The organism is Xanthomonas sp. NCPPB 1067, from assembly GCF_020783795.1.
Taxonomy (GTDB): Bacteria; Pseudomonadota; Gammaproteobacteria; order Xanthomonadales; family Xanthomonadaceae; genus Xanthomonas; species Xanthomonas melonis.
Genome location: NZ_JAJGQG010000001.1, coordinates 1 through 115,343 on the forward strand (window position 1 = coordinate 1; position 115,343 = coordinate 115,343).

The following is a 115,343-nucleotide window of genomic DNA, read 5'->3' on the forward strand; positions in this document are numbered from 1 at the left end:
CGGCCAGCCACGCGCGGCGTCGCGGTCGCGCGCAGGCAGGCCGGCGCCGACGATGCGCAGCGCGGTGGTGCCGGGATGACGCCGCAGGGCGGTGGCCAGATCGGGCATGCGCTCGGCCGTGCGCAGGGCCGCGGGCGCTTCCGGCAGGGCGATCACGGTGTCGCCAGCCGCGGCCTGCAACGCCGCAGCGCTGGCGCCGGCGGTGGCCACCACCAGGGTTCCCGTGCCGCCGGGCTGCGAGGGCGGCAGCAGGGCGCAATACAGCAGCGCCGCGCAGACGGGTTGCAGCACCAGCACCGCGGCCTTGCGCCCGGCCGGCAGGCGCGCACGGCGCAGCCGCCACCAGGCCAGCAGAGTGATCGCGATCACGGTCGCCAGGGCAGTCCATGCCGGCATCAGGGGCGCTCCGGTGCGTGCAAGGCATCCAGATAGCGTTGGCCGCCGGCATCCGGCGCCACGCGCGCTTGCACGGCGGCCGGTGGGCGAACCAGCAGCGGCCACAGCAATGCGCGCAGGCGCTGCCGGCATGTGGCGCAAGCCGGCGTGGTGCGCAGGGTCTCCACCGCGGCGGCCAGGTCGAGCGGTCCGTCGATGGCCGTGGCGTGCGCGGGCAGCCAGCGCGCGAAGGCGTCCAGTGCGGCGCGATCGCCGCTGCCGACGGGTTCGCCCAGCGCCTGCCACAGCGCCACCGGCTGCGGATCGGCGGTGGTACGTGCCACCAGCGCATCGGCGCCGCGGACCAGCCCGTCGCGCTTGCCGCTCATGCGCCGGCTGGGGTCGATCGGCGGCAGTTGCGTGCCCACGCGCGCCAGGTAGATGCGCTCGGCCTGCTGCACCTGCTTGATGAAGCCCAGCGCCTTGTTCGCGTAGGGCAGCGCGCGCTCGGGATGGCCCTGGCGCAACTCGCCTTCCGATTGCCACATCTGGTCCAGCGCAGCGCGCAGCAGGGCACGGGTCTGCGGGTCGAGCAGGGTGGCGGCTTCGGCGTGGTCGTGGGTGTGGCCGAATTCGGCAAGCACGTTCTCCGCCTGGCCGAAGCCGCTGCGCTCGGGCCGGCCGTTGCCGCCGCCGTGGTCGTGATCGTGATCGTGATCGTCCAGTGCGGCGGCGCCGGATTCGGCGGAGTGGGCGTCATGGTCGTGATCGTCGTGGTCATGCCCGGCGTGCGCATGGATGTCCGAACGGGCGGCGGGTGTGATTGGCGCATCGGCGGTGGGCATGTCTGCGGTGGGCAGATCGTCGGCCGGCGCGGCGTTGCCGGGCGCGGCGTCGGCGGTGGGCGGGGCCTGGGGCGCGCCTTCGCTCTCTTCGCCCAGGAACTGGCCGTAGCGCAGCCGCAGCAGGCGCTGGTCCACGCCGATGGCGTCGGAGCGCTTGAGGAAGGTACTCGCGTCCAGGCGCGGCTTCTCCTTCAGCAGCGCCTCCGCGTCGATGATGATCTGGCGCTGGCTGCGGAAATAGGCGGGCAGGGTGCGTTTGACGCTGGCCTCCAGGCCGGCGGCCATGGTCGCTTCCGGCGGCGGCCAGCGCAGGATCACGCTGGCGCTGCGCGCTTCCTGCGGGCCGGGTTGGCGGGTGTCGTGGACGATGAGCTGGGCGATCAGGTCGTCGCCCGCAGCCATGCCCAGCGCCTGTGGCTGCACGGTGGCGGCGAAGCGGCGGCGGTTGGCCGGGCCGCTGCCGGTGAGCGTGCGGCGCTGGGTGGTGAAGGTGATGTTCTCGCCGCTGCCCTGGGCCAGGGTCAGCCGCAGCTCGGCATTGGCGGCCACCGCATAGTCGTCGCTGGCCTCGAACTGCAGCACCCAGCCGCGGTCGCCGGTGGGTGCCGGTGTCCACAGCACCAGGCTCTGCTCGGGCGCCAGCACCCGCACCTGCGGCGGGCGGTCCGGCAGCACGTCCAGCCGGTGCAGCGTGCCGTCGGCCGGTGCGCCGTCGATCAGGATGCGATACAGCGCCGGCCGCAGGGCCAGCCACTGGCCGTGCCAGTGGTCGGAGCGGCCCTGCCGGGTCAGCGCGACCAGGCGGCCGTCGCCGAGCCGCAGCGCCACCGTGCGCGCGGCAGGGCCGACCTGCAGCTGCCAGTCCAGCCGGGTGCCGGCGGGCACCCGGGCGTCCAGGCCGGGCAGCCGTGCGGCCGGCAGGCCGGTGTAGGCCGGCGGCGTGCTCTGCAGCCGTGCCTGCCGCAGCGTGGGCCCTGCGCCGATGGCACGGGCGGCGGCGCGGTCCACCTTTTCCGCTGGCGGCAACACACGCGATGGCCATAGCAGCAGCGTGGCGCAGACCAGCACGCCCAGTGCGCTCCAGGGCCCGGCGCGCCGCCACGGCCAGGCTGGGCGCAGGTCGCGCGGGGTGCTGCGCAGGCGCTGCTCCAGTCGCTGCCGCTGCAGCGCCTGCAGCGGGCCGAGCCGATCGGTGGGCACGAACAGCAGATCGCTGCTGTCTTCCAGCTCCGGCGCACGGTCCAGCCGGCGGATCAGCCAGGCCTGGTCCAGCCGGCGTGCCGCCTGCAGCGCCACCGCGGCCAGCGCCAGCAGGCCTGCAAGCAACAGCGGAACGAGGGCGGCCTGCATCTGCAGACGCCAGGCCAGCACCGCCGGCAGCACCGCCAGCGGCAGCCCGAACAACAGCACGCCGGATGCCGTGCGCCGGCGTGCGGCCTGCCACGCGCGCTGCAGCTGTGGCGTGCTCATGGCGCCACGTTCCGGCGGGGTGCGGTGGCCAGCCAGCGCTCCAGGGCGAACAGCAGCAGCACCAGGCCGATCAGCCACGGCGCCAGCGACTGCGGCGGTACACGCAGCCGGATGGCGGCGCCACGCTGCGGGGACTGGGTCTGCGCCGGCGCGGTCTGCGGAGTGGGGGGCGGCTGCAGCGCGGTACGCAGGCGGGCAGGGAAGTCGGCCTCCAGCACGGCGGGCAGGTGCTGCGGTTCCAGCGGCGCACTCCAGCGCAGGAGGCGGCCGCGGCCCAGCGGCGCGGCGTCCAGCAGAGCGTCGCCATCGGGCTCACCCACCGCTTGCAGCGGGGCGGCCGATGCGTGCGGAACCGGCGCCTGCGCCCCCAGCACCAGCTGCCCACCGGCCGCGACCCAGGCGATGACCGATGCGGACGGAGGGGTGGACGACAGCCAGATCACCACCGTGCCGGGCGCCCAGCGCGCGGGCTGCGCTGCCGCAGGCGTGGTCACCGGCAAGCTGCCCGGCAGCGCCCAGGCCGCATGCACGGCGCGCAGATAGCGCAACGCCGGCATGGCAGGGGTGTCGGCCACCGCCAGCAGGGATGGCGGGGCGAGGGCCGGCGCCGGCGCGAGCGGCGAGCGGCCCGGCAGCACCTGCCAGTGCACCGCACGCGCGAGTTGCACGCGTTGCGCATCCAGTGCGCCCCATTGCGCGGGCACGATCACGCTGAGCGTGGCCTCGGCCGGCAGGCCGGCATCGAGTTCGCGCAACAGGCTGCCGATCGGCTGCGGAGTGCCGGGCGCAGTGCGATCGTGGTCCGTGTTGGTGACATCGATCGGTGCAAAGCCCGGCGCCAGCCACAGCCACTGCGCATCGTCGGCATGCGGCAAGGCACGCGCCGCAGCCAGATCCACGCCCGGGCTGACCGCGATCCGCGGACGGCTGTCCGGCCGGTCGCGCAGTGCCGGTTCGGCCAGCAGCAGCGCCAGCGCGGCCAGCAACAGCAGGCGCAGCAGCAACAAGGGCCACTCGTCCAAGCGCACCCGGTGGCGCGGGCGCGGCATCGCACGCAGCCAGCGCAGGGCGGCGAAGTCGGTGGGCCGATGCTCGCTGCGCCGTGCCAGATGGATCAGCAGCGGCATCAACAGCGCCGCCAGCGCCGCCAGGCCGGCCGGGAAGAGCAACAGCAGGTTCACTGCGGCACCAACCCGACGGCGTGGGCGCGGACCAACAGCCCGCTCATCGCGGCGCGCCTTGCGCGAACAACTGGCGCAATGCGGCATCGGCCGGCGCATCCAGATAGTGCACGGCGTGGCGGATGCCGGCGGCCTGCCAGCGGGCCTGCCGTGCGCGTTGCGCTTCGGCAAAGCGCTGCAGATAGTCCGCGCGCATGGCCGCACCGTCGCCGAGCAGCTCCTGCCCGGTTTCCGGGTCGCGGAAGCGATGGCCACCGTCGAACGGGAAGTCCCGTTCGTCGCAGGTCAGCACCTGCAGCTGTAGCACGTCGCGACGCGCGGTAGCGAATTTCTCCAGTGCGCCGGCCAGCTCCTCATCGAAACCGTCGCCGATGGACAGCAGCAGATCGTGCACGGCGATGCGTTCCCACAGCGGCCGCAGCGCGTCCAGCCCGGGCCAGCGGCCGCCCGCGCGCAAGCCATGCAGGGCCAGCCACAGCCGGTCGCGCTGGCGACTGCCGACACCGGCCGGCACCGCGACCAGGCCGCCGCCATGCAAGGCGTACAGGCCGACCCGGTCGCCCTGCTGCAGCGCCACCTCTGCAGCACAGGCGGCCAGCGTCGCCATCGTCTGCAGGCGGGTGTGATCCGGCCGCGCGCTGTCGGCCTGCCCCGCCGAAGCGGTGGCATCGAGCAGCAGCCATAGCGTGAGCGGGCTTTCGCGTTCGGCTTCGCGCACGAAGAAGCGGTCCGAGCGTGCGTAGAGTTTCCAGTCGATCTGGCGCAGCGCATCGCCCGGCTCGTAGGCGCGGTACTGCGCGAACTCCAGCCCGGCGCCACGGCTGCGGCTGGCATGCTGGCCAACGCCATGCGTGCCCTGTGCGTGCCGCGCACGCAGCTGCAGGCCGCGCAGGCGGCTGCGCACATCGGCGGGAATCAGCGGCGGCAACGGTATCTGCGCCACGGCCCGATCAGGACGGGAACGGCACGGCGTGCAGCAACATGGCGATCACATCGTCGGCGGTGCGTTGTTCGGCCTCGGCGGCGAAGGACAGCAGCAGGCGATGGCGCATCACCGGTGCGGCCAGCGCCACGACGTCTTCGCGCGTGGCCGCGAGCCGGCCATGCAACAGCGCACGTGCTTTCGATGCCAGCACCAGCGCCTGGCCGGCGCGCGGGCCGGCGCCCCATTTGATCCACTGACGCACCGCGTCGCTGGCCTGCGGACCGGGCCGGCTTGCACGCACCAGACGGTTGATCCAGGTCAGCAACTCCGCGCCGACATGCACCTCGCGCACCTGGCGCTGCAGCGCCTGCACGCTGGCGGCGTCCATCACCTTGGGCACCTGTGCGCTGGCCGTGCCGGTGGTCTGGGCGAGGATGTCGCGCTCTTCCTGTTCGCTGGGGTAATCCACGCGCACGTGCAGTAAAAAACGGTCCAGCTGCGCTTCCGGCAGCGGATAGGTGCCGGCCTGCTCGATGGGGTTCTGCGTGGCCAATACGAAGAACGGCGCCGGCAAGGCGTAGGTGGTGCCGGCATAGCTGACGGTGCGTTCGCTCATCGCTTCCAGCAGCGCGGCCTGGGTCTTGGGCGGCGTGCGATTGAGTTCGTCGGCCAGCAGCAGATGGGTGAAGATCGGCCCCTGCTGGAAGCGGAAATGCCGGTGCCCGGTGCCGTGGTCCTCTTCCAGCAATTCGGTGCCCAGGATGTCGCTAGGCATCAGGTCGGGGGTGAACTGCACGCGGCGGAACTGCAGCTCCAGGGCCTGGCCGAGCGAACGCACCAGCAGCGTCTTGCCCAGGCCGGGCGCGCCTTCCAGCAGACAGTGGCCACCGGCCAGCAGGCCGATCAGCAGCTGCTCCACCACCGCCTCCTGCCCGACCACGGCCTGCGCCAGGGCAGCGCGCAGCGCGCCAAGTTCCAAGAGCTGGGCGGCGAGCGTTTGTTCGTTCGGGGACGTCATGCGGAGATCTCGTTATGTGGCGACGTGCGTGGCTGGCGTGATTGAACGGTTGTGCTGACTCTGTGCGGGTTGCCTGCGCGGCCGGTCAGTTGGTCAGCGCGTACATCACGATGTTCACGCCGAACTTGGTGTTGTCTTCGGCCAGGAAGCGTTTGTTGCGCCAGTCGTAATCCCATTCGCAGCCATAGTCCTTGTTGCTGTAGAGCACTCCCAGCCGCCCGTCGATATGGATGCCCTTGAGGTAATCGTGCACCAGATCGTCGCCCCAGCCATTGAGCTCGAAGCTGGTGGCCGGCGGGCCATCGGGAAACTTGAAGAACGCGCTGTACAGGCGATGGGTATTGGGCAACTTTTGCAGGGCGTGGGTGCCGAAGATGGCGCGCATCTGCGCTTCGAACGAGGTGGCGAACAAGCCGTCGATGTCGTGGTTGCAATCGTCCACGAACACGAAACCGCCACTGCGCACATAGCGTTCGAAGTTGCGCCGCTCGGCCGGATTGAACTCCACCAGCTTGTGTCCGGACAGATAGCAGAACGGTGCCTGCAGCATGCGTGGATCGGCCAGGTCGACCACATGTTCCTGCGGGTCCACCCGCAACTGCGTGTAGTCGATCAACGAGGTGATCAGGTTGGACGGCATGCGCGCGTCCACATCCCAATCACCGGAGTCGTAGCGCAACCGCGTGAACCAGAAATCGTAGTTGCCGGCCGCACGCACCGGCCATGGCAGCGCCAGAGTGGCGACGCTACCGAGCAGCAGACCCAGGGCGTGGCGGCGGGAGGTCAGAGCCGGGACTCGGGACCCGGGACCCGGGACCCGGAGTGAGAATCTCGGTAAGACTTCGGATGGCAGTGAAGCGTTCTCGCTTTCGGCGATCAGAGAACCCGGACGTTCGCATGGCATGCAAGGCGGCAATGGCTCGGACTGCAAAGCCCCGCCGTTGCCTTCCGGGTCCCGGGTCCCGGGTCCCGAGTCCCGGCCCCTACTCACACCGCATCCGACAACGAGGTGAACGTGAAATCGCGCAGGCGCATCGGCGGAATCATCATCACGTAGCTGGATTCATCGCCGGCCACGCGCACCGGCTTGCCCAGCTCGTCGATGTTGTTGAGCATGATCACCGGTGATTCGTTGAAACGGAAATTCTTCACCGGGTACTTGATCTGCCCGTTCTCGATATAGAACGTGCCATCGCGGGTGAGCCCGGTGAGCAGCACCGTCTGCGGATCGACCATGCGGATGTACCAGGTGCGCGTGACCAGGATGCCCCTCTCGGTGCCGCGCACCAGCTCGGCGATGTTCTTGTCGCCACCGGCCATCAGCAGGTTGCCCGGTTCGCCGACCGCACGCTTGCCGTTCTTCTGCGCCCAATAGCGCGAATACTGCAGGTTGGCGATCTTGCCGTTCTCCACGATGGACATCTTCTCGCGCGGCAGGCCTTCCTCGTCCCACGGCATAACCGCGGCGCGCGCGTCCCACGGATCGGCGGTGATGTTCACGCGCGGGTCGTAGACCTGCTCGCCGAGCTTGTTGCCGCCGCCCTTCTTGGACAGGAAGCTGCGACCTTCGTCGGCCATGCGCGCATCGAAGTAGCGCATCATGAAAGAGATCAGCCCGGCCGCTGCCGCCGGCTCCAGGATCACGGTGTACTTGCCCGGCTCCAGCGCCTTGGCCTCGGCCGAGTCGCTGGCCTTGCGCATGGCGATGCGGATGTCCTGCTCGGCCTTGAAGTCGGCGGCATCCTTCAGGTTGCGCCCGACCCAGCCCGAGCCGCGGCCGTCTTCGGTACGCACGGTGCAGGTGTAATCGAAGCGCGCGCCGCGCTGATAGCCGAAGTTGCCCTTGCTGTTGGCGAAGGCGGTGAAGTTCTGGCCATCTTCCAGAAAACCGGCCGCGATCAGGCCCTTGCCCTTGCACGGTGCGATCGAATCGGCGGCGACCTGCGCGCGGAACGCCGGGTCCACTGCGGCGGTGGAGTCGCTGAAGGTGGGGCTGGGTTTGTAGGTCTGCTTGTCGACTGCCGGCATAAACTCCGGGTTCTCCGGCGCCAGCCGCGCCAGGTCTTCGGCACGGCGTACCACGCGTTCCAGCGATGCGTCGTCGAACGCGTTGATGGTGGCCACGCCCACGCGCTTGCCGAACGCCACCTGCACCTGCAGGTCGGTGTTGTCGACGATGCCGCTGGTGGACACGTTGTTGAGCGCGAATCGGATGTTGCCGTCGATCGAGCCGGTAAGCGTGGCGGTGCACTCGTCGGCCTTGGACAGTTTGATGACCTTGTCCAGGATGGTCTTGGCCTGCGCTTCGGTAAGGATGCTCATGTGGGTTTCTCCTGTCAGCCGAGCGAGCGGGCGGTGCTGATGACATTGATGCCATCGAAGCGAGCGGTGGACGAACCGTGCGAAACCGCCGAGACCTGGCTCGGCTGGCCCTTGCCGTCGAAGAACGAACCGCCCAGGCGGTAATCGCGTTGATCGGCCACGGCGCTGCAGGCGTTCCAGAATTCCGGGGTGCGGATCTGGTAGGCCACGTCCTCGAGCATGCGGGTGATGGCGCCATTCTTGATTTCGTAGAACAGCTGGCCACCGAATTGCGCGTTATAGCGTTGCTGGTCGATGGAGAACGAGCCGTCGCCGATGATGTAGATGCCGTTTTCCACGTCCTTGATCAGATCGTTCACGCTCAGCGGCGTCTTGCCGGCGGCCAGCGACACGTTGGCCATGCGCTGGAACTGCACGCTGGACCACGAGTCCGCGTAGCAACATCCGTCTGAAGCGGTCTTGCCGAGGATATGCGCCTGGTCGCGGATGGCCTGGAAATCCACCAGCTTGCCGTCGCGGATCAGGTCCCATTGCTTGGTCTTCACGCCCTCGTCGTCGTACCCCACCGCGCCCAGGCTGCCGGGCTGGGTCTTGTCGGCCAGGATGTGCACCTTGTCGCTGCCGTACTGGAAGCCGGCCTGACGCTTGTCCAGCGTGGCGAAGCTGGTGCCGGCGTAATTGGCCTCGTAGCCAAGCACGCGGTCCAACTCCAGCGGGTGGCCGACCGATTCGTGGATGGTGAGCCAGGTATGCGAAGGATCCAGCACCAGGTCGTACTTGCCAGGCTTGACCGAGGGCGCCTTGAGTTTTTCCTGCGCCTGCCTGGCCGCGGCGATGGCGTCTTCCTTCATGTCGTAGGACATGCCGTAGTTCACCACGCCATTGGGCGAGACGAACTTGCCGGAGGCAGCGCCGTCCAGATATTCGTAGCCCATGCCCATCGGCGCGGACAGCCCCTCGCGGGTGCGGAACTTGCCGCTGGCCTTGTCGATGGCGGTCACGCTCATCGGCGCCCAGATGCGGTGCACGTCCTGGTCGATGTAGGAGCCATCGGTACTGGCGAAATACTTCTGTTCGTTGACCACGAACAGCATCGAGTTGACGAAGTTGGCGCCGGCCGCGGTGGCCGCGGCATTGACGCCCAGCAGCAGGTCCACCTTGTCCTTGATCGGCACTTCCATCGCGTTCTTGCTGATCGGCGTCTTCCAGCTGACCTCGCCCACGCCGGGGGTGGGCGCCAGCTGCACCGGCGTACCCTGCACCTTGGCGTTGGCCTTGGCGATGGCCACCGCCTGCGCCGCGGCCTTGGCCACGCCCTGTTCGGTGAGCTCGTTGGTGGCAGCGAATCCCCACGCGCCGCCCACGATCACGCGGATGCCCGTGCCGATGGACTCGGTGTTGACCACGTTCTGCACCTTGTCCTCGCGGGTGATCACGAACTGGCGCAGATAGCGCCCGATGCGCACATCGCAGTAGCTGGCACCGGCCTGCCGCGCGGCGGCCAGACCGGCATCGGCCAGGCGTTTCTTGCGGCCCACATCGAAGGGCGTCAGCAATTGCTCGGCGGCAATCGCATTGCCGAAATAGGCAGGCACGATCAGCCCGCCCATGGTCAGCCCGGTCAGGGCCAGGAAATCACGTCGCTGCACGGGCAACTCCCCAATAGGTCCGCGCGGTGCGCGGGTAGCGTGGTGAGGCGCAGATCGCATCTGCACGGTGTCGCCGATTCTTGCCGGGGGAAGAATGCTCCGTCAAATGACTTTCGGCAGGGGTACGCGTTCAACCGTTGGCCCGTATGAAGCCGGTAGCCCTACCGGCTTGCGTTGATGGGCGGCGAGCGCGGCTGGCGGTGTTCGATGATCATGCTTGTACCTTGGAATGGTCACGCGACGGTGAGCGGGCAAGGACCGGTCACGATGGTCGGTGTGCATGGTTGCAAGCAAGGCATGAAGTGCGTTGCTTGAATACGGTGCGTCGGACGAGTGTACTGATGCAAGCCGAGCAACGGACAAGCTTTGGGGAGGCAACCGACCAACATTCTGGTGCGGTGTCCTTGCCGATTGCGGGACCGTGTGGCGGCATGGATGCCGCCACCGAGCCTACACGGACGTACTTGCGGCGTGTCCCGCGAGCGGTGAGGGCACCGCACCCTCGACTGACCAGGCTGTTGACCGCATCTAAACAAGCAGGACGTCGGTAGTAGCGCTCCGACTATCTCCAGGTAAGACCGCTCTGCCAAAGACACTGCCAACCGTTTGCTCGCAGCCCTCACCCCAACGAACGCGCGGTACTGATCACATTGATGCCATCGAAGCGCGCGGTGGACGCGCCATGCGACACCGCCGAGACCTGGCTCGGCTGACCCTTGCCGTCGAAGAACGAGCCGCCCAGGCGGAAGTCGCGCTCGTCGCACACCGCGCTGCAGGCGTTCCAGAACTCGGGCGTGCGGATCTGATAGGCAGCGTCTTCCACCAGCCGGGTGATCCGGCCGTTCTCGATCTCGTAGAACAGCTGCCCGCCGAACTGCGCGTTGTAGCGCTGCTGATCGATCGAATACGAACCACGGCCATGGATGTACAGACCGCGCTCCACGTTCTTGATCATGTCCGCAACCGCCAACGGCGTCTTGCCGGGCGCCAGCGACACATTGGGCATGCGCTGGAACTGCACGTTCGACCACGAATCGGCGTAGCTGCAACCGTCGGAGGCGGTCTTGCCCAACAGGTGTGCCTGGTCGCGCGTGCATTGGTAGTCGACCAGGATGCCGTCCTTGACCAGGTCCCACTGTTTGGTCTTGACGCCTTCATCGTCGTAGCCCACCGCGCCCAGGCTGCCGGGCTGGGTCTTGTCGGCGACGAAGGTCACCGTCTCGCTGCCCCAGCGGAACTTCGCATCGCGCTTGTCCAGCGTGGCGAAGCTGGTGCCGGCGTAGTTTGCCTCGTAACCGAGCACGCGATCGAGCTCGAGCGGATGGCCCACCGACTCGTGGATGGTCAGGAACAGGTTGCTCGGGTCGATCACCAGATCGTACTTGCCCGCCTTCACCGATGGTGCGGTGAGCTTGGCGCGTGCCTGCCTGGCCGCGGCAATGGCGTCTTCGCGCGCGTCGTAGCTTTTCCCGTAACCGACAAGCCCGCCCGGCAACGCATGCTTTTCGCGCGCATCGCCATCCAGGTATTCGTAGCCCATCCCCATCGGCGAAGACAATCCATCGCGGGTGCGGAACTTGCCGCTGGCCTTGTCTACCGCGGTGACGGTGAAGGGCAGCCACAGCCGATGCACGTCCTGATCGATGTAGGAGCCATCGCTGCTGGCAAAGTACTTCTGCTCGTTGATCGCAAACATGCGCGATGCGACGAACGTGGCGCCGGCATTGAGCGCAGCTGAGTTGACGTCCATCAGTAGCGCCACCTTGTCCTGCAGGGGCACTTCCATTGCGTTCTTCCTGATCGGTGTCTTCCAGCTGACCTGCCCGGCTGGCGTCACCGGCGCCAATTGCACCGGTGTGCCGCCCAGGCGCGCATTTGCCTTCGCAATGGCAACCGCCTGCCGGGTGGCGGCTGCCACGCCATCGCTGGTCAGCGTATTGGTCGCGGCAAAGCCCCAGGCGCCATCGGCCAGCACGCGCACGCCCACGCCGCTGGATTCGGCATTGACCACGTTCTCCACCTGCGCCTCGCGGGTGATCACGAACTGGCGCAGATAGCGCCCCACGCGCACATCGCAATAGCTGGCGCCAGCGGCCTTGGCCGTGGTCAGCGCGCTATCGGCCAGGCGCCGGTTGCGCGCCGCGTCCACGGGCGCGAGCAATTGTTCGGCAGCGATCAGGCGGGTGTGCGGCAGCAGCAAGCCGGCAGCGCCGATGCCGGACAGGGTGAGGAAGGTGCGACGGTCCACGTGCGGATTCTCCGATCGATGCGCGCAGCGCAAGAGGTGCACGCCAGCACCCGAGCCTCGCCGCGTGTGCCGATTTGGTCAAGTGCCGTCGCGTGTCTGGCCCGGCGCGCAGGCCACCAGCCAGAATGCTATCGCTGTCGCAGTAAGCGAACGCGAGCGCTTGTGGCGTGGCGCGCGCGCCGTTATCTTCCCCGTCTTCGCGACCTCGCTCCGGTCGCCTCGTGCGCGGCCTTGGCAGGGCGTGCGACGTCTACATCGTTCTGGGGACAACGTGATGAAAACAACGATAGCTCGCCGCGGTGTGGCAGCGCTTATCATCGTGTCCGGCATGCTGCCGATGGTGAGTGCCGCCGCCGACTGGTATGTATCGCCGACCGGCTCGGACAGCAATCCCGGCACGCGTGCGCAGCCATTCGCCACCGTGATGGCCGCGCAGGCCGCGGCCAGCGCGGGCGACACCGTCATCCTGCGTGGCGGTACCTATCGGCCCACCACCGCCAATGTGAGTGTCGTCGGGCGCACCAATGCCATCGTCAACGACATCACCAAGGACGGCATCAGCTACGTCAACGCTCCCAACGAGCGGCCCGTGTTCGACTTCTCCGCCGTGACGCCTGCGGACCGCCGCGTGGTGGCCTTTCGCATCGGTGCCGATCACTGTGTGTTCCGCGGCTTTGAGGTGATTGGCGTCCGGATCACCATTGCCGACCGCCTGACGCAGTCGGAGGCCTTCCGGGTAGAGGGCGGCAACGACAACTTGTTCGAACGTCTGGCGATCCACGATGGCCAGGCGATTGGTTGGTATCTGGTGGCCGGCAGCAACAACCGCGTGCGCAATGTCGATGCATACAACAACAAGGGCTTGAACAGCTTTTCCCACGGCAACATCGACGGCTTCGGCGTCCATCCGGCCGCAGCCGGCAGCACCGGCAACCTCATCGAGGGCAGCCGTGCCTGGAACAACAGCGATGACGGTTTCGATCTGATCAATGCCTGGGAGGCGGTCACGCTGCAGCACAACTGGGCGTTCCGCAACGGCCTGGACGTGGACGGCACGCCGCTGGGCGACGGCAACGGCTTCAAGGCGGGCGGTTACGGCCGCAACGGAAGCGCCTATCCGCAACCGGTGCCGCAGCATCGCATTGCCTTCAACCTGTCGGTGGACAACCGTAGCAACGGCTTCTATGCCAACCATCAGATCGGCGGGCAGACCTGGATCAGCAACACCGCCATCCGCAACGGCCGCGCCAACTTCGACATGCTTTCCACCCAAGCCGACAACCGCACCGACGTGCCCGGTTACGGTCACACCCTGGCCAACAATCTCGGCTATGGCGCAAAGATCGAGATCGCCAATCTGGGCGCGGCCAGTGCCAACACCATCGGACGCAACTCCTTCATCTCTCCGCTCACTGCCATCGCGCGCGATTTCGTCAGCCTGGACGCACGCCAGCTCACCCGCCGGCGCCAGGCCAACGGCGATCTGCCGGTGATCACCTTCGCCACTCTGGCACCAGGCAGCGCGCTGATCGACGCGGGCGGCGATACCGGCGAAGCCTTCAACGGGCGTGCACCGGATCTGGGCGCATTCGAATCGCCTTAGTGCAGCTCAGGCAGGGCGTGGTGGAGCGCGCCTCAGCCGGCGGTCGAGCAGATACCCCAACACGCCGCCGAGGGCAATTGGCAGCAGCGCATAGATCGGGATGAACACCAACGCGATCGCCGACTGCGCATCGGCGCGCAGGTCCAGGGTGCTGTGCGCCCAGGCCAGTGCGCCGTAGCCGAGGCCGCAGGGAATCAGCAAGGCGACCGGCCGCCGATACGCCAAGCTGATGGCCACCAATGCGCCCCACGCGATGGCGTTGAATGCCGCGAAGAACAACCAGCCGCCGAGCGATACATCGGTGTACTGCGCGAGCCAGTCCAGCCCACGCGGCAGGCGCACTGCATAAGGCAGCACCACGCCCACCAGAACCAGCAGCAGTCGGGCGGTGCGCATGTTCATCGCTTCAGCTCGGTTGACGTCACCGCGATAGTGCGGACCGCCGCAATGCTTGTCGATGTCGTTGCGGCCGTCAACGCCCCTGGCTGCGCGGCGGTATTGCTCGAAACGGAGATTGATGGTGGCCGTGCCGAGCGTTACTTCCTGAAGGTGGTAGGACGTTCCAGCTGGTAGATCGCCTCACCCAGATCATCCAGTTTGCTGGCAACGGCGGCCTGCGCATCGTAGATGCCCCGATTGTAGAAGTAGGCTCCTACCTCTTCGGTGAAGAAATCCAGTAAAAACTCGGCGTCGAAGCGGCCGATCTGCTGCTTCAGTTCCTCGGTGAAATACAGCTGGATCCTGCGCGTGATCGCCGCTCGCCTTCGCTGAATTCAATGTCTGCCATAAATGCTCTAGTAAACAGTCGATAATTTTGGCTGGAGCCCGGGATTGGATACCACATCGGTTACCTCGATGTGGGTGCAGTCAAAGCTCCCGCCCAAGCCATAGCAGGGTTCCAGTTCCACCCGCATGGGTAACTGCCCGGATATCGTCAGGTCATCCAGAACGTTCTCCGTAAAGACTCCATTCGAATGTGACGCTGACAACGGTTGATTTCACCAGCACGACCGCAGCACCCACGCGAAGGCGGGTGCCCCTGATCTGCTCAACATGGGCGATGAAAGGACCTTGGTATGTCAGCCCTGCGCCTTTTCAAACTCCAGGTGATACCGCGTGGCCTGGTTCACTTCGTTCTTCGAGCCCAGGAACACCGGCACGCGCTGATGCAGTTGCGTGGGCTGGATGTCCAGGATGCGTTCGCGCCCCGTGGTGGCGGCGCCACCGGCCTGTTCCACCAGCATGCCCATCGGGTTGGCTTCGTACATCAGACGCAGCTTGCCCGGCTTGGCAGCGTCCTTCTTGTCCCAGGGATAGATGAAGATGCCGCCGCGGGTGAGGATGCGGTGCACGTCGGCCACCATGCTGGCGATCCAGCGCATATTGAAGTTCTTGCCGCGCGGTCCTTCGTTGCCGGCCAATAAGTCGCCCACGTAGGCCTGCATCGCCGGCTCCCAGTGGCGCTGGTTGGACATGTTGATGGCGAATTCGGCGGTGTCCTCGGGCACGCGCATGTCGCGCTGGGTCAGCAGGAAACTGCCTTCCTCGCGCTCCAGGGTGAAGGCATGGGTGCCGTGGCCGAGCGTGAGCACCAGCATGGTGCTGGGGCCGTAGATGCAGTAGCCGGCGGCGACCTGCTGGGTGCCTGGTTGCAGGAAGTGCTCGTCGCCGGGCTTTTCGGTGCCCTTGGGGGCGCGCAGCACCGAGAAGATGGTGCCGACCGAGACGTTGACGTCGATATTGGAGCTGCCGTCCAGCGGGTCGAACAGCAGCAGGAAGTCGCCGCTGGGATATTGGTCGGGTACCGGCTGGCTGTGGTCCATCTCTTCGGAGGCGCACGCGGCCAGGTGGCCGCCCCAGGCGTTGGCTTCGAGCAGGATGTCGTTGCTCAGCACGTCGAGCTTCTTCTGCGCCTCGCCCTGCACGTTGCCGGTGCCGGCATCGCCGAGCACGCCGCCCAGGGCGCCCTTGCTCACCGCGATGGAGATGCGCTTGCAGGCGCGCGAGACGATGGTGATCAGCTGGCGTAGTTCCGCATCGATACGGCCGGCATGTTGTTCTTCGATCAGGAAGCGGGTCAGCGAGGGACGCGACATGGAGCGGGCAGCCTGTTGTAGGAAGTGGTCCGCCATTGTCGCCATTGCGCCGTTAGATTTCGATCACTTGATGCGCGTTTTGTATCGTGGCTGATCGAATCTGTGCGAATGGGGGTGGGGTGTTGTGTCCTCCCCTCCAGCCCGAGGGCCCCCATCCGCCCTGCGGGCACCTTCCCCCGCAGGCGGGGGAAGGGAAGCGGCGGGGGAAGGCTGGCGGGTGGAGGTAAGGGAGCGGGTCGCGACCGATCCGCCAGTCGCTCGGCGGCGCAGGCAAAAAGAAACCGGGAGGCTTGCGCGCTCCCGGTCTGCAGTACGTCGATGCGGCTGCGCGCAACAACGGGCTCGCTTACATCCGGCTGACGGTCGCCACGGCCTGGGCCACATAGTCCAGGTTGCGCTGGCTCAGCGCGGCCACGCAGATGCGGCCGGTGCCGACGGCATAGATCGCGAACTCGTCGCGCAGGCGGTCCACCTGGGTCCGGGTCAGGCCCGAGTACGAGAACATGCCGGCCTGGCGCTGGATGAAGTCGAACTCCGGCGCACCCAGCGTGGCGAGTTTTTCCACCAGCCCTGCGCGCAGGGAATGGATGCGCTCGCGCATTTCGGTCAGTTCCTGTTCCCACACATCGCGTAGCTCCGGGCTGGTCAGCACGCCGGCCACCAGCGCAGCGCCATGCGTGGACGGGCTGGAATAGATGGTGCGGATGATGCGCTTGACCTGCGACTGCACCGCCTTGGCTTCGGCCGCGGTGGCCGAGACCACCGACAGCGCGCCCACGCGCTCGCCATACAGCGAGAACGACTTGGAGTAGGAACTGGCGACCACGTAGCTATCGATGCCTTCGGCAGCCAGCAGGCGTACCGCATAGGCATCGGCTTCGATGCCCTGGTCGAAGCCCTGGTAGGCGATGTCGACGAACGGGAACAGGTTGCGCTCTTTCAACAGGCCGGCGACCTGCTTCCACTGCTCCTTGCTGAGGTCCGCGCCGGTGGGGTTGTGGCAGCAGGCGTGCAGCAGCACCACCGTGCCCGGCTCCAGCCTGGCCAGGTCGGCGAGCATGCCGTCGAAATTCAGGCCGTGGGTTGCCGCATCGAAGTAGGTGTAATCCACCACCTCGAAGCCGGCCGCGCCGAACACCGCGCGATGGTTTTCCCAACTGGGGTTGCTGATGGCGATGGTGGCGGTGGGCAGCAGCTTCTTGAGCAGATCCGCACCCACGCGCAACGCGCCACTGCCGCCGACGGTCTGCGAGGTGGCCACGCGACCGGCCGCCAGCAGCGCCGACTCGGCGCCGAACAGCAGCTCCTGGGTGGCCTTGTCGTAGGCGGCCAGGCCGTCGATGGGCAGGTAGCCGCGCGGCTTGGCGTCCTGCGCGAGCTGCTGCTCGATCCTGTGCACGGCGCGCAGCAGCGGGATGCGGCCGTTCTCGTCGTAATAGATGCCCACGCCCAGGTTGACCTTGTTGGGGCGGCTGTCGGCGTTGTAAGCCTCGGTCAAGCCCAGGATGGGATCGCCTGGAACCTGTTCCACGTTTGCAAAGAAGGACACGGCATGACTCGCTGAAGGACGAAAGAGTGGGGTGCTTCCGGATCGTTGCCCGCTGCGGGGCCAAACCAGCGCATCGTAGCAGGGCGCGGCGGGCGTGGCATGCTTCGTTCCGTACGCAACGATGCGGCAAAGGGACGGATAAGGGACACTACCTGCATGTCCAGACCCTCCCTGTTGGCCGCTGCCTGCGGCCTGTGCGTGGCAAGTGTCGCCGCGCCTGCCCTGGCTGCCGATCCGGCCCCGCCCCCGCAGCGGCTGGCCGCCGTCCAGGTGGATGCCGCCCGCGTGCGCGGGGTGGACGATTTCGACCTGCCGGCGTCCTTTACCGTGGTGGCGGCCGACGACGACAACCGCCGCGGCGCGCAGGTGTCCGAGCTGCTGGACGGCATCCCCGGGCTGGTGGCGCGCGATCGCCAGAACTATGCGCAGGACACCCAGCTGTCGATCCGCGGCTTCGGCGCGCGCTCCACCTTCGGCGTGCGTGGAGTGCGGTTGTTGGTGGACGGCATCCCCGCCAGCATGCCGGACGGCCAGGGCCAGTTGTCGCATTTCAATGTGCTGGGTGCGCAGCGGGTGGAAGTGCTGCGTGGGCCGTTCTCGGCGCTGTACGGCAATTCCTCCGGCGGTGTGCTGCAGCTCTGGAGCGCCGATGGCGCTGCAGGAGACCCGTGGCGGCTGCGCGCCACCTACGGCAGCAATGCCACCGTCAACGTGGGCGCGCAGTTGCTCGGCCAGCAGGGCGCGGTGCATTACAACCTGGCCGCCAATCATTTCGAGACCGACGGCTTCCGCGACCACAGCCGCGCACAGCGCGATTCGGTCAACGTCAAGCTGGGCTTCGACCTGGCGCCCGGCAGCCGGCTGGACCTGGTGCTCAACCATCTCGACGCGCCCGACGCGCAGGACCCGCTCGGCCTGACCCGCGCGCAGTTCAATGCCGATCCACGCCAGGCCACGGCGGTGGCCAGCCAGTTCAATACGCGCAAGTCGGTGCGCCAGTCGCAGGCCGGCGCCATCTTCACCCAGCAGTTCGACAGTCAGACGCTGCGGCTGATGGCCTACGGTGGCACCCGCAGCGTGGAGCAGTTCCTGGCGGTGCCGGTGGCCGTGCAGCGCAATCCGCTGCATGCCGGCGGGGTGATCGATCTGGACAGCAACTACGAGGGCGCCGACGCGCGCTGGGCCTGGCAGGGCGAGGCCCTGGGCCGGCCGCTGCAGTTCACCGTGGGTGCGAACGTCGATCGCCAGCGCCAGCACCGCACCGGCTACGAGAACTTCGTGGGCAACACGCTGGGCGTGAGAGGCGCGCTACGCCGCAACCAGCGCGACCGGGTGCAGAACGTGGACCAGTTCGCCCAGGCCTGGTGGCAGTGGAGCGCGCGCTGGTCGGCCCTGCTGGGTGTGCGCCATAGCGAAGTGCGCTTCGCGTCGGACGACCATTACATCGTGGGCCGCAATCCCGACGACAGCGGCCGGCGCGCGTATTCGGCCACTACGCCAGTGGCCGGCATCGTGTTCCGCGCCACCGACGATCTACGCTTTTACGCCTCGGCCGGGCGTGGTTTCGAAACCCCCACCTTCAACGAGTTGGGGTATCGCAACGACGGTGCGGCCGGGCTGGCGCTGGACCTGGGCGCGGCCACCAGCCGTAACTACGAGATCGGCAGCAAGTGGCGCGCGCAAAGCGGCGCGGCGCTGCAGCTGGCACTGTTCCGCGCCGACACCGACGACGAACTGGCGGTGGCCAGCAATACCAACGGGCGCAGCACCTTCCGCAACATCGGCGCCACCCGCCGCCAGGGCGCAGAGCTGAGCTGGCAGCAGCCCATCGGGCAGGGCCAGCAGCTGCAGCTGGCCTATACCTTCGTCGATGCCACGGTGCGCGATGGCTATCTGACCTGCGCCAGCAGCGGCTGCGCCGTGCCTGCCGCGCCGGTGGCCAGTGGCGCGCGTCTGCCCGGCGTGCCGCGGCAGCAGCTGTTCGCACGCTGGCAGTGGCAGCCGGCGCAGTGGCAGTTCGCCGCCGAATCGGTGGCCTCGGCCGCCACCGTGGTCAACGATCTGGCCACCGAACGCGCACCCGGCTATGCGCTGGTGAATCTGGAAGCCTCCAGGCGCTGGACCACCGCGCACGGGGCGCTACGCACGTTTGCGCGCATCGACAACGCGTTGGACCGGCAATACGTGGGCTCGGTGATCGTCAACGACGGCAACGGGCGCTATGACGAGCCGGGCCCGGAGCGCACCTATACGGTCGGCCTGCAATGGGAGTTTGGCGGCTGAGCAGGCCGCAGGCGGTGCGCGACCAACAACGCGCCCGCCAGCCCGAGGGAGCACACCCGGGCGCGACAGCCGTCCCGACAACATGCCCCGCCACGCCGCCGCCACGCCGCCGCCACGGCAGCGTGCAGGTGCATCTCCAATAAAGAACTCCAGATCACGCGATGCTCGTCATCGATCGCGCCTCCGCAGACTGGCTTCTCCTGCGCGAGGGCAACCGCGACTGGCTGGACATCCACTGCGCGATGTCGGTCACCGGCTTCTCGCTCCTGTTGCCTTTGAACGCGACCAAGCTCATCGATGTGTTGGCAGAGGCGCATGACGCGCCGCAGGATCTAAGACGGCGGCTTGAAATCGCGTCGCGCCATGCGAAGAAGGCTGTCGTCTCTCCGCACGTGCGTGATAGCGTTGCTCACTCATTCACTGCATGGAGCGTGACGATGGCAGCCTGGAAGCAAACGTCGACTGTGTCGGCAATGGTGGCCGGCCTGCTGGTCTGCAACGCAGCATGGGCCGATCACGTGGATCTGCGCAGCGTGCGCGACTACCCCGCGGGCGCGCCGGCCATTGCGCAGATCCATGGCTGGCTGCTGCAGCAATCCAGGGCCAGCGATCAGCCCAGGCAGGTGCCGCCACCGGCCACGCCTGCCGGCCTGGGCGCCGTGCGCGTCAGCAGGGTGTCCTTCGACAATCCGCTGGGTACGCGCACGGACGCGGCGTCCGACGCCGTCCCGTTGCCGGCGCGCGGCCGCCCGCGCGATGAGATCGCCATCGATGCCTGCAACGCCGGCCAGCGCTACCGCTGGGTGTACACCTGGCAGCACGCCAAACGTCCCGCCTGGCACCTACGCGCCTACCGCCAGCAGACCGTGGCCGACTGCAAGACCTTCCCGGAGCTGCCGATTGCGTTCGGGACAGACACAGACTCCTGACGATTGCAGGTGATTGGCAAGGTCTCGCGGATGGCCGTGCAGGTGCATGCGCGTCGTGGGACGACGGATGGCCTGCCCTGATCCGCGCGTCGATCATGCACGTTCGCTGGTATCGGCAAGAGACTTGAGCGCCGCTGTCGTGTGCATCTATGCCGACGGCCGCCGTTGATGCATCGCTATCGCTATTGCTGCCGCAGCGCAGAGGCTGCGTGCGCAGCATGGGTGCACCCGACGCGATTTCCGATCCCCATAGCGATGACGCGCTGCAACGCATCTTCCAGCGGACGCGCATCGTGCCGCCTACCTCGCGATGACGCGGCGCAACAGCCTGCGCACTGACATTGCGCTAGCACATTCGGGCGTATACACGTGGCACCGCCATCCCCGCCGGAGACCACGATGAACGCGCAGCCCTCAACCAAGCCGCTCAACACCGATCCGAAGTCAGTCTTCAAGTCGCGCTATGACAACTTCATCGGTGGCAAGTGGGTGGCGCCGAACAGTGGCCAGTACTTTGACAACACCACGCCGATCAGCGGCAAGGTGTTCACTTCGATTGCGCGTTCCAACGCACAGGACATCGAAGCCGCACTGGATGCCGCGCATGCAGCCAAGGACGCGTGGGGCAAGACCTCCACCACCGAGCGTTCCAATGTATTGCTCAGGATCGCCGACCGCATCGAACAGAACACCGAATTGCTCGCGTATGCCGAGACCTGGGACAACGGCAAGCCGGTGCGCGAAACGCTCAATGCCGACGTTCCGCTATGCGTGGATCACTTCCGCTATTTCGCCGGCGCCATCCGCGCGCAGGAAGGCGGCATCTCCGAGATCGACAGCGACACCATCGCCTATCACTTCCATGAGCCGCTGGGTGTGGTGGGGCAGATCATTCCATGGAATTTCCCGCTGTTGATGGCCTGCTGGAAACTGGCGCCGGCGCTGGCCGCCGGCAACTGCGTGGTGATGAAGCCAGCCGAGCAGACGCCGGCATCCATCCTGGTGCTGATGGAGCTGATCGGCGATCTACTGCCGGCCGGCGTGTTGAACGTGGTCAACGGGTTCGGCCTGGAGGCCGGCAAGCCGCTGGCCAGCAATCCGCGTATCGCCAAGATCGCCTTCACCGGCGAAACCACCACCGGCCGGCTGATCATGCAGTACGCCAGCCAGAACCTGATTCCGGTGACGCTGGAACTGGGCGGCAAATCGCCCAACATCTTCTTTGCCGATGTGATGGCCGAAGACGACGACTTTCTCGACAAGGCGGTGGAAGGCTTCGTGCTGTTCGCCTTCAATCAGGGCGAGGTGTGCACCTGTCCCTCGCGCGCGCTGATCCAGGAATCGATCTACGACAGGTTCATGGAAAAGGCGCTCGAGCGCGTGGCCGCGATCAAGCAGGGCAACCCGCTGGATCCCAACACCATGGTTGGCGCGCAGGCATCGAGCGAGCAGCTGGAAAAGATCCTCTCCTACATCGACATCGGCAAGCAGGAAGGTGCGCAAGTGTTGATCGGTGGCGAACGCAACACGCTCGATGGCGAGCTGGCCGAGGGCTTCTACGTCAAGCCCACCGTGTTCAAGGGCCACAACAAGATGCGCGTGTTCCAGGAAGAGATCTTCGGCCCGGTCGTCTCGGTCACCACCTTCAAGGACGAAGCCGAGGCGTTGGCGATTGCCAACGACACCTTGTACGGCCTGGGCGCCGGCGTCTGGAGCCGCGATGCCGCGCGGCTGTACCGCATGGGCCGCGCGATCCAGGCCGGCCGTGTGTGGACCAACTGCTATCACGCCTATCCCGCGCATGCTGCGTTCGGCGGCTACAAGCAATCGGGCATCGGCCGCGAGAACCACAAGATGATGCTCGACCACTACCAGCAGACCAAGAACCTGTTGGTGAGTTATTCGCCGAAGGCCTTGGGCTTCTTCTGACGGCCGGGGCGTGACGCGTGGACGCGCTATCCCGGCGTCCACGCCCGCGCAAGCGAGCGTGGCACACCGGCTCGACACGCGGCGGCATGCGGGGCGGCAGCGGTCCCTGCCGCCCCGCACGGCACGCCCGGTCCGTGGGCCGCTTACATCGCCATGGCGCGATTGGTTTCGCGCGCAGCGGGCTGCTCGACGCCTGCCGGCAGATCCTGCTGTAGCTTTTGCGTGGAGTGCGCCAGGGTCTGTTGCGTTGCCTGCTCGCGATCGACATAGGCACGCCGGTGCGCCGGGTCGTCCAACCCCCCTTCCACCGCGAACAGGCCGTTGCCGGCCTTGTTGGCCACCACGTGGTCGATGCGCGATAGCCCGCTGATGCTGGCATCGTGCACCAGGGTACCCGCCGCCTGCTCCAGTTCCCGGCGATCCTTGAATCCGCCCGCAGCGCCGAGCCGTTCCAGCGCACCGACGGCCTGCTGATACATCGGGTAACGCGGGTGCGCCTGATCCGATAGCAGCGGGCCTGCGGTGTCGCTGCGTTGCTCCGGCACCGCGGCCGACTGCGCGGGCCGGCGCGGCTGGGCGTCTGCCAGCGCCTTGAAGGTCTCGCGGCCGGCGATGCCGTCGTCGCTCAGCTGATGATCGCGCTGGAAGGCCTTGACCGCCTGCTCGGTCCGGTCGCCGAACTTGCCATCGGTGCCCAACGGCTGGCCGCTGGCATCGGTGTAGCCCAGGGCATTCAGCCGCTCCTGCAATGCCTTCACTTCCGGGCCATGCTCCTTGTTGCGCAGCAGGCCGTCGGCCATCGGCGCCGCGCCCGCCGCAGTGGCCCCGACCGGTGCGGCAACCGTGCGGCCGTTGCCGGAGAGATGAGTGACCTGGGCCGGGCCGGTGAGATTGGGTTGCGCCGGCTGCGGGCGCTGCTCGCTGGTGATCGCACCGCTGCCGATATCGCGCACGTAACGCTCGGCCTGCGGCAGGTAGCCGGTATTGATGTCCACATGCACATGCTTGCCGAATGCGCTGGGGTTGCCCTTGTTGAAGCCGCCCTGGATTCCGATCGGCTGCCCGTACTCGATGCGATCGCCGGCCTCGAGTTGGGTATTGCGCAGGTCCAGATGCCGGTACTGGGCGATCATTTCCCGGCTGGGATCGGAGGCCGGCTTGTCGTAGATCTGCACGATGCCGTTGCCCGGATCGATCCCCCCGACGTAGCCGCTGGCGATCGCCGGAACCGGCACCGCACTGGAATCGCCGATCTTCAACACGAAGTCCTTGGAGACGAAATAGTCGCCGTCGGCCGAGACGGTAGCCGTCCCGCGATAGTTGCCGAGCAGTTCCTCGCGATCCCCGTTGACGGTGGCATAGACACGTCCGGATTCGTTGCCGCGGGTCGGATGGTGGCGTTCGAGATCTTCATAGTCGTGGACGTGCTGGACGCCTCCCCCCACGGACTCCAGGATGCTGTACTTGGGCATGCGCAATCTCCTTGTCGATGTCGATGCAGCGAACGATCGCCGCGCCCCGGCGGGCCGGCGATCGGCCAATCACCGCAGATGCTGGGTCAACAGCCAGCACCGTTGCGTGTACTCGAACACATAGGCCTCCGGGGCGCCGAAGGTCCGGATGACCTCGTCGTCGGCAGAGAACTCGGCCCTGACGAAATCCGCGCGCATGCGCTCGCCATCGGGCTTGAGGTCGAGCTTTACCCGCGCAATTTCGCCAGGTTCCTTGCCGGGTTCGTCATACGACCAGCGGTAGTCGATCAGGGTCAGGCGGAACGGTTCGGCTGGCCGGTCCACCCGCCTGGACGGGTCGCGCAGATCGCGCTCTTCGATGGTGGGAGCGCTGTAGGCGGCCCGCACTGCCGGATCGCTCACGATGGTTTCGAAGAAGGCGGCAAACCCGTCTGCATTGCGGGCGCAGGCTTCCAGCGGAAGCGGCGGGCGGTTGGCGGTTGGCGTGGCCGCCACCTGCGCCGGTGCGGCGGCCGCGACAGTGGGCGCGGCAGGCGAGGTGGCCTGTGCGGTGGCAGCAGGCTGCGATGCGTTGCAGCCCTGCATCAGCAGCGCGAGCACGATGGCGGTCAACAGGCGTGGGGTCATGGGATGGCGTCCGTTTCCAGGAGGTCTGCAAGCGTAAAGCACTGGCTTGTCGCCGCCGTGTAAACCGAACGCGACCATGGATCGGTAGCCGCATCGGCTGTGCGGCGTGCAGCGCACCTGGAGCGATGCGTGCGCGAGCCGGCGCGCTGTCGCGGCAGTGTCCTCGCCCTGGCGCGCCGCCACTGCCGACCCCAGGCGTGCGTGCAGGCTGACCCATACCGCGCACGCCTAGACACGCTGCTGCGGCGCACAGGCGTATCGTGCGTGCCGGGCCGCCCCGGGCCCGCCGCAGGAGAACGCGATGCACGACACCGTAGCGCGGAGCGATCCACCAGCGCAGGTGATGGCGACACTGGCGGCCTTGCAGCTGATCGACACCCTGCGCGCGCGACACGGCGATCTGCTGTTCCATCAATCCGGCGGATGCTGCGACGGCTCCTCGCCGATGTGCTTTGCGGTGGGCGATTTCATCGTCGGCGACCGCGATGTCCTGCTGGGCGAAATCGGCGGCGCGCCGTTCTATATCAGCCCATCGCAGTTCGCATACTGGAAGCATACCCAGCTGATCATCGATGTGGTGCCGGGGCGCGGCGGCATGTTCTCGCTGGAAAATGGCGAAGGCGTGCGCTTCCTGGTGCGCTCGCGCTTGTTCAGCGATGCGCAGATGCAGCAACTGGAGGCAGCCGGCCGGGTGTGAACGCAGGGCCGGCGCCGGATCTCAGGCGATGGCGCGCCCGGCGCGGCATTCCGAGACGGCAGGTGGCTACGGCGTGTATGGCACCGGCGTTGCTGTCCGCTCGAAGTGCGCCGCGATGCAAGTGCCGTGATTGGCGCACACACCGCAGCGCGCGGATGCCGCTAGGGCGCGCTGCCTGGCATCTTGCTGCCCGGTGTCTTGGCAGGGGTGGTGTCGTCGGCGGGAATCAGGGTGTCGGGCGCGTCGCCCGCGCCCCGGTCTTCGTAGTGCTCGGCATCGCGCTTGCCGCGTTGTTCGCCCGGCTGTGCGGGCTGGTCGCGAAGAGGGTCGCGGGACATGGCAGAACTCCTGATTGGACAGGCGCCCAGTTCACCGTCGCGCCGGTGAAGGGCACGCAAATCGCGCAATGCATGCGGATTTCTCACGCATGGCTCACGGTTCCGGCGTTACTCCTGTGGCCCCCGATGCATTGCCGTGGAGCAGACCCATGCGCCCCCAGGATCGCCGCCCCGATCGACGCCTGTTCCGTGCCCATGCCGATCCCACGTCATCGCCACCGTTGCCGCGCCGGCGGGCCGCGCACGAGACCGCGGGCATCGCGCAGGATTTCCGCTGTTACAGCCGTGCCGATTATCAGCGCCGCCGTCGCCGCGGCGGGCCGACCTGGCGCGATCTCTGCCCGGCCTACGCGTTCGCGCGCATCACCCACGCCGCCGATTGGCCACGTGGCGCCGATGCGTACTGCGAAAAGGCGTTGGCGGCGCAATGGGAAAGCATGCGCGGCGCCTCCCGGCTCGACTGGGCACATGTGCGCAACATTGTCGAGGACGCCTGGCTGGCGCTGGACCATATTCCCGATGCGGCCATTCATGGGGCGGCGCACTGATGGCGCGGCCGATCTGGACCGGCACGCTGTCCTTTGGCCTGCTGAACGTGCCGGTGTCGCTGATGTCCGGCGAGCGCAAGGTCGACCTGCATTTCCGCATGCTCGACTCACGCGACAAGAAGCCCATCCGCTTCGAACGCGTCAATGCCGAGACCGGCGACGAGGTGCCCTGGAAGGAGATCGTCAAGGCATTCGAATACGACAAGGGCAGCTATGTCATCGTCGAGGAGCAGGACATCCGTTCGGCGGCACCGGAAAGCCATGAGACGGTGGAGGTGGAAACCTTCGTCGATGCCGCCGACATCGACCCACGCTATTTCGAAAAGCCTTACATCCTGGTGCCGGGCAAGAAGGCGGAGAAAGGCTACGTGCTGCTGCGCGAAACCTTGCGCGACACCGCCAAGGTCGGCATCGCCAAGGTGGTCATTCGCACCCGCGAATACCTGGCCGCGGTGATGCCGCAGGGCGATGCCTTGATCCTGCTGCTGCTGCGCTACCAGCAGGAAGTGGTGGACCCGCAGGACTACAAACTGCCGGCCGGCGCGGTGGGCGACTACCGCATCACGCCCAAGGAGCAGGAAATGGCCAGGCAGTTGATCGAGTCGATGTCCGGCACCTGGCAGCCGGAGGACTATCACGACGAATTCCGCGGCAAGCTGGAAAAGATCCTGCGCAAGCGTATCCAGGAAAAAGGCGGCACCACCAGGGTGGACAGCGAGCCGCCGCAACGGGAAGACGCCACCACCAACGTGGTGGATTTCATGTCGCTGCTGCAGAAGAGCCTGCAGGCCAACACGCGCACGCCAGCCAAGAAGGCCGGTGCAGCGCCTTCCGCCCCGGCGGCGAAAAAGGCCGGTACCAAGAAGGCGACGAAGAAGGCCACCCGCAAGACCGCAGGCAAGGCGGCCAAGAAGACGGCGGCAAAATCCGCACCGCGCCGCAAGGCCGGGTAGCCGATGGCCGCGCGCAAGCCAGTCGCCCGGCGCCGCGGGCTCCACCCTGCGGACACGGCAGAACCGCTGCGGCCTGCAGGGCACAAGACCGACGAACAACGCTGGCACGCCCGCGTGCTGGCGCTGGACAACGCCCGCGACCGCGTCTGCCCTGGCGGCTTGCGTGCGCAGCTGACGCTGTTGCGCGACCAGGCGCCGGATGGCGATGCATGGCTGCACGAGATCAAGTGGGACGGATACCGTGTGCTGGCCGATCTGATCGACGGCAAGGTGCAGTTGCGCTCGCGTAACGATCAGGCCTGGACCGACCGGTTCTCCGAGGTGGCCGACGCGGTCCGGGCGTTGCCCGTGCGCGATGTGCGGCTGGATGGCGAGCTAGTGGTGCTGGATGAGCAGGGGCGCAGCGATTTTTCGGCATTGCAGGCGGCGCTCGACGGCAGTGCCCAGCGCACGCTGCGCTACATCGTGTTCGATCTGCTCGGCGTGGCGGGCGTGGATCTGCGCGAGACACCGCTGCTGCAACGCAAGCAGTTGCTGCGCGCGCTACTGGGCGAGGCGCCGGGCATCCTGGCCTATAGCGACCATGTGATCGGGCGCGGCCCGGACGTGTTCGCCGCCAGCGCCGGCAAAGGGTGGGAGGGCATCGTCAGCAAGCGGATCGATGCGCGCCATCAGGGCGGGCGCAGCGCGGACTGGGTCAAGACCAAGCACGCCGACAGCGACGAGTTCGTGGTGGTGGGTTATACCGAACCGAAGGGCGCGCGCAGCGGCTTCGGCGCATTGCTGCTGGCCGACAAGGATGGGCAGTCGCTGCGCTACGTCGGCCGTGTCGGCACCGGCTTCGATGCGGCGTTGCTGGCGCACATCACCGCACAACTGCAGGCCCTGCACAGCGACACCCCCACCGTTTCCCTGCCTGCGCACGTTCACGGGCAACCACGCGATGTACGTTGGGTGCGGCCGGTGTTGATCGCCGAGGTCGCCTTTCGTGGCTGGGCCAGTCAGGGCCTGCTGCGGCAGGCCGCATTCAAGCGCCTGCGCGAGGACAAGCCGATCGACGAGCTGGGAGGCGACCGGGTCGCGCCGGGCAAGCCGCGTGCTGCACGTCGGAGCAGTGTCGTGACCAAGGCCACCGCGCTCGCACGCAAGGCGGCGACGAAGCAGACCTCCAGAACGACAGTGGAAGCATCCACCAGGACCACCAGCCAACGCGTACGGTCGACGGCATCGAAGACGATCGCGACAGCCAAAGCGAAGGCATCCAGGTCCGCCGGGTCCATATCCACATCCACGTCGACCGATGGCGTCACCATCACCCATCCCGAACGTGTGGTGTTTCCCGCCTTGGGCATCAGCAAGGGCGATGTGGCCGGGTACTACCGCGCAGTGGCGCCGCTGGTGCTGGCAGAGATCGCACGGCGGCCGCTGTCGCTGCTGCGCTGCCCCGATGGCGTCGGCGGCGACTGCTTCTTTCAGAAGCATCAGGGCCGCCAGCTGGGTGCGCATATCGAGGCGATTGCGCTCCGGCAGAAAAGCGGCAGGGAGGACTACCTGTACATCGAAGATGTAGCCGGCCTGCTCGAGCTGGTGCAGATGAACACGCTGGAGCTGCATCCATGGGGATCGCGCATCGACGACCCGGAGTACCCGGACCGGCTGGTGTTCGATCTGGATCCCGGCGACGGCGTTGCCTGGAAGGAGGTCGTGGCTGCCGCGCGCGAGATCCGCAGCAAGCTGCGCGCAGCCGGGCTGGAAAGCGCGGTGCGCCTGTCTGGCGGCAAGGGCCTGCACGTGGTGGTGCCGATCGTGCCCACAGCGAGCTGGGAGCAGGCGCGCGATTTTTGCGAAGCCTTTGCGCAGGCGCTTGCCACGCAGGCGCCGGAGCGCTATGTGGCGACCATGAGCAAGGCCAAGCGCGAAGGCGTGATCTTTATCGACTGGCTGCGCAACGGGCGCGGCAATACCAGTGTGTGTTCGTGGTCGCTGCGCGCGCGCGAGAAGGCCACCGTGGCGGTGCCGCTGCGCTGGGAAGAGCTGGGCAAGCTCGCCGGGCCGGATGCATTTTCGATGGACAAGGCCCGGCAGCGTGCCAGGCGCCAGCGCAGTCACCCCTGGGCCAGCGTACTGACGCGCAAGCAGTCTCTGCCCGGCGAGCTGCCAGGCACAGAGCGCGCTGCCGGGAACACGGCATCCTGATGGCACCGCATACCCCGTAGGAGCGTGCCTGCACGCGACGGCCTTCCGGTAAGGTCCGGTCGCACTTCGGCGCGCTGCTACACAGACTGCGGCATCGATCGTGCTATGGGTTGCGTCTGTTTAACGGCTTCCCCAGACAGCAAACTTCGCAGCCGGAATGCGCGATGCTCTGCCGAATCCCGAATCAAAGCGACACCGCCGCCTCGCGCGTCACCCGGCTCAAGGTATCGCCGCTGATCTCGGCGATGGAGCGTGCGCCGGTCAGCGTCATTGCCACGCGCATCTCGCGTTCGATCAGGGTCAGCAGGTTCTCCACACCGGCCTGCCCGCCCGCCGCCAGCGCGTAGACGAAAGCGCGGCCCAGCAACACCGCGTCGGCGCCGAGCGCGAGCATGCGCACCACGTCCAGACCGCTGCGGATGCCCGAGTCGGCCAGGATCTTCAGCTGCCCCTTCACCGCATCGGCAATCGCCGGCAGCGCGCGCGCGCTGGACAGCACGCCGTCCAGCTGGCGCCCACCATGGTTGGAGACCACGATGCCGTCGGCACCGAAGCGCACCGCATCGCGGGCATCGTCCGGGTCCAGGATCCCCTTGATCAGCATCGGTCCGGTCCAGAACTCGCGAATCCACTCCAGATCCTTCCACGAGATCGACGGATCGAAATTGGCCGCCAGCCAGCCGATGTAGTCCTGCAGTCCGGTGGGGCTGCCACGATAGGCCGAGATATTGCCCAGGTCGTGCGGCTTGCCGAGCAGGCCCACATCCCAGGCCCAGCGTGGGTGCGTCACCGCCTGCAGCATGCGCCGCAGCGAGGCGTTCGGCCCGCTCATGCCCGAATGCGCATCGCGGTAGCGCGCGCCCGGCGTGGGCATGTCCACGGTGAACACCAGCGTGGTCACACCCGCCGCCTTGGCGCGCTCCAGCGCATTGCGCATGAAGCCGCGGTCCTTCAACACGTACAGCTGGAACCACATCGGCCGTTCGATCGCCGGCGCCACTTCCTCGATCGGGCAGACCGACACCGTGGACAGGGTGAACGCAATGCCGCGCGCCGCCGCCGCGCGGGCGGCCTGCACTTCGCCGCGGCGTGCGTACATGCCGGTCAGCCCCACCGGTGCCAACGCCACCGGCATCGCCAGGGTTTCGCCGAACAGCTCGGTGCTCAGGCTCAGGTCGGACATGTTGCGCAGCACCCGCTGGCGCAGCGCGATATCGGCCAGGTCCGACACATTGCGCCGCAAGGTGTGCTCGGCGTACGCGCCGCCATCGATGTAATGGAACAGGAAGGGCGGCAAGCGTGCTTGCGCAGCGGCGCGGTAGTCGGAAGCGGCGGAAATGATCATCGAAGACGAGGCGGGAGCGGGGGAGCCGCCGAGTGTAAGGCGATCGGTAGGGCGGGTGGGTCATCCGGCGCTCGGTACCGCGCCGTGCGGTACCGCGACGATCGCTGCGGCGACCTTCTCGCAGTGGCGGCGGGACAGGGCCGCAGCGCAATGCCGGCACGCCCCGCAAGGCGCGCCGGCCCACGTGCGATCGATCACTCCGGCGGCAGCTTGGAGATCGCGATCCCGATGATCAGCGGCTGGTCGGAGGTCGTGGTCCCGGTGAAGCTCTGCCCGGACTCGCTCAGGCTCCAGCCGGCCTTCTCGCTGCCGCCCTCGGCCTCGAAGGTGAACGGCCCGATGCGCAGCCCGGTCGAGGCCTTGAACTTCTCGGAGAACTTGCTGAAGGACGCTTTGCTGGTGGTGATGGTGAAGGTCGGCTTGTAGCCCACGTACATGCCGGTCTTGAGCAGGCCGAAGAAGCCCTTCTCGCCGAACACTGCCTGGGTTCCGTCCTCGCCGAACGCGCTGTAGCCCTTCACGAACGGGCCGTTGCGCTGGCCGAGGTAATTCGCAAGATCAAGCTGGGCCAGTCAGGGCATGCGATCGCGCTGAAGAACGCGACCAGCACCTTGAACGACTGCAAGAAGATCGTGCGCTGAACGGCAGTCCCTGGCGGATGGCGTCCGCCAGGGACGTCTTGTGTTTTCCTGGACAAAAAACAACTGATTGTTTTACAAGGATTTTTGGCACCCTGCAGTAATCTGCCCACAACCGTAAGGTTGCCGTCAGGTCACATCCCGGCCCCTGGACGATGGTCCTTGCGCGGCCGATGGAGCCGCTCGGGGACGCGCGGCGCTCCGGTCCGCTGCGGAGTTCGTCATGCGCCTGATCCGGGTCCTCGTTGTGCTGATCGTCGTGCTGTCCACCAGCGCCTGGGTGGCGCCCACCCAGGCGGAATTGCCGGCCAGCTGGACCCAGGCCGCGCTGCTGACCTAGGGTGAGACGGTCGAGCGCGACCCGGGATCTATGGATGGTCGTGGCGAGCGGCGGTGCAGGGGGGCCTGGCCGGCGCGCGTTTCAGCTGGATCACGCGGTCCGCCCGATGCCGATGCGCCTGTGCCCCCCGGGCGTGACAGACACGGGTCGCGGTGATGACGATGGTCTCGATCCCTGCAGTGGCACGCGGTCAGATGACCTCACTTTCAGTCACCACGCCGACCGGCTCCGGCCAGGTGTTGCTTCCAGCCGAAACCCCGAGCTGGTCGCGGAGTGATGTCCTGCTGAAGTTGCCTGGCAACGACCGACAGAAGCGTTGCCCTGTTGTCGCACTGCCTGTCGCGGAGGCTGCCTGGCGGAGAACCGTCAGGCAGATACCGCGTCGACTTGGAGCGGCTGACAGAACGTCGCGAGCGGTCGTCAGGTGGGTGTGGACGGCGCGCAGGAACCGGAGTGTACGTGTGGTACACGCCGATCCCGAGCACCGGCCGCGCCCGACTGGCGGGGAGCGCAGTCGTTTTGTCAGCCGTTCTTATTTGGGCGAGATTTGCGGATCGTTGCCGACCTGTGGGTCGCAACTGAAGAGCAGCTTGCGCTTTTCGTCCTCGATGATCACGGTAAAGAAGATCAAGGTCGCCTTGTTGTTGCGGTTGACGACCGAGACGCTGCGCCCGTCCTCGGCAATGTGCGGCTTCTTGATCTGGTCATGCGCATCCGAACTGAGCAGGCTGCGGATGCGGAACTGATAGGGAACCTCGTCGTCGAAGCGGTATAGCAGGGTCACGTCCTGCTGTCCCTTGCCCACCAGCAGAAGATCCGGCGAAAAGCTGTAGAAGTACTCGCCTTTCCCGGTATTGCCGCCGAATTCCACGCGCGCCACGGTCAAGGTGACGACCACGGTCGACTTGGCCTTGCCTTTTTCCTTCGTGATCAATTCAGTCATGACTTGTCCTTTTCCTTGAAAAGCGGGGCATAGAGGGAGACGAACTCCGGGTGGCGGTAGCCCGCTTGATACAGCCATCCGAGCTGTTGCGTAACGGCGGTGCGTCGACCCAGGTGCACCTGGGCATGGATCCAGGGGTCGAGCAGGGTCTTGTCGCGGCTGTTGACTGCATCGCTGCCGAGCACTGCCGCCGCGCGCAGCCAGGCGCCACGTGCGCCAGCGTCATCGCCGGTCGCAGCGCGCTGTTCCCCATCCCAGACCAGCGCCTGGGCCAATGCTGCACGCCCGAGCACTTCATCGGGTTTGGCGCGGTGCAAGCCATCCAGCCGCGCAATGATCGAAGCGAAATCCTGCGCGCCCGGCGCGGCGTGTGTTGCGCGCAATCGCTGCTGGCGCAACACGATGATGGCGTCCAGCCATTGCCATTCCGGCAGCGGCTCGGCCTGCTGGAGCAACTCGGCCATCGTCTGGTGGGCCTGCGCCAGATGCTGCGTGGCCTGCTCGGGGTGCCCGTCCAGCGCAGCGACCCAGCCGGCCTGTGCATAAGCGTGCGCCAGATCGCGCTGCCAGGGGAGATTGTCCGGCTGCAGCGCTGCCAATGGCTGCAGCAGGCGCAGGCTGTCCTGCGCATCGGCTTGCGCCTGCTGCAGGCGGCCACGTGCCAGCGCCAGGTTGGAGGCGCGAAGCAACGCGCCGGCCAGGCGGCGCTGCCAGGCATGCGCCTGCGGATCCTTGCCCACCAGCACGCGCAGCAGCGCAATCTGCTCGCGGTAGCCCTGCTCGGCAGGTGCCAGCAATCCCTGGTTCTCCTGTGCCAGGCTCAGTCCCGACAGACTGTCGACCAATTCGTAGCGCAGCGATACGTTATCCGGACTGCGCGCGGTAAGCGCCCGTTTGAGCGCGATGTCACGCGCAAAGAAGCCGATCGCCGTGGAGGTATCGCCCTGGGTCGTGGCAAGCATGCCCATGTTGTTCAGCGCGTAGGACAGTTCCAGCTGCCAATGCGGATCGTCCGGCTTGCTGCGGGCCAGCCACTCGCTGGCAGCCAGGTACCGCTGCCATTGCGCTCGCGCCACTGCGAACCGCTTGGTGCGGTAGGCCATGTTGCCCAGCCAATACGCCGTCTGGCCTGTCTCTGCGTATGCATCCACTGTATCGGGCGCACGCGCACGCGCCTGTTCGGCGACAGCGGCAGCCCGCGTAAATGCCGCATGCGCCTCATCCAGCTTGCCCTGATTCATCAACACTTCGCCGGTGGTCCGCAGGGCGCGTGCGTGGTTGATCAAATCGCCGGTGTGCATGCGCGTGCTGGGCAGATCTTCCAGATACCTCAGCGCACGGCTGCCCACGCTGTCGAGCAGCTTGAGATTGCCCACGGTGCGCAACTGCTCGGCCAGATCGCCCAGCATGTAGCTCACCAGCTGCTGGGCCTGGTCGCGGCGTTCTTCTGCCACCTGCTGTGCCTGCCGTGCGCGCCATCCCAGCAGCAGCGAGGCGCTGGCCAGCATCACCAGCAACGCGGCAGCGGCGGTATACAGACCGCTGCGGCGCTGCCGGGAACGCTCGCAGGCCCGCAGGAACGCCAGCTCGGTGGCCTGCAGATCCTGCGGCATGCGCCGTGCCGCCTCGCGCGCCTCGCTCAGCGGGCGTCCGCTGTTGAGCAGGTGATCGTTGCGCCTGCCCTCGGCTGCCCAGCGTTGCGCGGCCAGTTGCAGCCGCTTGCGTGCCTGCAGCAGGCGGCGGTTCTCATGGATCCACTCGGTGGCGCGCGGCCACTGCCGCAGCAGCGCTTCGTGCGCCACCGCGAACCCGGGCTCGCCGGCCACCAGCTCGCTGACGAACAGGCGCGCCTGTACGAAGGCATCCACCAGCGCGCGCGCGCCGCTTGCATCGGGCAGCGCCGACCACAGCGCACGCCGCGCGGTCACTGCGTCGCTGTCGGGGTGGATCACGCTCAGCAGGGTCAGCACCTGGCCCAACGCCGCCTGTGCATCGGCCGGCAATGCGCCGAAGGTGCGCTCGGCGTGATGCGCCAGTGCGCCTTCCAGCCCGCCCAGCGCGCGGTAGGCCGCAAAGGTGAGCAGGCCGTCGTCGCTGCGTTGCGCATGCAGCGCATGCAACAGGTGCTGCAGCAGCGGCAGGGCGTCGGGCTGGCGCGCGGTGGCATCGCGCAGTACATCGTCCAGGTGGCTGGCGCTGTCGCGGTCCTGCTCGAAGCGTAGCCCGGCCATTGCGGCGGGCACGCGGATGATCTGGGCGATCTCGCCATCGCGCGGCGGCAGCAGGTCCACATGCCCATCGCCGTGCTTGAGCTCGACGATGTCGGGCACCGCATCGATCAGGCGCGGATAGAAGTCGCTGCGTGCCAGCACCAGCACCGCCACGTGCGCGCTGCCGCACAGGGCCCGCAAGGCCGCAGCCAGCGCGGCGCGGTCGGCATCGGTGATGCCGGGCGTGGCCACCATCGCCTCGGCATGGTCGATCACCAGGAGCAGGTGCCGCTGTGCCGGTGCGCCTTCGCGTGCCGGCGCGGCGTGACGCATCGCCTCGGCAATGGCGGCATGCAAGGGAGCGGGATGCTGCAGCCAGTCCGGCAGCCGTGCCATCTGCGCCGGCGAAAACACCGCGCGCTGGCCCGGTTCCCAGTCACCGAGCGCACGCGCCACGGTGGCCAGCACATCGCCGCCGCGGCACTGCGCCAGGTTGCAGGACGCCACCGCCAGCGCTTCCAACCCATCCAGCCCGCCCGGCTGGGTCAGCAGCGGCACCACGCCGGCGCGCAGCAACGAGGTCTTGCCGCAGCCGCTGGCGCCACTGAGCAGCACCAGCCCGCGCCGGCTGTGCAACTGCGCACGCAGCGCCGCCGCGACCTGGGCGATCGCATGGCTGCGTCCGAAGAACACCTGCGCATGCGCCGGGTCGAACGCCTGCAGCCCCACATACGGGCTGCCGTGGCTCCAACTCTGCGTGCCCGGCAGCGCGCCGCGATAGTCCTCGGGAAACACCACCTTCGGCAACAGCCGGTACCCGCGCTTGCGGATGGTTTCGATGAAGCGCGGCTGCCGGCTGTCGTCGCCGAGCTTGCGGCGTAGCTGGGCGATGGTCTTGTGCACCGGATTGTCGCCGTAGAAGCTGCCGTGCCAGACCTCGATCAGCAATTGCTCGGCACTGACCACTTCGCCGGCGCGCTCGGCCAGCGCGATCAGCACCTCCATCATGCGCGGTTCCAGCGCGGTGGTCTGGCCGCCGTCGATCACCACCAGCCGTTCCGGTTCCACCAGCAACGCGCCCAGGCGGAACCGTGGCACCGAGCCAAGTTGCGTGACGCGCTCGCTACGAAGGGACATGCAGTCAAACACCGGTCGTACAGCTGGAAGGGGCCTCGACGATCGCCAACAGGCGCGGCCAGGCACGGCACGGCAGGGCGAAAACGTAGCATAGCCGGCGCTGGCGGACTTCGATTGGGGTCGCTGTTTCCGGCGGCGTGGCTGGGCCATGGTGGTGCGAACGCTGCCGCGGCCGGCGGCCTGTCCCTGCATCCATACAGCAGCGTGTGTTGCGCATCAGGCTGTTTCGCGCGCGCCACACGCACTAAGATGCCGCCAGCATCTTGCCGACCAGGAGTCCACGTTGATCATCCATCCCAAAGTGCGCGGTTTCATCTGCACGACCACGCATCCGCTTGGTTGCGAGCGCAATGTGCTCGAACAGATCGCCGCCACGCGCGCGCGCGGCGTGCGCAACGACGGGCCGAAGAAGGTGCTGGTGATCGGCGCGTCCAGCGGCTACGGCCTGGCCTCGCGCATCACCGCCGCCTTCGGCTTCGGTGCCGACACGCTGGGCGTGTTCTTCGAAAAGCCCGGCACCGCCACCAAGGCCGGTACCGCCGGCTGGTACAACTCCGCCGCGTTCGATAGCCATGCCAAGGCCGCCGGCCTGTACAGCAGGTCGATCAACGGCGATGCGTTCTCCGACGCCGCGCGCGCCAAGGTCATCGAGCTGATCAAGACCGAGATGGGCGGCCAGGTGGATCTGGTGGTGTATTCGCTGGCCTCGCCGGTACGCAAGCTGCCGGGCAGCGGCGAAGTGAAGCGCTCGGCGCTCAAGCCGATCGGCCAGACCTATACCGCCACCGCGATCGACACCAACAAGGACACCATCATCCAGGCCTCGATCGAGCCGGCTACCGAACAGGAGATCGAAGACACGGTCACCGTGATGGGCGGGCAGGACTGGGAACTGTGGATCGATGCGCTCGACGGCGCGGGTGTGCTCGCCGATGGCGCGCGCAGCGTGGCCTTCAGCTACATCGGCACCGAGATCACCTGGCCGATCTACTGGCACGGCGCACTCGGCAAGGCCAAGGTGGATCTGGACCACACCGCGCAGCGCCTGAACGCGCGCCTGGCCAAGCGCGGTGGCAGTGCCAATGTCGCCGTGCTCAAATCGGTGGTGACCCAGGCCAGTGCGGCCATCCCGGTGATGCCGCTGTACATCTCCATGGTCTACAAGATCATGAAGGAAAAGGGCCTGCACGAAGGCACCATCGAGCAGCTGGACCGCCTGTTCCGCGAACGCCTCTACCGCGAAGACGGCCAGCCGGCCGAGGTGGATGACGAAAATCGCCTGCGCCTGGACGACTGGGAACTGCGCGACGACGTGCAGAACGCCTGCAAGGCGTTGTGGCCGCAGGTCACCACCGAAAACCTGTTCCAGCTCACCGACTACGCCGGCTACAAGCACGAGTTCCTCAAGCTGTTCGGCTTCGAACGCGCCGATGTGGATTACGACGCCGATGTGGCAACGGACGTCAGCTTCGATTGCATCGAGTTGGATTGACTGCCGGGATTGGGGATTGGGGATTCGCAGGAGCGAGCGCCTGGCGCTGCGAGTTTCCGCGCTGATGCACTCGAGAACGGCCGGTAGAGATACCGGCCGTTTCCATAAGTGTCGGTGCTCGGTCCTACGGCGAGCTGTGTGACCATACGCTGACATGGCGCAGGCTGGGAGGGGGAGTGGTGGTTCCCGCCGAGGCGCAACGTCTGCGTTATCCAGGAGGATTCCCCGCACCAGCCGCGCGCGCTAGGCGGCTGCAGAGCTGCGGCCTCCGTACCCTCATCCGCCCTTCGGGCACCTTCTCCCGAGGGGAGAAGGGAGAGACACGCGCAGCACGCGCCGCTTTCCCAATCCCGATTCCCCAATCCCAGCGCGTCAGCGCTTCACATCGAATCGCGCATCGCCCACGCAGGCCTGCACATCGGCCACCGACAGTGGATTGAAATCGCCGGGAATCGAATGCTTCAGGCAACCGGCGGCCAGGCCGAAGCGCACCGTGTCTTCCAGCGGCCAGCCTTCGATCAGGCCGTGCAGCACGCCGGCCGCAAACGCATCGCCACCGCCGATACGGTCGATGATCGGGGTCAGTTCCTCGCTGGGCGCACGCGCCACGGCGCCTTCGCGCGGCACCAGCATCGCGCCCAGGCTGTGGTGGTCCACGTTATGCGCCACGCGTTGCGTGCATGCCATCAGCTGCAGCTGCGGGAAGGCAGCGAAGGCCTGTTGCGCAGCCGCTTCAACGCGCGCTTCCAGCGTGTCCTGCGCGAACTCGCCACCCAGCACCACGCCGATGTCGCGGTAATCGGCGAACACCACATCCGCACAGGCGAACAGCTGATGCAGGATGCCGCGCGCATCGCCCTGCCAGCGTTGCCACAGCTTGGGCCGGTAATTGCCGTCGAAGGAAACCTTGACCCCGGCCGCACGCGCCGCGCGCGCGGCTGCCAGCGTGGCCTGCGCCACCTCCGCACCCAGCGCCGGGCTCACGCCCGACAGGTGCAGCCACTGCGCGCCCTCGAGCAGGCGCGGCCAGTCGTAGGCATCGGCGGGCGCCAGCGCAAACGCCGAATCGGCGCGGTCGTAGACCACTTCGCTGGGGCGGTGGATCGCCCCGGTGGTCAAAAAGTACAAGCCCATGCGGCCATCCACGCGCCGCACGTCGCGGGTGTCCACCGCATGGCGGCGTAGTTCGCCCAGCACCGCCGCACCCAGCGGGTTGTCCGCGACCGTGCTCACCATGGCCACCTCGTGGCCGAAGTGCGCGAGCGACACGCCGACGTTGGCCTCTGCACCACCGCAGTGCACGTCCAGTCGCGGTTGCTGCAGCAGCAGTTCGTGGCCGGGCGCTCCCAGGCGCAGCAGCAACTCTCCAAAACACAGGAAGCGGGCTCGACTCATGCGGCAATACCTCGGCTGGGTGAAGCGTCACGGCCAGGCGACCGTGATGCATAACGATGACCATCGGTGTCATTCTAGCCCCCGCAGATCGGAGCCGGCGAGACCCATGATGCGGGATGCCGCGACCGACTTCGCACCATTTCGGCGAAATCCGGACGCATTTCTGCTGCGCTGCAAGATGTTGAACGGCGATTCAGCTGGTAACGTCTTTTTGACTAGCGGTGTCATTAGCCGCGCACACCCCACATTTCACATTGTTCATGGACCCTTGGGAGGGGAGGACATGCAATTTCGGACCACCAGCCGGAAGACACCGGTTACCTTGCTGGCATTGTCGATCGGCCTGGCGCTGAGCGGCCACGCGCTCGCGCAAGACACCGCCGCCCAATCACCTGCCGAGCCCGCCGTGGACCTGGACACCGTTACGGTGACCGGCTACCGCGCCAGCGTGGAAAAGGCCCTGGACATCAAGCGCGGCGAAGCCGGCGTGGTCGATGCCATCGTCGCTGAAGACATCGGCAAGTTCCCCGATCTCAACCTGGCCGAGTCGCTGCAGCGCATTCCCGGCGTGGTGATCACCCGCGAAGCCGGTGAAGGCCGCGCCATCTCGGTGCGCGGCCTGGGCCCGGAGTTCACCCGCGTGCGCATCAATGGCATGGAAGCGCTCACCACCGTGGGCGCCGGCGACCAGAGCGGCGGCACCAACCGCGGCCGCGGCTTCGACTTCAATGTGTTCGCTTCGGACCTGTTCTCGCAGCTGATCGCGCGCAAGACGGCCTCGGCCGATGTGGAGGAAGGCTCGCTGGGCGCCACCGTCGATCTGCGCACCGCGCGCCCGTTCGACTACGACGGCTTCACTTTCGCCGCCAGCGGCCAGGCCGCCTACAACGCCATGGCCGAGAAGGCCAACCCGCGTGTGGCCGCGTTGATCGCCAATACCTGGGCCGACAACACCTTCGGCGCGCTGCTCTCGGTGGCGTTCACCGAACGCGAAGTGCTGGAAGAAGGCGCCAACACCGGCCGTTGGGCCAACGGCACCAGCAACGGCGGCTTCAACGCGGCCTCGCCGTTCGCCGCCGCCCGCTCGGCCGATGTCTATCACCCGCGCTTCCCGCGCTACACCCAGCAGATCCACGACCAGCAGCGCCTGGGCGTGACCGGCGCACTGCAATGGAAGCCCTCCGACCGCACCACGCTGTCGCTGGACATGCTGTATTCCAAGATCGATGCCAAGCGCGACGAGCACTATATCGAAGCGATCTCCTTCAGCCGTAACCGCGACGGGCTCACCCCGCGTCGCCCGGTGCGCGACGGCAAGCCGGGCACCATCGTGCGCAATGGCGAGATCCGCAACAACGCGCTGGTCTACGGCGAGTTCGACAACGTCGACATCCGCTCGGAAAACCGCCACGACGAGTGGAACACCGAGTTCAGGCAGATCAGCTTCGACGTGGAGCATCGCTTCAACGATGCCTTCAGCATGAATGCCCGGGTGGGTACCTCGCGCTCGGCGCACGAGAACCCGATCCAGACCACCATCATCATGGACAAGTACGATGTCGATGGGTACAGCTACGACTACCGCGGCAACAGCCGCGCGCCGGTGCTGAACTACGGCATCAACCCGACCGATCCCAATGGCTGGGAACTGGCCGAAATCCGCCTGCGTCCGCAGTCGGTGGACAACGATTTCGATACCGGCCAGATCGACTTCAACTGGAACATCAGCCCGGGCTTCCGCCTCAAGGGCGGTGTGCTGGCCAAGAACTACAGCTTCAACACGGTCGAGTTGCGCCGCGCCAACGAACTGGCCGTGCCCAATTTCGCCGGCGGTACCCCGATCGTGCCGGTGAGCTTCACCGAACAGGCCGGCCTGAAGGGCATCAACGGCAGCCCGGCGGACTGGGTGGTACCGAACCTGGATGCGGTGGCCAACCAGTTCGGCATCTACAGCAACAGCGGTACCTTCGCCGTGGCGCCGCGCGTCAACAACAGCCGCAGCGTCGAAGAGAAGGATCGCGGCGTGTGGTTGATGGGCGAGTTCTCCACCGACCTGGGCTCCATTCCGCTGTCGGGTAACTTCGGCGTGCGCTATGTGGAAACCGAGCAGGAATCCACCGGCTATGCGCTGATCAACAACGCACCGGCGCTGACCACGGTGGGCCGCAAGTACAGCAATACGCTGCCCTCGTTCAACCTGGTCGCCGAGCTGGCACCGGACCTGCTGCTGCGCCTGGGCGCGGCCAAGGTCATGAGCCGTCCCGGCCTGGGCAGCCTCACCCCGGGCGTCACCGTGGCGGTGGCCGGCGGCGCGCGCACCGTGGCCGGCGGCAACCCGGATCTGGACCCGATCGAAGCCACCAACGTCGACCTCGGCCTGGAGTGGTACTTCAACGAAGGCGCGATGCTGGGTGTTGGCGTGTTCTACAAGGACATCGAAAGCTTCATCCAGACAGCGCGCGAAGTGCGCCCGTACTCCAGCAGTGGCCTGCCGGCCTCGTTGCTGGACGGCACCGGCGCCAGCGTCAACGACGACTTCGCCTTCAGCATCCCGCTCAACACCCCGGGCGGCGAACTGAAGGGCGTGGAAGCCAACTACACCCAGCCTTTCACCTTCCTGCCGGGCAAGTGGGCCAACCTGGGCGTGCAGCTCAACTACACCTGGGTCGATTCGCAGATCCAGTATCTGGCCAGCACCGGCGCGCCGGTGATGAAGAACGACCTGCTGGGTCTGTCGCGCTCGTCGTGGAATGCCACGCTGTTCTACGAAGGCGATACCTTCGCAGGCCGCATCTCGGCCACCAACCGCGACGATTACCTCACCCAGGCACCGGGTGCGGAAGCCGGCTTCAACGTCGATGGCGTGCACGGCATGACCGGCACCACCATGATCGATGCCTCGCTGCGCTACAAGATCAGCAAGCAGCTGGAGCTGAGCCTGGAAGGCATCAACCTCACCAACGAAGCCCAGGACGAGTGGGTGTCCTCGCCGCGCACTGGCCAGCTGCCGCTGCAGTACGCCGAAACCGGTCGCCAGTACCTGCTGGGCCTGCGTTACAAGTACTGACCGTTGTCCGCCCGCTGCGCGCATGCGCAGCGGGCCCCATTCCGATCCCCCATCGCGTCTGCGTCCTGCGCCCGATTCCACGTGCGCAGGCAGCGCGGTGGGCACAGGTTTCGAGCGCCCCACATCACGTCGCGCGCATTCGCCAGACGCGCAGCAGGTTCGCTGCCCGCGTCATGCAGTTACCGGTGGCCTCGGGGGAGGCCATGCGCGCGTCATTGCAGCAGTGCCATGGAGAGAGCCGCATCATGCATGTCCGTTCGCGCCATTCCGCCCGTGTGGCGGCCCCCCGTTTGTCCACCGCCCGCCTGTCGGTCGCCATCGTGCTGGCCCTGCAGGCGGCCAGCGCCGTTGCGCAGACCGCGCCGGCAGCGGCCACCGATGCGGTGGATCTGGACCGCGTGCAGGTCAAGGCCACCTATCGCGAAAGCCTGCAGCAGTCGCTGGACACCAAGCGCTACAGCGTGGAGCAGGTTGATGCCATCCACGCCGAAGACATCGGCAAGTTCCCCGATCTGAACCTGGCCGAATCGATGCAGCGCATCGCCGGCGTGTCGATCGATCGCGAAGGCGGCGAGGGCAAGCAGATCTCCGTGCGTGGCCTGGGCTCGGACTTCACCCGCGTGCGCGTCAACGGGCTGGAAGCGCTGGCCACTGCCGGCAGCGGCAGCGATGGCGTCAACCGCAGCCGCGGTTTCGATTTCAACACCTTCGCCTCCGAACTGTTCAGCCGCGTCACCATCAGCAAGACCCAGTCGGCGCAGACCGACGAAGGCTCGCTGGGCGCCACCGTCGACCTGCGCGGCTCGCGCCCGTTCGACTTCGATGGTTTCGAGGCCGCCGCTTCCGCGCAGTACGGCTACAACGATCTCTCGCGCGAGAACGACCCGCGTTTCTCCGGCCTGATCAGCAACATCTGGGCCGACGGCCGTGTGGGCGCCCTGCTGTCGGTGTCCTACAGCGAACGCCACCTGCGCGAGGAAGGCTACAACCCGGTGCGCTGGGAGCACGGCAACTACCGCAACTCCAACCAGAGCACCGCCACCAACAACGGCACCTACGGCTTCTGCTCGCCGGTGGGCTACAACCCGCAGACCCCGCGCAACCCGTTGTCGAACGAAACCCGCGCCGGCGTCGGCTCGCAGGCCAACCAGGACCGCAACAACGGCTGGGGCAGCTACGGCATCAGCGCCACCACCTGCGGTACCGGCATCCCGCGCCCGGCCAATACGCCGGAGAACATCCAGGCCTACGAAACCGCCACCGATGCCTGGATTCCGCGTTACCCGCGCTATATCCGCACCGATCACCAGCTGGAGCGGCTGGGTGTCACCGGCGCGCTGCAGTTCAAGTTCAGCGACGACACCCTGCTGAACGTCGACATGCTGTATTCCAAGCTGGACAAGGACCAGCGCGAGGACTCGGTCGGCGCCAACCTGCACCGCACCGCCAACTTCGGCGGCAAGACCCAGATCGCGGTGCGGCAGGCGCAGGTGGACGCGCAGAACCGCCTCACCTACGGCGTATTCGACAACGTCGACTTCCGTACCGAATCCAGCAACATCGAAGAGTCCACCGAGTTCAAGCAGTTCAGCCTGGACCTGCAGCACCGCTTCAACGATCAGGTGCGCGTCAACGCGCTGCTCGGCCATTCGACCTCGGATTACGAACGCCCCGAGTTCTCGATGGTGAGCTTCGACAACACCAACCTGGACGGCTTCGTGCTCGACCGCCGCGGTGGCGGCGACTACCCCAGCATGAGCTTCCCGTTCGACGCCGGCGACACCAACAGCTGGCGCTGGCTGGGCTACGGCGCGGTGCCGGTCAACAGCAACGGCACCGCTCGCGGCAGCAACATCAGCGAAGTGCGGCTCAACCCGCAGTCGGTGCGCAATACCTTCGACACCGCCAAGGTGGATCTGGAATTCAACATCGATCCCACCTTCACCTTCCGCACCGGCCTGGCCTACAAGGACTACGACATGGACACGTCGGAGTCGCGCAACATCTCCTATGGCCGACTGTCGCAGGCCTTGCCGGCCGGGGTGGGCGTCGGCGATCTGAGCAAGACACTGGACGGTTTCGGCCGCAGCTTGAACGGCAACTTCCCCACCACCTGGGTGATTCCGGATTTCCAGAAGGTCGCCGACCTGCTCAACATCAACTGCAACTGCGACACCGGTGTGCCCGGCGGTGACTACCGCATGGCCGACGTCGGTCACTTCGGCTCGTCCAACAACAACTTCGCCGTCAACGAAAAGAGCCTGGGCACCTACCTGCAGCTGGATTTCAACACCGACCTGCTGGGCCGCGCGCTGCGCGGCAACCTGGGTGTGCGCTATGTGCAGACGCAAATCGCCGCCAGCGGCTATGCGCCGTGTACGGCCACGGTGGCCGGTGCGATCTCGCCCAACTGCCAGTCGTTCTTCGGCGTGGCCAGCGCTACCGCCGCTGCCGGCGAGCGCCTGCTGGTGCCCACCACCGTCACCCACAACTACCGCGACATCCTGCCCTCGTTGAACCTGTCCTGGGATGTCAGCGACGAGGTGGTGCTGCGCTTCGGTGCGGCCAAGACCATGGCGCGCCCAACGCTGGCGTATCTGTCGCCCAGCGTCAGCGGCGGCCCCACCCAGTACTTCGACGACGGGCGCTTCTTCTCGATCAACCTGGGCAACCCCAAGCTCGATCCGTTCCGCTCGACGAACTACGACCTCAGCGCCGAATGGTATTTCCGCGAAGGCTCGCTGCTGTCGGCGGCGGTGTTCTACAAGGACATCGACAGCTACGTGCAGCGCACCCGCGTGCTCACCACCTGGGAGGCGATGGGCTATTCGCTGGACCTGCTGCCCGCAGGTTTCACCCCGGACACCATCTTCAACGTCCAGAGCTACTTCAATACCCCCGGCGGCCCGCTCAGGGGCTTCGAGCTGACCTATCAGCAGGCCTTCGATTTCCTGCCCGGGTTCTGGCGCAACTTCGGCGTGCAGCTCAACTACACCCAGGTCGATTCCAAGATCGATTACCTGTTCAGCACCGCCGGCAACAGCAATACCAGCATCACCACCACCACCACCGAACGCGACCTGCTCAATCTCTCGCCGCAGTCCTACAACGCCACCGTCTATTACGACGACGGCCGCTTCAGTGCGCGCGTGTCCACCAGCTATCGCGACGGCTACATCAACAACATCCTGGCCCAGGAAGACGTCTACGACCTCGACGGTCGGCGCCTGGCCACGGCCGATGTCACCGGTAAATACAGTGTTGAAAACGTCGATTTCAACATGTCCTACAAGGTCAGCGACCAGCTGTCGCTGACCTTCGAGGCCATCAACCTGCTCGACACCCCCGACCGCCGCTACGTCGATTCCACGCTGGAACTGCCCGACAAGTACACCGTGACCGGGCGTCAGTACTACATCGGCGCGCGCTACAAGTTCTGACAGGAGCAACGCATGCAACTGCATCGCAGGATCGTGTTACGTACGCTTGCCGCCACCGCCATGGCGGCGGGGCTCTCCCTCGGTGGCATCGCCCTCGCTGCCGACCCGGTCTATACCGTGGCCAAGCAGGGCAATGCCGGCTACCGCACCGTGCAGGCCGCCATCGATGCCGCCGTGCAAGGCGGCAAACGCGCGCAGATCAAGGTGGGCGCCGGTGTGTATCAGGAGCTGATCGTGGTTCCGGCCAATGCACCCGCATTGAAGCTGACCGGCGCCGGTGCCACGCAAACCGTCATCACCTACGACAACTATGCCTCGCGCATCAATCCGGCCACCGGCAAGGAGTACGGCACCTCGGGCTCGTCCAGCGTCATCATCGCCGGCAACGACTTCACTGCCGAGCAGCTGAGCCTGGGCAACCACGCCGGCCCGGTTGGCCAGGCGGTGGCCGTGCGCGTGGATGGCGATCGCGCCGCGTTCCGCAACGTGCGCTTCCTCGGTTACCAGGACACGCTGTACCTGCGCGGCGCCAAGCTGTCGTACTTCCTCGACTGCTATGTCGAAGGCACGGTGGACTTCGTGTTCGGCGCCGGCACCGCGCTGTTCGAAAACGTGCAGCTGCATTCGCTGGGCGATGGCTATCTCACTGCCGCCTCCACCCCGCAGGAAGCCGCCCGTGGCTTCGTGTTCCGTAATGCGCGCGTCACCGCCGCCAGCGGCGTCTCGCGCGTCCACCTGGGCCGCCCGTGGCGCCCGTATGCCAGCGTCAGCTTCATCAGCAGCCAGCTGGGCAAGCACATCGTGCCCGAAGGTTGGAACAACTGGGGCAACGCCGCCAACGAAGCCACTGCCCGCTACAGCGAATACCAGAGCAGCGGCGCCGGCGCCAACCCGTCGCGCCGCGTGAAGTGGTCGCGCCAGCTCACCGCCGCGCAGGCCGCCGCACTGGACCGCGCCACCATCCTCGGCAACTGGAAGCCCTTCTGATGATCAAGTTCTCCACTCTCGCCTTCACCGGCGCGCTGCTGCTGGCTCCGCTCTCGGCCATGGCCGACAAGATCGCCGACAACATGCTGCTGCTGCAGACCGCGTCGGGCGGCTGGTCCAAGCACTACAAGGGTGTGGCCGTCGACTACACCCGCACCTTCAGTGCGGCGGAAATCGCCGAGCTGCAGAAGCCCGGCCGCAAGGACGACGCCACCATCGACAACAAGGCGACCACGTACGAAATCACATACCTGGCCACTGCCTTCAAGAACGAGAAGAACGCCAAGTACATCGCCGCCGCGCGCCGGGGTGTGGACTATCTGCTCAAGGCGCAATACGCCAACGGCGGCTGGCCACAGTTCTACCCGGACCTGTCGTCCTACCACCATCAGATCACCTACAACGACGATGCGATGGTGCGCGTGCTCAACCTGCTGCAGGACATCGCCGAGGGCAAGGGCGACACCGGCGCGCAACTGCGCGGCAGCCACGGCGCTAAGTCCACCCAGGCGGTGGCCAAGGGCGTGGAATGCGTCCTCGCCACCCAGGTCAAGATCGGCGGCAAGCTCACCATCTGGGGCGCGCAGTACGACGAGGTCACGCTCAAGCCGGCCAAGGCGCGTGCGTACGAGCTGGCATCGCTGGCTTCGAGCGAGTCGGTCAGCATCGTGCGCTTCTTGATGCGCCAGCCCAACCCCTCGGCCAAGATCAAGACCGCAGTGCAGGCGGCCGGTGCCTGGTTCGACACCCACCGCATGCGCGATGTGGCCACCAGGAAGATCGACGACCCCACCCAGGAAACCGGCAAGGACGTGATCCTGGTCGCGCAACCCGGTGCCTCCTTGTGGGCGCGCTTCTACGACCTGCAGAATCAACGTCCGCTGTATGCCAATCGTGAGGGCAAGGCCTTGACCGAGTACATGCAGGTGCCCAACGAGCGCCGTGTGGGCTATGCCTGGCACGGCACCTGGCCGGACAAGTTGTTGAAGGACGAGATTCCCAAGTGGAAGGCCGCAAACGGGCTGTAGTGGACGCAGCCATCGCACCACCGCACGCGGCGCAGGCTGGCGCGCGCAGCACGCAGGCACGGCATGTACTCTCGTACATGCCGGCCCGCGTGCTCGCCGCCAAGCTTGCGCCGCGTGCCGCGTTGCGGTGGCACGTTGCAGTGTCTGTCGCCCCTGCAGTGCGGCAGTGGTTTTGAAATAGACGAGGTGCGTGTGCTGAAGGTTTGGATGGGTGTGTTGTGTCTGATCGCGCTGCCGGCAAGTGCGGCCACTTCCACGGCTCCGGAGTTGCTGTTCCGGGTCTCGGCCGATCGCAGCCTGGAGGCCGACGTGGCCCGCGGCGATGCGGTCCCCAACTTCCGCGACAAGATCGCCCTGGTACCCACCGGCAAACGCGGCAACGCCATCGAATGGGCCGACGACGGCGTGCTGTCGTGGAATGCGCCCGGCAACCTCTACACCCAGCGCGGCACGCTCGGTTTCTTCTGGCGTTCGCGTTACCCGGTCGGCGAAGCGCCGTTCGTGATCTTCCGCGTCGGCTACGCCGACCACACCAGCTGGGACATGGCCTGGCTGCGCATCGACTGGAATGGCCACGGCTTCGATGCCTTCGTCACCGATGCCAACCTCGCGCGCACCCGCGTCTCCTTCAAGCTCGACAAGAATCCCGCCGCCAGCGCCTGGACCCACCTCGCCTTCGCCTGGGACGAAACCCGCGGCGTGCGCCTGTACGTGGACGGCAAGGAAGCCGCGCGCGCAGACTGCGGCGCGCCTTGCGCCAACGGCGGCTCGCTCGATTACGACGCCGCGCTCGACCAGTTCGGCCTGGCCGGCCGCGTGATGTCGCCGCACCAGGTGCAGAGCCGCTACAACTTCCTGCGTGGCAGCGACTTCGACGAGATCCGCATCTACGACCGCATGCTCGACGCCAGCGGCGCCGCCGCGCTGGCACGCCTGCAGGAGCCCGCCAGCGCTGAAGCACCCACTAACAACGCGCAGCACGCCGCCTTCCTGCACCGCTTCGGTTGGGACAACGGCCACGCACCGCCGCTGCTGGATGCGCCGGTCACCCGCATCCGCAAGGTGGAGTTCGCCGACACGCGCGACCTCAAGCAGTGGATGTGGAAGGCCACCGACGGCATCGCCGAAACCACCTGGCCCGGCGTCTACAACCGCTCGCGCTTGGCCGGTCGCGACGACTACTTCCAGCTGCCGGACTGGAACACCTATGTCGAAGGCGGCAATACGCTGGACCTCAGCCTGGCGGACGAACCCTTCAACCGCATCGAACTGCGCGGCGCCGCCTACGGCCAGGCCACCTACGCCGCGCCCAATGCCCCAGCGCAGCCGCTGTTCGAACGCAAGCAAGGCGTGGTGCGCAGCGTGGACCAGTTCGAAGAGCGCCGCGGCGGCACGCTCAGATTCGCCAACACCGCGCAGGAAACCCCCATCCAGGAAATCTGGGCCTATGACGTGCAGCCGGGCGATGTGCCCAAAGGCAGCGCGCAACTCAGCTACACCGTGCGCAGCGACATCCAGCCCGATTACGACAACCTCGCACCGCTGCGCGATGTCATCGCCGGCCGTTACCCGCCTGGCGAGCGCCAGACCGTCATTGCGCTGCCCACCAAGGCACCGGCGCGCAAGCGCCCCAGCGACAAGGCCGCCACAAGCGCGCAGCAACCCATCGTGCACATCCTGGTGCCCTCCAGCCTGGGCGACCCGCCGCCGGACCAGGCGCTGATGCGCAGCTGGTCTTACGGCTGGGAGAACATGCACGACGGCCTGGACGGCATCGCCATCACCCTGCCGGCGCTCAATCTGCCGGCCACCCACAACGGCAGCATCCCGCTCAACATCCGCATCAAGGACCCCATCTGGCCCGCGCGCGACATGATCGATGTCTCGGTCGCGGTCACTCCCGGCCAGGCGCGCACGCTGTGGCTGGACCTGCGCGACCGCATCCTCAGCAACGACAGCCTGATGCTCAGCATCGCCGCCGCCGCGCCCGGCTTCGATGCCAATGCGCTCGATGGCACCCAGCTGCAGCTGGTGTTCAAGCCGCGCGCCGAGGCCATCACCGAACACGTCGCCGACCGCTTCAACCAGGTCAAGGACAACTGGGGCTTTTTGGTCGAAGAACACACCACCTCCAAGCGCCAGCTGCTCTACAAGCGCCTGGACGCGGACATCACCGACCTGCTGCGCGTCGACCCGGACCACGCCCTCGGCCGCCAGTACTGGAACGACATCAGCTACGCCAACCAGGGCGAGCTGCCTGTCGAGATGCCCACCGTGCCCAAGGGCGTGCCCGCCTGGGCGTTCTGGCAGCTGCAAGACCTCAGCGCCACCCGCCGCTATATCCGCTGGTGGATCGAGCAGCGCCAGGTGGCCTACGGCGATTTCGGCGGCGGCATCTCGGATGACTCGGACCTGGTGCAGCAATGGCCCGGCGTCGCCCTGATGGGTGTGGACCCGGACATGCTCAATGCCTCCATGCTGGCGCTGTCCGATGCCAACTACCGCAACGGCATGTTCACCAACGGCCTGTCCACCATTGAGACCGACGAGCTGCATGCGTATGAAGAGGGCATCAACCTCAACAGCGCCCTGCTGTACCTCAACTGGGGTGACCCGCGCACCGTCGAGCGCCTGATGCAGACGGTCAAGGCCTTCGATAACGTCATCCAGGTCAACCCGCAAGGCCACCTGCTGTTCGCCAGCAACTGGTTCGGCGGCCGCAAGGTCTACCGCGAGCCCAATTGGCAATGGCAAAAGCCGTACTCCTTTCCCATCGTGCACCCGGCCATCCTGCTGGGCGGCTATAACGCCGACCCCAACAGCCGCCGCATCGTCACCGGGTTGGCCGACGGCTATCTCGCCCACGCCTACACCAACGCCAAGGGCAATTGGGCGCTGCCCAACGAGATCAACTGGCAAACCGGCAAAACCCGCGGCGGCGAACTGTTCGAAGGCAGCGGCGGCGCCGACACCTTGCATACCTTCTGGGCCGCCTACCGCTTCACCGGCGAAGATCGCTATCTCAAGCCAATCGACTACCGCGTGGCCAACAGCGGCCCCAACGGCCTGTCGCTGCTCAACGAAAACTTTCTCGACGTCATGGGCAAGCGCAACGACTGGAGCGGCAAGCTCATCGACGCCGCAAATAAAGACGATGACAGCGCCCCGGACTTCCCGCACCACGTGGCCTGGGAGCAAACCGGCAACCTGGAGTATCTCGCCGCCATTTACCGTAGCGAGGCACGCGAGAAACTGCAGAACTTCTACATGAACACCGAAGGCCACTGGTGGAGCGACCGCGTGGAATCTCCCACGGTCAACCTGCAACGCGCACGCCTGGGCGGCGTGGCCCTCAAGCGCAACCAGACCTACCCCGGCCACACCGTGAGCTGGCGCTTCAATGACCCGGAGGCCGCCACCCAGGTCGCCATCGCCATCCCCGCACCCCGGCAAGACCGCTTCACCGTCATCGCCTACAACACATCGAATAAAAACCAGCGCGCCAGCATGACCGGCTGGAACGTCGCCTCGGGCCAATGGCGCATCACCCAGGGCGTGGACCGCGACGGCGACGGCAAGATCGACGGCACCGGCACCACGCGCGAGGTGGCCTTCGAGAAAAGCGCCGCCATCGACATCGACTTCCCCGCAGGCCGCACCACCATCCTGCAGCTCGAACGCATCGCAGCCACCACCCCGGTCGAACTACGCCCGGACCTGGGCATCGGCCACGGCGATATGCGCGTGACCGCCGATGCCATCGAGGTCACCGTGCACAGCCTCGGCCACGCCGACGCACCGGCCGGGTTTGTGGTGCTGGAAGATGCGCGTGGCAAGGAGCTGGCAAGAGCCGCATTCCCGGCACTCGCCGCACCACGCGATCTGCAGCCAATCACCACGCAGGTACGCCTGCCGCTAACCAACCCCGCAAACCTGAAAGCCGCGCAGCTACGCATCATCACCGATGGCAACGTCGCAGAGATCACCGGCCTCAACAATATGCTGCCGCTGCCAACCCCAACCACCGCGCCAACGACAAAAACCAGCCCATAACCAAACTCACCCATCCCTTCTCCCGCACGCGGGAGAAGGTGCCCGAAGGGCGGATGAGGGCAAACCCGACAAAGCCAACGATCAGTCGCGCAACCGCATTGACGCAATCCAAAAACTCGGCGAGGATCAAGGCACGCAGGACTTAATGCAGCCGCAAAGCCATACATTTCTTCAGGGGGAAGAAACAATGTTGAGCAAGGCATGGAGCATCGTGGCACTGACTGTGGCCGCACTGGGGTGCGGCATAACACCTGGCGTCAGAGGGATGTAGCTGAGAATCGTTGATTTTCAGGACGCTCGTGGTGATTTGCAACGGTCGGAAGTCGGCGATGATCAGGTTGCGCCGGGCTTAAATTGCGGCTACATACACGCAATTTATTAACGGCTTCTTCCAAACCAAAGCACTATCTGAGCAAGAGGAGGCTGACGTCAATGTAAAGAACTTCGCTGTAATAAACCCTAAGTGGGGACCCAGAAGCCTAACAATTCATTCAAGCCGATGCCGTTTTGTGGCCGACTTAATTCAGGCTTTAGTCCCCCCAAGAGCCGAGTCTTGCGCCATCTAGTAACTGGAGACTACATGTCTGACCTCGTTCCTAAGTCGTCGATGGACCTCGTCGATCCCCAAGCTCAGATCATTGTTGATTTTTTGAAGGGCATCGGCCTTCCTCACGACAACATCATTGCCACGCAAGATCAGCGCGCGATCATTAGTCAAAACCTTCCTGCCTATATTCAGTCGCTTCCGGCAGAGGTGAAGCATGGAGCAAGGTATCTGTCTAAATTTGTGGTTGGTGCAGGCATCGGCCTTTTCGACTACTCGTTAAATGCAATATGGAATGAGGTGGTACTTGATCTCCATAAGAAGGCCATTTCCTACGGGTTGGACATCTTCTACGACGCTGCGATCGGTGGGAAGGCTCGAGAATTCTATCAGTCAGAGGAAGATTTACGCTCGGTCAAGGATGCTGTTCTGCTAGATACATGCCGCAAACTTGAACTCATAAGCGACACTACCCACAAGAAGCTGAAGCACATCCTCGACATGAGGAACGACATTGGCATCTCGCACCCGACAAACTATACAATTAATGCGTTTGAGCTACTGGGCTGGCTGCAGAATTGCATTCAAGACGTCCTAAACGACCGCCCGACCGAAGCTGCACTGAAAGTCCAAGCATTCATCCAAAATCTGAAGAATCACACACAGCCTTTAGACCAAGCAAACATTGCGTCGATCACAAGTAAAATCGGAGCGCTGGCCTCACATCATTGTGGAAATGTTCTCCGCACGATGTTCGGAATATATGTGTCCTCCGATACTGACCCTCAAGTTAGAAAAAATATTTCACTTTTGGCAGTCTCTGTGTGGAATGCCAGTAGTGATGAAACCAAATACAGGCTGGGTCTCACGCTAGAGGGTTACAATACCAACTTGTATCGAGAGAAGTATCAGCTTGGTGAACAGTTTCTCCAATCAGTCGGTGGTAATTCATTTCGTTCAAATTCTGAACGAGCTATCATTGTTGACGGTTTGCTTGATCAATTGTTAGAGAAGCATCAGGGGTGGGACAATTTTCACCATGAGGCGCCGGTTGCAGACAGTATCTCTTCATACATTAGTGGACAACAGGACATACTTCCAAATTTCGCACCAAAGTTTGTCAAAACAATCCTAATGTGCAGGATCGGGCGTGGGATAAACTATTGCAGGGGCGTTTCACCGCGCGGTTTGCCCTACTACGATCGTATGATCGCGCTATTAGGTGACCAACTTACACCGCATGCTTTGGCTGCTCTGACTCATTACGAACTTCAATCAAAACTTGAGAAAAACATTGCTCGCGAGCAGGCTTGCTTAGCTTTGGCGGTTTTGAAAGCAGGGGTAGTGAATCAGCGACTTGTAGAATGCATCGACTTCCTCATCACTAACCTCCCAAATAGCGGAAAGACTGTTTTTGATTCGCGTTTTAAAACGCTGTCTTCAGGTTATATCGCGTGGTGAGGGCTAAGAATTAATTCAAGCCGAAACCGCTTCGCGACTCGGCAAAGGAAGGTCTGAACAACTGCCTGTGATCCCCAATAAGGAGTTAGATTCTTAGTCATCCCTGTTTTTTACGGCACCAGCGTCATCTGCTCGCGCACTACGTCGGGCAGTGCGCGTAAGCGTTCTAGCCAGCGTTACAGGTTCCATCGGCCAGCGCCTCGCGACCGATGCGCAGCGTCGAATAGAGTTTGCGTGTACTGTCGCGTCGCGATAGCCACTGGGCGATACCGGTGGCTTCGCGTCCCAGTGCTGCCAGCCAGCTGGACAAAAAACGGTGCCAAAATACCGTTGCCAGGTCCACTTGATAAGTTAATCTTATCCCGTTCCCTTGCCGTTCCCTTGGTGAGTCAGTAGACGTTGGTGAAAAAATTACTTTAAATTATCGCTTCTAGAGAAAATAAATGCACACGAAGAAATTGGAAGAGCTTTCATTGCATGAATTGGCGCAAATCCACTTATCTAGAAATATATTTTCCCAACCCCTGGCGGATGGATATATAAGGTCGGTCATTGGGCAGATGATCTTAGAAATTGGTCAGACTAGTGGTATCACCAATACAAGCGTATTCAGTCCAATCTACGGTGCTTTTGCAATTTTAGATCAAGTAGGCTCTGTCTACGTAAACGAGAATATGGCTCCTTATCCGAACAGCGCCGCCTCTGGCGTAAAAAAAGCTCTATACTATTTTTGTGGAATCTCTGATTTAGATGAGATAAAGGCTATATATGGTCTTAGAAACTCATTGATTCACGACGGAAGTGTGCTATATCGAGGGCGGCACAAGGATGGTAAATGGCAGGGTCCTTTTCATCATTTTATTTTTGATAAAGAAATAAAAGGGCTGGTCGAGTTGCCAGCATCAAGTTGGGATGGAGAATTTTCAAACCTCTCAAATGATAAAAGGACGAAAATAAATAAAAATAAGTTGATTGAATTGGCTTCTAATGCCGTAAGCAATGCTAAGGAATTGCTCGATGAAGGCAGACTTGGAATTGTCCTTAAAGAGAGAGAGATCGAATTGTATTACAAGTATCTTTTTCACAGTAAAACCCCCTAGGGAACCTCTAATAACGTGCCACACATGCGCGACACTATCGGTTCGGAGTGAGGAGGCATCCATGCAACTGACGTTCGGTGACGCCGTGGAGAAACGGGGGCAGGTGCTTAGTTATCCCCACTTTTTACGGCACCAGCGTCATCTGCTCATGCACTGCGTCGGGCAGTGTGCGCAAGCGTTCTAGCCAGCGTGAGACAGGCTCCATCGGCCAGCGCCTGACCAGCGCTTCGCGACCGATGCGCAGCGTCAAATAGAGGAGAACGGGGTCAGGTGCTTAGGTATCCCCACGTTTTACAGCACCAATGTCATCTGCTCGCGCACTGCGTCGGGCAGTGTGCGCAAGCGCTCTAGCCAGCGTGAGACAGGTTCCATGGGCCAGCGTCTGACCAGCGCCTCGCGGCCGATGCGCAGTGTCGAGTAAAGCTTGCGCTGACTGTTGCGGGGCGACAGCCAGTGCGCGATACCGGTGGCTTCGCAGCCCGGTCCTGCCAGCCAGCTGGCGAAGGTGGCCAGCGTGTTGAGCAACAACAGGATCTGCAACCGCTCACCGCGACGGGTCATGCTGTCTTCCATCGCCTGGCCGTAGCGATGCGACTTCAGATCACGGAATGCCAGCTCGATCTGCATCCGTCGTGCGTACAGATTGACCAACTGCTTTGCGCTGGGCGCTTGCAGCTGCGGGGAGGCAACGATCAGCCATGGCTCGCGCTCACGCGCTGCTGCTTTCAGGCTCGATGAGGTACGCGAGACCTTGGCCGGTGAGCGTCGATTGCGTTGCTGCCGTCCCTGCGGTGTCTTGGCGTAGAGCACCAGGCGGCAATCGAGTGGATCGCTGCGATTGGCCTGCATCGGTGGCAATTCGTGTGCGCGGTTGGACGCCAGCGCATGCAGGCGTCGGCTATCGATCCACTGCGCTGCATCATCGGGTACGTCTTGCGGTTTGACCTGCGTGCGACCACGCAGACGCCCGACCCAATCCCAGCCCATCGCCGACACCGCGCGAAACCATGGCGTGCGGAATCCGGCGTCCGTGACCAGGATCGGACGCACATCGTCTGGAATCAGTGCGCGAAGTTGCTGCAGAAAACGCTTCTCCGCGCCGGGCGAGCCCTGCTGTTCCCCAGCAACCACCATGTCCAGCAAGGTGAGCGTGCGCCCACCGATCGGCAGGGCGGCGCGTAGCAGGCACCACGACTTGTCCGGCTTCAGATCGCTCCAGTCGATCACGATCACCGGCTGCATCCCGCGCAACAGCCAATGCGCCATGTCCCGCTCGATCACGGATCGCTCGGCGTATAACGCGCGATTGCACAGCAGGCGGTCGCATGCCTTGAGCGGCGCACGTACTCGCGTCGCCCCGGGCCATGCGCGTGCGATGTCGATCAGCGTCAGCCGGCCTCCGTGCACAAGCGCTTCAACCGCGCGCAGCAAGGTGCGTTGGCGTAATGCATGCATCCCAGAGAGTGAGTTAGACAGGCACTTCTGCAATACTTCGCTGGCGCGCATGGTCGGCACTCTTCTCTGGCTTAGTCACCTTGAAGCGTGCCCCATGCGCGCACCTTCTTCCACATCCTGGCGCACCAAGTGCTTGATCTTGCAGGAAGAAATGTGGGGAAACTTCAGCGTCAGCCCCCGTTCCTTGTCTAGCGCGAGGGTCTGCCAACCGTTTGATAAGTGCGGGCACGTCATCGCCTCAAAGTGACGGAACGGGGCCGCGCTGTTGTTGCTCCTGTGAGCGCTGCTGTTCCATCGCCAGCTCTTGCGTGCGCTCTTGCGCTAAGCGCTGGTTGACAGATTCCAGTTGCGTAAAGCTCTCTTGAACAGGCCGCTGCGCTGCATCAGCCGTCGGCATATGGGCGCGCAGCATGGCCGGATCCTTTGGATCGCCTTGTACTACAAACAGGGTCTGCGCAGCAGGCGAGTCTCTGGTTTTTTCGCTGAGCAGCACGTGATCCACCCGGGTTAGCCCATTGTCTTTGGCTAGCGTCAGCAGACTCGCGGTCATCCGCTCACTGGTAGCGTCGAACGTTCGGCCATTGGCGGCATCCAGCTGCTCTACCTTGCTCCGGATCTGCTGATGCATGGCGTGGTCCGGGTGCCCCGCCTCTGCAGGCGTCAGTGCGCGCCTTGGCTCATTCGGTGCCGCAAGATTGGGAGAACTGACGCCGCGTGCGCCAGTGTCCTTGAGCTGGACCATGCCATAGCCATCCTTGCCAAGGTCAACGATGTTGAAGGTCTTTGCTGGTCCCAGTTCCAGCCCATTGCGCTCCAGCTGTCTGGGGTCCAGTCCCAGCGATTTGAGATCGATGCGGACCTCTGGCGGCTTGCGGTCATGTGCCAGATGCGCGTAGCTCTGCGCGATGTGGCTGATCGGGTTGACGCCATAGTAATTCCGGTAATCGGAGTCGCCATGAGGTCCTAGCGTGCCGCGACCGTCGTAGAAGCACTGTTCCACCGACTTTGTCAGCGCATCATTACGTGAGAACGGGCGCGTCGTTAGCTCTTCATATGTCAGTCCGTTGGCAAACTGCGGTGGAGCACCCCCTCTGTCCACACAACGCGTGGTCGAGCGCTGGAGTAGCCGAAGTTCGACCATTGCATCAGGCATCCCAGGGTTCTGATGCTTGATGCGGTCGTGAAGCGCACGCATGCCTGAAATCTCTGAGAGCGCCTCATCCTCCCGAGTGCTATCCAGATAGACGCGTGTTGGCCCGGTAAGGTCGACCTGACCTTCGCGATTCTCGTGCGCCTCCTGCAGCCGGCTGCTCATTGTCTTTGCGAACTCTGCCAGTGCCTGAGCGCGGTGTTCTGCCAACACGCCATGCATCGTCTCATGCCCGAGTACTTCGGTGATGTAGTCAATCCGCTGCGCGCCGGTGAAGTCGCTGAACGCTGCAGCGCTGATGTTGAGCGTGCCGGCGCTCCCCATTCTTGCCATCCTGGAAATGGCCGCCGTTGTTCTGGCCATGCGAGACCGCAATCGATCCGATCTGCCCCTTCTCTATCGCATTACCAAGCAAGTTCGATGGGTAGGGTGATTCTGATAGCGCTTGACGAATACTGGACTCGGCCTCTTGGGGAAGGCGCGGATCGTTTGCCATGCGTCCCAGCAGAGGTTCGATTCTTGGATCGACACGTATCATGATTTGCCCCCATCGATCTGCATGCCGTAAGCGCATTCGCGCGAACCACTGTCCTGGCTGGTCCGGTAGATCAGCAACGCGACGGAGAAGCCTTGCGTACCGTTGTTTAGCGGGCGCCAATGCTGGCGCAGCCATCCTCCCTGGAAAGGCCTTTGCCCACCACGCTTGTACCCAATCTCCTCCAGTTTCCGTGACAGCGTTGTTGCATCCCAAACACAACGTGAGGTAGGCGTGCGCGTTGGGTCGATACGTTCGGGCAGACCGACGGCGACCTCCATACTTGAGAAGATTTTTTCCGCGGGGACATGGCTTGCGTAAAAGGTGTACCCGTCGCTGAGGGAGATATCGTTCATGACATAGAAAGGATGCAGGGAGTCCGAGGTGCCCGCGAACCTTGTACCCAGCGCGACCTCCAGCCGCCGATAATTCATGTCGGCCGGTGACTTGAATCCATCGACAAACTTCAGCAACCGGGATTCCAGCTCTTGAGAGCTAATGCCGGGCTTGTTTGGCTGCGAGTGATCGCCCGCGATCGGCTCCTGCACGCTGACCGGTGCTGATGCGGATGAGGTGGTGGAATCCTTCTTTGGATCGGCGCACGCGCCCTGAAGTCCCACTGCAAGGAGCAGCAATAACAGGGAAAAGAAATTCCTTCCTGTTCTTGCCTGCTTGGTATTCACAGGCTCTACGCTTCCAGGGCCCCATTTCATGGCCTGCCTCCATCGATCTTGATGCCATCAACGCACTCTTCTCGACCGTTTTGGTCATTGCTCCAATAGAGGAGCAATGAGTGCGCTCGCGGTAGCACTCTGCCTTCTCCGATCCAACCCTGGCTCTGCTGCTTCAAACGGCAGGCAAGATCTTCCATCAACGCTTGCCAGATTGCCAGCATCAGCCAGTTGACATGTCACGCAGCGCGTAGCAGTCTTTTCGGCAAGGAGCGTAGAAACTCCTCAGAGAGCGGTACCCACCTCCGTCAAACCGGTGGGTTTTTTGTGCCTGCAGCATCTTGCGGGCACAACCGACGCGATGCCTGCGTCGGGAGGGCGGCTAATACAACACCCTTCGGGGAAATACGCCCGCCGGCTCTCTGCGGTTTCTAACCTCCCGACATCCCGTCGCCACCCGGCGGCGGGGCCTGTTCGTCAAGGAGGGCTTTGCCATGCGTCGATCCCCATCCAGTCCCAAGCCAGCGCGCAAGCGCGCCACGGTGCCACCACCCACCGAGATCGGCTGGCACTCGCTCGATCCCTCGATCCCGCCGCGGCCCTACCTCGAGCGCACCCCCATCCCCGAGCCGCGCCCAGATCCCAGCAAGCCGCGCCGCCCGGGCCACCCACGTGCCCCGCAACACTGCACCGTCGGCTACGGCTACTACCCAGCCAGCGAACAACGCATCCCCACGCTACGCCTGCGCGGCCGCTGGCTGGAACAACTCGGCTTCACCATCGGCAGCAAACTCCACATCCGCATGCGCAACGGCGAGCTGGTCGTCAGCGTGGCGAACGCAGATTCGGATGGTGTGTGCAGTTGACGAAAGTACGGGTGCTCGCAGACCCAACTGCCGTCATGCCAGGCGATGATGACGGTCGACGGACTGCTTAGGCTGTTGCTGATCCTGTAGCTGCTGCACTTGTTGTTGCTGCCGCTGCGTTTCGCCGAGTGCTTGCAACTGACTCAGCGACTGCTCGACCGGCTGCGCAATCGCGTCGGCGGTCTTCATGTGTGCCCTTCTGTGGGCTGGATCATCCAGGGCGCCCTGGACGACAAATACATTCTCGCCCTGAGCGACAGAAGCTGTCTGCTTGCTCAGCACGATGTGGTCGATCCTTTCCAGCCCGTTCTCTCTGGCCAGGCAGGCGCTGCTTGCTGCCAGCCGGGCACTGTTGTCGTCGTAGTCGCGACCCAGGCCTTGTTCGAGACGGCGCACGGCGTCCTCGGCTTGCCGATGCAGCGGATCTTGTCCGGGCGCTGCTCCCTGGATGTTCCGGTAGGTCGGTGGGGCGTTGTGATCTTCCCGATTCAGCTCCGGAGGAAAGGTGCGCGGCGCAATGCTCTGCAATGTAGCTGGATCGATATCTCCTGTCTGAGAGAGACCATGCGCCTGTTGGTAATTGATGACCGCTGGCTGCATTGAGAGGCGGTAGACACCATCTTCCTGCAGCAGCTGATTGTCCGCACCGCGAAAGCCTTCGGCATTCAATGTGCGCTGCACCTGCCGCACCATTTCCGACGATTCGCCGATCCTGATCGTCCCATCATCGACGAACGGCCGGGGCTCGATACCTCGATTCCGCCTCTCTTCATCGATCGACAGGCGGCCACTTACGAGATCGCCAACATAGTTCTCGTAGTGTTGGTAGTAACGCGTATCAACTTCCATATGGACATGAACGGCCTGCGTTGCCTGCTTACCTTGAACTCCCAGAGCCTGCCCGTACTCTACCTGATCACCAGTCTGCACATGGAGCGGGGACATATGGCGGACACGGAGGATGACATCGCCGCCCTCTCGATCAAGCACATCGACCAGTCCCTGTCGTGCATCGACAGTACCTACTACACCAGCAACTGGCGAGGGGACATCCAGCGCTCTGGAAGCAGGTCCAGGTGGAAGCCTGGAATCTTCAAGAAGGAAATCCTTCTTTAGCAAGACTTGATCCGCTCGTAGGCCATGAGTTCTTCCAGGTTCTGAAATCTCGATCTCCTGGAATTCGCCTCCAATGACACCGAGTGTCCGGCCTCGCTCACCACCTACGACGGCGCCGTTCTCCAGACGGGCTCCGCGGTTGCCATATGGATGGTGTGTGACCAAATCGTCGAAGTTGTCGACAGCCTCGTTGTAATACTCACGCCTCTTATCCCATTCGAGTTGCATCAGTCGGTAGGGGATCTCCGGCGTCGCTTCCTGTCCAGCCATGTGCCTACTCCTTGTCAATCTCTCAGGTTAATTACGCGCGTCATGCGCCAACAACCGTTGCTGCGCTTAAAAACATATGAGTCAACTTCGTATTCCATACCAAAATACACAGTCCTAGTGCCTTCTGAATCCGCTTCAATACTAAACGGGAAACCAGTATCCCCCTCCGGTTCAGGGTTTTCTTCACCAGGCTCTATGTGATCGAAAACATTCTCCTTTCTGAAGTAGCGATAGTTGAATAGATCGAAGCGCGGCGGGCCCGCAATTCGGGAAATGTGCGTAAGAGGAGACGACTCAGTCATATCCTCTACGGTATATGTTGGAACCTCGTACTCCAGCGGGTCGTCAGTGAACTGGAGACGCACGCTGTCGTCAGTAGAATCCGCATAACGCTTAAGAAACGTGTCGAAATCCTTGGAAGGACAAGAGACAGCCGGAGACTTTGCAGTGGACTGGCCCGGATGCTTACCTTGGGATGCGATGGCGGATCCGGGCGAGGCACACCCTGCAACCAAGGCGCAAAGCAACCCAGTGCACGCGACATAAGCCTTTCGGTGGTTGGCGCCCATACCCATCGTTCCTTGTGCGTGTTGGCTGCTTACGATGTTGATCATCGGAACCGTCCGTCACGCGAGCCCGCTCGGTGCGTGGGCCGGAACTCTCGCAAGCGTATCTGACTCAAGAAGGTTGTGCGACTGGCTACACGGGCGGCGCGAACTGCGTCAAGGAATACCTTGCCATGCGTGGATCCCCATCCCGTTCCACGTCAGCACGCAAACGCGCCACGGTACCGCCACCCACCGAGATCGGCTGGCACTCGCTCGACGCAGCGTTCAAGACCCGCGTCTGCCTTGAGCGCGCTCCCATTCCGTGTCCCGCAACACTGCAGTTTGGCTTCCGCCTCCGCTATAAACTCGACATTCCGTCGCTGGAACGACACGGTGCCCATCCGCGTTGTCTGCATAGGCAGCTAGTGAACCGATTCAAGGCAGCGAGCACCGTATGGACCGTTGGTCAGATTGGTTGTTTGAAGAGCACTCCGAGGTGCAGTTGCGCGCCTGGGCAAGGCGCTTGGGTGTGTTTCGGCTCGTCAGGGCGGTGGGTGGGCATGCCAATGACGGTGACCGCCTGCTTGCTGCGTTCGGCTATCCGTCGCTGCAGATGCTGGAGCGCGCGCTCGTAAGTTTGGGCATCGCGACGGTGCAGCATGATGTGGCGCCGCCACAGCCGGAAGTGGGGCGCGCCTACCCGGGTGATGTATTTGCCGCATTCGTTTCGTTGATTCCCGGCTCGCTTGTCGAGCAGCCGGGATGGCAGCAGATACAGGGCGGGCCGGTGTTCGTCTGGTGCAATGCAGATGAGGTGCGCTTCTCTGTGGCGGATGGTTATGCGGTGACCGACGCCAACGTCGCGCATGCGCTGCGTCTCGAGCCGCTCCTGAGGCAGTTGGGTCTCAAGCCGATCGATCCGCCAGTCGACAACAGACATTGCATCAGTCCGCGATATTACCCGGACTACTTCGACGCTTGAGCTTTGCAAAAAACCGCTGCACAGGCTGGCCGGCCATCCGATCACGTGCATTGCCAACCCGACCGCTGGGCACAGGCTGTCTACCGATGCCAGGCACGCACCCTGCAGATTGACGATCATCGGCACGCCAGCGAGGATCGGGCAGGTCGTTCGCATGCAATTGGAGGGTTGTCAAAGATGACCAAGTTCGAACGCATCGCCGCGCACGTGCCCGCAGGCACGGTATTGCCCGTGGAGCTGCGCATGCTGTGCGACTATCTGGACAGGACCGGCTATCCGATCAGCGGTTGCATGAAGATCAGGCCGGACGACTTCGGCGGCGTGCAGTCCTGGTTCGATGGGGATGCGCTGATGGCGTCGCAGTTCGCCTACTTCGGCGCGGGGCCGGACGGTTCGATCCTGGCGTTCTGGCTGCGCGACAGTCTGGATGCGAGTGCCGTGCCGGTTGTGCATCTGGGGTCTGAGGGGTGCGAAAACACCGTTCTGGCGAGGAATTTCCGCGAGTTCCTCGGCCTGTTTGGAATCGGCTACGACGAACTCGGCTTCGACGATCTGAGCCAGCCGCCGGCGGACCCCGATTCCGCCGCCGGATTGCGCGCATGGCTAGAGGCCGAGCTTGGCATTGTCTGCCCCCGCACAGGCGAGGACATCGTGGCTGCGGCGAGGTCGACCTGTCCCGATGTGGGGCTGGTCATCGATCAGTGGTCGAAGCAGCGCTACGGCGAGCAACCCTGATCGCTCCTGATCGCGGCGCCTGGTTCGCTTGCGGAGTCAGCTGACATGTCTCTGCAGATCGTTTCGCGTCGCCACGTTCACCCTAGCAAGCACTTCCAGCGCCGCTATCCGGTCCCGGCTCCATGGCGGTTGGTGACCGCACAACGCCGCTGCCGGAAGTCATGGTGTCGCCAGGCATAGCCGCTGCGCCATGTCTGTGCTTATGCTCTCCGCCCTGGCGCGACGCGTAGTGTTTCCGCTGCTGGCAGGGGCGGTGCGAGTAGTGCGGCAGTGAGTGCCGCCATTGAAGCTCTGCTGGCGCGACCATTGCCTGCCGCCTGCCGCCTGCCGCCTGCCGCCTGCCACTGCCCTCACACCAGATCCCGGTAGTCCTGCAGGATCACCATCACCAGCTGGCTGCGCGAGCGCACGTCCAGCTTGTTGAACAGCTGCTGGAACGTGGCCTTGATCGCGCTTTCGGAGCTGCCGAGCTGGCGGGCGATCAGCTTGTTGGATTGCCCGCGCAACAGGCCACGCAGCACCTCGCGTTCGCGGTCGGTGAAGCTGGGCCGGGTTTCCTGCGTGCTTTGCACTACCAGCGATTGTAGATAGCGTTGGTCGATCAGCACGCGGCCCATCGCTACGGCGTGGATGCTGGCGATCAGTTCGTCGGTGGAGACGTCCTTGCGGCAGATGCCGGAGACGCCGAGCCGGATCAGCGCGAGCGCGTCGCGCTCGGGCAGGCCGGCGGTGACCACCAGGGTGGCCGGCCGTGTCGGTTGCTCGGCCTGGCGCTGCATGTAGTCCAGCGCGTTGTACTCGCCCATGTCGTAGTCGAGGATCACCACGTCCGGCGCCAGCGCTGCGATCTGCACGACTGCCTGCGCAAGCGTGCCGGATTGCCCAACCACGTCGAAGCGCGGGTCCGCGCCGAGCAGGCGCAGCAGGCCTTCGCGAAACAGGGTGTGATCGTCCAGCAGGTACAGGCGGACCGGTTCGCGCCGCTGCTCATCCATGCAATGGCTCCGGTTGCGGGGCATGCGCCAATGGCAGATACAGTTCGAAGCAGGCGCCTTCGCCACCGGGTGCATGGCGCAGCAGGCCGCCCTGGTTGGTCATGAGCGCTCGCGAGATGTACAGGCCCAGGCCGGAGCCGTCGGCATCGCTGCGGAAGGGTTGGAACAGCCGGCCGGGATCGGCGATGCCGGGGCCGGTGTCGCGCACGCTCAGCACGGCGCGCTCCTGCTCCAGGCGCGCGCTCACGTGCAGTTGCCGGCGCGCCGGTGGCAGGCCCTGCACCGCACGCAAGGAATTGCGCGCCAGGTTCAGCAATACCTGCAGCAAGGCGTGGCGGTCGCCCTGCACCGACGGGAAGTCGGCGGGCACCTGGATCTCCAGGTGGCCATCGATGTCGTCCCAGTCCGAGCGGATGATCACATCCAGCTCGCTGCACAGTGTCTGCAGCCGGGTTTCGTGCACCTCGTCGGGCAGCTGGCGGCGCAGGTTGAACGAGGCCAGCTCCATCAGGGCCGCCACCAGGCTGCGCAGGGCGGCCAGGTCCGGGTCGTCGCCGATGGCCGGGTGCCGGGCCAGGTTGGAGGTGACCACGCCGGCGGCCGAACACAGGTTGCGGATCTCGTGCGAGACCGCGCCGGCGAGCAGGCGGTTGTTCTTCAGTACGTCGTCGAAGTGGGCCGATTCGCGCGCACGCACTTCCTCGCTGGTGTCGACCAGGATGGCGGCCAGGTGGCGCTCCTCGCTGTCTTCGTAGACCGAGAACCAGGTGGTGGCGGGGAAGCGGCTGCCATCGCCGCGGTGGCCCCAGGTGCTGGCCGAGGTGCGCATGCCATCCAGGTTGGCGCTCATGCTCAGCGCATCGTCGAGCAGCGGCAGGAAATCGCGCACGGCGCGACCTTCCAGCGCAGCGTCCTCGGCCATCTCCAGGATCTCGTGCGCGGCGCGGTTGGCCGCCACGATGCGGCCATCGCCGGCCACGGTGAGCAGCGCGGCCGGGCTGCTCTCGGCCAGCAGGCGCAGCTGCCGCTCCAGCCGCCGGCGCAGGCGTTGTTCGGCCCGCAGCTGCACGTAGTGCGACAGGATCACCCGGCGGGTGCGGCTGATCTCGGCCACCAGCAGGCCGCAGCCGGCATAGGCGATCGTGGCCATGAAGAAGCGCAGCGCCTGTTCGACCAGCGTTTCCTCGGTGACGAACAGCCCGCGCAATACCGCGCAGGCGATCGCTGCGATGACGATATCGCGCCGCGACAGCACGGTGGCGGCCAGGACCACCGGAAGGATGTAGAGCAGCCCCAGCGACACGCCCAGATGCGAGTACCACTCCGCACACACCAGCGATACGAGCATGACCAGCGACGCCCACAGCGTGGGCCCGCGATTGAGCTTGACCACCTGTCCGCGCCACTTGAATGGCAGCCTCAGTCTATCCATCGCCTGTCCGTCTACCTGCCTGCAAGGGCGCTCCCGCCTGATCGTGGTCCATCCCACAGCATTGTGGCGGCGCCGATGGATTTCACCCTATCGAAAGATAGGCCGTGCGCATCGTTCGAGCCGCCTGCGCACTGTCCAACGCTGGCGCAAGGATGGCAGACACAAGCGTGGAGGCTGGGTGTAATGCAGCCACCCCACGTTGGCTGTCTCCTCACCATGATCACCCGCGATACGTTTCCGCTGCGGCGCATCTGGCCCAAGACCTACAAGCGCCTGCTGGTGCTGCTGGTCTTCGACTGCGCCGTGGCCATCCTCTACACCTTCTTCGACTGGCGCTGGCTGTCGATCGAGGCCTTGCCGCTGGCGCAACTGGGCTCGGCGCTCACCATCTTCCTGGCATTCCGCGCCAATGCGGCCTATGGCCGCTGGTGGGAAGCGCGACAACTCTGGGGCTCGCTGGTCAACACCTCGCGCGCCATCGCACGCCAGGCCCTGACCGCACTGGATGTGGACCCCGATGACGCACGCCAGGTGGCGCTGCGCGAAGAGATCGTGGTGCACCAGGTGGCCTTCGTGCATGCCTTGCGCTGCCATCTGCGCCGGCAGAACCCGTTTCCGGAACTGGCCGGCCTGCTCGGGCAATCGCGTGCCGATGCGCTGCGCGGCTACGCCAACATTCCCAACGCGCTGACCTTGCGGCTGGGCCAGCATCTACAACAGGCGCGCGACTGGGGCATGCTCGACAGCCTGCGCTGGTCCTCGCTGGATGCCAACCTCACCACGCTGGCCAATATCCAGGGCGCCTGCGAGCGCATCAAGAACACGCCGCTGCCGCGGCAGTTCTCGTCGCTGCCCAGGACGCTGGTGAACATGTATTGCTGGCTGGTGCCGCTGGGCTTGATCGCCGGCATGGGCCTGGCCATGCCGATCGCCTCGGTGCTGATCAGTTTCACCCTGCTCGCCATCGACAGCGCCAGCAGCGCCATCGAAGACCCCTTCGAGAACACCGTGCACGACACCCCGATGACGGCGCTGTCGCGCGGCATCGAACTGACCCTGCGCGAAATGCTGGGACAACGCGCCCCGCTGCGCGAAGTGCGCCCCATCGACGGCTTCATCTACTGACCACGGACACCGCCATGCAGACCACGCCGACCCATCTGATCTTCGCCACCAACTTCTCCGAGACCTGCCATGCCGCCATTCCCACCGTGGCGCAGCTGGTGGACCGCCTGCGCGCCCGCCTGACCATCCTGCACGTGCATGCCAAAGGCAAGCGCGCGCAGGCCCAGCAGTCGCTGGAGGCCTTCTTCGCCGAAGCCTCCAACTACCCGGGCTGCGAGCGTGCCCTGGCCAGCGGCCCGGCGGCAGCGGGCATCGTCTCGTTCTGTCGCAGCCGCAACGACGCCTTGCTCATCATGCCGCCCTCCGAGCGCACCGGCCTGCCGCGCCCCTTGCATGTGTCGTTGCGTGCACGCGTGCTGCAGCGGGTGGCCACGCCGATGCTGACCTTGCCCTATGCCGACGCGATCCCGCGCGATGGCAGCGTGGGCGGCCATGTCGCCTACTGGGTCACCGGGCGCGAAACCAACCTGGAATCTCTGCGCGACGCAGCGGCGCTGGCACGCCGACGCGGGGCGGACCTGCACTTGTTGCACGTCATGCCGGAGATCGGCGAAGGCTTGTTGATGGACAGCCTGTTCAACGCCACTCCGGTGACCGAAGCGGCCGCCTCCAACTGGCTCAGCGACCTGGCATTGCAACTGGGCGACGATGACCTGCGCGTGCGTATCCATGTGGCGGTGGGCAACCCGCGCCGGGAGATCGCCGGCCTGCTCAAGCGCGCCTGCGCCGACGTGCTGGTGGTCGAACACGAGGCCGTCATCCGCCGTGGCGTCTGGCGCTCGTCGCTGCAGGCAACGCTCGCCAAGAGCCCCTGCGTGCTGATCTGCCTGCCGTCGCCGCAGGCGCGAGTGCCTGCGGCGGGCCTGGGGCGGTTAACGGCGGTGCCGGCCAACAGCGCTGCAGGACAGCGAATCGCGGCGTAGACCGCGAGACGACCGTGCATCGGATGGCGCCGCAGCATGGCTGGTGAAGTGACACTCAGCCATCGGACTCAGACCACCGGCCGACGACTCATACAAGTACAGGCTTGTGGCGCCTGACTGTTTGCTTTGTCGGTTTCCCAATCCCGCTGATCAGTGTCGGATCCAAGGTGCATAGGGGCTGCCGGCATAGCAGACAGGCATCGTCATTGCGTCGCCGCGTAGGTGCCGTCATCGTTTCGGACCACGTCGCTGCATTGCAGGCAGGCGGCCTTGCCTGTGGCCAGGCAGCCATCGGTGTCCTTGAACGGTTGCGACCGTCACCAATCCGAAGCTGCAGTATGAGGGACACGCTGCCCATCAGGGGGGCGTCGCCTTTGTTCGATTTCCGTCAATTCGGCCGACACGCGGACTTCGCAACCGGGATGCTTGACTGCAACGGTCAACCATCGTTGCGGAGTCGCGCATGAGTGCAATCACGGTAAGCGGGGGCGGCCCATCGTCGACCGGACGGCGGGCGATCCGGGCGGGTATTGGTCCGACGCGTCGCGTGGCGGCGATGGCAGGGATGTGGCGTGGTGCGTGTGGCCCGTTCCTCGACACTGCGGCGCGCATGCGCGCCGTGGCCGGCTGAGGGGGCGTCATGCGGATCTGCGTTCTCGACGAACCCAATGCGGCGACTGGCGGGCTGGAGCAGCGCTGTGCGGCAGCGCGTGAGGCCGGCTGCGATTACGTGGTGATGGCAGCGCCGTTTGCGCGCGATGCGGAGGGTCGACTGATCGATCCGGCGGGCCCGGCGCAGGCCCCCGACCCGGCGCTGCGCGAGGCCGTACAGGCCACAGGGCGGGCTGGCGTGACGTTGCTGATCGATGTGCGCCTGGATGAGGTCGGCGGTGCCAGCGCAGTGGTGCGCGACAACCCGCAGTGGTTCCGCGCGCGCAGCACCGCAGTGCCGGACCCGCGCCAGCCGCGGGCGACGCCGGAGGTCGCCGAAGCCCGTTTCGGTTACGCGCAGGAAGGCGCGGCGTTGGTGGAGTGGTGGAGCGCGCGCCTGCTGGACTGGGCCGGGCAGGGCGTGGGCGGCTTCCGGCTGCTGCAGCCTCAGCAGGTGCCGGCATCGCGCTGGCGCGAGCTGATCGCACGCGTGCATGCGCAAGCGCCGGAAGTGGTGTTTGCGGCATGGACACCAGGGTTGGGCCTGGAGGCCTTGCAACATCTGGCCGGCGCAGGCTTCGACGCGGCGTTTTCCTCGCTGGCGTGGTGGGATGGCCGCGGCAGCTGGTTCTTCGAGGAAGACACGGCGCTGCGCGCACTGGCGTCGCAGGTGGTGGCGGTACTGGGGCTGCGCGACGGCGAGCATGGCGCGGGGCCCGCGCAGCATTGGCAGCTGGCGCTGGCCTTTGGTGGTGCCTGGTCGATGGACGAGGCACATCTGCACGCGGTGCCGCCCTCGCTGCGTGCCGGCGGTGCGCTTGGCGGCAGTGCCGGCCTGCGCTTGCGTCCGCTGCTGCGCGAGACGACCGGGCTCACGGCCGTGGCGGTGGAGCCGCTGGGTGGGTTGCCGTCCCTGCTGCTGATCAATGGCGATACCCGTCACGTGGTGCCGGTGCCTGCGTCGGACCTGCTGCGGTTGCTGGGCGATGCGGAAGCACTGGTCGCCGAGGATGGGCGCACGCTGTCCGGCGCCACGCTCGAAGCGCTGGAGCCGGGCGAAGTGCGGGTCTATCGCAGCGTGCCGGCGCGGCACGTGCTGGCGGTGCCGCGGATGCGCCCACGGGCACAGACCGCTGCCACCTGGCCGCGGGTCTGCATCGAGTCGGTGACGCCATCGGTGGACAATGGCCGCTTCCCGGTCAAGCGCAGCGTGGGCGACCGCATCTGCGTGGAAGCCGATGCCTTCTGCGACGGCCACGACCGCATCGCGGTGGCGGTGCTGTGGCGCGCTGCCGATGCCAAAACCTGGGCCAGCGCGCCGATGCGCGCACTGGGCAACGATCGCTGGCGCGCGGAATTCCCGCTGGAACGGATCGGCACCTATGAATTCCGTGTGGAAGCGTGGCGCGATGTGTTCGCCACCCTGCATGCGGACCTGGAAAAGAAGCGTGCGGCCGATACGGTGTTGCCGGTGGACGTGCAGGAAGCCATTGCGGCGGTCGAAGCGGCGCAGGCCCGCAGTGATGGCGCATTGGCGACGCAGCTGCAGGACATCCTGGCCCGCATCGGTGCGCATGGCGAGCCGCTGCAGCAGTTGGCCATCGTGCTGGAGCCGGACACTGCCCAGGCGATGGCGCAGGCCGACGACAAGCCGTTCCGCTCCGAGTATCCGGTGACCTTCCGGGTGGAATCCGAGCGCCGTGCGGCGCATTTCGCCAGCTGGTACGAGTTGTTCCCGCGTTCGCAGAGCGGCGATGTCACGCGGCACGGCACCTTCGACGATGTGATCGGGAAGCTGGCGCATATCCGTGCGATGAACTTCGATGTGCTGTACATGCCGCCGATCCATCCCATCGGGTTGAACAACCGCAAGGGCCGCAACAACTCGGTGACTGCGGTGGATGGCGAGCCGGGCAGCCCCTATGCAATCGGCGCCAGCGACGGCGGGCACACCGAAGTGCATGCCGAACTTGGTGGGCTGGCGGGTTTTCGCCGCCTGATCCAGGCCGCGCGTGGGCACGGGCTGGAAGTGGCGCTGGATTTCGCCATCCAGTGCGCGCCGGATCATCCCTGGCTGAAGGAGCACAAGGACTGGTTCACCTGGCGCGCGGATGGTTCGATTCCATATGCGGAGAATCCGCCGAAGAAGTACCAGGACATCGTCAATGTCGATTTCTATGCCAGTGGCGCGGTGCCGGAGCTGTGGAACACCTTGCGCGATGCGGTGCTGTTCTGGGTCAACGAGGGCGTCACCCTGTTCCGCGTGGACAACCCGCATACCAAGCCGTTTCCGTTCTGGGAGTGGCTGATCGCGGACGTGCGTGGGCGCCGTCCGGACGTGGTGTTCCTGTCCGAGGCCTTCACCCGGCCTAAGATGATGTACCGGCTGGCCAAGTGCGGTTTCTCGCAGTCCTACACCTATTTCACCTGGCGCAATCGCAAGCACGAGCTGCAGGAGTACCTGCAGGAATTGAATGCGGGCGTGCCGAGCGAGTGCTTCCGCCCGCACTTCTTCGTCAATACGCCGGACATCAATCCCTTTTTCCTGCAGACCAGCGGACGCAATGGACACCTGATCCGTGCTGCGCTGGCCACCACGCTGTCCGGCCTGTGGGGGATGTACCAGGGCTTCGAGCTGTGCGAAGCCACGCCGCTGGCGGCGGGCAAGGAAGAGTATCTGGACTCGGAGAAATTCCAGCTGCGCGCCTGGCCCGAACGTGCGCCGGGCGACATCGTGGACGAGATCACCCGCTTCAACCAGCTGCGTCGCATGCACCCGGAACTGCAGTCGCACCTGGGCACGCGCTTCTACCAGGCCCACAACGATCAGATCCTGTATTTCGGCAAGTTCCTGGATGCCGGCTACCTGTCGCGCAGCCGCACCATGGTGCTGGTGGCGATCGATCTCGATCCACATGCCGGGCAGGACGCCGATATCGAAGTCCCCTTGTGGGAACTGGGCCTGCCCGATCACGCCAGTGTGGCGGTGGACGATCTATGGGACGGGCACCGCTTCATGTGGCAGGGCAAACACCAGCACATCCGTCTGGAGGCGACGCGGCCGTTCGCGTTATGGCGCATCCGCGCAGGAGAGGTCGCATGAATGCAGTTGCAGCGTTACAGGCCGATGCGGAGCAATCGGCGGTCGTCGCCGACCAGCGCTGGTACAAGGACGCCATCATCTACCAGGTGCACGTCAAGTCGTTCTTCGACTCCAACGACGATGGCATCGGAGATTTCCCGGGATTGATCTCCAAGCTGGACTACATCGCCGAACTCGGCGTGGACACCATCTGGCTGTTGCCGTTCTACCCCAGCCCACGCCGCGACGACGGCTACGACATCGCCGAATACATGGCGGTGCATCCGGACTACGGCACCATCGCCGATTTCGAGCAGTTGGTGGCGCAGGCGCACGCGCGCGGCATCCGCATCGTCACCGAGCTGGTGATCAACCACACCTCGGACCAGCATCCGTGGTTCCAGCGCGCACGCCATGCGCCGGCCGGTTCGCCGGAGCGCAACTTCTACGTGTGGTCGGATACCGACCAGGAATACGAAGGCACGCGCATCATCTTCTGCGATACCGAAAACTCCAACTGGACCTGGGATCCGGTGGCCGGGCAGTACTTCTGGCACCGGTTCTATTCGCATCAGCCGGACCTGAACTTCGACAATCCCGAGGTGCTGGAGGCAGTGCTGGAGGTGATGCGCTTCTGGCTGGATCGCGGCGTGGATGGCCTGCGTCTGGACGCGGTGCCGTACCTGATCGAGCGTTCGGGCACCTCCAACGAAAACCTGCCCGAAACCCACGCCATCCTGCGCAGGATCCGCGCCACCCTGGATGCCGAGTACCCGGATCGCATGCTGCTGGCCGAGGCCAACATGTGGCCGGAGGACACCCAGCAGTACTTCGGGCAGAACGCCGACGAATGCCATATGGCATTCCACTTCCCGTTGATGCCGCGCATGTACATGGCGATCGCGCGCGAAGACCGCTTCCCCATCACCGACATCATGCGCCAGACCCCGGAGATCCCGGAGAGCTGTCAGTGGGCGATCTTCCTGCGCAACCACGATGAGCTGACGCTGGAAATGGTCACCGACTCCGAGCGCGATTATCTGTGGCAGACCTATGCCGCCGATCGTCGTGCCCGCATCAACCTCGGGATTCGCCGCCGGCTGGCGCCGCTGCTGGAGCGCGACCGCCGCCGCATCGAGCTGATGACCTCGTTGCTGCTGACCATGCCCGGCACACCGGTGCTGTACTACGGCGACGAGATCGGCATGGGCGACAACATCCATCTGGGCGACCGCGACGGTGTGCGCACGCCGATGCAGTGGTCGATCGACCGTAACGGCGGCTTCTCGCGCGCCGATCCCGCACAGCTGGTGCTGCCCCCGGTGATGGATCCGCTCTATGGCTTCCAAGCGGTGAATGTCGAAGCACAGATCCGCGACCAGCATTCGCTGCTGACCTGGACCCGCCGCGTGCTCAGCGTGCGTAAGCGCTACCAGGCCTTCGGCCGCGGCACCTTGCGTTTCCTGTATCCCGGCAACCGCCGCATGTTGGCCTATCTGCGCTGCTACCAGGACGAAACCGTGCTGTGCGTGGCCAACCTGTCGCATACGCTGCAGGCAGTGGAACTGGATCTGTCCGAGTTCGAAGGCCGCGTGCCGGTGGACATCATCGGCGGCGGCAGCTTCCCGCCGATCGGGCGGCTGACCTACCTGCTCACCGTGCCGCCGTTCGGCTTCTATGCATTCCAGCTGGTCAGCGAGGGCACCTTGCCGGACTGGCACGTGCCCAGCCCGGTGCCGTTGCCGGATTACCGCACGCTGGTGCTGCGCAGCGATGCAGACGAGAGTAATGCGCTGCTGCCGCACCTGCCCACGCTGGAGGGCGAGATCCTGCCGGCTTGGCTGTCGGCGCGGCGCTGGTTCTCGGCCAAGGACCAGGCCTTGCGCACGGTGCGCATCGCCCGCCGTACGCCGCTGCCCGGCGATGAGCCGATGAGCCTGCTAGAGCTGGCGGTGGAGCTGGAGGACGGCCGCCATGAGTGCTACATGCTGCCGGTGGGCATCGTATGGGAGCGCGAGCATCCCAGCACGCTGGCCGAGCAGCTGGCTCTGGCACGCGTGCGCCAGGGCCGCGAGGTGGGCTATCTCACCGATGCCTTCGCGCTCAAGCCGATGGTGCGCGGGGTGATCGATGCGCTGCGCCGCGATGCGACGCTGGATTTCCACGATGGCGAGGATCAGGCCCAGCAGGGCCAGGTGCGTTTCGAATCCACACCGGCATTGGCCGCGCTGGAGATTCCGGACGATCCAGAGATCCGCTGGCTGTCGGCCGAACAGAGCAATAGCTCGCTGGTGGTCGCCGACAAGGCAGTGTTCAAGCTGTTGCGGCATGTGGCCACCGGCGCCAACCCGGAGATCGAGATCGGACGCCGGCTCACCGAGATGGGCTATGCCAACGCCGCGCCACTGCTGGGCAGCGTGAGCCGTATCGACGGGCAGGGCACGGTGACCACCATTGCCCTGCTGCAGGGCTTCATCCGCAACCAGGGCGATGCCTGGCGCTGGACGCTGGACCATCTGGCGCGCAGCTTCGACGAATACGCCACCGCGCAGACCGATGAGGCGCGTGCCGAAGCCATCGCCGGCTACGACGCCTTCGCCGCCGTGGTGGGCAAGCGGCTGGCCGAGCTGCACGAGGCGTTGTCACGCGACACCGACGATGCCGATTTCGCGCCGCAGCGGATCGACCTGCCGACTGCCAACGACGTGGTGGCGGGCGTGGCGCGGCAGGTGGAAGAGATGTGGGGCACGGTCAACGCGCGACTGGCCGCCAGCGAGGAGCCGGCCGAGCGCGAAGCGCTGGAGGCCATCCTGGCGCAGCGCCCGCAGCTGGATGCCTTGCTCGCGCGAGCTCCCAGCGTGCTGGCCGATTCGCTGCTGACCCGAGTGCACGGCGATTTCCACCTGGGGCAGATCCTGGTGGCCTTCGACGATGTGGTGCTGATCGACTTCGAAGGCGAACCGGCCAAACCGCTGGCAGAGCGACGCGCCAAGGCCAGCCCGTTGCGCGACGTGGCCGGATTCCTGCGCTCGCTCGATTACGCCAGCGAGGTGTCGGCCCGCGGCGAGGAGGGGACCGCCGCCCGCGCCGGTGTCGGCGTGGACACGCATCTGGACGAATTCCTGGTGCAATTCCGTCGCCGCTCCACACAAGCCTTCCTGGACGCTTACCATGCCGTGCTCGACGCCAGCGCCCACCCGTGGATCGCGCCGGCGGCGTTCAACGCAGCCACCTTGCTGTTCCTGGTGGAGAAGGCTTGCTACGAAGTGCGCTACGAAGCGGCCAACCGCCCTGGCTGGTTGATGGTGCCGATCGAAGGCTTGCGACGCATCCTGCAGCGCGCACGCGCCGGTGCAGGAGATACCTGATGAGTGGAGTCATGACAGCAGTGAGTAATCGATGGGATCCCGGCGTCATCCGCGCCCTGACAGAGGCGCGCCACGGCGACGCCTTCGCCGTGCTGGGCGCGCACCCGAGCGGGAGCGGCCGGGTGCTGCGAACCTATCTGCCCGGTGCCGACCGCGTCAGTGCGGTGCTGCACGACGGCCAGACGATCGCCCTGGAAGCCGGGCCGGAGCCAGGCCTGTTTGCCGGCGAACTCCCTGCGCAGGGGAGCTACCGCCTGCGCATCGGCTGGCCCGGTGGCGAGCAGGAGACCGCCGACCCGTACGCCTTCGGCCCGCAGCTCAGCGACTTCGACCTGCACCTGATCAGCGAAGGCCACCACCTGCAACTCGCCGATGCACTGGGTGCGAACGTGGTGGATGTGGATGGCGTGCGCGGCACGCGCTTTGCGGTGTGGGCGCCCAATGCCTCGCGGGTGGCGGTGGTGGGCGACTTCAACAGCTGGGATGCGCGGCGCCACCCGATGCGGCTGCGTCATCAGTCCGGGGTGTGGGAGCTGTTCATTCCCGACGTCGGCCCCGGCGCGCACTACAAGTACCAGCTGCGTGGGCCGCATGGACACGAATTGCCGGCCAAGGCCGACCCGGTGGCGCGGCGCGCGGAACTGGCGCCGGGCACCGCCTCCATCGTGGCCGACCCGGCGCCCTTCCAGTGGAACGACGATGGCTGGATGGCCACGCGCGCACGGCGCCAGGCGCACGATGCACCGATGAGCATCTACGAGATCCATGCAGGCTCCTGGCTGCACGCCGAAGGCGTGGACCTGGACTGGGATGGCCTGGCCGACCGGCTGATTCCGTATGTGGCGGACATGGGCTTCACCCATGTGGAACTGATGCCGGTCACCGAGCATCCGTTCGGTGGCTCCTGGGGCTACCAGCCGCTGGGCCTGTTCGCGCCCACCGCGCGCTTCGGCACGCCGGACGGCTTCGCGCGCTTCGTCGATCGCTGCCACCGCGAGGGCCTGGGCGTGATCGTCGACTGGGTGCCGGCGCATTTCCCCACCGATGCGCACGGGCTGGCGCACTTCGACGGCACCGCGCTGTACGAGCACGCCGACCCGCGCGAGGGTTTCCACCGCGACTGGAACACGTTGATCTACAACCACGGCCGCCGCGAGGTGTCCGGCTTCCTGATCGCCAGTGCGCTGGAATTTTTGCAGCGCTACCACGTCGACGGCCTGCGCGTGGATGCGGTGGCGTCGATGCTCTACCGCGATTACAGCCGCAATGCCGGCGAATGGATTCCCAATATCCACGGCGGGCGCGAGAACTACGAAACCATTACGTTCCTGCGGCGGCTCAACCAGGTGGTGCGCGAACATGCGCCGGGTGCAGTGACCATCGCCGAGGAATCCACCGCGTTTCCCGGCGTTACCGCCGACGTGGCGCATGGCGGACTGGGCTTCCACTACAAGTGGAACATGGGCTGGATGCACGACACCCTGCATTACGCGGGGCTGGATCCGATCTATCGCCGCTACCACCATGGCGAGCTGACCTTCAGCATGGTCTATGCGTATTCGGAACGCTTCGTGCTGCCGATCTCGCACGACGAGGTGGTGCACGGCAAGGGCTCGTTGCTGGGCCGCATGCCGGGCGACGACTGGCAGCGCTTCGCCAACCTGCGTGCCTATCTGGGTTTCATGTTCACCCACCCCGGGCGCAAGTTGCTGTTCATGGGCTGCGAATTCGGCCAACCAACCGAGTGGAACCACGACGCTGGCCTTCCGTGGCATCTGCTCGACGACACACGCCACCGCGGCGTGCAGACGCTGGTGCGCGACCTGAACCGACTTTACGTCGAATACCCGGCGTTGCACGCGCACGACGACGACCCGTCCGGCTTCGCGTGGGTGGTGGGCGACGATGCGGCCAACAGCGTGGTGGCCTTCCTGCGCAAGGGCAAGCGCGGCGATGCGCCGGTGCTGGTGGTGATCAACTTCACCCCGGTGGTGCAGCACGGCTATCGCATCGGCGTACCGCAGGGCGGCCACTGGCGGGAAGTGTTCAATAGCGATGCCGGCCTTTACGGTGGCAGCAACCTCGGTAATGGCGGCGGCGTGAGCGCCGAGCAGCAATCCATGCACGGGCATGCGCAATCGTTGCCGTTGCTGCTGCCGCCGCTGGGTGCGATCGTGCTGACGCCGCAAGGCTGAGTCCGCAAGGCCGATGCCTTGGCCTGCCGCCGGCCGCTTGGCCCGGTGGCAGGCCAGCTGTTAGATTCGTGCCTCATTGCCGCCCGGGGAGGGCGGCCGGGCACAGCCGCCGCCATGCCTTCCGTCGATCATCCTTTGCGGGAGTGCGGTGCGTGCGCGCAGGCGTAGTGAATCAACAGATCCAATCCTGGGCTGCCGGCTGCGCAGTGCCGTCGACCGGCCTGGGACGGCGCAGGCGGCGGACGCCGTGCACATCTGCGCTGCAGCGGCTGGTTGCCACAGGCGCGCGCGTGTTCCAGGCAGGCTCCAGAGGCGCGCACAAGGCGTGCGCGTTGGGAGCTGCACGGGTGGGGAGCGAGGTATGCTGCTGACCTGGCTGTATCTGCTTGGCGCCATCGCTGCGGTAACGCTGTTCTACCTGGCGACCGCGCATCAACGGCTGTGGCGGCGCGCAACCCGTGCGGCGCTGCCGCTGCGCGTCGCGGCGGGTGTGTCATGCGCGCTTTCGCTGGCTTGCGGGATCGCTGCGCTGGGTCCCTGGGCCGGGGTCTTCGCCGCGCTGACCGCGCTGATGCTGGCGGCCATCGTGCTGCCATGCGTGGATGTCTGGTGGCAGGGGCGCGTGCAGCGCAGGCAGGTGCCGCATGTGGGCTAGATGGTTGGCATCGGTGGTGCTCGGCCTGCCGCTGGCGGTGGCGCTGGTGGGCCTGTGCGCGTTGCTGCTGCCTGGGCCGCGTCAGTCCTACACGCTGGCATGGCTGCTGGTGATGTTCCCGGTCTGGATCGGCGCGATGGCCTGGCCATTCGCATTCCGGAGCGCAGCGCGCGCCTGGTTTTGGCTGGGTGGGCTGACCCTGCTGTGCTATCTCGCGCTGGCCGCGATCAAGGCGCTGGGCTGGACGGAGCTTCCCGCATGAAAGCCGCAACCTTACGCGCGTTCCTGTCCGTGCATAGCTGGACGGGACTGCTGGCCGGCATGGCCTTGTTCATCGCGTTCTATGCGGGCGCACTCACCGTGTTCACCCACGAGCTGAGCGGCTGGCAGGTCGCGCCGCCAGCGCAGGCGGCGGTGCCGGCCGAACCGGTCGCGGCCGCGCAATCGCTGCTCGACACCGTCGTCGCCGCGCACCCGCAGGTGGCCGAATCGTTCCTGGTGCTGTTGCCCGGTGAGCATGGGCCGTTGGCGCGGCTGTACTGGTATGGCCCGCAGGCCGATGCCAGCGGGGGCATGCGCCAGTATCAACACGGACCCGATGGCGGTGTGCTGGAGTTGCCGCAGCGCACGGGTTTTGCCGATTTTCTGTACGACCTGCATTTCACCGCCGGCCTGCCGCGCGTGTTCGGCACCTATCTGTTCGGCGTGGTGAGCGTGCTGTACGGGCTGGCGCTGGTCAGCGGCGTGGTGCTGTATGCGCCGGTCTTCTTCAAGGACCTGTTCGCGCTGCGCATCGGTGCCAACCTCAAGCGCCTGTGGCAGGACGCGCACAATCTGGTCGGCATGCTGTCGCTGCCGTTCCATGTGATCTTCGCCTGGTCCGGCGCGGTGCTGTGCCTGGGTGTGCTGCTGCTGGCGCCGTTCCAGTTCCTGGTGTTCGACGGCAAGTTGATGCAGATCCTGGAGCCGGATTTCGAACTCGCACCGCATGTGGCACCGGCCAAGCGCGCCGCGCCGCTGCTGCCGATCGCAACGCTGCTCGATCGCGCGCGCGCGGCCAGCCCCGGCTTCGTGCCGGAAAGCCTGGCCTACCACGATGCCGGCGACGCCAATGCGCGGGTGGAGGTCTATGGCCATCACGATCAGCGCCGGCTCAACAGCCTGGGCGGCGTGGCGCTGGATGCCACTACCGGGCAGGTGCTGCGCGTGCTGGAGCCGGCCACGATGTCGCCCGGCACCGCCGCCCTGCGCGGGCTGCAGGCGCTGCATTTCGGCAACTTCGGGCACGCCGCGGTGCAGTGGCTGTATTTCCTGCTCGGCCTGGGCGGCGCATTCCTGTTCTACAGCGGCAACCTGTTGTGGATCGAGGCACGGCGCAAGCGTCGCCAGCCCGAGCAGCCAGGTCGCACGCATGCGATGGCGCGGCTGACGGTCGGTGTCTGCCTGGGCAGCGTGGCCGGCATCTCGGCGTTGTTCATCGCCGCGCGGTTGTTGCCGGCGGGACAGGAGCGCTATGTGTATTACGCGGTGTTCGGCGTCACGCTGCTGTGGGCGGTGCTGCGGCCTACTGCGCGCGGCGCATACGAGGCCTTGCTGGCCTGCGCCGTGCTGACCGCGCTCATTCCCATCGCGTCCCTGCGTTCGCCGCAGGGGGCGGTCATGCCGTGGACCGATCCGCGCGTGCTCAGCGTGGATCTGATCGCGCTTGCGGCCGCCTGGGCGTACTGGAAGATGGCGCGCGCTGCATTGCGCCGCAGCCTGCATGGCGATCCCAATAGCGTGTGGGCAGGAGGGCGTTCCCGGATACGATAGTGGCCGGCCCATATCGTCTGACGCATGAGCGAGCATTGGTTCTACGGGGAGATCGCGTGATGGACGTCCTGCGCCTGTTGCCGGGCAGATGCCGGAACGGCGGCTTCGCAGGACACGGATCCCGGAGGTCGTCATGGCCACACCGCATCGCATCGGTCTGATCTCCGACACCCACGGATTGCTGCGGCCCGAAGCGCTCGCCGCACTTGCCGGCTGCGCGCAGATCATCCACGCCGGCGATGTGGGCAAGCCGCAGGTGCTCGAGGCGTTGCAGGCGCTGGCGCCGCTGCATGTCATCGCAGGCAATATCGATGACCAGCCCTGGGCGGCGGACCTGCCGCAGACGCTGGATCTGCAGATCGATGGCGTGCGCATCCATGTGCTGCACGATCTGAAGACGCTGACACCGCAGGTGCGGGCGGATGTGGTCGTCAGCGGGCATTCGCATGTTCCTGCGATCCAGACGCGGGATGGGGTGTTTTACGTCAATCCGGGCAGTGCCGGGCCGCGCCGCTTCCGTCTGCCGATCAGCGTGGCCACGCTGTGGCTGGGCGACGCTGCGCCGCGCGCGCAGTTGCAACTGCTGGAGCCGGACCGGGTGCGCTGACCTGGCATGCACGCCAACGGGGCGATCCTGGGCACCACGTCGTCGCGAGGACTCTCCCATGAATACACGCCGCCAATTCCTGTCCGCAGCCGCTGCCGGCACCGCTGCGCTGGCGACGGCGCCGTTGCTGGCACAGGCCGCGTCCGCTTCCACGCCCGGCAGTGTGATGCCCACGCGTGGCAAGACCACCGCCGCTGCCCTGCCGATCAACCCGCCACGCAGCGGCGGACGCTATCGGCCGAGCGGTCGTCTGGGCTTTGGCGGCGTGGCGGTCGGCAACGGCTTTGCGCCCACCAGCGACGCGCAGAGCGAGCAGACCCTGGCGGCGGTGTGGGAAACGGGCGTGCGTCATTTCGATACGTCGCCGTGGTACGGGCTGGGCCTGTCGGAGCGGCGCATCGGTCGTCATCTGCACAACCATCGTGCCGACGACTATGTGCTGTCGACCAAGGTCGGCCGCCTGCTCACCGCCACTCGGAAGCCGCCCAAGACCACCTGGGTCCAGCCGTCGCCGTTCGACTATCGCTACGACTACAGCGCCGCCGGGGTGCGGCGCTCGATCGAAGACAGCCTGCAACGCCTGGGCGTGTCGCAGATCGACATCGTGTACATCCATGATCTGTCGCCGGAGAACGAAAAGGACCTGGGCATGCCCTGGGAGCAGCGCTTCGCCGAAGCGGCGAAGGGAGCGATGCCCGAGCTGACCAGGATGCGCAAGGAAGGCCTGATCAAGGCCTGGGGCTTCGGCGTCAATCGCCCCGAGCCGGCCCTGCGCGCGATCGAGGAGGCCGACCCGGACATCTTTCTGCTGGCCTGCCAGTATTCGCTGCTCGATCATGCGCAGGCGCTGCATGACACCTTGCCGAAGATCGCCAGGCACGGCGCTTCGGTGGTGGTGGGCGCGCCGCTGCTGGCCGGTTATCTGGCCGGGCGCGAGCGTTATCTCTACGACGGGACCGTGCCCGCGTGGGCACCGGCCAAGCGGCAGAAGGCGATGGCCGTTTGCGACCGGCATGGCGTGGACCTGCGCACCGTGGCGCTGCAGTTCGCCGCTGCGCCGCAGGTGGTGGCGTCGGTGATTCCGGGTGCGCGCACTGCCGGGCAGGCGCAGGCGAACGCGGCGTCGATGCGGGTGGCGATTCCTGCCGCGGTGTGGGAAGAGCTCAAGCGCGAGAAGGTGATCGAGGCCGACGCGCCGGTACCTGCGTCGGGTTGATGGGTGGTGTGTGGTGAAGATGCAGGCGCACACGTGGCACTTGCAAGACAGGACGCGAGGCGACTGCGCGGCGCAGGGGCGTGCGACAGTGCTGGATGACAGGAGGCTGCGCCCGTACCCTCATCCGGCGCTGCGCGCCACCTTCTCCCGGTGGGAGAAGGGAGCACAGCCTCCATCCGGCGCTGCGCGCCACCTTCTCCCGGTGGGAGAAGGCAGACAAGCCTCACTCCGGTTGGGGGCGAAGAGGCAGTGCCTGCGCGCCACTGGCGCGCGCAATCGCCGCGCCGCCCCTCCGGCAGTCGATCGCGAAGGCGCCCGTGATCACGGAATCAACAGCGGCCGCATGCCAGGCAACTGTTGCGCCAGTTCGTCGGCGACGATGGCGGCGAACACGTCCGCGCCTTCAGGCCCCAGGTGGGTGTAGTCGAAGGCGAGCTTGGCCTGCCCCATTGGCTCGGTGCTGGCATTGTCCTGTGCCGCCGGGCGTGCCGCGATTGCCCTTGCTCCCGTCGCTGCAGGCATCGGGGCGGGTGTCGCCTGCGCCAACGTCTTGCCGATGGTGGTGCCCGACTGCGCGGCAATCACCTGTTCCGGGTCGGCCGGGCGCTGCGCCAGCCGCATCGCCAGTACCGGGCCCATGCCCTGCACCAGGGCGCGGCTGCGTGCGTGCAGGTCGACCAGCGGCACCTGGAGATCGCGCGCCACTACACGCGTGGCTTCCGCCCAGGGGCCCAGATCGTCCAGCAACTGTCCACGTTCGAACTGCCGCCGCGTCAGCGGCGTCACCAGCACCGGCACTGCGCCGGCAGCACGCGCCTCGGCCACGTAGCGGCGCAGATTGGCCGGGAATTCGGTCGCCAGGTCCGTCGAACGTCCCGGCTTGCCCGGTTGATCGTTGTGACCGAACTGGATCAGCACCACCACCTGTCGATAGCCGCCGCTGCGCAGTTCCTGCAGTGCGATGTCCCACGACCCCTCGGCGCGATAGTTCGAGGTGCTGCGCCCGCCGCGTGCCAGGTTCACGCAGCTCAGCAACGAGGTCACGTGCTGCGCGCAGAAACTCGGCCCCCAGCCACCTTGCACGGCGGTGGTGGAATCGCCCACCAGCACGATCTTGCTGGCGGCCAATACCGGCGTGGCGCCAGCGTTTGCAGTCGCAGCTGCGGTGCGCAGCTGCGCCGCAGCGGAGGGGGCCGCAGCAGGTCCGGCGCAGGCGAGCGGTACGAGCGCCGCCGTCAGGGCCGATAGCAGCAGTGGTGCGGCAAGAGCACGCAGATGCATGGATCACCGTGGGCCGAAGGCGGTCAGAACGTACCGCGTTGAATGAAGGGAGCCTGTTGATACAGGCGTCGTTCGCCACTGCGCGGATCCAGTTCCAGCCGGCTCGGGGCATCGAAGATCAGCGTCTCGCGGCGCTGCAGCGAGTACTGCCGCCAGCGTGGCGCGCTCCGACAATTGGGGTCGCCATGCCGCGCGAATGCGATCAGGGCATCGCTCATCTGTGCCGCCATGGCCTGCGCGTCGGCGCCCTGGCCGGTGCGTGAACCGGGCTGCGCAATGGTGTCGAACACCAACGGGATGTCCAGGGTGTGGAAGGCGCCGAACTTGCCGCCATCCAGCGGCGAGGCCCAGTCCAGCTGATACGCCCAGGTGGGCGCACCCTGGCGCGCACGCGCTTCGGCTTCTTCGACCGCGCCACGCCACGAGCGTCCGGCCGTGGTGGCGGCGAAGAACACGTCCGATGGCGAATACTGCGGATACAGCCGGCGGTATTCGGCGATCACCACCTCCGGCAACAGGTCCACGTATTGCTGGGTCTCCAGCCTGGCCGGCAACTCATCCCAGCTCAATGTGAAGTTTTTCGCATCGTTGCCGAGAAACGCGCGCGTCTCGTCGCGGGTATTGCCGATCACCATCGGGATGCGTGCCGACTGCAGCGGCGCGTTCGGCCAGAACGGGTGCACCGGGACATTGCGCGCATCCAGCACCGGGCCGAAGTACAACGCGCTGTTCTCCACCCGTGAGGGATCACGCAGCTGCGCGGCGGCCAGCAGCTGCGCCACCGGCAGCGTACGCAGCCGCGCCACATCGCCGGGGGCGATCTTCAGCGCGTCCAGCAGCAATTGTGCGCGCTGGGTGGCCGCGCGCGGGCCGGCCACGGTGACCTGCTGGCCGCTCATGGTCCAGGCGCGATGGAACAGCCCGCGCGCGGCCGGCATCGCCATCAGCGTGGCGATCTTGGCGCCGCCGCCGGACTGACCGAACACGGTGACATTGCCGGCGTCGCCGCCGAACTCGGCCGCGTGCTGGCGTACCCACTGCAGCGCCTGGATCAGGTCCAGCTGACCGGCATTGCCCGAGTCGGCGAAGCTGGCGTCGCCCAGCTGCGCCAGCGACAGATAGCCGAACAGGTTGAGCCGGTGATTGACGGTGATCACCACAACGTCGCCGCGCGTGCACAGGCGCACGCCATCGTAGAGCGGGTCGCTGCCCGAGCCGGTGGTGTAGCCGCCGCCGTGGATGTAGAACAGGATCGGCCGCTTGCCGCCATCGCGCAGGGCCGGCGTCCACACGTTGAGGAACAGGCAATCCTCGCTGGTGGGTTCGCTGGCCTTGGCTTGCGGGGCGGCGGCGCCGAAGCCGGTGGCATCGCGCACGCCCTGCCAGGGCGTTTCCGGCAGTGGCGCCTGGAAGCGCCGCGCGCCGGTGTCGCCGCCGTACGGGATGCCCTTGAACACGCAGATGCCCGCATCGCGCAGGCCGCGCACGGTGCCGCTGCGCAGCTGCGCCAGTGGCGCGCCCTGGTCGCGTGGCGGCGGCACCGCGGCGCCCGCCGCAATGCCGGGCAGTGCCGCGGCGGCGGTCGCTAGCAGGCCGCCTTTCAGCACGGTGCGGCGGCGCGGATCCGGCGAAACAGGCGCGCTCATCGCCCGGCCTCCCTGGCTGCCGTTGCCACCGGTGGCTGGGTGACGCGGGCCATCCAGGCCTGCGCCAGCTGCGGCCAGGCAGCCAGTGTGAGCCCGGCGATGCGGCCGGTGCCGAAGCCATGGCCGCCCTGCGGAAACACATGCAGCTCGCTGGCGACGCCGGCATGCAACAGCGCGTCGTACATCAACAGGCTGTTGCGCACCGGCACCACCGCGTCGTCCTGTGCGTGCAGCAGGAAGGCCGGCGGGGTGCGGGCGTCCACGTGCAGCTGCGGGGAATAGGCGCGCACCTGCGCCTGGCCGGGTGTGCGGCCGAGCAGGCGCTCGCGCGAGCCTGGATGCGCGTTGGCGCTGTCCATGTCGATGACCGGGTAGATCAGCAACTGGAAATCGGGCCGCGCGCTCAGCGCATCGGCCGCGTCCTGCGCCGGGTACACCTGCGCGGCATAACGCGTGCCCAGGCTGGCGGCGACATGGCCGCCGGCCGAAAACCCCATCACCCCGACCCGCTGCGCGTCGATGCCGTAACGCGCCGCATTGGCGCGGATCAGCCGCAGCGCGCGCTGGGCGTCGGCCAGGGGCACGTCCGCAGCGTCTGGATGGCCCTCGCCCGGCAGCCGGTAGCGCAGCACGAACAGGGTGATGCCTGCGGTGTCGACGAAACTCGGCGCCAGCATGCTGCCTTCGTTGTCCAGCACGATGCGCTGGTAGCCGCCGCCCGGGGTGACCAGCAGCGCGGTGCCGTTGGGCCGCTTGGGCCGGTACACCACCAGATAGGGCTGGCTGATGGCCTGGATGTAGCGGTCGGGGTGGGCGGCATCGCTGCTGCGCTCCACGATGCGCTGTGGCTGGGTCAGTGCGGTGTCTCCCGGTGCCACCCCGGCGGGCCAGAGTGCGATGCGGCTGGCCTGCTCGGCAGCCGTATCGGCGCTGGCTGTCTCGGCCGCCCAGGCGGGAGTGCCCAGCAGCATCAGAGTGCCCAGGATCAGCGCCGGGACCCGGCGCATCCGGCGTCGCTGCCCGCAGCCATGGGGGTTTGAGCTCGTCTGTCGCATCGCCCCTCCCAGGGTCGCTTCGCGTTGGCGGTCACAATGCCGCACTGCACATTGCCAATGACACCGGTTTACCATATACAGCACACCGTGCCGCTGTCGATTGGCAGTGCAACAAAACACCTTTCAGGGAGACACCCTTGAGCAACGACGCCGCGACCCCGCCATCGTCCACATCCCCGCTGTCCGCAATCGCTCAGCGCTTCGTGGAGGCACGCCGTGCAGGCGCATCGCTTCCCGAGTTTCCAGGGCAAATCCCCGACGATCTGGTCACCGCGTATCAGGTGCAGGACATCGCCATCAGCCAGTGGCACGACCAGGTGGTCGGCTGGAAGGTGGGCTATATCGCTGCCGAACGCCGCGATGGTTCGGGCGACGAGCGTCTGCTCGGCCCAATCTTCTCGCAGAAGCTCTGGAATGCTACCGGTGGAACAACCGAGATTCCGGTCTTCGTCGGCGGCTTCGGCGCCGTGGAAGCCGAATACGTCCTGCGCCTGGAGGCCGATGCGCCCAGCGGCAAGACCCATTACACCGCGGACGAGGCCGCTGCGCTGCCGGCGCGGCTGTTCATCGGCGTGGAAGTGGCCAGCAGCCCGCTGGCGACCATCAACAAGCTGGGCCCGCGGGTGGTGATTTCGGATTTCGGCAACAACAACGGCCTGATCCTGGGCCCCGAAGTCACCGACTGGCTGGGTCGCGACGAGGCCACGCTGAGCGCCGAGACCCGGATCGACGACCAGGTGGTGGGAACCGGCGGCGCCACTACGCTGCCCGGCGGGCTGCGCGCGGCCTACGCGTTCGCGCTCAGCCGTTCGGCTCTGCGCGGGCGCCCGCTCAAGCGCGGTGATCTCATTGCCACCGGCAATGCCACCGGTATCCACGACATCGAAGTGGGACAGCATGCGCTGATTCGTTTCGCCGGCATCGGCGACATTTCCTGTACGGCCGTGTCCGCCAATTGAGACGGATCACCGTGACCAGACGCTTGGGAGGGCGCCAATGATCACACGCAGACATTTCCTCGGTGCCGGGCTCGGCGCCGCCGCCGCCGGCCCCTGGCTGGGCGCCGGCGCCACCACGCCGATCCCCGGCGGCCAGCTGCTCACCGCCACCGATGTGCACGTGGGCGACTACCCCACGGTGGAGGCGGTGCGCTGGTTCGGCAAGCAGCTCGAAGCCCGCACCAATGGCCGGCTCAAGCTGCGCCAGTACCATTCCGGCCAGCTGGGCCGCGAGTCGGAGGCGATCGACATGGCGCGCTTCGGCGCCATCGACATCACCCGCGTCTACTCCGGCGCGTTGAACAACACCTTTCCGCTGACCCAGGCGCTGTGCCTGCCGTACGTGTTCGACTCGGTGCCGCACCTGCGCCGTGCGATCGACGGGCATGTGGGCGACAGCGTGCTGCGCAGCTTCGAGCAGCGCGGCCTGGTCGGTCTGGCCATCTACGATTCGGGCGCGCGCTGCTTCTACAACACCAAGCACCCGCTGCACCGCCCGGAAGATCTCAAGGGCCTGAAACTGCGCGTGGCCTCCTCGGACATCTTCCTCAAGCTGATGCGCATGCTGGGCGCCAACCCCACGCCGATGTCGCTGGGCGAGACGTTCTCGGCGATGGAAACGCACATGATCGACGGTGCGGAAAACAACATGCGCAGCTTCCAGTCCAGCCGGCATTTCGAAGCCGCGCACTACTGGTCGCAGAGCGAGCATTCCTATGCGCCGGACATCCTGGTGATGTCGCGGCAGAGCTTCGAATCGCTGAGTGCGGCCGATCGCGGCCTGGTGGTGGAACTGGCGCGCGCATCGGTGCCGGTGATGCGCAACCTGTGGGATGCCTCCGAGACGGTGGCACGCCAGCAGGTGATCGATTACGGCGTCAAGCTCAATCAGGTCGACATGCCGGCATTCCGCGCCGTCGCCGCGCCGCTGCTGGCCGAATACCGCAAGCAGCCCGAGATCGAAGCGCTGTACCGCCGCATCCGCGATTTTGCATAGAGGTGTCCCGATGACTGAACCCGAGACCGTTGCCGTCCCGGTCGCGCCGTTGCAGCGCGCGCTGGACCGCATTTCCGACCTTGCCATTGGCGTGGCCTCGCTGGCGTTGCTGGGCCTGGTGGTGGTGCAGGGCTGGCAGGTATTCACCCGCTACGTGCTCAACGACTCGCCCAGCTGGACCGAGCCGGTGACCTTGCTGCTGCTGAGTACCGCGCTGAGCCTGGGCGCCGCCGCCGGCGTGCACACCAACCGCCACTTCGGCTTCTACCTGCTGGGCGAACACGTGCCACCGCTGGTGCGCAGGATCTTCGAGGTGATCCGCCCGCTGATGATCCTCGCCATCGGCGCGGTGCTGGCGTGGTGGAGCGCGGCGCTGCTGCTCGATGGCCTGGACATCAAGATGGCCGGCGCGCAGATGCCGCAGAGCATCAACTACCTGCCGTTGTCGATCGGCGGTGCGTTGATGGTGTTGTTTGCCTTGTTCAAGTTGTGGCGTGTGCTGCGCCCGATCCACACCACAGGAGTGCGCTGATGGGCATCGCGATGTTGTTGGGAACCTTCGTGGTGCTGCTGCTGATCGGCGTGCCGGTGGCCTACGCCCTGGGCGCGGCCGCACTGGCCACGCTGCTGTATCTGGACCTGCCCACGGTGGTCTTGGTGCAGCAGATCTCCGCCGGCAGTGGTTCGGCGTCGCTGATCGCGATTCCGCTGTTCATCTTCGCCGGCGAGCTGATGCTGCGCGGTGGCATTTCCGAACGCCTGATCGCGCTGGCCTCGTCCCTGGTGGGGCGCGTGCGCGGCGGCCTGGGCCAGGTCAGCGTGCTGTCGTCGCTGTTCTTCGGCGGCGTGTCCGGTTCTGCCATCGCCGATGTCTCGGCGGTGGGCGGCACCATGATTCCGCAGATGATCAAGCGCGGTTACGACCGCGATTACGCGGTGAACGTGAGCATGACCGCAGCGCTGGTGGCCCTGCTGGTGCCGCCCTCGCACAACCTGATCCTGTTCTCGGCCGCGGCCGGCGGCGGGCTGTCGATCGCCGATCTGTTCGCCGCCGGCATCGTGCCTGCGTTGCTGATGACCGCGGCGATGATGATCACCGGCTATGCGGTGGCACGCCATCGCGGCTACGGCACCGAACCGTTCCCCGGCTGGCGCGCGGTGGCACTGCGCCTGGTCGGCGCGCTGCCGGGGCTGGGGCTGGTCGCCTTGATCTTCATCGGCATTCGCGCCGGCATCTTCACTGCGGTGGAGAGCGCGGCGATCGCGGTGGTGTATGCGCTGATCGTCACCGCCTTGCTGTATCGCCAGTTGCGCTGGGCAGAGTTCTTCGCGGCGGTGACGCATGCCGCGCGCACCACCGGCGTGATCCTGTTCGTGATCGCCACCGCGGCGGTGTTCGGCTGGTTGCTGGCGTATCTGCAGGTGCCGGCGGCGGCGGTGAAGTTCCTGCAGGCCATCGCCGACAGCCAGCGCACGGTGCTGCTGATGATCGTGGTGCTGTTGCTGCTGCTGGGCATGTTCATGGACCTGGCGCCGAAGATCCTGATCTGCACGCCGATCTTCCTGCCGGTGGTCAAGGCCTATGGCATCGATCCGATCCACTTCGGCCTGGTGATGGTGCTGGCCGGCGGTATCGGTCTGATCACCCCGCCGATCGGCTCGGTGCTGTTCATCGGTACCTCGATCGGGCAGATCACCATCGCCCAGAGCATGCGCACCATCTGGCCGTTCTGGCTGGCGGCGTTGTGCGTGTTGCTGATCGTGGCGTTCTTCCCCGAACTGTCGTTGTGGCTGCCACGCGCGCTGCGCGCCTGAGGGCCTGAACGACCGCGCGCCGGCAGGCGGGCGACCGGGGCGGCGCCGAGCGCCGCAGCGGTTCCCATCTGCCGGCCATGCCCGATGTCGCGCATACGCGTCAGGCATCGCTGCCGGCGGGAGGGTTCCGCCTCATCCGGTTAACCGGTGGCATTGTCTGCCGGTTGCCGCACAGCCCCGGTATCCGGGGACCAGGAGAGAAAGCATGCGTGTGCGTATCACCTCATCCCGATGGCGTTGGCTGGTTGCCGGCGGACTGTTGCTATGCGCCGGCCTGAGCGGCGCGGCGGACTGGAAACGCGGCATCGAACACCAGCGCATCGCCGATCAAGGCAATGGCACCTATCTCAATCCGGTCCTGGCCGGCGACCACCCGGATCCCTCGGTGCTCAAGGACGGGCAGGACTACTACCTCACGCTGTCCTCGTTCGATGCCTACCCGGGCCTGCCGATCTGGCACTCGCGCGATCTGGTCAACTGGCAGCCGCTGGGCCATGCGATCACCCAGAACGTGGGCGCGATCTGGGCACCGGACCTGATCAAGCACGGCAAGCGCTACTACATCTATTTCCCGGCCCGGCGCGGCGACCAGGGCGAGCGCAGCAACTTCGTGGTGTGGGCCGACGACATCAAGGGCCCGTGGAGCGCACCGATCGACATCGGCCTGGGCAAGTACATCGACCCCGGCCACGCGGTGGGCGAAGACGGCAAGCGCTATCTGTTCCTGAGCGGCGGCGATTATGTGCAGCTGTCCGACGACGGCCTGAAGGTGGTCGGCACCCCCAAGCACGTCTACGACGGCTGGAAGTATCCGGAAAGCTGGGACGTGGAAGGCTACGCGCAGGAAGGCCCCAAGATCACCCGCCACAACGGCTGGTACTACATGACCACCGCGGTCGGCGGCACCGCCGGCCCGCCGACCGGGCACATGGTGATCACCGCGCGCTCGCGTTCGATCCATGGTCCCTGGCAGAACGCACCCAACAACCCGATCACCCGCACCAGGAGCGCGCAGGAGCCATGGTGGTCGCGCGGCCACGCCACCCTGGTGGAAGGCACCGACAAGCGCTGGTGGATGCTCTACCACGGCTACGAAAACGGCTTCTGGACGCTGGGCCGGCAGGCGCTGCTGGACCCGATCGAATGGACGCCCGACGGCTGGTTCGTCGCCAAGGGCGGCGATCTGGGCAAACCGCTGAAAAAACCCAGTGGGCAGGCGCTGCAGCACGGGCTGGCGCTGTCGGACGACTTCCGCGCCAGCACGCTCGGCCCGCAGTGGGCGTTCTTCAACCCGGCCGCCGACGAGGCCAGGCGCCTGCAGGTGGGCAATGGCGTGTTGCGTCTGCAGGGCAAGGGCAGCGCGCCGCGCGATGCCTCGCCGCTGACGGTGATCGCCACCGACCCGGCCTACCAGTTCGAGGTGCAGATGACCGTGGCGCCGGGCGGGCAGGGCGGTGCGCTGCTGTTCTACAGCGACAAGCTCTACGCCGGGGTGGGCAGCAATGGCGAAAATTTCGTCATGCACCGCTATGGCGAGGAGCGCCCGGCCAAGCTGGCGCCCAGCGCCGACGGCGGCACGCTGTGGCTGCGGGTCACCAACAACCGGCACATCGTCACCATCCACAGCAGTACCGACGGCAAGGCCTGGACCAAGTACCCGGTGCAGATGGAAGTGTCCGGCTACCACCACAACGTGGCCGGCAAGTTCCTGGCGCTGAAGCCGGCGCTGTACGCCGCCGGCGATGGTCAGGTGGAGTTCCGCAACTTCCGCTACCGCGCCCTGGACTGACCGTTCTGCACCACCGGGCATGCCGCAGCGAATGCGCTGCAGCCTGCCCGACGCAGCGGATCCGGCCCAGCAGCAGGCTGCGCTCAGGTCTGCCGGCTCCATGGCCGGTAGAATCCAATCAACTTCAACGGTTGACCGCTATGCCCGCCCGCAAGATGCCCGATGAGGGAATGCCAGGCCTGCCGAAGGGCAAGGTCGCAACGATCAACGACATCGCGCGGATGTCGGGCGTATCCAAGAAGACCGTCTCGCGCATCATCAACAACTCGCCGCTGGTACGCCAGGACACCCGCGAGAAGGTCGAAGCGCTGATGCGCGAGGTCGGCTATGCGCCCGACCCGCTGGCGCGCGGGCTGGCGTTCCGGCGCTCGTTCCTGATCGGCATGGTCTACGACAACCCCACCGCGCAGTACATCGTGGACATGCAGTACGGCGCGCTGGACGCGCTGCGCGGCTCCAGTTTCGAGCTGGTGGTGCACCCCTGCGACAGCCGCAGCCCCGGCTATATCGAAGGCGTGCGCCGCTTCGCGCAGGCGCAGAAGCTGCATGGGGTGATCCTGGTGCCGCGCGCCTCCGAAGACCAGGCGCTGGCCGACATGCTGGCCGAGATCGGCTGCCGCTATACCCGCATCGCCTCGATCGCGCTGGACGCCACCTCGCAGACGGTGATCACCCACGACCGCGACGGCGCCGCCGAGGCGGCCGACTACCTGCTGTCGCTCGGCCACCGCGACATCGCCCTGGTCACCGGCCCCAGCGCCTACCGCTCCTCGATCGAACGCACCGCCGGCTTCGCCGATGCGCTGACCCGGCGTGGCATCGAACTGCCGCCCGAACGCATCGTCGAGGCCGGCTACACCTTCGAGTCGGGCGTGGCGGCGGCCGAAAAGCTGTTGCTGGGCAAGAAGCGGCCCACCGCCATCTTCACCGGTAACGACGAGATGGCCGCCGGTATCTACAAGGTGGCCCTGCGTGCCGGGATCAGCATTCCCCGCCAGCTCTCGGTGATCGGCTACGACGACAGCTCGCTGGCCTCGCGCCTGTGGCCGCCGCTGACCTCGGTGCGCCGGCATACCCGTGACACCGGGCGCACTGCGGCGGCCATGCTGATCCAGCCCGACAACGCCCCGCAGCTGCCCACCGCCAGCGTGCGCCCGCACCTGATCGTGCGCGACTCCTGCCAGCCGCCGGAAGATTGAGCAGCGCGCCCCGCGACCCCACGCGGCGCGGGCCTTGCGCGCCACCTTGCAGGACGGTGTGCCGGTCAGGGTGAGAACAGCTGGCTCGATCGGCCAACGGCTGGCCCCCCTCCGCCCTTCGGGCACCTTCCCCCGCAGGCGGGGGAAGGCAGGCCGCCGGTCGCTGCGACAAAGCCCCTTTCCCAACGGGAGAAGCGCTCAAAGCCCCTCTCCCTGCGGGAGAGGGGTTGGGGTGCGGCGGCAGACAGCCATCTAAAAAAGCTCAGCCATGCGCTGATGGAGGAGGCGCACATGAGCTTCTACCCGACCAATCCAGCCGCAAACCCAACGCCACGCGCAGCCTCGTACTCTCATCCGGCGCTTACGCGCCACCTTCTCCCGACGGGAGACGGGGTTCCCATTCCGCCACGGCTCCATCTTGCACTGCGCAATGACACCGGTTAACCAGAGCCGGTAGACTATGCCGGTGCAAGCCCATGTCCCCACTCGCTTGCCACCGGAGATGCGCATGTCCCTGTACTGCAAAACCCACTACGCCACCCATCCCGACGCCATCAAGGGCGCCAGCAACGACGCGCTGCGCGAGCTCTACCTGCTCGACGGCCTGTTCGTGGACGATGCGGTGACCCTCAAGTACACCCATTACGAGCGCTTCGTACTCGGTGGCGCGGCACCGGTCGGCAAGACCCTGGAACTGCCCAAACAGACCGAGCCGGCCTCGGCGGCCGGGCATCCGTTCCTGGAGCGTCGCGAGCTGGGCGTCATCAACGTCGGCGCCGGCACCGGCACGGTCACCGTGGATGGCACCGCCTACACCCTGGGGCCGAAGGACGGGCTGTACGTGGCGATGGGCAGCACCGATGTCAGCTTCGCCTCGGTCGATGCCGCCAACCCGGCGCAGTTCTACTTGGCCTCCACGCCAGCGCATGCGCGCTTCGAAACCAGGCAGCTGTCGATCAAGGACGCGGTGGCGCTGGAGCGCGGCGCGCTGGAGACCAGCAACGAGCGCACCATCTACCAATACATCGTGCCGGCCACCTGCCAGTCTTCGCAGCTGCTGCTCGGCCTGACCGTGCTCAAGCCCGGCAGCGTCTGGAACACCATGCCGCCGCATCTGCACGACCGCCGCAGCGAGGTGTATTTCTACTTCGACCTCGGCGACAACGACCGCGTCTACCACTTCATGGGCGAGCCCGAGGCGCAGCGCCACATCGTGATCCAGAACAACGAAGCGGTGGTGTCGCCGCCGTGGTCCATCCATATGGGCGCTGGCACCAGCAACTACGCCTTCATCTGGGCGATGGGCGGGGAAAACCTGGACTACACCGACATGCACGTGCTGGATATCTGCCAGCTCAAGTAAGGCCGGCACCAGCACGGCCGAATCGACGAGGCCGGCAGTCGCGACGCCGCCCCGCTTCAGCCGGTGCCAGCAATGCCAGCGCAGTCACCACGGCGCGGGCGCTGCAACAGTTCGTACAACGCAATCGGCCGCGCTCTGCGTGGCTCACTCATTCACATCACGGCACATCCAGCAGGAGCGATAAGGTAATGAGCAATCCGTTCAGTCTCGAAGGCAAGGTCGCACTGGTCACCGGTGCCAATACCGGCCTGGGCCAGGGCATCGCGTTGGCCCTGGCCGAGGCAGGTGCCGACATCGCCGCCGCCGGCATCCAGGCGCCCACCGAGACCGAAGAGAAGGTCAAGGCGCTGGGCCGCCGCTTCATCGCCATCGAAGCCAACCTGATCAGCATCGAGCCGGTGCAGCGCATCGTCGACGAAACCATCGCCGGTCTTGGCGGTCTGGATATTCTGGTCAACAACGCCGGCCTGATCCGCCGCACCGATGCGGTGGATTTCAGTGAGCAGGACTGGGACGACGTGCTCAACGTCAACCTGAAGTCGGCGTTCTTCATGGCGCAGGCCGCCGGCCGGCATTTCATCGCCCAGGGCCGCGGCAAGATCATCAACATCGCCTCGATGCTGTCGTTCCAGGGCGGCATCCGCGTGCCGTCCTACACCGCCAGCAAGTCCGGCATCGCCGGCATCACCCGCCTGCTGGCCAACGAATGGGCCAGCAAGGGCGTGACCACCAATGCCATTGCGCCGGGCTACATGGCCACCGACAACACCGCGCAGCTGCGTGCCGACGAAGCGCGCAACCAGTCGATCCTGGACCGCATTCCGGCGGCGCGCTGGGGCGTGCCGGCCGATCTGGGCGGCACCGCCGTGTTCCTGGCCAGCAGCGCCTCGGACTACGTCAACGGTGCCATCATCCCGGTCGACGGCGGCTGGCTGGCGCGCTGATCAGGAGTGCACCGCGATCGCGATGAGCTGCCCATCTCTCGCAAGCAGGAAGATGAGCTGTCCTTCGGGAGGCGACGTTCCCTTCTCCCGCAAGCGGGAGAAGGTGCCCGAAGGGCGGATGAGGGCCGCGCCGCCCGCAACCGCAACCAACCGCAAGCAACTTCTCGATCACACAGCGCCGGAGCCCGCACGGGCAAGGCAATGAAACGCGCATCGCGGCAGCACCGAGGCCTCCAACCTCTCCCGCACCACTCTTCCCCAACCCAATCGGAGCATTCCCATGAAAATCGCACTCATGAACGAGTTCAGCCAGGCCGCCAAGAACCCGGTGATCCTGCAGCAGCTCAACGACGTCGCCAGCGCGCAGGGCCACGACGTGTTCAACGTCGGCATGGACGGTGACAACGACCACCGCCTGACCTACATCCACTTGGGCATCGTCGCCAGCCTGCTGCTGAACTCCAAGGCGGTGGACTTCGTGGTCGCCGGCTGCGGCACCGGCCAGGGCGCCATGATGTCGCTCAACGCGCACCCGGGCGTGTTCTGCGGCTACTGCATCGAACCCACCGATGCCTACCTGTTCGCCCAGGTCAACAACGGCAACGCGCTGTCGCTGGCCTTCGCCAAGGGCTACGGCTGGGGCGCGGAAATCAACGTGCGCTACATCTTCGAAAAGGCCTTCAGCGGCGAGCGCGGCATGGGCTACCCGGCCGAGCGTCGCGAGTCGCAGGTCGCCAACGCCGGCATCCTGACCCAGGTCAAGCAGGCCACCGCCAAGTCCTACCTGGACGGCCTGCGCGCCATCGACCCGGAGCTGGTCAAGCAGGCGATCGGCGGTGCACGTTTCCAGCAGTGCTTCTTCGACAACGCGCAGGATGCGGAAATCCGCAGCTTCGTTGCCGGCCTGCTGGGCAAGACCGAAGCGGCTGCAGCAGCTGCGTAATTAGCCAATGCGTTTTAGCCCCTCTCCCGCCGGGAGAGGGGTTGGGGTGAGGGTAAGGCGGAAGACAGCCGGCCTGAACGGAAAAGGCTTGAAAGACTTTAGACGACAGTACGGCCTTCCAACATTTCCTGATGCCGCCGCACCCTCATCCGCCCTTCGGGCACCTTCTCCCGATGGGAGAAGGAAACAGCGTCGCGTAGTTAGCATTGTTCCCGGAGCCCACCATGCGTCTGCTGCTGTTCGCATTGCTGCTGCTTTGCGCAAATGGCGCCCGCGCCGCGCCCCAACGCATCTTCATCGCCGGCGATTCCACCGCCGCCGAGTATGGCGCCGAGCGCGCGCCACAGGCCGGTTGGGGGCAGATGCTGCAAGGCTGGTTCGACCCGGCGCAATGGCAGGTGCGCAACCATGCCAAGGGCGGTCGCAGCACGCGCAGTTTCATCGCCGAAGGGCGCCTGGATGCCATCGCAAGGGAACTGCAACGCGGCGACATCCTGCTGATCCAGTTCGGCCACAACGACGCCAAGCGCGAAGATGCCACGCGTTACACCGATCCGGCCACCGATTATGTGCAGTTCCTGCGCCGCTACATCGCCACCGCGCGCGACAAGGGCGCAACGCCGATCCTGATCACCCCGGCCGCGCGACTGCTGTACGACTTCGGCGCCTTGCTCGATACCCATGGCCGCTACACCCTGGCCATGCAGCAACTGGCGGCTGCAGAGCGCGTGGCCCTGATCGATCTCAACGCCAGCTCCAGCGACTGGATCCGCGCGCTCGGCGAGCAGGCCGCCAAACCGTATTTCCTGTTCGTGCCCGAGAAGCACATCGCCGACGGCACCCACTTCAGCCGCGCTGGCGCCACCGCCATCGCCTGCCTGGTGGTGCACGGCTGGGTGCAACTGCAACCGGCGCTCAAACCGCAGCTGCGCCGCGATGCCGATTGCGGCGCGGCACCCGATACCGCCGCGCAGCGCGCCACGCAGGCGCATCCCTCGCTGGTGGTGCACGAGCGCGACCTCGCCCGCGAACAACCTGGCCCGCACGGCGGTGCCGGGCCCACCACGGCCTACCCCTTCTTCGCCGATGCGCCCGAGCTGAAATTCGTGCTGCGCAAGCGCGTGCTGCACAAGGGCGCCGGCATCGGCCTGCACCTGCACGACAAGGACGAGATCTACTACATCGTCAGCGGCCGCGGCCTGTATGCGCTGGACGGCAAGCAGTACGAAGTCGCCGCCGGCGATGCGCTGCTGACGCGGCCGGGCAGCACGCATGCCCTGCAGCAGACCGGCGAAGAGGATCTGATCGTGCTGCTGGCGTACCTGGTCAAGCCGGCGGGCTGAGCCGGCACCGGTGTGCGCTCCGGGCGATGCCCGTCGCACGCGGACGGCTGACCGCGCTGATCAGGCCTTGTCCACCCCGTAATGCGTCAATCCCAGCCGCGCCAGATCGCCGAGGCGGCGGTAATAGACGTCTTCCCAGCCCTGCACGCGTTGGCGTTCGGTTTCGTTCATCGCATCGAGGATGTCTTCGATGCTGAGCAGGTCGGGGTCTTCCTCCAGCCGTTCGAACAATGCGCCCAGGCCCTCGATCGCCTGCCGCGTCTGCGTCGCGCCCATCGCCGCCAGCCCCTGCAGCGCGGCACTGCGGGTGGCCGCGTCCCAGCGATCGAAATAGCGCGCATAGCCGCTCTCGCTCATGTCCGTGTCCAGCCGTGCCAGCGCGATGAGTTCGCGTTCGCCCGGAGAGAGCGCATCCATGCGCCCACGCACGCTCGCAAGCTTGGCCTGTGCGCGCGCGGCACGGCGGCGCCACAGCAGCTCGGGCATGTTCAGCAGGCCATCTGCCGTCGGCGGTGCGATCGCGGGCCAGTTCACCCCGTAGCCATCCTCGGTGAGTTGCCACTGCGCGCGTTGCGGCGGCCCGGCCCGTTGCAGCAGGCGATGGGCCTGGATGGGCTCATCGATACGCATGCCGTTGGTCAGGGTGAACAGCAGGCGGGTGTCGTCCAGCTCCAGGCGCCGGATCCGCAGATGCGTCAGGTCCATTGGGCGAAGGCGATGTGGGGAGCCTTGGACCTTAGTGCGCGCGGGCGATGCTGTCGAGTCGCCGCACGCCTGCAGCAGGCGCGCGGCACAGCACGCAGCCTGCGCAAATCTCTCGAACCTGCCAGCACCTCGACCGGATGCGATGTACTCGGGGCACGGCGTATCGCCGCAAACGAGGCATCGTGTGCGCATCGTCGGCGGCGGCGTGGCCGGCGATGCCGCTGCCGAGCGTGCACGCCACGTGCGGTCGTGCCATGCGGCGGCGATGGCCGACGCTCTCACACGTCGCCGTCGCGGCTCCAGCCCTCTCCGCTGCCGCGCTGGACTACCCGATCCCCGGCCAGTACATCGCCGGCCGGCACCTGCGCCTGCTGCGCGAGTGCGGCGTAGATGGGCGTGAAGTCCGGGCTGGTCGCATCCATCAATTGGGCGAAGCTGTCGATGACGAAGTACGTCTTCTGGTAGCTGTCGATGCGGTAGCGCGTGCGCATGATGCGCTGCAGGTCGAACCCGATGCGATTGGGGGCGGCCGATTCCAGCGAGTACAGCGATTCGCCCTTGGACGACACGATGCCGGCGCCGTAGATGCGCAGCCCCTGCGCAGTGTCGATCAGGCCGAACTCCACCGTGTACCAGTAGAGCCGCGTCAGATTCTGCAAGGCGTCCGCGCCGATGCCATGCGCCTTGACGCCGCCACGCCCGTAGGCCTGCATGAAGTCGGCGAACACCGGGTTCATCAGCAACGGCACGTGCCCGAACAAGTCGTGGAACAGGTCCGGCTCGGCGATGTAGTCGATCTGGTCGGGGCGGCGAATCCACCACGTCACCGGGAAGCGCTTGTTGGCCAGGTGATCGAAGAAATCCAGCTCCGGCAGCAGGCCTTCCACGCCCACCAGCGTCCAGCCGGTAGCCGCCTGCAGCACGGTGTTGAGGGCGTCGAAGCGCGGGATCTGGCTGTCGTCCATCCCCATGGCGTCCTGTGCCTGCAGGAACTCGTCGCAGGCCCGACCCACCAGCAATTCGCGCTGGCGCCGGTACAGCGTGCCCCAGGTGGCGTGGTCGTCGGCGCTGTAGCCATCCCACGGCTGCTCGACCACGGCCGTGGTGTAGACCGGCACATAGCCCTTGTCGGTGAGCTGGTTTTCGACGCGGCGCGGGGTGGTATTCATGCTGGCAGGGGATGGGTGGCGGCAGGCCTCACCTTAGCCGGATCGTTGCGCAACAGGATTGCGAATCTTGCGTGCCGAAGCCGACAACGCGCAAGATTCATGCGTATCCATCTGCTGCTGCGCAACATATGAATCAATCCATTGCCCTGGATCGCACCGATCTGCGGTTGCTCGCCCTGTTGCAGACACAGGGCCGCAGCAGCAATGCGGAGCTGGCCGTGCAGGTGAATCTGTCCGCATCGGCCTGCCTGCGCCGCATCCAGCGCCTGGAGGCGGCCGGCATCATCGCCGGCTATGGCGCACGCCTGGACGCGCGTGCGCTGGGGCTCGGCCTGCAGGCCTTCGTCCGGGTGCAGCTGGAGCAACACGGCCAACCGGACATCGACCGCTTCGCCACAGGCGTGCGCGACTGGGACGAGGTCGTGGCCTGTTGGGCGCTGACCGGCGATATGGATTACCTGCTGCAGGTGCAGGTGCGCGATCTGGAGCATTTCTCGCGCTTCCTGCTCGACCGCCTGCTCAATGCCACCGGCGTGTCCGACGTCAATTCCAGCTTCGTGCTGCGCACGGTCAAGGCACCGGAAGGTCTGCCGCTGTCGCACCTGGGCTGAGCGCGGCGGGTTCGATACCGCGCGTGTCGGCCGGCGCTCCGGCCGCGGCGTACGCCTGGCGGACCGCCGAAGGTGGCAGGCCGCCGCCTCGCACTTGCCCATCAAACGATAACGATTTACATTTGCATAACTTCAGGCGGTTGTCGGCCACATCCGTCTCGTCGATCCGCCAGCCTCGCCAGGCCAGCCAGCCGTCGCCTGAGCAGGATGCCGACCCAGGACCGCACTTCATTGGCCACGCATGGCGTGCGCCTCCGTTCGATGAGAAACCGATGCCCGTGACCACGCTTTCGCCGACCACGTTGTCTGTCGCCCTGCTGTGCGCGCTGCAGCTGGCGCCGTCCGTCCATGCTGCCGACGCTGCCGATGCCACCACCCTGGATCAGGTCAACGTCAACGGCACGGTGAGCCGCGCGCAGCCGGCCACCACCACGCGCCTACCGCTGACCCTGCAGGAAACGCCGCAATCGGTCAGCGTGATCGGCTTGCAGCGGCTGGAAGAACAATCGCTGTTCAGCATCGACGACGTGATGCGCAACGTCACTGGCGTCAACGTCTCGTTCTACGACACCCAGCGCCCGCTGTACTTCGCACGCGGTTTCCAGATCACCGACTTCCAGGTCGACGGCCTGCCCACCTACAGCGGCGCCACCAACCAGGAATACGACACGGTCTTCTACGACCGCATCGAAGTGATCCGCGGTGCCAATGGCCTGCTCACCGGTGCGGGCATTCCCTCGGCCACGGTGAACCTGCTGCGCAAGCGTCCTGGCAAGGACTTCGATGCGTCGTTCGCGGTCAGTGCGGGCACTTGGGATTTCCGCCGCATGCAGGCCGATGTCAATGCGCCGCTGACCGATGACGGGCGCTTCCGCAGCCGCGTGGTGGCTGCCTGGCAGGACCGCGATTACTACTACGACCGCTATCACGACAGCAAAATGTCCGGCATGGCGGTGCTGGAAGGCGACCTGACCGAGACCACCACGCTCACCGTCGGCTATCAGCGCCAGGACAACACCCCGGTCGGTTCGACCTGGGGCACGGTGCCGTTCTTCGCGGCCGACGGCACGTTCGCCAACCTGGCGCGCTCGACCAACATGGCACCGAAATGGACGCGCTGGCAGCGCGAAACCAGTACGGCGTTCGCCAATCTCGAACAGCGCGTCGGCGAGGACTGGCTGTTGCGCGTCAACTACGCGCACACCAAGGGCCAGGTGCAGAACATGCGCGTCTACGGCATCGGCTACCCGGCAGCCGATGGCAGCGGCGTGTTCCTGCGCACCGCGGCCGGCGAGACCGAAGACGCACGCGATAGCGTGGACGTGTATCTGTCCGGTGGGTTCTCGCTGTTCGGCCGTCAGCACGACGTGGTGATCGGCGGCAGCTGGCAGGATCTGCAGTCCACCGCCTATCCCACCGCGCAGACCTATCCCGCCGACTGGGCCACCTGCACCAGCCCCACCGGCGTGCGCGAGCGCTGCTATTTCATCCCGAACATCCGCAACTGGGATGGCGACATCTCCGAAGTGACCTATGCACGCACCGGCCGCCGCAACGAAGCGCGGACCACTCAGCGCGGTGTGTATGCCTCCACGCGGTTTCGCCTGGCCGACCCGCTGTCACTGATCGCCGGCGCGCGCCTGAGTGCGTGGGAAACCCGCACCCAGGCCTTCAATGCCGCCGGTGTCTACACCGGTACCAGCGGCCGCTACGAAGTGAGCGATGAAGTCACCCCTTATGTGGGCCTGGTCTACGACATCGTGCCCGACGTCTCGGTGTATGCCAGCTACACCGAGATCTTCAATCCGCAGAATTACCGCGACAAGGACAACAACCTGCTCGCCCCGGTGGAGGGATCCAACCTGGAGGCCGGCATCAAGGCGCAGTTGCTTGATGGCCGTGCGATGGCCACCGCCGCGGTGTTCGAGGCCAGGCAGGACAACTTCGCGGTGCGCGACATGACCCAGCCGGAAGGCTCGCTGCCGGACGGCACCTCGGCCTTCGTCGGCGTGAACGGTACCAAGAGCCGCGGCTGGGAAGTGGACTTCAACGGCGAAGTGCTGCCCGGCTGGACCGTCAACGCCGGCTACACCCACGTCAAGGTCACCCGCGCGCCCACTGATGCGATCTACGCCAATCTGCCGGAGGACTATCTGCAGCTCTCCACCCAGTGGCGCCTGCCGGGCGCGTGGGACCGGCTGAGCATCGGCGGCGGCGTGAGCTGGCAGAGCGCGGTGCGCGGCTTCAACATCGCGCGCCCCACCGGCGACGGCAGCGGCGCCACCACGCCGGTCACCGTGGTGCAGAACCCGTACGCGCTGGTGCACTTCAACGCCAACTACCGCATCAGCGAGCAGTGGACCGCCACGCTGGCGGTGCGCAACGCATTCGACAAGACCTATTGGGCAAATCTGGACTACCAGAACTACGGCGAACCGCGCTTCGTCAGCGTGTCGCTGCGCTGGCGGTATTGAGAGCTGTCGCCGACGCTGCGTGACTATCGGTGACGCATCGCGGCCAGGGCCGCTCCGACAGGGGGCGGCTTCGGGCTGTCGAAGGCGTGTGGGCTCGCGGAGCGCCGCGGAAAGATGCGCTGGCTCTTCGTAGGAGCGGCCCCGGCCGCGATGCTTTCCCGATGAACCAGGCCGCTGCAGCCATCACGGCGCCACGCAGTCCTCGTCCTTGCCGCGCAACTTGTCCCAGCGCGAGCGCTGCTCCAGGCAGCGCTGATAGGCCTGCTGCTTGGCCGCGGCGGCCTGCTCGGCGGCGTTGCGCACCGCGCTGCTGCGCGCGGCCTGCAACTGCGCGACCTTGGCGCGGATCTGCGGCATCGCCGCCATCGCTGCGCGTTCGCCTTCCAGGATCGCGGTGCCGCGCTGGTTGAAGTCGGCCGAGCCGATATCGCTGACCTTGGGGCGAATCACCACGTCGGCGCGCTTGAGTTCGGCTTCGCCCAGGCGCTGGCCCATGATCGAAATCGATTGATTCACCGTGCCGAGCAGATCGCCCGGATTCTTGCCGCTGGCCTTGCTGGAGATATCCACTGCCACCACGAACTCGGCGCCCAGCTGGCGCGCGGCATCCACCGGCACCGGGCTGACCACGCCGCCGTCGACGAAGTGGTACTTGCCGATGGTCACCGGCTCGAACACACCGGGGATGCTGCTGGACGCGCGCACCGCCTGGCCGGCATTGCCGCGCACGAAGACGGTTCGCTCACCATCTTCCAGGCGGGTGGCCACCGCGGCGAACGGCTTGCGCAACTTGTCGATGGGCTTGCCGCCGAGTTGCGCATTGACGTAATCCTGCAGTTTCTGCCCCTGTACCAGGCCGCCGGACAACAGCCGCACATCGCGAATGCTGGTCTGGTCCAGCGCCACGGCTTTTTCCTGCATCTGGAACGCGTCCATGCCGCTGGCATACAAGGCACCGACCACGCTGCCGGCGCTGGTGCCGGACACCACCACCGGCGCGAATCCGTTGGCCTCCAGCATCTTGATCACGCCGATGTGTGCAAACCCCTTGGCCGCACCGCCACCGAGCGCGATGCCGATCTTCACCGGCTTGGGCGCAGCGGCGGCGGGGGGCTGCACGACCGGTGCCGGTGCAGCCGCGCGCGGCTCGCCACCGCAGGCCGAGAGCAGACCGAGCAGGGACAGCAGCGTGAGCGAGCGGGAGCGGCGGAGCGCAGTCATGGCGAAAACGTCTCGGGAAAGGCGAGGCAGAATACACGCGTCGCGCAAACGGAGGCTGATCCGGATGGGAGCCGATCTTCCTGCAGCGTGCAGACATCGACGCGGTGCATCTCCTTCCCCCGCGCGCGGGGGAAGGTGCCCGAAGGGCGGATGGGGGCGTTCCCGACGACGAACACACAACCCGCTCGCACCGGAGTGCGCGCCGAACCGCCACGCCGGCCAGCACTCAAAACCGGTTGTCGCCATCCAGCAACCGCCCGAGACCGCCCAGCACCGAGCCTTCGCCGCGTTGCTGGCCGCCGGCCTGGGGGGCAGCCTGCAGCATGCGCCCGGCCATGCGCGAGAACGGCAACGACTGCAGCCATACCTTGCCCGGGCCGGTGAGGGTGGCCAGGAACACGCCTTCGCCGCCGAAGAACATGCTCTTCAGGCCGGCCACGCGGCGCACGTCCATGTCCACGCCGGCGTGATAGGCGACCACGCAGCCGGTGTCCACGTCGATCCGCTCGCCGGGGCCCAGTTCGCGTTCCACCACGGTGCCGCCGGCGTGCACGAACACCCAGCCGTCGCCTTCGAGCTTCTGCATGATGAAGCCTTCGCCGCCGAACAGGCCGGTGAGGATTTTCTTCTGCAACGCGATACCCAGTGCCACCCCGCGCGCGCCGGCCAGGAAGCTGTCCTTCTGGCAGATCAGCTGGCCGCCGTGTTCGGACAGGCGCAGCGCCAGCACCGTGCCGGGGTAGGGGGCGGCGAACGCCACCTTGGCCTTGCCGCTGCCGGCGTGGGTGAACACGGTGGTGAACAGGCTTTCGCCGGTGACCACGCGCTTGCCGGCCGACAACAGCTTGCCCATCAATCCGCTGCCGCCGCTCTGGCCAGCGTGCGAGCCATCGCCGAACACGGTGTCCATCTGCACGGCCGCATCCTTGTACATCAGCGCACCGGCCTCGGCGATGGCGCTCTCGCCCGGGTCCAGCTCCACTTCGACGAACTGCATGTCGTTGCCGACGATGCGGTAATCGATCTCGTCGGCGCGCCCGGCCGTGCCGGTCAGCGGCGGCGGCGCACTGCCGCCGCCTTGCAGCTCGGCCAGTTGCCGTGCCGGGGTCCAGCCCTCCAGGCCCTCGCGCCAGGCCAATGCATCGGGTTGGCGCTGGGCATGGGCGCGGGCACTGGCATCGTCGAGTGGGCCGATACGGTCGGCCTGTCCGGGAACATGGAAATACCACTGGGCCATCGGAACGACTCCTGTCTGCGTGTGTGCGCCGAGTCTAGCGGCAGCGCCGGCCGCCGCGTCCCGTGTCCAAGGTCATGGCGGGCCGCAGCCGGGCCGGTTGCGGTGGCACGCAGCGTATGGCGACGATCACCGCGTCATGCGCCGACCGTTGCCCAATAGCGTTCGCCATCGCGCTGCACGCGCACCGGGCCGTCGAACACCGCCGACAGGCTGGCATCGGTCAGCAGGGCATCGCGGCTGCCATCGGCCACCACCTTGCCGGCGCGGAGCAGGATCACCCGCGCGATCTCGGGCACGATCTCTTCGATGTGATGGGTCACCAGCACCAGCGTGATGCCCTGCTGGGCGAGATGTCGCATGGTGTCGAGCAGGTGCTGGCGCGCGACCAGATCCAGGCCGGTGGAAGGCTCGTCCAGCAACAGCGCCTGCGGGCGATTGACCAGGGCGCGGGCGATCAGCACCCGGCGCGTCTCGCCGGCCGACAACTCGGCGAACGGCCGGTCCAGCAGCGGCAGGGCGCGCGCCAGCGCCAGCGCCTCGCGCGCACGTGCGCGCATGCCGTCGTCGATCTCGCGGTGCGGCGGCACCACGTAGCTGGCGAAGAACCCCGACAGCACCGCGCTTTCCACATCCAGCCCCGGCATGTCGGCCAGGTTGACGCTCAGATCGGCGGTGACGATGCCCAGCTGCGAGCGCAGCCGATCCACCTGCCAGCGCGTCTGCCCCAGCACCTTCACCGCTGCCTGGCCATCGCCGCGCGCCAGCGGATACAACTCGCGGGTGATCAGTTTGATGAAGGACGACTTGCCGCAGCCGTTGGGCCCGAGGATCGCGGTGTGCTGCCCCAGCGCGATGCGCAGGGACAAGGCATGCAGCACCCGCACCTGGCCGCGCATCACGCTTGCCTGGTCGAGTTCGATCAAGGCGGCGGCGTCCGCAGCGGCGGTGGAAACAGAGACAGCAACAGTCATACGCAACAATGTCGGGCAGTGGAAGAAATCGTGTGAACCGCTTGGCGATGTGGGCATCACCCTACGCTTGCGCAGGGTGAAGTTTGCCGCGATCGCCCCCATCATGTCTGCACCGACCAACGAGATACCGCCGCCGTGGAATTGCCGATGTTGCCCGACCCGATCATCGACTTCCTGACCTCCGGCGTGGCCGGCCTGGGCGTGTGGGGCATGCTTGTGGTGCTGCTGGTGTTCACCCAGCTCACCATCTTCGCGGTGACCTTGTACCTGCACCGCAGCCAGGCGCACCGCGGCGTGGATTTCCATCCGGTGCTGGCGCACTTCTTCCGCTTCTGGACCTGGCTCACCACCTCGATGATCACCCGCGAGTGGGTGGCGATCCATCGCAAGCACCACGCCAAGGTCGAGACCGACGAGGATCCGCACAGCCCGCAGACCAAGGGCATCGGCCAGGTGTTCTGGCGCGGCGTGGAGCTGTATCGCCAGGCGCGCGCCGAGCGTGCCGACATCGCGCAATACGGCAAGGGCACGCCTGCCGACTGGATCGAACGGCATCTATATACGCCGCACGCCAACGCCGGCCCGATCGCGCTGGGAGTGATCAATGTCGTGCTGTTCGGTTTGCCGGGCGTTGCGCTGTGGGCGATCCAGATGGCGTGGATTCCGTTCTGGGCGGCCGGCGTGGTCAACGGGCTGGGCCACTGGTGGGGCTACCGCAACTTCGAATCGGCCGATACCTCCACCAACCTCACGCCGTGGGCGCTGTGGATCGGTGGCGAAGAGCTGCACAACAACCACCATGCCTTCCCCAGTTCGGCGCGGTTCTCGATGCGGCGCTGGGAGCTGGACATCGGCTGGATCGCCATTGTCGGCCTGCAGGCCTTGGGTCTTGCCAAGGTGCTGCGGGTGGCGCCATCGCTGGACATCCGCCCCAACATCGCCGTGCCCGATGCCGACACGCTCAAGGCCCTGCTGTCGCATCGTTTCCAGGCCATGACCGACTACCAGCGCAATGTGCTCAAGCCGGCACTGCGCGAGGAGGCGGCCGCCACCGGCGCCAAGCTGCGCGAGCTGTTGCCGCGGCGCCTGCGCAAGGGCCTGGTCGACGACGGCCGCTGGCTCAAGCCGGATGCACGCGCGCAACTGCAGGCCTGGGTGGCGCAGCGCCCGCGGATGCGCACCCTGATCGACTATCGCGCGCGTCTGACCGCAGTGCTGGAAGCGCGCAGTCACGACGCCTCCGAGCGGCTCAGGCAATTGCAGCAGTGGTGCCATGAGGCCGAGGCCAGCGGCAACGCCGCGCTGCAGGCCTACGCCGCGCGGCTCAAGGGGTATGCGCTGAGTGCGGTCTGAGGTCGGCAAGGTCCCGGGCGTGGCCAGCGCGTGCCGGAGCCGCCGCAGGGTGTGGCGCGCGCTGGCTGCGGCCTGCCTGGTCGGCGCGTGCACGCCCGCGCTGCAGGCGCAGGTGCAGGACAGCCAGGACTATCTCAAGCGCATGGACACCGACGGCGATGGACGCGTCAGCCGCGACGAGTATCTGGCCTGGATGAGCTACGCCTTCGATCAGCGCGATACCGATCACGATGGCGTGCTGCAGGGCGAGGAGTTGCCGGGGCGACGCGGCAAGCCGATCACCCGCGCTGCGCACCGCGCCACCTTGATCGAGCGCTTCGCGCGGCAGGATGCCAACGGCGACGGGTTTCTGAGCGCGCGCGAATTGTTGGCGCCACCCCGCTGATGCGCGCCTTCGCGCCCGGCTGACGGCGTTTTCGGCAAGCTCGAGCGCATGTTCACTCTCGATCGGGTCAGCCGCCGCTACGGCCAGTCCATCGCACTGGACGACGTCACGCTGACGTTCGCCAGCGGTGTCACGACGGCATTGATCGGTCCCAGCGGCGCCGGCAAGTCCACCGTGTTGCGCATGCTGGTCGGGCTGGACTGGCCCGACAGTGGCACGGTCGTCTTCGATGGCACGCCACTGCAACGCCAGCGGCTGCAGGCACAGCGCCAGCGCATCGGCTATGTGATCCAGGAGGGCGGGCTGTTCCCACATCTGGATGCGCGCAGCAACGTGGCGTTGCTGGCGCAGACGCTGGGATGGACGCGCGAGCGCATCGACGCGCGCCTGCAGACGCTGTGCGCACTGTGCCAGCTGCCGCCGGAGCTGCTGGCGCGCTACCCGGCCCAGCTCTCGGGCGGTCAGCGGCAGCGGGTGGGCCTGATCCGCGCGCTGATGCTGGACCCGCCGGCCCTGCTGCTCGACGAGCCACTGGGCGCGCTCGATCCCATCGTGCGTTACGACCTGCAGGCACAGATGCGCGAACTGTTCGTCCAGCTCGGCAAGACCGTGGTGCTGGTCACTCACGACGTGGCCGAGGCGGCGTATCTGGCCGATACCCTGGTGCTGATGCGTGCCGGTCGGGTGCTGCAACAGGGCACTGCGCGCAGTCTGCTCGAGCACCCGGCCGAGCCCTTCGTGCATCGCTTTCTCACTGCCCAGCGCAGCATCGGCGACGCCGCATGATGGCGCGTGTACTCGTCGCCACGATGTTGCTGCTGTGCAGCCTCGGCGTGCAGGCCACGCAGGTCACCATCGGCTCGAAGAACTTCACCGAAGCAGTGATCCTGGGCGAGATCGCCACCGCCGCCGGCAAGCGCGACGGGGTGGATGTGCAGCATCGCGCCCAGCTCGGCGGCACCCGCATCCTGTGGCGCGCGCTGGAGACCGGGCAGATCGATGCCTATGCCGAATACACCGGCACCCTGGCGCAGGAACTGCTGCAACTGCCCAAGGCCCGCCAGGAAGCGCTGCGCACCGCACTGGACGCACGCGGGCTGGCGATGACGCAGTCGCTGGGTTTCCAGAACACCTATGCATTCGGCATGCGTCGCGAACGCGCGCAGGCACTGGGCATCAGCACGCTGTCGGAGCTGGTACGCCACCCGGCGTTGAAGATCGGCCTGAGCAACGAGTTCATGCAGCGTGCCGACGGCTGGCCTGGCGTGCGCGCCGCCTATGCCTTGCCGCAGACCGCCACCGGACTGGATCACGACCTGGCCTATCGCGCGCTGCACAGCGGCGCCATCGAGGTCACCGATCTGTACAGCACCGATGCGGAGATTGCGTATTACCGGCTGCAGGTCTTGCGCGACGACCGCCACTACTTTCCCGACTACCAGGCGGTGTTCCTGTACCGCAAGGATCTGGCGCAACGCGCACCGAAGATGTTGCAGGCCCTGCAAGGCCTGCAGGGACGCATCGACGAAGCAACCATGCAGCAACTCAATGCGCAGGTGAAGCTGGAGCGCAAGAGCGAAGCCGCGGTGGCCGCGCAATGGCTGGGCGTGAAGCCTGTCTCGAACATCGACTCGCGCATCAGCCGGTTATGGCGCCACACCCGCGAACACCTGGCGCTGGTCGGAAGCTCGTTGGGGTTCGCCTTGCTGATCGCCCTGCCGTTGGGCGTGCTGGCGGCACGCCGACCACGGCTGGGCCAGGTGGTGCTGTCGCTGACCGGTGTACTGCAGACCCTGCCGTCGCTGGCGGTGTTCGTCTTCATGATTCCGCTGTTCGGTATCGGCGCCAAGCCGGCGATTGCGGCGCTGTTCCTGTATAGCCTGTTGCCGATCGTGCGCAATACGCATGCCGGGCTGAGCTCGATCCCGCGCGAGTTGCGCCAGACCGCCGAAGCGATCGGCCTGCCGACATGGACGCGGTTGTGGCGCATCGAACTGCCGTTGGCACGCCGCACGATCGTGGCCGGCATCCAGACCGCTGCGGTGATCAATGTCGGTACCGCCACCCTGGGCGCGCTGATCGGCGCAGGCGGCTACGGCCAGCCGATCCTCACCGGCATCCGCCTGGACGATCTTGGCCTGATCCTGGAAGGCGCGATTCCGGCCGCGGTGCTGGCCTTGCTGGTGCAGGCGGTGTTCGAAGGTCTGGAGCGCTGGGTCACGCCGCGCGGTTTGCGGATCAGCCAGCAGCGGTAAGCTGTCATTTCCTTCTCCAACTTGCGTGAGTCACTCCTCCTCCCACTTGCGTGAGTCACTCCTCCTCCCACTTGCGTGAGTCACCCTCCTTCTCCCGCTTGCGGGAGAAGGTGCCCGAAGGGCGGATGAGGGGCCCTGGCGCAGTGTATCGACCGTGGAACGCGGCGCGCGCCGCATCATCCGTTCGGCAGCGCGGCAATCACCCGTTCCAGCGCGTGTTCGGTGACATGCAAATGCGGCGCGATCCTCAAGCGCCCGTGCCGGCGCGTGCAGATCACCCCGAGTGCGCCGAGCGTCGCTGCCACCGCATCCAGCGCAGCGGCGGGCGGCTGCAGGGCGGTCAGATGCGGCGCATGTCCGGGCGTGCACCAGTCGCCCAGCCCACGCGCCTGCAGGGCGGTATCCCACTGCGCGGTGAGCGCACCCAATGCCTGCGCAATGCGCGCCGGTTGCCAGGCCATGACCTGCTGCAACGCCGCCGTCGCCATCGCAATACGCAGTGGGTCGGCCACGCCGCCGGCATCGAAGCGGCGTGCGCCATCGCGATACTGCGGCGCCTGCGCAACCGGAAATTCCCAGCTGCTGCCGGCATCGCGGCCAATCCAGTGCTCTTCGATCGGGACGCCATGGGCGCGCCAGTGCGGCGCCGCCCACAGCCAGGCCAGGCCCATCGGCCCCAGCAGCCACTTGTGGCCCACACTGACCACGAACTCCGGTTTCCAGCGCGGCAGATCGGTGGGCAACACGCCCAGGCTCTGGCTCAGGTCCAGCACCAGCGCCGCACCGCGCGCATGCACCGCGGCGCTGATGCGGTCCAGATCCAGTTGCCGGCCATCCAGCCAATACGCCTGCGGCAGGCTGGCGATGCGCAATGCTGGTGTCTGGGCAATGGCGTGCAGCACCGCATCGGTCAATCCAACACCGGGCGTGGCCGGCACCGCGACGATCCGCGCGTCCACCTCGGCGCAGCGGCGCTGCCAGACCAGCAAATTGGACGGAAACTGTCCTTCCAGCACCAACACGGCATCGCCGCGTTGCAACGGCAGGTTGCGCGCCGCAGTGGCCAGACCATGCGCAGCCGATGGCAGCACGGCCAGCGCCTCGGCGTCGTGATCGAACAAGCCGGCGGCAAGCCCACGCAGCTGTTCGAGCTGCAGCAACCACGCATCGAAGGACAGGCGCCATGGTGTGGCCAGCGCATCCACGGCCTGATGCGCGACGGACTGGACCGCGCGCAGCAACGGGCCGCGCGAGGCGGCGTCCAGATAAACGACCTCACCGGGGAGCGCAAACGCCTGCTGGCGGTGTGCCCACTCCAGTGGAGCGGGGAGCGGGCTGGACAACATCGACGATGACATGCGTAAAGCTTACCGCCAGCTGCCACCGCGCCGACACGGCACGTTCACAGGCGCTCCCCAAGCATACGGCGATGTCTGCACTCTCACCCTTGCTGGTCGACCGCCAGCACCAGCAGCCTGGTCTGTTGGAACGCTATGCGCAGACCCGCGCGCTGAGCGACCGCCTTGCCGCACCCCTGAGCGCCGAAGACGCGATGGTGCAGAGCATGCCCGATGCCAGCCCCAGCAAGTGGCATCTGGCACATACCACCTGGTTCTTCGAACGGTTCGTGTTGCAGGCCGATCCGGCCTATCGCGTCTTCGATCCGGCCTGGGATTTCCTGTTCAACAGCTACTACCAGAGCGTGGGCCCGATGCATGCACGCGCGCGTCGCGGTGTCCTGTCGCGTCCGTCGTTGCAGCAGGTGCGTGACTACCGCGCAGCGGTAGATACGCGCATGCAACTGCGCCTGCGCGATGGCACGCTCGATGCGCAGGCCCGCACCATCGTGCAGCTGGGCATTCAGCACGAACAACAGCACCAGGAGCTGCTGCTGACCGATATCAAGCACGCGCTCTGGAGCAATCCGTTGCAGCCGGCCTATCGCGACAGGCACGATGCGCCGCGTGCAGCCGGCAGCGCACTGCGCTGGCAGGCACGCGACGAGCAGATTGCGGAAATCGGCGCGCCTTCCTGGCCGCACAGCGAGCACTTCGCCTACGACAACGAGTCGCCGCGCCATCGTGTGCTGGTCGGTGCACATGCGCTGGCCAATCGCGTGGTCAGCAATGCCGAATTCCAGCAGTTCGTCGACGATGGCGGCTATCGCACCGCCGGAGCCTGGCTCAGCGATGGCTGGGCCATGGTGCAGGCGCAAGGCTGGCAGCATCCGCTGTACTGGGATACGGACGGGCGCGAGTTCACCCTGGATGGCTGGCGCGCACGCGATCCGCATGCGCCGGTCTGCCACCTGAGCCTGTTCGAGGCCGATGCCTTCGCACGCTGGGCCGGTGCGCGCCTGCCAACCGAAGCCGAGTGGGAGCTGGCCGCCGCCGGGATGCCGGTGCAAGGCAATTTCGTCGACAGCGATGCCTTGCATCCGCGCGGCGCACAGGCCGTGGATACCGGCCTGCAGCAACTGTTTGGCGATGTCTGGGAGTGGACCGGCAGCGCGTACCTGCCGTATCCGGGTTTCGTACCGTGGCCCGGTTCGCTGGGCGAATACAACGGCAAATTCATGAACGCGCAGTGGGTGCTGCGTGGCGGCAGCTGCGCCACGCCGTCCAGCCACATGCGCGCCAGTTATCGCAACTTCTTTCCCTCCGATGCGCGCTGGCAGTTCGCCGGCGTGCGCCTTGCCAAGGATCTGCCGTGAACGCTGCCGCCCATGCCATGCAACGCGCCCATGCCGCGCTGACCGACCTGCGTCCGCAGCCGGACGACATCACCGCCGATGCCCTGGCCGGGCTGTCGCAGACGCCCAAGACCTTGCCGTCCAAGTATTTCTACGATGCGCGCGGCTCGCAGTTGTTCGAAGCCATCACCCGGCAGCCGGAGTACTACCTCACCGGCACCGAGCTGGCGCTGCTGGAGACCAGCATGCCGTCGATCGCCCAGGCCATCGGCGCCAGCGTGCACGTGGTGGAGTACGGCAGCGGCAGCGGTCGCAAGACCGAACTGCTGCTGCAGGGCCTGCGCGATGTGGTGGCTTACACACCGTTGGAGATTTCGCGCACCGCGCTGCTGGAGAGCACCGCACGGCTGGCGCAGCAGTTTCCGCAGATCCAGATGCTGCCGGTGTGCACCGACTTCACCAAGCCGTTGCGGCTACCCGATGCGCAACGTCGCGCGCGCCGGCACCTGGTGTTCTTCCCCGGCTCGACGCTGGGCAATTTCACCGATACCGCTGCCATCGCCTTGATGGACGCGATGCGCCAGACCATGGGCAGCGATGGATGCGCGTTGATCGGTATCGATCTGGACAAGGACACCAGGCTGATCGAAGCGGCCTACAACGATGCGGCAGGCGTCACCGCCGAGTTCACCTTGAACCTGCTGGCGCGACTCAACCGCGAGATCGGCAGCGATTTCGATCTTGCCGGCTTCCGTCACCATGCGGTGTACGCGCGCGATCGCGGCCGTATCGAAACCTTCCTGATCAGCCAGCGCGACCAGCGCGTAAACGTCGGCGGGCAGGAATTCGGCTTTGCCGAAGGCGAGGCGATGCAGGTCGAATACAGCTACAAGTACACCGATGCGCGCTTCGCCGAACTCGCCGCCGCGGCTGGCCTCAAGGTCACCCATGGCTGGAACGATGCCAAGGACTGGTTCGGACTGCGCCTGCTGCGCCCTGCGTAGGCGCAAGTGTCCAGCGCGCAGCAGCCGGCCGATGCGCAGATTGTCGCGGTCATGCGGCAGCTGCTCGCACAGCGGCAGCCGCAGCACTCGATCTGTCCTTCGGACGTTGCGCGCGCGCTGAGCGATGACGTGGCGGTGTGGCGTGCCTTGATGCCGCGGGTGCGCGCGGTTGCCGCCGACGCCGCGGGCAAGGGTCTGGTGCGCATCACCCAGCAGGGGCGAACCGTGGACCTTGCCTCCGCATGCGGACCGATTCGCCTGATGCGCGGGCCGCGTTTCGCCTGATGCGCGGCCGCTTGGAGACGCCATCCGCCATGTATGGCGGTATCGAACGGATCAACCCGACGGCAACAACTTGCACAGGCGGCTGCATGCGCCTGTAATTTCTCCCACCAGGACATTCAGGACCGGGTGCGCAAGGCCTTCCCGCGAAAGCTCGGTAAGCAGTTCCTGCGCTCGATCGGGCAGGGCGCTGACGGTCCAGCGCATCCATGCAAGGCACTCAGATGCATCCAGGCGCAATGTGCTGGCGACCCGCATCCAGTCGCTTGGACGGATGTCCCACCAGCGATAATGACTGCCGATGCTCATCGCCATCTTGAGTTTGCGCTGTTGCAGCTGCGGATACGGCAGAGCGCTGGAAAGGTCGTACAACGGCGCCAACCGGACCTGCCGGTGTTGGCCGAGCAACAGCGAATAGTTCTTCGCATGCGCATCGGTGCCGCCGATCAGGTAATTGAAGACCAGGGCCTGGAACAGGGTTTCGACGTCTTGCCGCGGTTGCGACGAGTGCGTCCACAAGAGTTGTGAGATCGCCTCCACCCCAGGACCGCCCTGGTTCTGATACTTGATGTGCGGCATCACCCCCAGCGCCTGACAGGTATCTTCCTGGTGGATGCGCAGCAGCACTCCGTCAACAGGGATGCGGTCGTAACGTTTGACGCAAATGGCGGTTTCAGCGCCGACGCGCAGCGCCTGGGCGGCTGCGGTGGGCAGACCGATACTGCGCGCCAGGCGCAGGCAGAACAGCTCGTTCTCGACGAATCCGTCGTACTCGCCACTCGGTGGTTTGAGGATATGTGTGGTTGGGATGCGCCCAGCCGGGATGGCCCACTGCTGGCCATCGTGCAGCAGGGCGATCTTGGCCTGGGCACCGGCCAGGCTGAACTGACCGACGTCATCGACCTGGCGCGCTGCACCGACATCCTGGCGCAGCCTGCGCAAGCGTGCTTCCAGTTCGCCATCGGTGAGCGGTTCGATGCCATCGCTGGCGCCGGATAGCACATCCTCGAGCCTGGCCTCGGTGACGAACTGCACCGCACCGGCGCAATCCTCGCCGACGTGCGACAACAGGGCGAGCGGATTGCGCGGCGAAACCTGGAACCTGGAGGCCCAGCGTTGCAAGGTGGCTTCGTTGTCTGGCAGCAGGCCCCACAGCACTGCACTGACCGCCTCGGTCGGGTGATGCTCCTTGCTGAGGGGAAGGTTCAACGACAGCGGTATCGCACTTTTCGATTGCTGCCAGTCCGGCGCGTAGGTGAATCGTGGATGCCCATGCGGGCCGGACGCCAGATGGCCGATCACCTGATTTTCGATCAGCGCGACCAGTCTCACGGATCGCCCTTCTTTTTTAAAGATGTCGATCTAACCCTGGGCATTTTCGTTGTCTGGCCAATCTTCGGACGATCAAGCGCGGGAAACTGCTTTTGCAGCGGCTCACTCACCAAATTTCTTTCATTTGGCGCATCGACCATCGAGGAATAGTGATTCAGGGCTGCTGCCGATGCTGCCGATGCTGCCTGCGCCGGAGACTGTTTTAAAGCATCCGTTGCCGGGAATGGTCCATGCAAGCCGGTGTTTTTCGGCCGATCGAGCGAGGAGAATTGATTCTCGAAGATATTGTTGTTGAACGCATTGAGAACATTCGTTCCCAATCGTGAATTGGACCGGTTGTGTTCAATGATCGCGTCGAGATCGATCGGTGTCAGGGTGCCGCCATCAGGCGCATTCACCGGCGGAACCTGAGCAGCGCTCGGGCCCAGCATCAACTCCAGCCCCAGCGCCTGCAGCGCGCGTAGGATCAGCTGCAGCTCCGCGCGCGGCTTGCCTTTTTCGATATCGACGATCCATTGCCGGCTCACGCCGATTTCGTGGGCCAGGCGAGCCTGATCCCAGCCCAGGCGTTTGCGCCTGGCGCGGATGATGTTGCCGACATCGGAGGGAGTGCGGGCAGTATCCATGGCTATAATGTAAGCGATCGACGACATTTGCGCAATGTCGCCAATCGCTTACATCGGCACGTCAATCCGCCCCCCAGCCGATCAAACCCCAGAAATGTAGTCGAACGATGACATCAATCAAATATCATCGTTCGCCGACATCAAGCCGTCTGCACCACGTGCAACGCCTTCGGATTGCGCCACTGCGCCAGCAGCGCGGCTTCGCGTGCCTTGGCTTCCTGCAGGTGCGCATGCTTGACATGGCCGTAGCCACGGATGTGTTCCGGAATGCTGGCGATCTGCGCGGCCAGGCCCACGTTGTCGGCATCCAGGCGTTCCAGCAACAGCTCCACCGTGGCGAGGTACTCGACGATCAACTGGCGTTCGCCGCGCCGCTCGGCGGTGTAGCCGAACACGTCGAGCTTGCCACCGCGCAGGAACTTCAGCCGTGCCAGCAGCTTGAAGGCAGTGAACATCCATGGCCCGTATTCGCGCTTGATCAGATTGCCATGCGCGTCCTTCTTCGCCAGCAACGGCGGCGCCAGATGGAAGCGCAGCGTGTAGTCGCCTTCGAACTGCTGCTGCAACCGGCGCTGGAAATCGCCGCGCGTGTAGAGCCGCGCCACTTCGTATTCGTCCTTGTAGGCCATCAGCTTGAAGGCGTAACGGGCGACCGCTTCGGTCAGCGCGCTGCTGCCGGGCACGCGTTGCGCCTCGTGGCTGCGCACGCGCTCGATCAACGCGCGGTAACGCTGCGCGTAGGCCGCATCCTGATAGTCGGTCAGAAACGCGACGCGACGCGCGATGGCCTCGTCCAGCGAGTGCGCCAGCTGCTCGTCGTCGAGCGGAGCG

The 115,343-nt window shown here is 66.1% G+C and carries 86 protein-coding genes, 1 other RNA gene and 4 pseudogenes (1 of these 91 running past the window's edge); 48 read left to right on the forward strand and 43 right to left on the reverse strand.

All coding sequences use genetic code 11. The features are described 5' to 3' along the window. The 9 genes and pseudogenes from LL962_RS00005 to LL962_RS00045 all read right to left on the reverse strand — a co-directional run. Positions 1-396 (reverse strand): annotated as a pseudogene (locus tag LL962_RS00005) (carboxypeptidase regulatory-like domain-containing protein); the annotation flags it as partial. Continuing rightward, entirely contained in the window at positions 396-2,690 is a 2,295-nt protein-coding gene (locus LL962_RS00010) for a DUF4175 domain-containing protein (RefSeq protein ID WP_228315429.1), read from the reverse strand. The pseudogene LL962_RS00005 and the gene LL962_RS00010, both read right to left, overlap by 1 nt. Continuing rightward, positions 2,687-3,871 carry a BatA domain-containing protein gene (locus LL962_RS00015; protein ID WP_228315430.1) on the reverse strand — a complete coding sequence of 395 codons (1,185 nt, stop codon included), beginning with the start codon at positions 3,869-3,871 and terminating at the stop codon, positions 2,687-2,689. Before LL962_RS00015 ends, LL962_RS00010 begins: the two co-directional genes overlap by 4 nt. 43 nt (positions 3,872-3,914) lie before the next feature. Then, complete coding sequence (locus LL962_RS00020; RefSeq protein WP_104588739.1) at positions 3,915-4,805, reverse strand: DUF58 domain-containing protein; 891 nt, start codon at positions 4,803-4,805, stop codon at positions 3,915-3,917. Positions 4,806-4,821: 16 nt separating this feature from the next. Next, positions 4,822-5,814, reverse strand: a complete 993-nt coding sequence (locus LL962_RS00025; RefSeq protein WP_104588696.1) for an AAA family ATPase — start codon at positions 5,812-5,814, stop codon at positions 4,822-4,824. 85 nt (positions 5,815-5,899) lie between these two features. Beyond that, entirely contained in the window at positions 5,900-6,718 is an 819-nt protein-coding gene (locus LL962_RS00030; protein WP_441004842.1) for a DUF4159 domain-containing protein, read from the reverse strand. Between the two features lie 83 nt (positions 6,719-6,801). Beyond that, entirely contained in the window at positions 6,802-8,136 is a 1,335-nt protein-coding gene (locus LL962_RS00035) for a TldD/PmbA family protein (protein WP_228315431.1), read from the reverse strand. Between the two features lie 14 nt (positions 8,137-8,150). Further along, the gene (locus LL962_RS00040; protein WP_228315432.1) at positions 8,151-9,785 is read right to left on the reverse strand and encodes a TldD/PmbA family protein; all 1,635 of its coding nucleotides are present in this window, start codon (positions 9,783-9,785) and stop codon (positions 8,151-8,153) included. A 619-nt stretch (positions 9,786-10,404) separates the two neighbouring features. Next, a complete protein-coding gene (locus tag LL962_RS00045; protein WP_228315433.1) occupies positions 10,405-12,033 on the reverse strand; it encodes a TldD/PmbA family protein in 1,629 nt (542 codons plus the stop codon). A 301-nt stretch (positions 12,034-12,334) separates the two neighbouring features. On the opposite strand from LL962_RS00045, the gene LL962_RS00050 reads away from it, so the two are divergent. Then, positions 12,335-13,636: a right-handed parallel beta-helix repeat-containing protein gene (locus tag LL962_RS00050; RefSeq protein ID WP_228315434.1), complete on the forward strand. Its 1,302-nt coding sequence runs from the start codon at positions 12,335-12,337 to the stop codon at positions 13,634-13,636. A gap of 6 nt (positions 13,637-13,642) precedes the next feature. Here LL962_RS00050 and LL962_RS00055 read toward each other — a convergent pair whose 3' ends face one another. The 4 genes from LL962_RS00055 to LL962_RS00070 all read right to left on the reverse strand — a co-directional run bounded on the left by LL962_RS00055 (position 13,643) and on the right by LL962_RS00070 (position 17,281). Further along, positions 13,643-14,038 (reverse strand): hypothetical protein, encoded by a 396-nt coding sequence (locus tag LL962_RS00055; protein ID WP_228315435.1) that lies wholly within the window; start codon positions 14,036-14,038, stop codon positions 13,643-13,645. A 134-nt stretch (positions 14,039-14,172) separates the two neighbouring features. Further along, on the reverse strand, positions 14,173-14,409 hold the full coding sequence (locus LL962_RS00060) for a DUF2164 domain-containing protein (RefSeq protein WP_228315650.1): 237 nt from the start codon (positions 14,407-14,409) through the stop codon (positions 14,173-14,175). 306 nt (positions 14,410-14,715) lie between these two features. Continuing rightward, positions 14,716-15,732, reverse strand: a complete 1,017-nt coding sequence (locus LL962_RS00065; RefSeq protein WP_228315436.1) for a class 1 fructose-bisphosphatase — start codon at positions 15,730-15,732, stop codon at positions 14,716-14,718. 346 nt (positions 15,733-16,078) lie between these two features. Next, positions 16,079-17,281, reverse strand: coding sequence for an amino acid aminotransferase (locus tag LL962_RS00070; RefSeq protein WP_228315437.1), 1,203 nt, complete (start codon positions 17,279-17,281; stop codon positions 16,079-16,081). Between the two features lie 156 nt (positions 17,282-17,437). On the opposite strand from LL962_RS00070, the gene LL962_RS00075 reads away from it, so the two are divergent. From LL962_RS00075 to adh, 3 genes are all read left to right on the forward strand, one after another. Continuing rightward, positions 17,438-19,564: a TonB-dependent receptor family protein gene (locus LL962_RS00075; RefSeq protein ID WP_228315438.1), complete on the forward strand. Its 2,127-nt coding sequence runs from the start codon at positions 17,438-17,440 to the stop codon at positions 19,562-19,564. A 161-nt stretch (positions 19,565-19,725) separates the two neighbouring features. After that, the gene (locus LL962_RS00080) at positions 19,726-20,493 is read left to right on the forward strand and encodes a hypothetical protein (RefSeq protein ID WP_228315439.1); all 768 of its coding nucleotides are present in this window, start codon (positions 19,726-19,728) and stop codon (positions 20,491-20,493) included. Positions 20,494-20,892: 399 nt separating this feature from the next. Continuing rightward, positions 20,893-22,422 (forward strand): aldehyde dehydrogenase, encoded by a 1,530-nt coding sequence (gene adh, locus LL962_RS00085; RefSeq protein WP_228315440.1) that lies wholly within the window; start codon positions 20,893-20,895, stop codon positions 22,420-22,422. Between the two features lie 143 nt (positions 22,423-22,565). Here the strand turns inward: adh and LL962_RS00090 are convergent, their stop codons facing one another. Both LL962_RS00090 and LL962_RS00095 read right to left on the reverse strand, forming a co-directional pair. Further along, positions 22,566-23,894 carry an XVIPCD domain-containing protein gene (locus LL962_RS00090; RefSeq protein WP_228315441.1) on the reverse strand — a complete coding sequence of 443 codons (1,329 nt, stop codon included), beginning with the start codon at positions 23,892-23,894 and terminating at the stop codon, positions 22,566-22,568. Positions 23,895-23,963: 69 nt separating this feature from the next. Then, positions 23,964-24,521 carry a hypothetical protein gene (locus tag LL962_RS00095; protein ID WP_228315442.1) on the reverse strand — a complete coding sequence of 186 codons (558 nt, stop codon included), beginning with the start codon at positions 24,519-24,521 and terminating at the stop codon, positions 23,964-23,966. A 301-nt stretch (positions 24,522-24,822) separates the two neighbouring features. Here LL962_RS00095 and LL962_RS00100 point away from each other — a divergent pair, with 301 nt between their 5' ends. Beyond that, positions 24,823-25,218 carry a DUF779 domain-containing protein gene (locus LL962_RS00100; RefSeq protein WP_228315443.1) on the forward strand — a complete coding sequence of 132 codons (396 nt, stop codon included), beginning with the start codon at positions 24,823-24,825 and terminating at the stop codon, positions 25,216-25,218. Between the two features lie 161 nt (positions 25,219-25,379). Here the strand turns inward: LL962_RS00100 and LL962_RS00105 are convergent, their stop codons facing one another. Further along, positions 25,380-25,556, reverse strand: coding sequence for a hypothetical protein (locus LL962_RS00105; protein ID WP_167395435.1), 177 nt, complete (start codon positions 25,554-25,556; stop codon positions 25,380-25,382). Between the two features lie 149 nt (positions 25,557-25,705). On the opposite strand from LL962_RS00105, the gene LL962_RS00110 reads away from it, so the two are divergent. The 3 genes from LL962_RS00110 to ligD are packed head-to-tail and all read left to right on the forward strand — an operon-like array spanning position 25,706 to position 29,253. After that, positions 25,706-26,104: a hypothetical protein gene (locus LL962_RS00110; protein ID WP_343237476.1), complete on the forward strand. Its 399-nt coding sequence runs from the start codon at positions 25,706-25,708 to the stop codon at positions 26,102-26,104. Then, on the forward strand, positions 26,104-27,057 hold the full coding sequence (gene ku, locus LL962_RS00115) for a non-homologous end joining protein Ku (RefSeq protein ID WP_104588683.1): 954 nt from the start codon (positions 26,104-26,106) through the stop codon (positions 27,055-27,057). The genes LL962_RS00110 and ku overlap by 1 nt, the downstream gene beginning before the upstream one ends. Before the next feature lie 3 nt (positions 27,058-27,060). Then, positions 27,061-29,253 carry a DNA ligase D gene (gene ligD, locus LL962_RS00120; protein ID WP_228315444.1) on the forward strand — a complete coding sequence of 731 codons (2,193 nt, stop codon included), beginning with the start codon at positions 27,061-27,063 and terminating at the stop codon, positions 29,251-29,253. 184 nt (positions 29,254-29,437) lie between these two features. On the opposite strand, the gene lldD is transcribed toward ligD, so the two are convergent. From lldD to LL962_RS00145, 5 genes are all read right to left on the reverse strand, one after another. Further along, the gene (lldD, locus tag LL962_RS00125) at positions 29,438-30,598 is read right to left on the reverse strand and encodes an FMN-dependent L-lactate dehydrogenase LldD (protein ID WP_104588681.1); all 1,161 of its coding nucleotides are present in this window, start codon (positions 30,596-30,598) and stop codon (positions 29,438-29,440) included. Positions 30,599-30,792: 194 nt separating this feature from the next. Next, the gene (locus tag LL962_RS00130; RefSeq protein ID WP_228315445.1) at positions 30,793-31,119 is read right to left on the reverse strand and encodes a hypothetical protein; all 327 of its coding nucleotides are present in this window, start codon (positions 31,117-31,119) and stop codon (positions 30,793-30,795) included. Between the two features lie 851 nt (positions 31,120-31,970). Then, a non-coding RNA gene (locus tag LL962_RS00135) (sX9 sRNA) lies at positions 31,971-32,046 on the reverse strand. Positions 32,047-32,108: 62 nt separating this feature from the next. Then, positions 32,109-32,519: a hypothetical protein gene (locus LL962_RS00140; protein WP_104588678.1), complete on the reverse strand. Its 411-nt coding sequence runs from the start codon at positions 32,517-32,519 to the stop codon at positions 32,109-32,111. After that, the gene (locus LL962_RS00145; protein WP_228315446.1) at positions 32,516-35,866 is read right to left on the reverse strand and encodes an nSTAND1 domain-containing NTPase; all 3,351 of its coding nucleotides are present in this window, start codon (positions 35,864-35,866) and stop codon (positions 32,516-32,518) included. The genes LL962_RS00140 and LL962_RS00145 overlap by 4 nt, the downstream gene beginning before the upstream one ends. Positions 35,867-36,149: 283 nt before the next feature. Between LL962_RS00145 and fabV the strand changes: the two genes are divergently transcribed. After that, entirely contained in the window at positions 36,150-37,358 is a 1,209-nt protein-coding gene (gene fabV, locus LL962_RS00150) for an enoyl-ACP reductase FabV (RefSeq protein WP_228315447.1), read from the forward strand. A 372-nt stretch (positions 37,359-37,730) separates the two neighbouring features. Here the strand turns inward: fabV and LL962_RS00155 are convergent, their stop codons facing one another. Then, positions 37,731-38,753: a sugar kinase gene (locus tag LL962_RS00155; protein WP_228315448.1), complete on the reverse strand. Its 1,023-nt coding sequence runs from the start codon at positions 38,751-38,753 to the stop codon at positions 37,731-37,733. Positions 38,754-39,036: 283 nt separating this feature from the next. Here LL962_RS00155 and LL962_RS00160 point away from each other — a divergent pair, with 283 nt between their 5' ends. The 6 genes from LL962_RS00160 to LL962_RS00185 all read left to right on the forward strand — a co-directional run bounded on the left by LL962_RS00160 (position 39,037) and on the right by LL962_RS00185 (position 53,333). Further along, the gene (locus LL962_RS00160) at positions 39,037-41,820 is read left to right on the forward strand and encodes a TonB-dependent receptor (RefSeq protein ID WP_228315449.1); all 2,784 of its coding nucleotides are present in this window, start codon (positions 39,037-39,039) and stop codon (positions 41,818-41,820) included. A 245-nt stretch (positions 41,821-42,065) separates the two neighbouring features. After that, positions 42,066-45,260, forward strand: coding sequence for a TonB-dependent receptor (locus LL962_RS00165; RefSeq protein ID WP_228315450.1), 3,195 nt, complete (start codon positions 42,066-42,068; stop codon positions 45,258-45,260). Between the two features lie 12 nt (positions 45,261-45,272). Further along, positions 45,273-46,247, forward strand: a complete 975-nt coding sequence (locus LL962_RS00170; protein WP_104588672.1) for a pectinesterase family protein — start codon at positions 45,273-45,275, stop codon at positions 46,245-46,247. Next, positions 46,247-47,275, forward strand: a complete 1,029-nt coding sequence (gene pelA / locus LL962_RS00175; RefSeq protein WP_228315451.1) for a pectate lyase — start codon at positions 46,247-46,249, stop codon at positions 47,273-47,275. Before LL962_RS00170 ends, pelA begins: the two co-directional genes overlap by 1 nt. A 186-nt stretch (positions 47,276-47,461) precedes the next feature. After that, a complete protein-coding gene (locus LL962_RS00180) occupies positions 47,462-51,328 on the forward strand; it encodes a LamG-like jellyroll fold domain-containing protein (protein WP_441004843.1) in 3,867 nt (1,288 codons plus the stop codon). A 580-nt stretch (positions 51,329-51,908) separates the two neighbouring features. Next, on the forward strand, positions 51,909-53,333 hold the full coding sequence (locus LL962_RS00185; RefSeq protein ID WP_228315452.1) for a hypothetical protein: 1,425 nt from the start codon (positions 51,909-51,911) through the stop codon (positions 53,331-53,333). A 110-nt stretch (positions 53,334-53,443) separates the two neighbouring features. Here the strand turns inward: LL962_RS00185 and LL962_RS00190 are convergent. Further along, positions 53,444-53,640: pseudogene (locus LL962_RS00190) on the reverse strand (IS4 family transposase); the annotation flags it as partial. 136 nt (positions 53,641-53,776) lie between these two features. Between LL962_RS00190 and LL962_RS00195 the strand changes: the two are divergent. Beyond that, the gene (locus LL962_RS00195) at positions 53,777-54,433 is read left to right on the forward strand and encodes a hypothetical protein (protein WP_228315453.1); all 657 of its coding nucleotides are present in this window, start codon (positions 53,777-53,779) and stop codon (positions 54,431-54,433) included. A gap of 124 nt (positions 54,434-54,557) precedes the next feature. Here LL962_RS00195 and LL962_RS00200 read toward each other — a convergent pair. From LL962_RS00200 to LL962_RS00215, 4 genes and pseudogenes are all read right to left on the reverse strand, one after another. Further along, positions 54,558-54,689, reverse strand: a pseudogene (locus LL962_RS00200) (IS4 family transposase); the annotation flags it as partial. Between the two features lie 35 nt (positions 54,690-54,724). Then, positions 54,725-55,939, reverse strand: coding sequence for an IS4 family transposase (locus LL962_RS00205; protein ID WP_228315454.1), 1,215 nt, complete (start codon positions 55,937-55,939; stop codon positions 54,725-54,727). Positions 55,940-56,126: 187 nt separating this feature from the next. Further along, positions 56,127-57,576 (reverse strand): annotated as a pseudogene (locus tag LL962_RS00210) (XVIPCD domain-containing protein). Further along, the gene (locus tag LL962_RS00215) at positions 57,573-58,286 is read right to left on the reverse strand and encodes a hypothetical protein (RefSeq protein ID WP_228315455.1); all 714 of its coding nucleotides are present in this window, start codon (positions 58,284-58,286) and stop codon (positions 57,573-57,575) included. The pseudogene LL962_RS00210 and the gene LL962_RS00215 overlap by 4 nt, the downstream one beginning before the upstream one ends. 452 nt (positions 58,287-58,738) lie before the next feature. On the opposite strand from LL962_RS00215, the gene LL962_RS00220 reads away from it, so the two are divergent. Next, positions 58,739-59,110 carry a SymE family type I addiction module toxin gene (locus tag LL962_RS00220; RefSeq protein ID WP_228315456.1) on the forward strand — a complete coding sequence of 124 codons (372 nt, stop codon included), beginning with the start codon at positions 58,739-58,741 and terminating at the stop codon, positions 59,108-59,110. A 33-nt stretch (positions 59,111-59,143) separates the two neighbouring features. On the opposite strand, the gene LL962_RS20955 is transcribed toward LL962_RS00220, so the two are convergent. Both LL962_RS20955 and LL962_RS00230 read right to left on the reverse strand, forming a co-directional pair. Then, complete coding sequence (locus LL962_RS20955) at positions 59,144-59,959, reverse strand: peptidoglycan-binding domain-containing protein (RefSeq protein WP_329957140.1); 816 nt, start codon at positions 59,957-59,959, stop codon at positions 59,144-59,146. Positions 59,960-60,510: 551 nt separating this feature from the next. Beyond that, positions 60,511-61,110, reverse strand: coding sequence for a hypothetical protein (locus LL962_RS00230; protein ID WP_228315458.1), 600 nt, complete (start codon positions 61,108-61,110; stop codon positions 60,511-60,513). A gap of 388 nt (positions 61,111-61,498) precedes the next feature. Here LL962_RS00230 and LL962_RS00235 point away from each other — a divergent pair, with 388 nt between their 5' ends. Next, positions 61,499-62,026, forward strand: coding sequence for a hypothetical protein (locus LL962_RS00235; protein ID WP_228315459.1), 528 nt, complete (start codon positions 61,499-61,501; stop codon positions 62,024-62,026). A 177-nt stretch (positions 62,027-62,203) separates the two neighbouring features. Then, positions 62,204-62,761: a hypothetical protein gene (locus LL962_RS00240; RefSeq protein WP_228315460.1), complete on the forward strand. Its 558-nt coding sequence runs from the start codon at positions 62,204-62,206 to the stop codon at positions 62,759-62,761. A 350-nt stretch (positions 62,762-63,111) separates the two neighbouring features. Here the strand turns inward: LL962_RS00240 and LL962_RS00245 are convergent, their stop codons facing one another. Continuing rightward, positions 63,112-63,756, reverse strand: a complete 645-nt coding sequence (locus LL962_RS00245; protein WP_104588473.1) for a LuxR C-terminal-related transcriptional regulator — start codon at positions 63,754-63,756, stop codon at positions 63,112-63,114. Then, positions 63,749-65,188, reverse strand: coding sequence for an ATP-binding protein (locus tag LL962_RS00250; protein WP_228315461.1), 1,440 nt, complete (start codon positions 65,186-65,188; stop codon positions 63,749-63,751). Before LL962_RS00250 ends, LL962_RS00245 begins: the two co-directional genes overlap by 8 nt. A gap of 183 nt (positions 65,189-65,371) precedes the next feature. Between LL962_RS00250 and LL962_RS00255 the strand changes: the two genes are divergently transcribed. The 10 genes from LL962_RS00255 (at position 65,372) to LL962_RS00300 (ending at position 80,822) form a co-directional block, all read left to right on the forward strand. Further along, positions 65,372-66,313 carry a bestrophin family protein gene (locus LL962_RS00255; RefSeq protein WP_228315462.1) on the forward strand — a complete coding sequence of 314 codons (942 nt, stop codon included), beginning with the start codon at positions 65,372-65,374 and terminating at the stop codon, positions 66,311-66,313. Positions 66,314-66,327: 14 nt separating this feature from the next. Further along, positions 66,328-67,236, forward strand: a complete 909-nt coding sequence (locus LL962_RS00260) for a universal stress protein (RefSeq protein ID WP_228315463.1) — start codon at positions 66,328-66,330, stop codon at positions 67,234-67,236. Positions 67,237-67,876: 640 nt separating this feature from the next. Beyond that, positions 67,877-70,990 carry a maltotransferase domain-containing protein gene (locus LL962_RS00265; RefSeq protein WP_228315464.1) on the forward strand — a complete coding sequence of 1,038 codons (3,114 nt, stop codon included), beginning with the start codon at positions 67,877-67,879 and terminating at the stop codon, positions 70,988-70,990. Further along, a complete protein-coding gene (treS, locus tag LL962_RS00270; protein ID WP_228315465.1) occupies positions 70,987-74,337 on the forward strand; it encodes a maltose alpha-D-glucosyltransferase in 3,351 nt (1,116 codons plus the stop codon). Before LL962_RS00265 ends, treS begins: the two co-directional genes overlap by 4 nt. Before the next feature lie 20 nt (positions 74,338-74,357). Continuing rightward, on the forward strand, positions 74,358-76,532 hold the full coding sequence (glgB, locus tag LL962_RS00275; protein ID WP_228315653.1) for a 1,4-alpha-glucan branching protein GlgB: 2,175 nt from the start codon (positions 74,358-74,360) through the stop codon (positions 76,530-76,532). A 361-nt stretch (positions 76,533-76,893) separates the two neighbouring features. Next, complete coding sequence (locus LL962_RS00280; protein ID WP_228315466.1) at positions 76,894-77,187, forward strand: hypothetical protein; 294 nt, start codon at positions 76,894-76,896, stop codon at positions 77,185-77,187. Next, positions 77,177-77,449: a hypothetical protein gene (locus LL962_RS00285; protein ID WP_228315467.1), complete on the forward strand. Its 273-nt coding sequence runs from the start codon at positions 77,177-77,179 to the stop codon at positions 77,447-77,449. The genes LL962_RS00280 and LL962_RS00285 overlap by 11 nt, the downstream gene beginning before the upstream one ends. Then, the gene (locus LL962_RS00290; RefSeq protein WP_228315468.1) at positions 77,446-78,999 is read left to right on the forward strand and encodes a PepSY-associated TM helix domain-containing protein; all 1,554 of its coding nucleotides are present in this window, start codon (positions 77,446-77,448) and stop codon (positions 78,997-78,999) included. The genes LL962_RS00285 and LL962_RS00290 overlap by 4 nt, the downstream gene beginning before the upstream one ends. 133 nt (positions 79,000-79,132) lie before the next feature. Continuing rightward, positions 79,133-79,606 (forward strand): metallophosphoesterase family protein, encoded by a 474-nt coding sequence (locus LL962_RS00295; protein ID WP_228315469.1) that lies wholly within the window; start codon positions 79,133-79,135, stop codon positions 79,604-79,606. Positions 79,607-79,664: 58 nt separating this feature from the next. Then, on the forward strand, positions 79,665-80,822 hold the full coding sequence (locus tag LL962_RS00300; protein WP_228315470.1) for an aldo/keto reductase: 1,158 nt from the start codon (positions 79,665-79,667) through the stop codon (positions 80,820-80,822). A 321-nt stretch (positions 80,823-81,143) separates the two neighbouring features. Here the strand turns inward: LL962_RS00300 and LL962_RS00305 are convergent, their stop codons facing one another. From LL962_RS00305 to LL962_RS00315, 3 genes are read right to left on the reverse strand one after another with little or no spacing between them, the layout of a single operon-like run. Continuing rightward, entirely contained in the window at positions 81,144-82,103 is a 960-nt protein-coding gene (locus LL962_RS00305) for a rhamnogalacturonan acetylesterase (protein ID WP_228315471.1), read from the reverse strand. Positions 82,104-82,126: 23 nt separating this feature from the next. After that, on the reverse strand, positions 82,127-83,749 hold the full coding sequence (locus LL962_RS00310; protein WP_228315472.1) for a carboxylesterase/lipase family protein: 1,623 nt from the start codon (positions 83,747-83,749) through the stop codon (positions 82,127-82,129). After that, complete coding sequence (locus tag LL962_RS00315) at positions 83,746-84,756, reverse strand: alpha/beta hydrolase (protein WP_228315473.1); 1,011 nt, start codon at positions 84,754-84,756, stop codon at positions 83,746-83,748. The genes LL962_RS00310 and LL962_RS00315 overlap by 4 nt, the downstream gene beginning before the upstream one ends. Before the next feature lie 185 nt (positions 84,757-84,941). Here LL962_RS00315 and LL962_RS00320 point away from each other — a divergent pair, with 185 nt between their 5' ends. From LL962_RS00320 to LL962_RS00365, 10 genes are all read left to right on the forward strand, one after another. Beyond that, the gene (locus tag LL962_RS00320; RefSeq protein ID WP_104588485.1) at positions 84,942-85,763 is read left to right on the forward strand and encodes a 2-keto-4-pentenoate hydratase; all 822 of its coding nucleotides are present in this window, start codon (positions 84,942-84,944) and stop codon (positions 85,761-85,763) included. Between the two features lie 37 nt (positions 85,764-85,800). Then, positions 85,801-86,799, forward strand: a complete 999-nt coding sequence (locus LL962_RS00325) for a TRAP transporter substrate-binding protein (RefSeq protein WP_228315474.1) — start codon at positions 85,801-85,803, stop codon at positions 86,797-86,799. A gap of 10 nt (positions 86,800-86,809) precedes the next feature. Further along, positions 86,810-87,331, forward strand: coding sequence for a TRAP transporter small permease (locus LL962_RS00330; protein ID WP_167395418.1), 522 nt, complete (start codon positions 86,810-86,812; stop codon positions 87,329-87,331). Beyond that, positions 87,331-88,614, forward strand: a complete 1,284-nt coding sequence (locus LL962_RS00335) for a TRAP transporter large permease (protein WP_104588487.1) — start codon at positions 87,331-87,333, stop codon at positions 88,612-88,614. Before LL962_RS00330 ends, LL962_RS00335 begins: the two co-directional genes overlap by 1 nt. Positions 88,615-88,819: 205 nt before the next feature. Next, positions 88,820-90,403 carry a family 43 glycosylhydrolase gene (locus LL962_RS00340; RefSeq protein WP_104588488.1) on the forward strand — a complete coding sequence of 528 codons (1,584 nt, stop codon included), beginning with the start codon at positions 88,820-88,822 and terminating at the stop codon, positions 90,401-90,403. A gap of 140 nt (positions 90,404-90,543) precedes the next feature. Next, positions 90,544-91,602: a LacI family DNA-binding transcriptional regulator gene (locus LL962_RS00345; RefSeq protein WP_208621480.1), complete on the forward strand. Its 1,059-nt coding sequence runs from the start codon at positions 90,544-90,546 to the stop codon at positions 91,600-91,602. A gap of 508 nt (positions 91,603-92,110) precedes the next feature. Beyond that, entirely contained in the window at positions 92,111-92,965 is an 855-nt protein-coding gene (kduI, locus tag LL962_RS00350; RefSeq protein ID WP_104588564.1) for a 5-dehydro-4-deoxy-D-glucuronate isomerase, read from the forward strand. Between the two features lie 188 nt (positions 92,966-93,153). After that, positions 93,154-93,909 carry a 2-dehydro-3-deoxy-D-gluconate 5-dehydrogenase KduD gene (kduD, locus tag LL962_RS00355; protein ID WP_228315475.1) on the forward strand — a complete coding sequence of 252 codons (756 nt, stop codon included), beginning with the start codon at positions 93,154-93,156 and terminating at the stop codon, positions 93,907-93,909. Between the two features lie 280 nt (positions 93,910-94,189). Continuing rightward, the gene (locus tag LL962_RS00360; protein WP_228315476.1) at positions 94,190-94,852 is read left to right on the forward strand and encodes an RpiB/LacA/LacB family sugar-phosphate isomerase; all 663 of its coding nucleotides are present in this window, start codon (positions 94,190-94,192) and stop codon (positions 94,850-94,852) included. 224 nt (positions 94,853-95,076) lie between these two features. Next, complete coding sequence (locus tag LL962_RS00365; RefSeq protein WP_228315477.1) at positions 95,077-96,195, forward strand: GDSL-type esterase/lipase family protein; 1,119 nt, start codon at positions 95,077-95,079, stop codon at positions 96,193-96,195. A 60-nt stretch (positions 96,196-96,255) separates the two neighbouring features. Here the strand turns inward: LL962_RS00365 and LL962_RS00370 are convergent, their stop codons facing one another. Continuing rightward, positions 96,256-96,900, reverse strand: a complete 645-nt coding sequence (locus tag LL962_RS00370) for a DMP19 family protein (protein WP_228315478.1) — start codon at positions 96,898-96,900, stop codon at positions 96,256-96,258. Between the two features lie 278 nt (positions 96,901-97,178). Next, on the reverse strand, positions 97,179-98,069 hold the full coding sequence (phhA, locus tag LL962_RS00375) for a phenylalanine 4-monooxygenase (protein WP_228315479.1): 891 nt from the start codon (positions 98,067-98,069) through the stop codon (positions 97,179-97,181). Between the two features lie 128 nt (positions 98,070-98,197). On the opposite strand from phhA, the gene LL962_RS00380 reads away from it, so the two are divergent. Together LL962_RS00380 and LL962_RS00385 are read left to right on the forward strand one after the other, a co-directional pair. Then, positions 98,198-98,680 carry an Lrp/AsnC family transcriptional regulator gene (locus tag LL962_RS00380; protein ID WP_104588494.1) on the forward strand — a complete coding sequence of 161 codons (483 nt, stop codon included), beginning with the start codon at positions 98,198-98,200 and terminating at the stop codon, positions 98,678-98,680. Positions 98,681-98,952: 272 nt separating this feature from the next. Beyond that, positions 98,953-101,154: a TonB-dependent siderophore receptor gene (locus LL962_RS00385; RefSeq protein ID WP_228315480.1), complete on the forward strand. Its 2,202-nt coding sequence runs from the start codon at positions 98,953-98,955 to the stop codon at positions 101,152-101,154. Between the two features lie 183 nt (positions 101,155-101,337). Here LL962_RS00385 and LL962_RS00390 read toward each other — a convergent pair whose 3' ends face one another. The 3 genes from LL962_RS00390 to LL962_RS00400 all read right to left on the reverse strand — a co-directional run bounded on the left by LL962_RS00390 (position 101,338) and on the right by LL962_RS00400 (position 104,583). Continuing rightward, positions 101,338-102,375 (reverse strand): patatin-like phospholipase family protein, encoded by a 1,038-nt coding sequence (locus tag LL962_RS00390; RefSeq protein WP_228315481.1) that lies wholly within the window; start codon positions 102,373-102,375, stop codon positions 101,338-101,340. Between the two features lie 226 nt (positions 102,376-102,601). Then, positions 102,602-103,612, reverse strand: coding sequence for a TIGR00266 family protein (locus LL962_RS00395; RefSeq protein WP_104588497.1), 1,011 nt, complete (start codon positions 103,610-103,612; stop codon positions 102,602-102,604). A 134-nt stretch (positions 103,613-103,746) separates the two neighbouring features. After that, positions 103,747-104,583: an ABC transporter ATP-binding protein gene (locus LL962_RS00400; RefSeq protein ID WP_104588498.1), complete on the reverse strand. Its 837-nt coding sequence runs from the start codon at positions 104,581-104,583 to the stop codon at positions 103,747-103,749. Positions 104,584-104,730: 147 nt separating this feature from the next. Here LL962_RS00400 and LL962_RS00405 point away from each other — a divergent pair, with 147 nt between their 5' ends. From LL962_RS00405 to LL962_RS00420, 4 genes are read left to right on the forward strand one after another with little or no spacing between them, the layout of a single operon-like run. Continuing rightward, positions 104,731-105,936, forward strand: coding sequence for a DesA family fatty acid desaturase (locus LL962_RS00405; protein ID WP_104588499.1), 1,206 nt, complete (start codon positions 104,731-104,733; stop codon positions 105,934-105,936). Between the two features lie 49 nt (positions 105,937-105,985). Then, positions 105,986-106,321 carry a calcium-dependent protein kinase 21 gene (locus LL962_RS00410; protein WP_425478195.1) on the forward strand — a complete coding sequence of 112 codons (336 nt, stop codon included), beginning with the start codon at positions 105,986-105,988 and terminating at the stop codon, positions 106,319-106,321. A 48-nt stretch (positions 106,322-106,369) separates the two neighbouring features. Then, positions 106,370-107,107: an ATP-binding cassette domain-containing protein gene (locus LL962_RS00415; protein WP_104588500.1), complete on the forward strand. Its 738-nt coding sequence runs from the start codon at positions 106,370-106,372 to the stop codon at positions 107,105-107,107. Beyond that, positions 107,104-108,576, forward strand: a complete 1,473-nt coding sequence (locus LL962_RS00420; protein ID WP_228315482.1) for an ABC transporter permease/substrate-binding protein — start codon at positions 107,104-107,106, stop codon at positions 108,574-108,576. Before LL962_RS00415 ends, LL962_RS00420 begins: the two co-directional genes overlap by 4 nt. 176 nt (positions 108,577-108,752) lie before the next feature. On the opposite strand, the gene LL962_RS00425 is transcribed toward LL962_RS00420, so the two are convergent. After that, positions 108,753-109,934: an aminotransferase class V-fold PLP-dependent enzyme gene (locus LL962_RS00425; protein ID WP_228315483.1), complete on the reverse strand. Its 1,182-nt coding sequence runs from the start codon at positions 109,932-109,934 to the stop codon at positions 108,753-108,755. A 71-nt stretch (positions 109,935-110,005) separates the two neighbouring features. On the opposite strand from LL962_RS00425, the gene egtB reads away from it, so the two are divergent. From egtB to LL962_RS00440, 3 genes are read left to right on the forward strand one after another with little or no spacing between them, the layout of a single operon-like run. Further along, positions 110,006-111,289, forward strand: a complete 1,284-nt coding sequence (egtB, locus tag LL962_RS00430; RefSeq protein ID WP_228315484.1) for an ergothioneine biosynthesis protein EgtB — start codon at positions 110,006-110,008, stop codon at positions 111,287-111,289. Beyond that, positions 111,286-112,272 carry an L-histidine N(alpha)-methyltransferase gene (gene egtD / locus LL962_RS00435; RefSeq protein WP_228315485.1) on the forward strand — a complete coding sequence of 329 codons (987 nt, stop codon included), beginning with the start codon at positions 111,286-111,288 and terminating at the stop codon, positions 112,270-112,272. Before egtB ends, egtD begins: the two co-directional genes overlap by 4 nt. 6 nt (positions 112,273-112,278) lie before the next feature. Continuing rightward, the gene (locus LL962_RS00440) at positions 112,279-112,557 is read left to right on the forward strand and encodes a DUF3253 domain-containing protein (protein WP_228315486.1); all 279 of its coding nucleotides are present in this window, start codon (positions 112,279-112,281) and stop codon (positions 112,555-112,557) included. A 51-nt stretch (positions 112,558-112,608) separates the two neighbouring features. On the opposite strand, the gene LL962_RS00445 is transcribed toward LL962_RS00440, so the two are convergent. The 3 genes from LL962_RS00445 to LL962_RS00455 all read right to left on the reverse strand — a co-directional run. Further along, on the reverse strand, positions 112,609-113,886 hold the full coding sequence (locus LL962_RS00445; protein ID WP_228315487.1) for a type II toxin-antitoxin system HipA family toxin: 1,278 nt from the start codon (positions 113,884-113,886) through the stop codon (positions 112,609-112,611). After that, positions 113,883-114,512 (reverse strand): helix-turn-helix transcriptional regulator, encoded by a 630-nt coding sequence (locus tag LL962_RS00450; RefSeq protein WP_228315488.1) that lies wholly within the window; start codon positions 114,510-114,512, stop codon positions 113,883-113,885. Before LL962_RS00450 ends, LL962_RS00445 begins: the two co-directional genes overlap by 4 nt. A 140-nt stretch (positions 114,513-114,652) precedes the next feature. After that, positions 114,653-115,343, reverse strand: the final stretch of a protein-coding gene (locus tag LL962_RS00455) for an indolepyruvate ferredoxin oxidoreductase family protein (RefSeq protein WP_228315489.1). 3,017 nt of this gene lie beyond the right edge of the window; 691 of the gene's 3,708 nt are visible here — the last part of the coding sequence; its start codon lies off the right edge, out of view; the stop codon is at positions 114,653-114,655.

Excerpts from the sequence above, each read along its gene's own strand:
- LL962_RS00010 (WP_228315429.1), bottom strand. The coding sequence starts at position 2,690 with ATGAGCACGCCACAGCTGCAGCGCGCGTGGCAGGCCGCACGCCGGCGC.
- LL962_RS00025 (WP_104588696.1), bottom strand. The coding sequence starts at position 5,814 with ATGACGTCCCCGAACGAACAAACGCTCGCCGCCCAGCTCTTGGAACTT.
- LL962_RS00030 (WP_441004842.1), bottom strand. The coding sequence starts at position 6,718 with ATGCCATGCGAACGTCCGGGTTCTCTGATCGCCGAAAGCGAGAACGCT.
- LL962_RS00035 (WP_228315431.1), bottom strand. The coding sequence starts at position 8,136 with ATGAGCATCCTTACCGAAGCGCAGGCCAAGACCATCCTGGACAAGGTC.
- LL962_RS00055 (WP_228315435.1), bottom strand. The coding sequence starts at position 14,038 with ATGAACATGCGCACCGCCCGACTGCTGCTGGTTCTGGTGGGCGTGGTG.
- LL962_RS00065 (WP_228315436.1), bottom strand. The coding sequence starts at position 15,732 with ATGTCGCGTCCCTCGCTGACCCGCTTCCTGATCGAAGAACAACATGCC.
- LL962_RS00075 (WP_228315438.1), top strand. The coding sequence starts at position 17,438 with ATGTCCAGACCCTCCCTGTTGGCCGCTGCCTGCGGCCTGTGCGTGGCA.
- LL962_RS00080 (WP_228315439.1), top strand. The coding sequence starts at position 19,726 with ATGCTCGTCATCGATCGCGCCTCCGCAGACTGGCTTCTCCTGCGCGAG.
- adh (WP_228315440.1), top strand. The coding sequence starts at position 20,893 with ATGAACGCGCAGCCCTCAACCAAGCCGCTCAACACCGATCCGAAGTCA.
- LL962_RS00090 (WP_228315441.1), bottom strand. The coding sequence starts at position 23,894 with ATGCCCAAGTACAGCATCCTGGAGTCCGTGGGGGGAGGCGTCCAGCAC.
- LL962_RS00095 (WP_228315442.1), bottom strand. The coding sequence starts at position 24,521 with ATGACCCCACGCCTGTTGACCGCCATCGTGCTCGCGCTGCTGATGCAG.
- LL962_RS00100 (WP_228315443.1), top strand. The coding sequence starts at position 24,823 with ATGCACGACACCGTAGCGCGGAGCGATCCACCAGCGCAGGTGATGGCG.
- LL962_RS00105 (WP_167395435.1), bottom strand. The coding sequence starts at position 25,556 with ATGTCCCGCGACCCTCTTCGCGACCAGCCCGCACAGCCGGGCGAACAA.
- LL962_RS00110 (WP_343237476.1), top strand. The coding sequence starts at position 25,706 with ATGCGCCCCCAGGATCGCCGCCCCGATCGACGCCTGTTCCGTGCCCAT.
- ku (WP_104588683.1), top strand. The coding sequence starts at position 26,104 with ATGGCGCGGCCGATCTGGACCGGCACGCTGTCCTTTGGCCTGCTGAAC.
- ligD (WP_228315444.1), top strand. The coding sequence starts at position 27,061 with ATGGCCGCGCGCAAGCCAGTCGCCCGGCGCCGCGGGCTCCACCCTGCG.
- lldD (WP_104588681.1), bottom strand. The coding sequence starts at position 30,598 with ATGATCATTTCCGCCGCTTCCGACTACCGCGCCGCTGCGCAAGCACGC.
- LL962_RS00140 (WP_104588678.1), bottom strand. The coding sequence starts at position 32,519 with ATGACTGAATTGATCACGAAGGAAAAAGGCAAGGCCAAGTCGACCGTG.
- LL962_RS00145 (WP_228315446.1), bottom strand. The coding sequence starts at position 35,866 with ATGTCCCTTCGTAGCGAGCGCGTCACGCAACTTGGCTCGGTGCCACGG.
- LL962_RS00155 (WP_228315448.1), bottom strand. The coding sequence starts at position 38,753 with ATGAGTCGAGCCCGCTTCCTGTGTTTTGGAGAGTTGCTGCTGCGCCTG.
- LL962_RS00160 (WP_228315449.1), top strand. The coding sequence starts at position 39,037 with ATGCAATTTCGGACCACCAGCCGGAAGACACCGGTTACCTTGCTGGCA.
- LL962_RS00165 (WP_228315450.1), top strand. The coding sequence starts at position 42,066 with ATGCATGTCCGTTCGCGCCATTCCGCCCGTGTGGCGGCCCCCCGTTTG.
- LL962_RS00170 (WP_104588672.1), top strand. The coding sequence starts at position 45,273 with ATGCAACTGCATCGCAGGATCGTGTTACGTACGCTTGCCGCCACCGCC.
- pelA (WP_228315451.1), top strand. The coding sequence starts at position 46,247 with ATGATCAAGTTCTCCACTCTCGCCTTCACCGGCGCGCTGCTGCTGGCT.
- LL962_RS00185 (WP_228315452.1), top strand. The coding sequence starts at position 51,909 with ATGTCTGACCTCGTTCCTAAGTCGTCGATGGACCTCGTCGATCCCCAA.
- LL962_RS00195 (WP_228315453.1), top strand. The coding sequence starts at position 53,777 with ATGCACACGAAGAAATTGGAAGAGCTTTCATTGCATGAATTGGCGCAA.
- LL962_RS00205 (WP_228315454.1), bottom strand. The coding sequence starts at position 55,939 with ATGCGCGCCAGCGAAGTATTGCAGAAGTGCCTGTCTAACTCACTCTCT.
- LL962_RS00215 (WP_228315455.1), bottom strand. The coding sequence starts at position 58,286 with ATGAAATGGGGCCCTGGAAGCGTAGAGCCTGTGAATACCAAGCAGGCA.
- LL962_RS00220 (WP_228315456.1), top strand. The coding sequence starts at position 58,739 with ATGCGTCGATCCCCATCCAGTCCCAAGCCAGCGCGCAAGCGCGCCACG.
- LL962_RS20955 (WP_329957140.1), bottom strand. The coding sequence starts at position 59,959 with ATGGAAGTTGATACGCGTTACTACCAACACTACGAGAACTATGTTGGC.
- LL962_RS00230 (WP_228315458.1), bottom strand. The coding sequence starts at position 61,110 with ATGATCAACATCGTAAGCAGCCAACACGCACAAGGAACGATGGGTATG.
- LL962_RS00235 (WP_228315459.1), top strand. The coding sequence starts at position 61,499 with ATGGACCGTTGGTCAGATTGGTTGTTTGAAGAGCACTCCGAGGTGCAG.
- LL962_RS00240 (WP_228315460.1), top strand. The coding sequence starts at position 62,204 with ATGACCAAGTTCGAACGCATCGCCGCGCACGTGCCCGCAGGCACGGTA.
- LL962_RS00245 (WP_104588473.1), bottom strand. The coding sequence starts at position 63,756 with ATGGATGAGCAGCGGCGCGAACCGGTCCGCCTGTACCTGCTGGACGAT.
- LL962_RS00250 (WP_228315461.1), bottom strand. The coding sequence starts at position 65,188 with ATGGATAGACTGAGGCTGCCATTCAAGTGGCGCGGACAGGTGGTCAAG.
- LL962_RS00255 (WP_228315462.1), top strand. The coding sequence starts at position 65,372 with ATGCAGCCACCCCACGTTGGCTGTCTCCTCACCATGATCACCCGCGAT.
- LL962_RS00260 (WP_228315463.1), top strand. The coding sequence starts at position 66,328 with ATGCAGACCACGCCGACCCATCTGATCTTCGCCACCAACTTCTCCGAG.
- LL962_RS00265 (WP_228315464.1), top strand. The coding sequence starts at position 67,877 with ATGCGGATCTGCGTTCTCGACGAACCCAATGCGGCGACTGGCGGGCTG.
- treS (WP_228315465.1), top strand. The coding sequence starts at position 70,987 with ATGAATGCAGTTGCAGCGTTACAGGCCGATGCGGAGCAATCGGCGGTC.
- LL962_RS00280 (WP_228315466.1), top strand. The coding sequence starts at position 76,894 with ATGCTGCTGACCTGGCTGTATCTGCTTGGCGCCATCGCTGCGGTAACG.
- LL962_RS00285 (WP_228315467.1), top strand. The coding sequence starts at position 77,177 with ATGTGGGCTAGATGGTTGGCATCGGTGGTGCTCGGCCTGCCGCTGGCG.
- LL962_RS00290 (WP_228315468.1), top strand. The coding sequence starts at position 77,446 with ATGAAAGCCGCAACCTTACGCGCGTTCCTGTCCGTGCATAGCTGGACG.
- LL962_RS00295 (WP_228315469.1), top strand. The coding sequence starts at position 79,133 with ATGGCCACACCGCATCGCATCGGTCTGATCTCCGACACCCACGGATTG.
- LL962_RS00300 (WP_228315470.1), top strand. The coding sequence starts at position 79,665 with ATGAATACACGCCGCCAATTCCTGTCCGCAGCCGCTGCCGGCACCGCT.
- LL962_RS00305 (WP_228315471.1), bottom strand. The coding sequence starts at position 82,103 with ATGCATCTGCGTGCTCTTGCCGCACCACTGCTGCTATCGGCCCTGACG.
- LL962_RS00310 (WP_228315472.1), bottom strand. The coding sequence starts at position 83,749 with ATGAGCGCGCCTGTTTCGCCGGATCCGCGCCGCCGCACCGTGCTGAAA.
- LL962_RS00315 (WP_228315473.1), bottom strand. The coding sequence starts at position 84,756 with ATGCGCCGGGTCCCGGCGCTGATCCTGGGCACTCTGATGCTGCTGGGC.
- LL962_RS00325 (WP_228315474.1), top strand. The coding sequence starts at position 85,801 with ATGATCACACGCAGACATTTCCTCGGTGCCGGGCTCGGCGCCGCCGCC.
- LL962_RS00330 (WP_167395418.1), top strand. The coding sequence starts at position 86,810 with ATGACTGAACCCGAGACCGTTGCCGTCCCGGTCGCGCCGTTGCAGCGC.
- LL962_RS00335 (WP_104588487.1), top strand. The coding sequence starts at position 87,331 with ATGGGCATCGCGATGTTGTTGGGAACCTTCGTGGTGCTGCTGCTGATC.
- LL962_RS00340 (WP_104588488.1), top strand. The coding sequence starts at position 88,820 with ATGCGTGTGCGTATCACCTCATCCCGATGGCGTTGGCTGGTTGCCGGC.
- LL962_RS00345 (WP_208621480.1), top strand. The coding sequence starts at position 90,544 with ATGCCCGCCCGCAAGATGCCCGATGAGGGAATGCCAGGCCTGCCGAAG.
- kduI (WP_104588564.1), top strand. The coding sequence starts at position 92,111 with ATGTCCCTGTACTGCAAAACCCACTACGCCACCCATCCCGACGCCATC.
- kduD (WP_228315475.1), top strand. The coding sequence starts at position 93,154 with ATGAGCAATCCGTTCAGTCTCGAAGGCAAGGTCGCACTGGTCACCGGT.
- LL962_RS00360 (WP_228315476.1), top strand. The coding sequence starts at position 94,190 with ATGAAAATCGCACTCATGAACGAGTTCAGCCAGGCCGCCAAGAACCCG.
- LL962_RS00365 (WP_228315477.1), top strand. The coding sequence starts at position 95,077 with ATGCGTCTGCTGCTGTTCGCATTGCTGCTGCTTTGCGCAAATGGCGCC.
- LL962_RS00370 (WP_228315478.1), bottom strand. The coding sequence starts at position 96,900 with ATGGACCTGACGCATCTGCGGATCCGGCGCCTGGAGCTGGACGACACC.
- phhA (WP_228315479.1), bottom strand. The coding sequence starts at position 98,069 with ATGAATACCACCCCGCGCCGCGTCGAAAACCAGCTCACCGACAAGGGC.
- LL962_RS00380 (WP_104588494.1), top strand. The coding sequence starts at position 98,198 with ATGAATCAATCCATTGCCCTGGATCGCACCGATCTGCGGTTGCTCGCC.
- LL962_RS00385 (WP_228315480.1), top strand. The coding sequence starts at position 98,953 with ATGCCCGTGACCACGCTTTCGCCGACCACGTTGTCTGTCGCCCTGCTG.
- LL962_RS00390 (WP_228315481.1), bottom strand. The coding sequence starts at position 102,375 with ATGACTGCGCTCCGCCGCTCCCGCTCGCTCACGCTGCTGTCCCTGCTC.
- LL962_RS00395 (WP_104588497.1), bottom strand. The coding sequence starts at position 103,612 with ATGGCCCAGTGGTATTTCCATGTTCCCGGACAGGCCGACCGTATCGGC.
- LL962_RS00400 (WP_104588498.1), bottom strand. The coding sequence starts at position 104,583 with ATGACTGTTGCTGTCTCTGTTTCCACCGCCGCTGCGGACGCCGCCGCC.
- LL962_RS00405 (WP_104588499.1), top strand. The coding sequence starts at position 104,731 with ATGTTGCCCGACCCGATCATCGACTTCCTGACCTCCGGCGTGGCCGGC.
- LL962_RS00415 (WP_104588500.1), top strand. The coding sequence starts at position 106,370 with ATGTTCACTCTCGATCGGGTCAGCCGCCGCTACGGCCAGTCCATCGCA.
- LL962_RS00420 (WP_228315482.1), top strand. The coding sequence starts at position 107,104 with ATGATGGCGCGTGTACTCGTCGCCACGATGTTGCTGCTGTGCAGCCTC.
- LL962_RS00425 (WP_228315483.1), bottom strand. The coding sequence starts at position 109,934 with ATGTCATCGTCGATGTTGTCCAGCCCGCTCCCCGCTCCACTGGAGTGG.
- egtB (WP_228315484.1), top strand. The coding sequence starts at position 110,006 with ATGTCTGCACTCTCACCCTTGCTGGTCGACCGCCAGCACCAGCAGCCT.
- LL962_RS00450 (WP_228315488.1), bottom strand. The coding sequence starts at position 114,512 with ATGGATACTGCCCGCACTCCCTCCGATGTCGGCAACATCATCCGCGCC.